This is a genomic window from Allobosea lathyri (assembly GCF_900108245.1).
Classification (GTDB): Bacteria; Pseudomonadota; Alphaproteobacteria; order Rhizobiales; family Beijerinckiaceae; genus Allobosea; species Allobosea lathyri.
On sequence record NZ_FNUY01000001.1, the window covers coordinates 679674 to 790918 of the forward strand.

The 111245-nt window shown below is 65.4% G+C and carries 103 protein-coding genes and 1 tRNA gene (1 of these 104 only partly in view); 59 read left to right on the forward strand and 45 right to left on the reverse strand.

The window, feature by feature from the left end; genetic code table 11:
- Positions 1–149 precede the first annotated feature (149 nt).
- The 6 genes from C4S73_RS03095 to upp all read left to right on the forward strand — a co-directional run bounded on the left by C4S73_RS03095 (position 150) and on the right by upp (position 7448).
- The gene (locus C4S73_RS03095; protein ID WP_103871267.1) at positions 150–1067 is read left to right on the forward strand and encodes a glycine--tRNA ligase subunit alpha; all 918 of its coding nucleotides are present in this window, start codon (positions 150–152) and stop codon (positions 1065–1067) included.
- The gene (gene glyS, locus C4S73_RS03100; RefSeq protein ID WP_103870968.1) at positions 1067–3592 is read left to right on the forward strand and encodes a glycine--tRNA ligase subunit beta; all 2526 of its coding nucleotides are present in this window, start codon (positions 1067–1069) and stop codon (positions 3590–3592) included. Before C4S73_RS03095 ends, glyS begins: the two co-directional genes overlap by 1 nt.
- A gap of 319 nt (positions 3593–3911) precedes the next feature.
- Complete coding sequence (locus C4S73_RS28430) at positions 3912–4073, forward strand: Thivi_2564 family membrane protein (protein WP_200827905.1); 162 nt, start codon at positions 3912–3914, stop codon at positions 4071–4073.
- 148 nt (positions 4074–4221) lie between these two features.
- Complete coding sequence (locus C4S73_RS03105; RefSeq protein WP_103871268.1) at positions 4222–5484, forward strand: GTP cyclohydrolase II; 1263 nt, start codon at positions 4222–4224, stop codon at positions 5482–5484.
- Positions 5485–5498: 14 nt separating this feature from the next.
- The gene (locus C4S73_RS03110) at positions 5499–6716 is read left to right on the forward strand and encodes a URC4/urg3 family protein (RefSeq protein WP_103870969.1); all 1218 of its coding nucleotides are present in this window, start codon (positions 5499–5501) and stop codon (positions 6714–6716) included.
- Between the two features lie 90 nt (positions 6717–6806).
- Positions 6807–7448 carry a uracil phosphoribosyltransferase gene (gene upp / locus C4S73_RS03115; protein ID WP_103870970.1) on the forward strand — a complete coding sequence of 214 codons (642 nt, stop codon included), beginning with the start codon at positions 6807–6809 and terminating at the stop codon, positions 7446–7448.
- Positions 7449–7513: 65 nt separating this feature from the next.
- On the opposite strand, the gene C4S73_RS03120 is transcribed toward upp, so the two are convergent.
- The 9 genes from C4S73_RS03120 to C4S73_RS03160 all read right to left on the reverse strand — a co-directional run bounded on the left by C4S73_RS03120 (position 7514) and on the right by C4S73_RS03160 (position 16056).
- Positions 7514–7915, reverse strand: coding sequence for a DUF1236 domain-containing protein (locus C4S73_RS03120; protein ID WP_103870971.1), 402 nt, complete (start codon positions 7913–7915; stop codon positions 7514–7516).
- A 161-nt stretch (positions 7916–8076) separates the two neighbouring features.
- On the reverse strand, positions 8077–8502 hold the full coding sequence (locus tag C4S73_RS03125) for a DUF1236 domain-containing protein (RefSeq protein WP_103870972.1): 426 nt from the start codon (positions 8500–8502) through the stop codon (positions 8077–8079).
- Positions 8503–8813: 311 nt separating this feature from the next.
- On the reverse strand, positions 8814–9785 hold the full coding sequence (locus tag C4S73_RS03130) for a tripartite tricarboxylate transporter substrate-binding protein (protein WP_103870973.1): 972 nt from the start codon (positions 9783–9785) through the stop codon (positions 8814–8816).
- A 66-nt stretch (positions 9786–9851) separates the two neighbouring features.
- Positions 9852–11351 carry a tripartite tricarboxylate transporter permease gene (locus C4S73_RS03135; protein ID WP_103870974.1) on the reverse strand — a complete coding sequence of 500 codons (1500 nt, stop codon included), beginning with the start codon at positions 11349–11351 and terminating at the stop codon, positions 9852–9854.
- Between the two features lie 5 nt (positions 11352–11356).
- Positions 11357–11875: a tripartite tricarboxylate transporter TctB family protein gene (locus C4S73_RS03140; RefSeq protein ID WP_103870975.1), complete on the reverse strand. Its 519-nt coding sequence runs from the start codon at positions 11873–11875 to the stop codon at positions 11357–11359.
- Between the two features lie 17 nt (positions 11876–11892).
- Complete coding sequence (locus C4S73_RS03145; protein ID WP_103870976.1) at positions 11893–12864, reverse strand: LysR family transcriptional regulator; 972 nt, start codon at positions 12862–12864, stop codon at positions 11893–11895.
- 152 nt (positions 12865–13016) lie between these two features.
- Positions 13017–13946, reverse strand: a complete 930-nt coding sequence (locus C4S73_RS03150) for a DMT family transporter (protein ID WP_244595410.1) — start codon at positions 13944–13946, stop codon at positions 13017–13019.
- Positions 13947–14037: 91 nt separating this feature from the next.
- Entirely contained in the window at positions 14038–14700 is a 663-nt protein-coding gene (locus C4S73_RS03155; protein WP_103870978.1) for a glutathione S-transferase family protein, read from the reverse strand.
- A 177-nt stretch (positions 14701–14877) separates the two neighbouring features.
- Positions 14878–16056, reverse strand: a complete 1179-nt coding sequence (locus tag C4S73_RS03160) for a GGDEF domain-containing protein (protein WP_160115656.1) — start codon at positions 16054–16056, stop codon at positions 14878–14880.
- On the opposite strand from C4S73_RS03160, the gene C4S73_RS28120 reads away from it, so the two are divergent.
- Together C4S73_RS28120 and mgtE are read left to right on the forward strand one after the other, a co-directional pair.
- Positions 16033–16635, forward strand: a complete 603-nt coding sequence (locus C4S73_RS28120; RefSeq protein WP_160115657.1) for a hypothetical protein — start codon at positions 16033–16035, stop codon at positions 16633–16635. The two genes, C4S73_RS03160 and C4S73_RS28120, sit on opposite strands and share 24 nt — an antisense overlap.
- A 488-nt stretch (positions 16636–17123) precedes the next feature.
- The gene (mgtE, locus tag C4S73_RS03165; protein WP_103870980.1) at positions 17124–18497 is read left to right on the forward strand and encodes a magnesium transporter; all 1374 of its coding nucleotides are present in this window, start codon (positions 17124–17126) and stop codon (positions 18495–18497) included.
- A gap of 191 nt (positions 18498–18688) precedes the next feature.
- Here mgtE and C4S73_RS03170 read toward each other — a convergent pair whose 3' ends face one another.
- Both C4S73_RS03170 and C4S73_RS03175 read right to left on the reverse strand, forming a co-directional pair.
- Positions 18689–20629, reverse strand: coding sequence for a M23 family metallopeptidase (locus C4S73_RS03170; protein ID WP_103870981.1), 1941 nt, complete (start codon positions 20627–20629; stop codon positions 18689–18691).
- A 242-nt stretch (positions 20630–20871) separates the two neighbouring features.
- On the reverse strand, positions 20872–23814 hold the full coding sequence (locus C4S73_RS03175; protein WP_146071261.1) for a PAS domain-containing sensor histidine kinase: 2943 nt from the start codon (positions 23812–23814) through the stop codon (positions 20872–20874).
- A gap of 330 nt (positions 23815–24144) precedes the next feature.
- Here C4S73_RS03175 and C4S73_RS03180 point away from each other — a divergent pair, with 330 nt between their 5' ends.
- From C4S73_RS03180 to C4S73_RS03200, 5 genes are all read left to right on the forward strand, one after another.
- On the forward strand, positions 24145–24552 hold the full coding sequence (locus C4S73_RS03180) for a phasin (protein WP_244595411.1): 408 nt from the start codon (positions 24145–24147) through the stop codon (positions 24550–24552).
- A 786-nt stretch (positions 24553–25338) separates the two neighbouring features.
- Complete coding sequence (locus tag C4S73_RS27835; RefSeq protein ID WP_146071262.1) at positions 25339–25785, forward strand: phasin family protein; 447 nt, start codon at positions 25339–25341, stop codon at positions 25783–25785.
- 137 nt (positions 25786–25922) lie between these two features.
- Positions 25923–25999, forward strand: a tRNA-His gene (locus C4S73_RS03190).
- Between the two features lie 225 nt (positions 26000–26224).
- Positions 26225–26653: an Hsp20 family protein gene (locus C4S73_RS03195; protein ID WP_103870983.1), complete on the forward strand. Its 429-nt coding sequence runs from the start codon at positions 26225–26227 to the stop codon at positions 26651–26653.
- 123 nt (positions 26654–26776) lie between these two features.
- Positions 26777–27043, forward strand: a complete 267-nt coding sequence (locus C4S73_RS03200) for a BQ00720 family protein (protein WP_103870984.1) — start codon at positions 26777–26779, stop codon at positions 27041–27043.
- A 7-nt stretch (positions 27044–27050) separates the two neighbouring features.
- On the opposite strand, the gene C4S73_RS03205 is transcribed toward C4S73_RS03200, so the two are convergent.
- Complete coding sequence (locus C4S73_RS03205; protein ID WP_146071263.1) at positions 27051–27827, reverse strand: alpha/beta hydrolase; 777 nt, start codon at positions 27825–27827, stop codon at positions 27051–27053.
- A gap of 158 nt (positions 27828–27985) precedes the next feature.
- On the opposite strand from C4S73_RS03205, the gene C4S73_RS03210 reads away from it, so the two are divergent.
- The gene (locus tag C4S73_RS03210) at positions 27986–29203 is read left to right on the forward strand and encodes a glycosyltransferase family 4 protein (protein ID WP_103870985.1); all 1218 of its coding nucleotides are present in this window, start codon (positions 27986–27988) and stop codon (positions 29201–29203) included.
- Positions 29204–29337: 134 nt separating this feature from the next.
- Positions 29338–29880 carry a translation initiation factor IF-3 gene (infC, locus tag C4S73_RS03215; RefSeq protein ID WP_103871272.1) on the forward strand — a complete coding sequence of 181 codons (543 nt, stop codon included), beginning with the start codon at positions 29338–29340 and terminating at the stop codon, positions 29878–29880.
- A gap of 83 nt (positions 29881–29963) precedes the next feature.
- On the opposite strand, the gene C4S73_RS03220 is transcribed toward infC, so the two are convergent.
- Positions 29964–30788 (reverse strand): 3-oxoadipate:acetyl-CoA acetyltransferase, encoded by an 825-nt coding sequence (locus tag C4S73_RS03220; protein ID WP_103870986.1) that lies wholly within the window; start codon positions 30786–30788, stop codon positions 29964–29966.
- Between the two features lie 67 nt (positions 30789–30855).
- Positions 30856–31461 carry a TetR/AcrR family transcriptional regulator gene (locus C4S73_RS03225; RefSeq protein WP_103870987.1) on the reverse strand — a complete coding sequence of 202 codons (606 nt, stop codon included), beginning with the start codon at positions 31459–31461 and terminating at the stop codon, positions 30856–30858.
- Positions 31462–31567: 106 nt separating this feature from the next.
- Here C4S73_RS03225 and C4S73_RS03230 point away from each other — a divergent pair, with 106 nt between their 5' ends.
- Positions 31568–32794, forward strand: coding sequence for an MFS transporter (locus C4S73_RS03230; protein WP_342210557.1), 1227 nt, complete (start codon positions 31568–31570; stop codon positions 32792–32794).
- Between the two features lie 142 nt (positions 32795–32936).
- Here C4S73_RS03230 and C4S73_RS03235 read toward each other — a convergent pair whose 3' ends face one another.
- Positions 32937–33932: an aldo/keto reductase gene (locus C4S73_RS03235; RefSeq protein ID WP_103870988.1), complete on the reverse strand. Its 996-nt coding sequence runs from the start codon at positions 33930–33932 to the stop codon at positions 32937–32939.
- Positions 33933–34028: 96 nt separating this feature from the next.
- Here C4S73_RS03235 and C4S73_RS03240 point away from each other — a divergent pair, with 96 nt between their 5' ends.
- The 3 genes from C4S73_RS03240 (at position 34029) to rplT (ending at position 35945) form a co-directional block, all read left to right on the forward strand.
- Positions 34029–34922 carry a LysR family transcriptional regulator gene (locus C4S73_RS03240; RefSeq protein ID WP_103870989.1) on the forward strand — a complete coding sequence of 298 codons (894 nt, stop codon included), beginning with the start codon at positions 34029–34031 and terminating at the stop codon, positions 34920–34922.
- A 419-nt stretch (positions 34923–35341) separates the two neighbouring features.
- A complete protein-coding gene (gene rpmI / locus C4S73_RS03245) occupies positions 35342–35542 on the forward strand; it encodes a 50S ribosomal protein L35 (protein ID WP_066609790.1) in 201 nt (66 codons plus the stop codon).
- Positions 35543–35570: 28 nt separating this feature from the next.
- On the forward strand, positions 35571–35945 hold the full coding sequence (rplT, locus tag C4S73_RS03250) for a 50S ribosomal protein L20 (RefSeq protein WP_103870990.1): 375 nt from the start codon (positions 35571–35573) through the stop codon (positions 35943–35945).
- A 233-nt stretch (positions 35946–36178) separates the two neighbouring features.
- Here the strand turns inward: rplT and C4S73_RS03255 are convergent, their stop codons facing one another.
- From C4S73_RS03255 to C4S73_RS03270, 4 genes are all read right to left on the reverse strand, one after another.
- Positions 36179–36940: an LOG family protein gene (locus C4S73_RS03255; protein ID WP_200827906.1), complete on the reverse strand. Its 762-nt coding sequence runs from the start codon at positions 36938–36940 to the stop codon at positions 36179–36181.
- 75 nt (positions 36941–37015) lie between these two features.
- A complete protein-coding gene (locus C4S73_RS03260; protein WP_160115658.1) occupies positions 37016–37627 on the reverse strand; it encodes an SCO family protein in 612 nt (203 codons plus the stop codon).
- A 2-nt stretch (positions 37628–37629) separates the two neighbouring features.
- Positions 37630–38163, reverse strand: coding sequence for a hypothetical protein (locus tag C4S73_RS03265; protein WP_103870993.1), 534 nt, complete (start codon positions 38161–38163; stop codon positions 37630–37632).
- 138 nt (positions 38164–38301) lie between these two features.
- On the reverse strand, positions 38302–38742 hold the full coding sequence (locus C4S73_RS03270; protein WP_146071264.1) for a hypothetical protein: 441 nt from the start codon (positions 38740–38742) through the stop codon (positions 38302–38304).
- A 128-nt stretch (positions 38743–38870) separates the two neighbouring features.
- Between C4S73_RS03270 and pheS the strand changes: the two genes are divergently transcribed.
- The 7 genes from pheS to C4S73_RS03305 all read left to right on the forward strand — a co-directional run bounded on the left by pheS (position 38871) and on the right by C4S73_RS03305 (position 47330).
- Entirely contained in the window at positions 38871–39953 is a 1083-nt protein-coding gene (gene pheS / locus C4S73_RS03275) for a phenylalanine--tRNA ligase subunit alpha (protein WP_103870995.1), read from the forward strand.
- 28 nt (positions 39954–39981) lie between these two features.
- On the forward strand, positions 39982–41169 hold the full coding sequence (locus C4S73_RS03280) for a ceramide glucosyltransferase (RefSeq protein WP_103870996.1): 1188 nt from the start codon (positions 39982–39984) through the stop codon (positions 41167–41169).
- A complete protein-coding gene (gene pheT / locus C4S73_RS03285) occupies positions 41166–43589 on the forward strand; it encodes a phenylalanine--tRNA ligase subunit beta (RefSeq protein WP_103870997.1) in 2424 nt (807 codons plus the stop codon). Before C4S73_RS03280 ends, pheT begins: the two co-directional genes overlap by 4 nt.
- Positions 43590–43779: 190 nt before the next feature.
- The gene (locus tag C4S73_RS03290; protein ID WP_103870998.1) at positions 43780–44691 is read left to right on the forward strand and encodes an alpha/beta fold hydrolase; all 912 of its coding nucleotides are present in this window, start codon (positions 43780–43782) and stop codon (positions 44689–44691) included.
- Positions 44688–45782: a tartrate dehydrogenase gene (locus C4S73_RS03295; RefSeq protein WP_103870999.1), complete on the forward strand. Its 1095-nt coding sequence runs from the start codon at positions 44688–44690 to the stop codon at positions 45780–45782. Before C4S73_RS03290 ends, C4S73_RS03295 begins: the two co-directional genes overlap by 4 nt.
- Before the next feature lie 89 nt (positions 45783–45871).
- Entirely contained in the window at positions 45872–46570 is a 699-nt protein-coding gene (locus C4S73_RS03300) for a TerC family protein (RefSeq protein ID WP_103871274.1), read from the forward strand.
- 19 nt (positions 46571–46589) lie between these two features.
- Positions 46590–47330, forward strand: a complete 741-nt coding sequence (locus C4S73_RS03305) for a TerC family protein (protein ID WP_103871000.1) — start codon at positions 46590–46592, stop codon at positions 47328–47330.
- A 10-nt stretch (positions 47331–47340) separates the two neighbouring features.
- Here C4S73_RS03305 and C4S73_RS03310 read toward each other — a convergent pair whose 3' ends face one another.
- Positions 47341–48069 (reverse strand): 4'-phosphopantetheinyl transferase family protein, encoded by a 729-nt coding sequence (locus C4S73_RS03310; RefSeq protein ID WP_103871001.1) that lies wholly within the window; start codon positions 48067–48069, stop codon positions 47341–47343.
- On the opposite strand from C4S73_RS03310, the gene C4S73_RS03315 reads away from it, so the two are divergent.
- The 3 genes from C4S73_RS03315 (at position 48063) to C4S73_RS03325 (ending at position 50080) form a co-directional block, all read left to right on the forward strand.
- Entirely contained in the window at positions 48063–48788 is a 726-nt protein-coding gene (locus C4S73_RS03315; protein ID WP_244595412.1) for an AzlC family ABC transporter permease, read from the forward strand. The two genes, C4S73_RS03310 and C4S73_RS03315, sit on opposite strands and share 7 nt — an antisense overlap.
- Complete coding sequence (locus tag C4S73_RS03320) at positions 48775–49092, forward strand: AzlD family protein (protein ID WP_103871003.1); 318 nt, start codon at positions 48775–48777, stop codon at positions 49090–49092. The genes C4S73_RS03315 and C4S73_RS03320 overlap by 14 nt, the downstream gene beginning before the upstream one ends.
- Positions 49093–49216: 124 nt before the next feature.
- Positions 49217–50080, forward strand: a complete 864-nt coding sequence (locus C4S73_RS03325; RefSeq protein ID WP_103871004.1) for a branched-chain amino acid aminotransferase — start codon at positions 49217–49219, stop codon at positions 50078–50080.
- Positions 50081–50215: 135 nt separating this feature from the next.
- Here C4S73_RS03325 and murJ read toward each other — a convergent pair whose 3' ends face one another.
- Both murJ and C4S73_RS03335 read right to left on the reverse strand, forming a co-directional pair.
- On the reverse strand, positions 50216–51742 hold the full coding sequence (murJ, locus tag C4S73_RS03330) for a murein biosynthesis integral membrane protein MurJ (RefSeq protein ID WP_103871005.1): 1527 nt from the start codon (positions 51740–51742) through the stop codon (positions 50216–50218).
- Positions 51743–52054: 312 nt separating this feature from the next.
- The gene (locus C4S73_RS03335) at positions 52055–53089 is read right to left on the reverse strand and encodes a glycosyltransferase family 2 protein (protein ID WP_244595413.1); all 1035 of its coding nucleotides are present in this window, start codon (positions 53087–53089) and stop codon (positions 52055–52057) included.
- A gap of 268 nt (positions 53090–53357) precedes the next feature.
- Here C4S73_RS03335 and C4S73_RS03340 point away from each other — a divergent pair, with 268 nt between their 5' ends.
- A complete protein-coding gene (locus tag C4S73_RS03340; RefSeq protein ID WP_160115659.1) occupies positions 53358–54188 on the forward strand; it encodes a ChbG/HpnK family deacetylase in 831 nt (276 codons plus the stop codon).
- A 137-nt stretch (positions 54189–54325) separates the two neighbouring features.
- On the forward strand, positions 54326–56017 hold the full coding sequence (locus C4S73_RS03345) for a methyl-accepting chemotaxis protein (protein WP_103871008.1): 1692 nt from the start codon (positions 54326–54328) through the stop codon (positions 56015–56017).
- Positions 56018–56278: 261 nt separating this feature from the next.
- On the opposite strand, the gene C4S73_RS03350 is transcribed toward C4S73_RS03345, so the two are convergent.
- Positions 56279–56878, reverse strand: coding sequence for a superoxide dismutase (locus C4S73_RS03350; protein WP_103871009.1), 600 nt, complete (start codon positions 56876–56878; stop codon positions 56279–56281).
- A gap of 316 nt (positions 56879–57194) precedes the next feature.
- On the opposite strand from C4S73_RS03350, the gene C4S73_RS03355 reads away from it, so the two are divergent.
- Positions 57195–58754 (forward strand): hypothetical protein, encoded by a 1560-nt coding sequence (locus C4S73_RS03355; protein ID WP_103871010.1) that lies wholly within the window; start codon positions 57195–57197, stop codon positions 58752–58754.
- A gap of 15 nt (positions 58755–58769) precedes the next feature.
- Here the strand turns inward: C4S73_RS03355 and C4S73_RS03360 are convergent, their stop codons facing one another.
- Positions 58770–60962: a S9 family peptidase gene (locus C4S73_RS03360; protein WP_103871011.1), complete on the reverse strand. Its 2193-nt coding sequence runs from the start codon at positions 60960–60962 to the stop codon at positions 58770–58772.
- Positions 60963–61312: 350 nt separating this feature from the next.
- Between C4S73_RS03360 and C4S73_RS03365 the strand changes: the two genes are divergently transcribed.
- The 3 genes from C4S73_RS03365 to C4S73_RS03375 all read left to right on the forward strand — a co-directional run bounded on the left by C4S73_RS03365 (position 61313) and on the right by C4S73_RS03375 (position 63139).
- Positions 61313–61729 (forward strand): Ros/MucR family transcriptional regulator, encoded by a 417-nt coding sequence (locus tag C4S73_RS03365; protein ID WP_103871012.1) that lies wholly within the window; start codon positions 61313–61315, stop codon positions 61727–61729.
- A gap of 226 nt (positions 61730–61955) precedes the next feature.
- Entirely contained in the window at positions 61956–62327 is a 372-nt protein-coding gene (locus C4S73_RS03370) for a helix-turn-helix domain-containing protein (RefSeq protein WP_103871013.1), read from the forward strand.
- The gene (locus tag C4S73_RS03375; protein ID WP_103871014.1) at positions 62324–63139 is read left to right on the forward strand and encodes a DUF6456 domain-containing protein; all 816 of its coding nucleotides are present in this window, start codon (positions 62324–62326) and stop codon (positions 63137–63139) included. Before C4S73_RS03370 ends, C4S73_RS03375 begins: the two co-directional genes overlap by 4 nt.
- A 4-nt stretch (positions 63140–63143) precedes the next feature.
- Here C4S73_RS03375 and C4S73_RS03380 read toward each other — a convergent pair whose 3' ends face one another.
- Together C4S73_RS03380 and C4S73_RS03385 are read right to left on the reverse strand one after the other, a co-directional pair.
- Entirely contained in the window at positions 63144–63581 is a 438-nt protein-coding gene (locus C4S73_RS03380) for a SufE family protein (RefSeq protein WP_103871275.1), read from the reverse strand.
- Between the two features lie 238 nt (positions 63582–63819).
- The gene (locus C4S73_RS03385; protein WP_103871015.1) at positions 63820–64107 is read right to left on the reverse strand and encodes a hypothetical protein; all 288 of its coding nucleotides are present in this window, start codon (positions 64105–64107) and stop codon (positions 63820–63822) included.
- Positions 64108–64435: 328 nt separating this feature from the next.
- On the opposite strand from C4S73_RS03385, the gene C4S73_RS03390 reads away from it, so the two are divergent.
- The 3 genes from C4S73_RS03390 to C4S73_RS03400 are packed head-to-tail and all read left to right on the forward strand — an operon-like array spanning position 64436 to position 67227.
- The gene (locus C4S73_RS03390; RefSeq protein WP_103871016.1) at positions 64436–66259 is read left to right on the forward strand and encodes a sensor histidine kinase; all 1824 of its coding nucleotides are present in this window, start codon (positions 64436–64438) and stop codon (positions 66257–66259) included.
- Positions 66260–66272: 13 nt separating this feature from the next.
- On the forward strand, positions 66273–66872 hold the full coding sequence (locus tag C4S73_RS03395) for a hypothetical protein (protein ID WP_146071265.1): 600 nt from the start codon (positions 66273–66275) through the stop codon (positions 66870–66872).
- 19 nt (positions 66873–66891) lie between these two features.
- The gene (locus tag C4S73_RS03400) at positions 66892–67227 is read left to right on the forward strand and encodes a DUF1491 family protein (RefSeq protein WP_103871018.1); all 336 of its coding nucleotides are present in this window, start codon (positions 66892–66894) and stop codon (positions 67225–67227) included.
- Between the two features lie 11 nt (positions 67228–67238).
- On the opposite strand, the gene C4S73_RS03405 is transcribed toward C4S73_RS03400, so the two are convergent.
- Positions 67239–68372, reverse strand: coding sequence for a hypothetical protein (locus C4S73_RS03405; protein ID WP_103871019.1), 1134 nt, complete (start codon positions 68370–68372; stop codon positions 67239–67241).
- 177 nt (positions 68373–68549) lie between these two features.
- On the opposite strand from C4S73_RS03405, the gene C4S73_RS03410 reads away from it, so the two are divergent.
- Positions 68550–68774: a hypothetical protein gene (locus C4S73_RS03410; protein WP_103871020.1), complete on the forward strand. Its 225-nt coding sequence runs from the start codon at positions 68550–68552 to the stop codon at positions 68772–68774.
- 59 nt (positions 68775–68833) lie between these two features.
- Entirely contained in the window at positions 68834–69559 is a 726-nt protein-coding gene (locus C4S73_RS03415; RefSeq protein ID WP_103871021.1) for a hypothetical protein, read from the forward strand.
- Between the two features lie 21 nt (positions 69560–69580).
- On the opposite strand, the gene C4S73_RS03420 is transcribed toward C4S73_RS03415, so the two are convergent.
- From C4S73_RS03420 to C4S73_RS03430, 3 genes are read right to left on the reverse strand one after another with little or no spacing between them, the layout of a single operon-like run.
- Entirely contained in the window at positions 69581–70216 is a 636-nt protein-coding gene (locus tag C4S73_RS03420) for a DUF1254 domain-containing protein (protein WP_103871022.1), read from the reverse strand.
- Entirely contained in the window at positions 70213–70815 is a 603-nt protein-coding gene (locus C4S73_RS03425) for a DUF1214 domain-containing protein (RefSeq protein ID WP_103871023.1), read from the reverse strand. Before C4S73_RS03425 ends, C4S73_RS03420 begins: the two co-directional genes overlap by 4 nt.
- A 60-nt stretch (positions 70816–70875) precedes the next feature.
- Positions 70876–73104 carry a transglycosylase domain-containing protein gene (locus C4S73_RS03430; protein WP_103871024.1) on the reverse strand — a complete coding sequence of 743 codons (2229 nt, stop codon included), beginning with the start codon at positions 73102–73104 and terminating at the stop codon, positions 70876–70878.
- Positions 73105–73376: 272 nt separating this feature from the next.
- Between C4S73_RS03430 and C4S73_RS03435 the strand changes: the two genes are divergently transcribed.
- Entirely contained in the window at positions 73377–73865 is a 489-nt protein-coding gene (locus C4S73_RS03435) for a YcgN family cysteine cluster protein (RefSeq protein ID WP_103871025.1), read from the forward strand.
- Between the two features lie 16 nt (positions 73866–73881).
- Here the strand turns inward: C4S73_RS03435 and C4S73_RS03440 are convergent, their stop codons facing one another.
- The gene (locus tag C4S73_RS03440; RefSeq protein WP_103871026.1) at positions 73882–74184 is read right to left on the reverse strand and encodes a HigA family addiction module antitoxin; all 303 of its coding nucleotides are present in this window, start codon (positions 74182–74184) and stop codon (positions 73882–73884) included.
- 34 nt (positions 74185–74218) lie between these two features.
- Positions 74219–74500: a type II toxin-antitoxin system RelE/ParE family toxin gene (locus tag C4S73_RS03445; RefSeq protein ID WP_103871027.1), complete on the reverse strand. Its 282-nt coding sequence runs from the start codon at positions 74498–74500 to the stop codon at positions 74219–74221.
- Positions 74501–74720: 220 nt separating this feature from the next.
- Here C4S73_RS03445 and ppdK point away from each other — a divergent pair, with 220 nt between their 5' ends.
- Complete coding sequence (gene ppdK / locus C4S73_RS03450; RefSeq protein ID WP_103871028.1) at positions 74721–77450, forward strand: pyruvate, phosphate dikinase; 2730 nt, start codon at positions 74721–74723, stop codon at positions 77448–77450.
- 119 nt (positions 77451–77569) lie between these two features.
- Positions 77570–78271 (forward strand): HAD family hydrolase, encoded by a 702-nt coding sequence (locus tag C4S73_RS03455; protein WP_103871029.1) that lies wholly within the window; start codon positions 77570–77572, stop codon positions 78269–78271.
- 235 nt (positions 78272–78506) lie between these two features.
- Here the strand turns inward: C4S73_RS03455 and C4S73_RS03460 are convergent, their stop codons facing one another.
- A complete protein-coding gene (locus C4S73_RS03460; RefSeq protein WP_103871030.1) occupies positions 78507–79001 on the reverse strand; it encodes a GFA family protein in 495 nt (164 codons plus the stop codon).
- Between the two features lie 347 nt (positions 79002–79348).
- Here C4S73_RS03460 and C4S73_RS03465 point away from each other — a divergent pair, with 347 nt between their 5' ends.
- The 4 genes from C4S73_RS03465 to C4S73_RS03480 all read left to right on the forward strand — a co-directional run bounded on the left by C4S73_RS03465 (position 79349) and on the right by C4S73_RS03480 (position 81843).
- Complete coding sequence (locus C4S73_RS03465; RefSeq protein WP_103871031.1) at positions 79349–79558, forward strand: cold-shock protein; 210 nt, start codon at positions 79349–79351, stop codon at positions 79556–79558.
- 181 nt (positions 79559–79739) lie between these two features.
- On the forward strand, positions 79740–81206 hold the full coding sequence (locus tag C4S73_RS03470; RefSeq protein WP_103871032.1) for a DEAD/DEAH box helicase: 1467 nt from the start codon (positions 79740–79742) through the stop codon (positions 81204–81206).
- Between the two features lie 83 nt (positions 81207–81289).
- On the forward strand, positions 81290–81562 hold the full coding sequence (gene infA / locus C4S73_RS03475; protein ID WP_103871033.1) for a translation initiation factor IF-1: 273 nt from the start codon (positions 81290–81292) through the stop codon (positions 81560–81562).
- An 11-nt stretch (positions 81563–81573) separates the two neighbouring features.
- On the forward strand, positions 81574–81843 hold the full coding sequence (locus tag C4S73_RS03480; protein ID WP_103871034.1) for a hypothetical protein: 270 nt from the start codon (positions 81574–81576) through the stop codon (positions 81841–81843).
- A gap of 278 nt (positions 81844–82121) precedes the next feature.
- Here the strand turns inward: C4S73_RS03480 and C4S73_RS03485 are convergent, their stop codons facing one another.
- On the reverse strand, positions 82122–82700 hold the full coding sequence (locus C4S73_RS03485; protein WP_146071266.1) for a hypothetical protein: 579 nt from the start codon (positions 82698–82700) through the stop codon (positions 82122–82124).
- A gap of 1215 nt (positions 82701–83915) precedes the next feature.
- On the reverse strand, positions 83916–85226 hold the full coding sequence (locus C4S73_RS03490) for a cell wall hydrolase (RefSeq protein ID WP_244595414.1): 1311 nt from the start codon (positions 85224–85226) through the stop codon (positions 83916–83918).
- Positions 85227–85480: 254 nt separating this feature from the next.
- Between C4S73_RS03490 and C4S73_RS03495 the strand changes: the two genes are divergently transcribed.
- A complete protein-coding gene (locus tag C4S73_RS03495) occupies positions 85481–86710 on the forward strand; it encodes an MFS transporter (RefSeq protein ID WP_103871036.1) in 1230 nt (409 codons plus the stop codon).
- Between the two features lie 277 nt (positions 86711–86987).
- Positions 86988–87974 (forward strand): acrylyl-CoA reductase (NADPH), encoded by a 987-nt coding sequence (gene acuI, locus C4S73_RS03500; RefSeq protein WP_103871037.1) that lies wholly within the window; start codon positions 86988–86990, stop codon positions 87972–87974.
- A 166-nt stretch (positions 87975–88140) separates the two neighbouring features.
- Here acuI and C4S73_RS03505 read toward each other — a convergent pair whose 3' ends face one another.
- From C4S73_RS03505 to C4S73_RS03515, 3 genes are all read right to left on the reverse strand, one after another.
- Positions 88141–88818, reverse strand: a complete 678-nt coding sequence (locus C4S73_RS03505; RefSeq protein ID WP_103871038.1) for a DJ-1/PfpI family protein — start codon at positions 88816–88818, stop codon at positions 88141–88143.
- Complete coding sequence (locus C4S73_RS03510) at positions 88815–89720, reverse strand: LysR family transcriptional regulator (RefSeq protein ID WP_103871039.1); 906 nt, start codon at positions 89718–89720, stop codon at positions 88815–88817. The genes C4S73_RS03505 and C4S73_RS03510 overlap by 4 nt, the downstream gene beginning before the upstream one ends.
- Before the next feature lie 75 nt (positions 89721–89795).
- Positions 89796–90758: an L-threonylcarbamoyladenylate synthase gene (locus C4S73_RS03515; RefSeq protein WP_103871040.1), complete on the reverse strand. Its 963-nt coding sequence runs from the start codon at positions 90756–90758 to the stop codon at positions 89796–89798.
- 214 nt (positions 90759–90972) lie between these two features.
- Here C4S73_RS03515 and C4S73_RS03520 point away from each other — a divergent pair, with 214 nt between their 5' ends.
- The 5 genes from C4S73_RS03520 to C4S73_RS03540 all read left to right on the forward strand — a co-directional run bounded on the left by C4S73_RS03520 (position 90973) and on the right by C4S73_RS03540 (position 97370).
- Entirely contained in the window at positions 90973–92748 is a 1776-nt protein-coding gene (locus tag C4S73_RS03520; protein ID WP_103871277.1) for an acyl-CoA dehydrogenase family protein, read from the forward strand.
- Positions 92745–93596 (forward strand): SDR family NAD(P)-dependent oxidoreductase, encoded by an 852-nt coding sequence (locus C4S73_RS03525; RefSeq protein WP_103871041.1) that lies wholly within the window; start codon positions 92745–92747, stop codon positions 93594–93596. The genes C4S73_RS03520 and C4S73_RS03525 overlap by 4 nt, the downstream gene beginning before the upstream one ends.
- 13 nt (positions 93597–93609) lie before the next feature.
- Positions 93610–94470 (forward strand): SDR family oxidoreductase, encoded by an 861-nt coding sequence (locus C4S73_RS03530; RefSeq protein ID WP_103871042.1) that lies wholly within the window; start codon positions 93610–93612, stop codon positions 94468–94470.
- 100 nt (positions 94471–94570) lie between these two features.
- On the forward strand, positions 94571–95560 hold the full coding sequence (locus C4S73_RS03535; RefSeq protein WP_103871043.1) for a magnesium transporter CorA family protein: 990 nt from the start codon (positions 94571–94573) through the stop codon (positions 95558–95560).
- Positions 95561–95591: 31 nt separating this feature from the next.
- Complete coding sequence (locus C4S73_RS03540; protein WP_103871044.1) at positions 95592–97370, forward strand: SLC13 family permease; 1779 nt, start codon at positions 95592–95594, stop codon at positions 97368–97370.
- Between the two features lie 30 nt (positions 97371–97400).
- On the opposite strand, the gene corA is transcribed toward C4S73_RS03540, so the two are convergent.
- Positions 97401–98459, reverse strand: a complete 1059-nt coding sequence (gene corA / locus C4S73_RS03545; protein WP_103871045.1) for a magnesium/cobalt transporter CorA — start codon at positions 98457–98459, stop codon at positions 97401–97403.
- Positions 98460–98572: 113 nt separating this feature from the next.
- A complete protein-coding gene (locus tag C4S73_RS03550; RefSeq protein ID WP_103871046.1) occupies positions 98573–99619 on the reverse strand; it encodes a cysteine synthase A in 1047 nt (348 codons plus the stop codon).
- A 143-nt stretch (positions 99620–99762) separates the two neighbouring features.
- Here C4S73_RS03550 and C4S73_RS03555 point away from each other — a divergent pair, with 143 nt between their 5' ends.
- From C4S73_RS03555 to C4S73_RS03565, 3 genes are all read left to right on the forward strand, one after another.
- A complete protein-coding gene (locus C4S73_RS03555; RefSeq protein WP_103871278.1) occupies positions 99763–101001 on the forward strand; it encodes a class I SAM-dependent RNA methyltransferase in 1239 nt (412 codons plus the stop codon).
- Between the two features lie 63 nt (positions 101002–101064).
- The gene (locus tag C4S73_RS03560; protein ID WP_103871047.1) at positions 101065–102471 is read left to right on the forward strand and encodes an FAD-binding oxidoreductase; all 1407 of its coding nucleotides are present in this window, start codon (positions 101065–101067) and stop codon (positions 102469–102471) included.
- 272 nt (positions 102472–102743) lie between these two features.
- Positions 102744–103124, forward strand: a complete 381-nt coding sequence (locus tag C4S73_RS03565; protein WP_103871279.1) for a GNAT family N-acetyltransferase — start codon at positions 102744–102746, stop codon at positions 103122–103124.
- Here C4S73_RS03565 and C4S73_RS03570 read toward each other — a convergent pair.
- Positions 103106–104704 carry a gamma-glutamyltransferase family protein gene (locus C4S73_RS03570; protein ID WP_103871048.1) on the reverse strand — a complete coding sequence of 533 codons (1599 nt, stop codon included), beginning with the start codon at positions 104702–104704 and terminating at the stop codon, positions 103106–103108. The genes C4S73_RS03565 and C4S73_RS03570 overlap by 19 nt on opposite strands.
- 33 nt (positions 104705–104737) lie before the next feature.
- Positions 104738–105517 (reverse strand): SOS response-associated peptidase, encoded by a 780-nt coding sequence (locus C4S73_RS03575; protein WP_103871049.1) that lies wholly within the window; start codon positions 105515–105517, stop codon positions 104738–104740.
- Positions 105518–105603: 86 nt separating this feature from the next.
- Here C4S73_RS03575 and C4S73_RS03580 point away from each other — a divergent pair, with 86 nt between their 5' ends.
- Entirely contained in the window at positions 105604–106113 is a 510-nt protein-coding gene (locus C4S73_RS03580) for a hypothetical protein (RefSeq protein WP_146071267.1), read from the forward strand.
- A 153-nt stretch (positions 106114–106266) separates the two neighbouring features.
- Here the strand turns inward: C4S73_RS03580 and C4S73_RS03585 are convergent, their stop codons facing one another.
- Both C4S73_RS03585 and dxs read right to left on the reverse strand, forming a co-directional pair.
- The gene (locus C4S73_RS03585; RefSeq protein ID WP_103871051.1) at positions 106267–107004 is read right to left on the reverse strand and encodes a TlyA family RNA methyltransferase; all 738 of its coding nucleotides are present in this window, start codon (positions 107002–107004) and stop codon (positions 106267–106269) included.
- Between the two features lie 24 nt (positions 107005–107028).
- The gene (gene dxs / locus C4S73_RS03590) at positions 107029–108939 is read right to left on the reverse strand and encodes a 1-deoxy-D-xylulose-5-phosphate synthase (protein ID WP_103871052.1); all 1911 of its coding nucleotides are present in this window, start codon (positions 108937–108939) and stop codon (positions 107029–107031) included.
- Between the two features lie 219 nt (positions 108940–109158).
- On the opposite strand from dxs, the gene C4S73_RS03595 reads away from it, so the two are divergent.
- On the forward strand, positions 109159–110382 hold the full coding sequence (locus tag C4S73_RS03595) for an MFS transporter (protein WP_160115660.1): 1224 nt from the start codon (positions 109159–109161) through the stop codon (positions 110380–110382).
- On the opposite strand, the gene C4S73_RS03600 is transcribed toward C4S73_RS03595, so the two are convergent.
- Positions 110360–111245 carry the 3' portion of a pirin family protein gene (locus C4S73_RS03600; RefSeq protein WP_103871054.1) on the reverse strand. Its footprint extends 35 nt past the window's final position, so the window shows 886 of its 921 coding nt (coding positions 36–921); its start codon lies beyond the right edge, outside the window; the stop codon is at positions 110360–110362. The genes C4S73_RS03595 and C4S73_RS03600 overlap by 23 nt on opposite strands.

Genomic DNA, 111245 nt, shown 5'->3' on the forward strand with positions numbered 1-111245 from the left:
ATTACCCGGCTCAGAATGAACGTAACCTGTCCGGAGCAGCGACAGCGCCATGCTTGACCTTGGCAGGCGCCACCCCCTAAGCACACGGCGATCCCCGGATAATCTGGAAGGCTCAAGCCTTGTCCGCTCCCGCCGAACTGCCCGATTCGCTGAACCCGACCCGCTCGTTCCAGGGCCTGCTGCTGACCTTGCAGCGGTTCTGGGCAGAACGCGGCTGCGTCATTCTCCAGCCCTATGACATGGAGGTCGGTGCCGGCACCTTCCATCCGGCGACGACGCTCCGGGCGCTTGGGCCAAAGCCCTGGAAAGCGGCCTATATCCAGCCCTCGCGCCGTCCCAAGGATGGCCGCTATGGCGAGAACCCCAACCGGCTCCAGCACTACTACCAGTTCCAGGTCATCCTGAAGCCGTCGCCGCCGGACCTGCAGCAGCTCTATCTCGACTCGCTGAAAGCCATCGGCGTTGACCTTGCCCTGCACGATGTCCGCTTCGTCGAGGACGATTGGGAAAGCCCGACGCTGGGTGCCTGGGGTCTTGGCTGGGAATGCTGGTGCGACGGCATGGAAGTCAGCCAGTTCACCTATTTCCAGCAGGTTGCGGGTGTCGAATGCGCGCCTGTCGCGGGTGAGCTGACCTACGGGTTGGAGCGTCTGGCGATGTATGTCCAGGGCGTCGAGAACGTCTACGACCTGAATTTCAACGGCCTCGATGGCGAGGACCGCATCTCATATGGCGACGTCTTCCTGCAGGCCGAGCAGGAGTTCTCGCGCCATAATTTCGAGCATGCCGACACGGCCATGCTGTTTCGCCATTTCGCGGATGCCGAGGGCGAGTGCAAGGCGCTGCTCGCGGCCGGCGAGGCCAGCGAAGGAGCCATTGATGCGCGCCACAGCCTGGCGCTGCCGGCCTATGACCAGTGCATCAAGGCGAGCCACATGTTCAACCTGCTCGATGCGCGCGGCGTGATTTCGGTCACCGAGCGCCAAAGCTACATCCTGCGCGTGCGCGAACTGTCCAAGGCCTGCGGCGCGGCCTGGCTGAAGACGGCCGGCGGGGGAGCCAACTGATGCCCGATCTCCTGCTCGAACTCTTCTCGGAAGAGATCCCCGCCCGCATGCAGCGCAAGGCGGCGGAAGACCTGAAGAAGCTCGTCACCGATGCGCTGGTCGAGCGTGGTCTGGTCTATGAGGGCGCGAAAGCCTTCGCCACGCCGCGCCGGCTGACATTGCACATTGCCGGCCTGCCCATTCGCGGCCGCGATGTCCGCGAGGAGCGCAAAGGCCCGCGCGTCGGTGCTCCCGACGCCGCCGTGCAGGGCTTCCTCAAGGCAGCCGGTCTGGCTTCGCTCGATCAGGCGACCATCGTCAGCGATCCGAAGAAGGGCGACAGCTACATCGCCGTCATCGAAAAACCCGGTCAGGAGACGGTTGCGGCTATAGCCGAGATCGTGCCCGCCGTGATCCGCAGCTTCCCCTGGCCGAAGTCGATGCGCTGGGGCAAGGCCTCGACTGCCGGCGCCAGCCTGCGCTGGGTGCGCCCGCTGCACTCGATCCTGTGCACCTTCGGCGCCGAGACCGAGGAACCGGAGGTCGTGCCTTTCGATGTCGACGGCATCATCTCCGGCAACACCACCTATGGCCACCGCTTCCATGCGCCGGGCGCGATCACGGTGCGGCGCTTCGATGACTACGTGTCGAGCCTGGAAAAGGCGAGGGTGGTGCTCGATGCCGACCGCCGCAAGGAGATCATCCTCACTGACGCCCGCAATCTCGCCTTCGCGCAGGGCCTCGACCTCGTCGAGGATGAGGGCCTGCTGGAGGAGGTCGCAGGGCTGGTCGAATGGCCGGTCGTGCTGATGGGATCCTTCGAGGAGCGCTTCCTGGAGATTCCCGCCGAAGCGATCCGCGCCACCATCCGCGCCAACCAGAAATGCTTCGTGCTGCGCGATCCCATGAGCGGCGCGCTCTCCAACCGCTTCATCCTGGTCTCGAACCTCGTCGCCAGCGACGGCGGCGTGGCGATCACCGCCGGGAATGGCCGCGTCGTGCGCGCGCGCCTCTCCGACGCAGCCTATTTCTTCGCGACCGACAAGGGCTCGCTGCCCGATCTCGACACCTTCAGGGAGAGCGCCGAAAAGCTCGAGCTCGATCTGTCGAAGCCGCTCGACCAGCGCATGGCCAAGCTCGACAAGCTCGGCGTCGTCTTCCATGCCAAGCTCGGCACGCAAGGCGAGCGCGTGCAGCGCATCGCCGCGCTGGCGCGCGAGCTCGCTGGTATAATTGGCAAGGACTTGCCAGACGCCGAGCGGGCCGAGCTGGTAAAGAACGCCGAACGCGCGGCAAAACTTGCCAAGGCCGACCTTCCTACCGAGATGGTCGGCGAATTCCCTGAATTGCAGGGGCTGATGGGGCGCAAATACGCCGAGCTTCAGGGCGAACATCCGTCTGTCGCCGCAGCGATCGAGGAGCATTACAAGCCAATGGGGCCGTCGGACCGCGTGCCGACTGATCCAGTTTCGGTGGCCGTGGCGCTCGCCGACAAGCTCGATACGCTCGTCGGTTTCTGGGCGATCGATGAGAAACCGACCGGGAGCAAAGATCCTTATGCGCTGAGGCGGGCGGCGCTGGGGGTGATCCGGTTGGTAGTTGAGAATGGGGTGCGGTTGCCGTTGTTTGACACTGGTATTGCTGCGCTTAAGCCAGTGCTCGGCACGATGTACTACACCAATAAAATGGCTTCGTTGGGAGCGGTCGAGGCTTTGAGCGGCCTTGGAGTACAGGACGATATCATTGAAGACGCAGCCACGCGCTTTGGTGGAAGCGTAAAAGCGGTAGATATCTTTGAGGATATAGTTCCCGGGTACGAAGCTTGGGCTGACGAGAAAATTGGAGACCTCCTCTCCTTCTTCCACGACCGCCTAAAAGTCATGCTCCGCGATCAGGGGGCGCGACACGACCTCGTCGATGCAGTTCTCGCAGGCTCCCCTTCTCCCCTCGCGGGAGAAGGTGGCGCGGCGCGCAGCGTCGTGACGGATGAGGGGGCGCGCGACGCTGCCAGTGCTGGCGCTCTTCATACGCAAGCCGGGGAGGGCACGGCGCCCCCTCATCCGTCTGCTGCGCAGACACCTTCTCCCGCGAGGGGAGAAGGGCAGCCCTCCGACGACCTTCTCCTCATCACCCGCCGCGTCGCGGCACTCTCGCGCTTCCTCGACACCGAGGACGGAAAAAGCCTGCTCGCCGGCTACAAGCGCGCGGCCAATATCCTCAGGGCTGAGGAGAAGAAGGACGGCGAGGGCGCTTTTGCCGGGGCCGCCGATCTCCAGCTCATCGCCGATGCCGGGCTGATCGAGGAGAAGGCGCTCGCGGTGGCTCTGGCCAGCGCCACACCGGCCGCGGAAGCCGCGGTTGTCAGGGAAGATTATGAGGGCGCCATGACTGCGCTCGCCGAATTGCGCCCGGCGGTCGATGCCTTCTTCGATCAGGTCACGGTCAACGATCCCGATCCGGCGCTCCGGGCCAACCGCCTGCGCCTCCTCAACCAGCTCCGCGAGGCGACGCGCGCAGTGGCCGATTTCGGGCGAATCGCCGGCTGAACCCTATGCCGCGAAAAGCGCGGGGAACCCTCTCCCGGAGGGAGAGGGCAGGGTGAGGGGTAAGGCCGTTTGTCGTGAGAGCCGCGACCCGACCGCGCGCAATTCCATCACGCGACTGGTCGAGGGGCCGACACCTCACCCCCGCCCCTCTCCTTACAGGAGAGGGGTTCCCCGCGCCTTTGCCGGCAAGGCATCGTGCCACCGCAACGGAACCAATTCCCACCCTGCGACGTTCTGTCAGCGGAGCTTGGCGCTGCGAATGCGTTGCGGGTGCAGGTTCCGGGGGGCCGGCTCTCGGCCGAGATAAAGGATTTAAATCATGGGTCTTCTGATTTCCCTTCTCATTACCGTTCTCGTCATTGGTCTCGTGCTTTATCTCGTCCGCATGCTGCCGCTCGACGCGCAGATCAAGAACATCGTGCAGATCATCGTCATCGTCATCGGCATCATCTCGCTGCTGCGTTATCTCGCCGTGTTCTGAGCGCGCTCGATCGTCTAGCGCCTGCCGTAACGGAATATCTGCTGGCCGATTGACGCCGCTCTCGCATTAAGTCACATTTTGACAGGTCCAGAGGGCCCCGGACGACCATCGTCCCGGGGCCCTTTCCTATTTGCAGGGCGAACCCGCGATGACCCAGCAGAACCGCACGACGCATATCCGCCTGACCTCCCATCCCGAACCGGGCAACGCGGCCACGCGCTTCCCGATCCGATGGGGCGCGGACAGCATCGCCGAGCGCGGACCGGTCATCGCCTCGACCACCAGCCCCGGGGACCGCAACGTCATCGGGGCCCATGGCGGCTCCTATTCGGTCTACCGGGCGCTCGCGGTCTCCGCCCGCGCGATGAACCCGTCGCAGCGCCCCGACCTGACCAACACCTATCCGACAGCCGAGATCGCGCCGCAGCCGCAATGGTCCGCGCCCGGCAGGATCGTCTCGCTCGACCCCTTCGGACACCGTGTCGCGCAGGATTTCGGGCAGCTGATCGGCGAGGGCGTCGATATCCGCCCGACCATCGCCATCACCAAGGCCCGGCTCAACCTGCCGGAGATCCTGGCGGCGATGGGTGCGCACAGGCTCGCGGCGGATGATCACATCCTGCATAAATCGGGCGATATCAGCGTCACCAAGATCGCGATCGACCCGGTCTGGCACCTGCCGGGCATCGCCGAGCGCTTCGGCACGAGCGAGCACGAACTGCGCCGCACGCTGTTCGAGCAGACCGGCGGCATGTATCCGGAACTGGTGACGCGGCCTGATCTGCGCGTCTTCCTGCCGCCGATCGGCTCGATCACGGCCTATATCGTCGGCGATGTCCAGGCGATCACGGACCCCAAGCGCCGGGTCGCCTGCCGCGTCCATGACGAGTGCAACGGCTCGGACGTCTTCGGTTCGGACATCTGCACCTGCCGGCCTTATCTCGTGCACGGCATCGAGGAGGCCGTGAAGGAGGCGCAAGGCGGCGGGGTCGGCGTCATCGTCTACAACCGCAAGGAGGGCCGGGCGCTCGGCGAGGTCACGAAGTTCCTCGTCTACAACGCCCGCAAGCGCCAGGAGGGCGGCGATTCGGCCGCGACCTATTTCGAGCGCACCGAATGCGTGGCCGGCGTCCAGGATGCGCGCTTCCAGCAGCTGATGCCGGACGTGCTGCACTGGCTCGGTATCACCCGGATCGACCGGCTGATGTCGATGTCGAACATGAAATACGACGCCATGGTCGAAAGCGGCATCGAGATCGGCGAACGCGTCGCGATCCCGCCCGAACTGGTGCCGCCCGATGCCTCGGTCGAGATCGAGGCCAAGAAGGCGGCCGGCTACTATTCCCCCGAGGGTGCGCCCGGCGACAACGCGCTGAAGGCGACTGTCGGCCGCGACCTCGATAAATTCTGAACCCGCGAGCCGATATGCCAGATCGTGATCCAGAGGCGTTTCGCCTGTTGCTCAAGCCTGCCGCCGTCCGCGAGCGGGCGCAGGAAATGCTCAGGCTCGGCATTGCAGGCGAGCTCCTGCATTTCGCAGTGCATCCGGAGCAGATGGAAGGCTGCGCCGCCTATGTGCTGGATACCATCAAGGTGAACTACCCGACGCTCGACATCCCCTTCCACGCGCGCTGGCGCCATTTCGTAGCGGCGGGAATCGATCGCTGGAGCGTGCTGGATCTCGGCGCCAATTTCCATGATGCCGGCGCGCGTGGCCGGGCCGCTTATGATCTCGCGATCGTCAGCGTGCTCCTTGACGCCGGCGCCGGCCCCGATTGGCGCTACCACGATACCGCCTCGAGCACCTCGATCGGCCGTTCCGAGGGGTTGGCTCTGGCCTCGCTCGACATGTTCGGTGCGGGCCTGTTCTCGAGCGACCCGAAGCAGCCGCTGCGTGCCGACGCCACGGCGCTGAAGCGCCTCGATGCAGCTGCGCTGGCGGAAGGCTTCCAGACCGGTCCATCGAACCCGCTGCTGGCGCTGGAAGGCCGCGCTGCCTTGCTCAACCGGCTTGGCGAGGAGCTTGAGCGCCATGGTTTGGAGCGTCCCGGTGACCTGTTCGACCGGTTCGTCGGCGTAGCCGAGACCGGCACGATCCGGGCCGGCCACATGCTGGCGGAGGTTCTGGCGCGCTTTGGTGGCATTTGGCCGTCGCGGTTGACGCTTGCCGGCGTGGCCCTGGGCGATACCTGGCGTCACCCGCTGATAGCGCCGGGCAGCGCGACCGAGGGGCTCGTGCCCTTTCACAAGCTCTCGCAATGGCTGACCTATTCGCTGATCGAGCCGCTGCAATGGGCGGGCATCACCGTGCTCGATATCGACGACCTCACCGGCCTGCCCGAATACCGCAATGGCGGCCTCTTTCTCGACTGCGGCGTGTTGGCGCTGAAGGACGAAGCCGATCGTCAGCGCGCTCACGAGGTCGGCTCACCGCTGGTCGTCGAGTGGCGAGCCTTGACCGTGGCGCTGCTCGACGAAATCGGTGCGTCGATCCGGGGGAGTCTTGGATACAGCCGGGATGAATTGCCCCTCGCCAAAGTGCTGGAGGGCGGCACCTGGGCGGCCGGGCGCCGGATCGCACGCGAAAAACGCGTGGATGGCGGCCCGCCCTTGACCATCATCAGCGATGGCACGGTATTCTGAATTGGAAACACCCTCAGCCCTCATCCTTCGAGACGCGCCTGCCGCGCTCCTCAGGATGAAGGCTGAAGTGGCAAAGAGGGGCTTGCAGGAATGACCACCATCCAGGACGGCGTCACCGTCGTCGATCACCCGCTGGTGCGGCACAAGCTGACATTGATGCGCGAGAAGGACCGCTCGACCAAGAGCTTCCGCCAGCTGCTCAACGAAATCGGCATGCTGCTCTGCTACGAGGTCACGCGCGACCTGCCGATCGAGATGATCGAGATCGAGACGCCGCTGACCAAATCGATGCAGCCGATCATCGCCGGCAAGAAGATGGTCTTTGCGCCGATCCTGCGGGCCGGCGTCGGCTTTCTCGACGGCATGCTGGAACTGGTTCCCGCCGCCCGTGTCGCCCATATCGGGCTCTATCGCGATCCCGACACGCTGCAGGCGGTGGAATACTACTTCAAGGCGCCCTCGGACGTCGCCGACCGCATGATCGTCGTGATGGACCCGATGCTGGCAACGGCCAATTCAGCGGTGGCCGCGATCGACCGGCTGAAGGAGCGCGGCGCGAAGGACCTGCGCTTCGTCTGTCTGCTGGCGGCACCGGAAGGCATCGCACGCCTGCGCGCCGCCCACCCTGATGTCCTGATCTGGACGGCGGCGATCGACGAATGCCTCAACGACCACGGCTATATCGTGCCGGGCCTGGGCGACGCGGGCGACCGCATGTTCGGCACGCGCTGAACCATAGACGGCCCGCGCCGTTTGCCGACGCGGGCCTTCCAAGGTTCCTCATTCAATGGATGCCGTCAGTCGATGATTTCGACCACGCGACGGGTGCGCGGCTCGATGATCACGGGCTCGTCGTTCACGACCGTGTACCGGTAGCCTTGTGCACCGTATTGCGCCGGTACCGCGCGATAGACGACGCCGCGCGCCGGCAGCACGGTGCCGACCTGGACGGGCTGACCATACTGATACGAGTGGACGCGCTGGCCCATCACATAGGTCCGAAAGCCCTGCTCGTCGCTGATCATCGTCCCGCCCGCCGGATCTCGCGTGAGAGTCGGATAGAACATTTCCGTCCCGACCAGAGCGGGATCGCGCGTGACGCCGCCCGTAGGATCGCGAATCAGGGGACCCGCGGTCTGCGCGAAGGCGGTGACGGGAAGGGCAGTCAGAACTGCAGCGAGTAAGATCCGCTTCATCATGGTTGATCTCCGATATGCCCAGCCTCACCCGAAAAAACGCCGGTGCTACGCCGAGGTTCCGGACGGCGTGATCACCAAAAGGTGAGGCCCGCCCCGTCGCCGGGCCGGGCCGGGCCTCGCTTTATTCACGGGCCTCGCTTTATTCAAAAGTCCCGCGTCGGTTATTCGATGACCTGAATCACACGGCGGCTCTGCGGCTCGACGATGACAGGGCGATCATTCACCACCGTGTAGCTGTAACTCGAAGCGGACGGGCCGTATTCGGCCGGCAGGCGATGGTAGACGACGCCTTCCGACGGCAGCACCGTGCCGACCGTTACGGGCTCGGCATAGGTGTAGGACGGCACGCGCTGCTCGACGACATACTGGCGGAAACGCGGGGTCTGGTCGCCGATGATGGCGCCGACGACGGCACCGCCTACGCCGCCGACGACAGCGCCGACAGGACCGCCGACGATCGCGCCGCCGACAGCGCCGCTGGCGGCGCCGCTAGCTGCGCCACCAGCCGCACCCTGCGGGTTCTGCTGTGCGAAAGCCGTGGCCGGCAGGATGGCGATGGCGGCAACGAGGGCAAGTTTCTTGATCATGGTCGTTCTCCTTCCAAGAGACGTTGGGAGGAAAACGAGCAAGCGCCGATCTGGTTCCTGCGGGGGGCGTCACGAGATGTGACTAATCGTTACCCAAGCGGGAAAAATTCCTGCAACATCAACGCCTCAGCCCGTTCACTCTGATCCGCCGCCCTGCTCTTGTCGCTTCTGGAGCGTGCCGGCTTCACTCGGAAATACGCAGCATGCTCTAACGCCGGTGGACGAAGTCCGGTTTTGAGCTGGTATCTTGAGGAACGTCACAAAAAAAGGCGGGCTGAGCGGCCCGCCGTTTGAAGGTCGTGTCGGGCCGGTTACTTCGGCGCGGCCGACAGGGCCGGGCTGAGCTTGTCGGCGTCGCGCTTGATCAGCGCGGCGAAACCGGCCGGCGTCCGCTCTTCGGCGGTGGGCAGAACGGTGCCGAGATCGAGCAGACGCTTCTTGGTGCCCTCGTCATTCAACGCCTTGTTGAGTGCGTCGACCAGCCTGTCGACGGCTTCCTTCGGCATGCCCTTGGGGCCGGCAATGCCGTTCCAGGCCTCGATCTGATATTCGGGCAGTCCGGCTTCGGTGGTCGTCGGCACGTCCGGCAGGGCCGGCGAGCGCTGCGCCGAGGCGACGGCATAGGCCTTGATGGTGCCGGCCTTCACCTGCTCGGCGACGCTGACGATCTGGTCGCACATGAAGTCGATCTGGCCGGAGACAAGATCGTTCAGCGCCGGGCCCGTGCCGCGATAGGCGACGGCATTGAGCTTGGGAACGCCAAGCTGGCCCTTCAGAAGCGTGCATGTCGTCCACGACACCGAGCCGAGGCCGGCATGGGCTTCGTTGACCTTGTCGGCATTGGCCTTCACATAGGCCACGAACTCCTTGAGATCCTTCGGCTCCAGGTTCTTGCGCGCGACGATCAGGATCGGCGTGCCGCCGGCCAGGCCGATGGTCTGCATACCGTTGATCGGGTCGTATTTCAGACCCGGATAGGTCGCAGGCGCGGCCGAGAAGGTGCCGAGATGGCCCATCGCGATGGTGTAGCCGTCAGGCGCTGCGGTCACCGCGCGGGTGATGCCCGTGGTGCCGCCGGCGCCGGCGACGTTTTCGATCACGAGCTGCTGGCCCAGCGTCTTCGACATATGGTCGCCGACGATGCGCGCGATGATGTCGGTCGGTCCGCCGGCCGCGAACGGCACGATCATGGTGATCGGCCGCGTCGGATAGGCCTGGGCCTGGGCGCCGCCGGCAAGCGCCAGCGTCATGGCGGCCGCAAGGCCGATGGCAAGCTTCTTCATTGGTAGTTCTCCCTAGGATTTGCTTTGGAATGAGACTGGGGCAGTGCGATTGACGCTACAACCCCGTCATTCGGTGAAGACCTCGTCGCGCTTCTTGTTGATCGACGGCAACAGCGCGATCACGAGGATGGCGACGGCGACGACGAGCAGCCCGGCCGAGATCGGCCTCTCCAGGAAGGTCATGAACGACCCACGCGAGATGATCAGCGCCTGACGCAGCTTCTCTTCCATCAGCTTGCCGAGCACGAAGCCGAGCAGCATCGGCGCGGGTTCGAAGCCGAGCTTGATCAGGAGATAGCCGAACAGGCCGAACATCGCTGTAAAGGCAACATCGACCGGCTGGTTGTTCACCGAGTAGATGCCGATGCAGCAGAAGATCAGGATCGACGGGAACATCAGGCGGTAGGGAACCTGCAGCAGCTTCACCCAGACGCCGACCAGCGGCAGGTTGATGACCAGCAGCATCAGGTTGCCGATCCACATCGAGGCGATCATGCCCCAGAACAGTTCCGGGTTCTTGGTCATGACCTGCGGGCCGGGAATGATGCCGTGAATGGTCATGGCGCCGACCATCAGCGCCATCACGGCGTTGGGGGGAATGCCCAGCGTCAGCAGCGGGATGAAGGCGGTCTGCGCGCCGGCATTATTGGCCGATTCCGGCCCGGCAACGCCTTCGATCGCGCCCTTGCCGAAGCGGGACGGATCCTTGGCGAGCTTCTTCTCGAGCGTGTAGCTCGCGAAGGGGCCGAGCACCGCGCCATTGCCCGGCAGAATGCCGAGGATGCCGCCGAGCAAGGTGCCACGCAGCACGGGCTTGATCGACTGCTTGATGTCATCCCAGCCGGGCAGGAGCCGGCCGATCTTGGCGCGGACGACATCGCGCGTCTCGGTGTTCTCGAGATTGCGCAGCACTTCCGCAAAGCCGAACACGCCCATCGCCAGCACGGCGAAGTCGATGCCGTCGGCCAGAGGCGGAAAGCCCATGGTCATGCGTTCCTGGCCGGTCTCCAGATCGGTCCCGACCGTCGAGAGCAGCAGGCCCAGCATGATCATGCAGAAGGCCTTGAGGATCGAGCCGCGCGCCAGCACGACGGCAAAACAGAGACCCATCACCATCAGCGAGAAATATTCAGCCGGCCCGAACAGCAGGGCGAGCTTGGTCAGCGGCGCGCCGAGCGCGGCGATGAAGAGGGTGGCGACGCAGCCGGCGAAGAACGAGCCGAGCGCGGCGGTGCCCAGCGCAACGCCGGCCCGACCCTGCTTGGCCATCTGGTGGCCGTCCAGCGTGGTGACGACCGAGGTCGCCTCGCCGGGGATGTTGACGAGGATGGCCGTGGTGGAGCCACCATACTGAGCGCCGTAATAGATGCCGGCGAGCATGATGAGCGCGCCCACCGGATCGAGCCCGAAGGTGATCGGCAGCAGGATGGCGATGGTTGCGATGGGGCCGACGCCGGGCAGCACGCCGATCAGCGTGCCCACCAGACAGCCCGCAAAGCAGAGCGCAAGGTTCTGCAGCGACAGCGCGACGCCGAAGCCGAGGGAGAGATTGGAGAACATATCCATGGTGCTCAGATTCCCAACAGCCAGGGGGCGAGCGGAATTGGCAGCGACAGCGCGTATTTGAACAGCAGCGCGCAGGCCGTGCTCATGACGACCGCGAAGATCACGAGTTCCTTCGGCTTCAGATCGTCGGCTGCGAGCCCCGAAATCAGAATCACGAGCGGCCCGGCAACGGCGAGGCCAAGCTGCGGGACGTGGATCGGTCCAAGATCGAAGCCGCGAATGCACAAAGCGAAGACGCAGGCCGCGCCGAGCACGAAGAACACGCCGCGCCAGGACCAGCCCGACAGCTTCTCGCCGTGAAAGCGCAAGGAGGAGATGACGAGGAGCGCGCCGAGCGCCGCGCAGATCGCCGCGAAGGATTTGGGCAGCATGCCCGGCCCAAGCTGGCGCAGCGTGCCCATCGGCAGTTCATAGGACATCACGAAGGCAATGCCCGCGAGCAGGATCATGAACAGTCCTGCGGCCAGGTCCTGGGACGAGCGCACGCGTAGACCCTGCGCTCGTTCGATTTGGTTCAAACTCATCAGGCTCCTCCGACTGACTACCCGACGGCGCGGGCGGTCCGTTTCAGTTTCGTTGAGGGGACGGCGAACGGCAGGACATGGCGTTCGTCGATCAGGGTGACGCTTTCACGCAGGATCGCAAGAAAATCGTCGCGTGAAGCGAGCTTCTGGTGTGGACGCCAGGCGATGCCGACCAGGGCTCCCGGCGGTGGAGGGTCGAGCATCGCCCCGCGCAGGCGGCGCATCGTGACGCCGGGAAAGCTCAGCCGCGACACCCAGTCGGGTGCGAGCGCCATGCCAAGCCCCGCCGCTACGGCAGACATCATAGCTGGCTTCTCGGTGGCTTCGATGATGACGTTGGGCACGGCGCCGACGCTTTCGAAATACGACATGACAAGATCGTAGGCGAAGGGCCGGATGCGCTTGGAAGGCACGACGAAGGGCTCGCCGACGAGGTCGAGCATGGTCAAGTATTCGCGCGCGGCGAGCGGGTGCTGCTCGTTCAGCACCACGATCGGCCGTTCGACGCGCAAAACCTCGAAGGCGCAGTCGGTGGGCTTGCGGGGCGGGCGTGTCAGCGCGAGATCGAGCTTGCCGGCTTCCAGCATCTGGATCAGCGCGGCGGTCATCGCCTCGACGAATTTGATTTCGACGCCGGGATGGCGCTGGCGGAAACAGACGAGCGCTTCGGGGACGAAGCTCGACGAGGCCGCATCGATCGCGCCGACCCGCAGCACCTTGCCCGAAGCAAGCGATGCCTCACGCACGGCACGCGAGGCATGCTCCATCTTGACCAGGATGCCCTTGGCCTCTTCGAGCATGATGAGGCCGGCGCGGGTCATCGCGACCTGCCGCGTCGTGCGCGTGAACAGGCCTACGCCGAGTTCGTCCTCGAGCGCGCTGATCTGTCTGGACAAGGCTGGTGGTGCTACGCCGAGCCGCTCGGCCGCCCGGCCGAAGTGCAACTCTTCCGCCACCGCGATGAAGCACCGCAGTTGCCGAACATCCATGGTGGTCCCCTGTTCCCCTCTGGCGTATCGTTTTTTACGATATCTTCCAGTCGTTCCCGTTATGGCCAATAGCGTCTGCTGCGGATTAAGCGACCCTAGAGCAATTCATAATTTTTTGGCAATAAAGGGAAGGGCAATAAACGGCCCGGCGCTCAAGCTGTGCGCATGAACGTCTCCTTGCGACGGAACATCCGCCCGTCGATCAGGGCTAGGCCGGCGAAGATCGCGGCCATTCCGATGAAGTGCCGTGGCAGCAGCGCTTCGCCGAGGAGCCCCCAGCCGAGCAGGATCGCGCTGATCGGGATCAGGAAGGTGACGAGCATGACATTGGTGCCGCCGGCCCGCCGCATGATCCGGAAGAAGATCACATAGGCCAGTGCCGTCGAGAGCAGAGCGAGCCCGACAAGGGCCAGGCCGGTTTTCATCGAAGGCATCGGCAGCAGCCAGGGCGGATGAAAGATCAGGACGAGCGGGATCGTCATCATCGTGGTGGCGCTGACCTGCCCCGTCGCAGTCACGAGCGGAGGCAGCTCCCGGAAGCGGCGACCAAAGAGACCGGCAAATCCGTAGGAGAGCGCGGCGGCGAGGCAGGCCAGCTGTGGCAACAGGGCGCCGCCAAGTCCGCCGACCGCGTCCGGCCCCATCAATATCGCGACCCCGACGATGCCGGCACCGACCCCGGCGAACTTGAGGCCTGTCGCCTTCTCCCCGCCGAAGAGATGAGCCACGACGACGCCAAACAGCGGTGTCGTGGCATTCAGGATCGAGGCCAGGCCGCTTTCGATCTGCGTCTGGCCCCAGAAGATCAGGCCGAAGGGGATGAGATTGTTGATCAGCCCCATGCCGAAGAAGGCGAGCCACATCCGGCCACCGACCGCCATCGAAAGACCGGAGACCCGTACGGCGAGGTAGAGCGCTGTGGCAGCGAGCCCGACCCGCGCCAGAACCACCGCCAGCGGCGGCAGTTCAGCGACCGCGATCTTCCCGAAGAAGAATGCGCCGCCCCACAAGACCGACAGGGCGATCAGCAAAAGCCAGTCGCTCATCGTCATGGCTGGCGGCGGCACGGAGGGGTTTGACATGGCGCAGAGACCTGACGTGAGCGGGCGGGGCGCCTGCCACTAGCTGGTGGCGATACGCTCCCGCGGCAGGAGCTGCCACCCGGTTCCTGTCTCAGGCGGGCTCGGCCTCACGGGCCTGCCACATCGCCTGGAAGGCCGGGCGTTCATGGCAGGCGGCGAGCCAGGCCTTCACATGGGGCGCGGCTTCGAAGAGCTGCGTGCCCGGCTTGGCGTAGCGGATGACCTCGGCGACGTTGATATCGGCCACGGTGAAGCGGCCGCCCATGACGAAGCCGCCGCCCTGCGCCAAGGTCTTGTCGAGCACGGCGAATGGGGCCGCCAGCGCGGCAAGTGCCGCCGTCACGAGTTCCGGCTTGCGCTTCTCGGGCGGATAGGCCGCCAGATGGTACTGCAGGTTCAGTGCGTGGGTCTCGCATTCCGTCGCCGCCCACAGCGACCACATCACGGCGAGGCCTTCTTCCTGTGCATTGGCCGGGGCGAGCGGGCCGCCATGCTTGCGTGCCAGATAGAAATTGATCGCCAGAGACTCGTGCAGATGGAAGCCGTCATCCGAAATGGCAGGGATGCGGCCATTGGGGTTCACCTCGAGGAAATCGGGAGATCCCGTATGCAGCGGCGCGTCGGGAGCGTTGGGATCGGGCAGGCGGTAGATCTGGACGACGGGGACATGTTTGAACGGCAGTCCGAGCTCGTTGGCGAGCCAGATGGTGCGCGTGGCGCGCGAGCGGTAGCAGCCATAGATGGTGAGCGACACGGGGCAGGTCTTTCGGCTTTGAGCCAGGTCTTTCGGCTGTGAACGACGTCGCGACACAGAATCCTCTGCCGCGCCGACGCACCCTAGGGGCCAGTCCGCCGGTCGCCAACCGGGGCAGCCTGCACGCCCGGAAAAAAAGTCGCGCGTCGCCCGGATGAGCCGGCAGGCCGGGCTGCCTCACGCGGTATCGCCATCCACGACGACGCGGTTCCTGCCGGCATCCTTGGCCAGATAGAGCGCGCGATCCGCCGCTGCGACCAGCCTCGGCCAGGCATCGGCCTCGTTCTCGATCAGGGCCGCGCCGAAGCTGGCGGTGACCTCCAGCGTCTGCCCGGTGTCGAGTTCGAACCGCGGCGATTGCAGGGTCCGCCGCAGCCGCTCGGCGATCTCCAGCGGCGGTTCGATGTCCTGTCCGAGCAGGAGGATGGCGAATTCTTCGCCGCCGAAGCGGGCGATCACATCGTCCTGCCGCAATGCGGCGCGCAATCGCGTCGCGGCCTGCTTCAGCACATCGTCTCCGGCGGCGTGGCCGAAGCTGTCGTTGATCGCCTTGAACCGGTCGATGTCGAGCAGGATGAGCCCGATTCGCGCAGGGCCGCTTCCCCGCTCGGTGAGGCGCGCAGCCAGCCTTTCCAGCGCTCCGCGATTCAGCACGCCCGTCAGCCCGTCAGTATCCGCCTGCCGCTTGAGCTGGGCTGCGAAGGTGGCGCGTTCCCGGTCCAGCGCGTTCCGGTCGATCAGCCTGCGGCGCAGGGTATCGAGCGCCTGGAACAGGCCGAGCATCTCGCCCTTCATCCCAAGGCTCGTGATCGGCTCGTCGACCTTGCCGTCGGCGAGCGCGACGATGCGGTCGCGCGCGGCGAGCAAGGGACGGAACAACAGCCTCTGGCTGGCGACGAGAAGGAGGAATTCGAGGACAAGCACGAGCGCGGTCGCGACCGTGACGGCGGTCAGCCATCCCCGTGCGGCTGCATCCTGAGCCCGCAACCGTGTGATCGTCACATCCAGGAAAACGTCGCGAAGCTGCTCCAGTGGTCCGAAATGCGGCACGATCGCATTGGTGAACTCGGCCGTGCTGAGCCCGAACCGGCCTGTATTGCCGGCGGCCAGCGTCCGTTCGAGAAGGGACATTCCATCGCCGAAGAAGCGCGCGACGACGGCTTTGTGGGCCGCAGCCAGACGTTCGTCGCTGCTCGTGCCGGTCTGCTGCCGGGCAAGCTGCCAGAGTGCAATGACTCTTCCCCGCGTTTGCTCGAACGCCGCACGACGCTCGGTGCTGATCGGCTCGCCATGCGCGATCGGGATGACGAGATGGGAGCCCAGCCGCCCGGCATGTTCGCGCAGTTCACTCAGCATGCGTGCGACCAGGGCTCGACCGATCAATTCGGGGGCATCGGCGATCAGTTCGGTCATCGCTTTGTCGATGAGCGGCTGGGTGGCGTCGAAGACGCCGAACATGGTCTCGACCACACGCTCGATATCGGCATTGCTGCGGGCAGCGAACGGCAGTCTGGCCAGCGCATCCACTTTCTGCCGCGCCAGCGCCAGCGAACGCTGCAAATCGTGCACGGCTTCCGCGAGCGGCTCGATCGACGCTGTTCGCGCCAATGCCAAATCGGTGGTGGCCCGAAACTGGCTCAACCGTTGGCGAGAGGGGCTTTCGGCGAGTGGCTCTTCGCCCAGGACGCTATTGGTCGGTCCGCGTTCGGCGGTAATACTATTTGCCGCGTTAATGACGTGACGGAAGGCCATCAGTTTCGCAAGGCTGTTGCGGTTGTCGTCCAGTTCTCGGTAGTAACCCGCGATGAGGGTGAGGCCGAGCGAGAGGGAACAAGCCAATATGATAACAATGGCCACCAGAAATCGGCGGTTCAAAGTAATATGACTCGGAATAATATATCGGTTTTTATAGATTTATTGTCAAAAATCATCTGAAGGTGAAATCCATCCAGACGGAGCGTTCAGAAAACTCTGTGGTCGGAGGTTTCCGGCGCGGCGTGGCAAATCTAGATCTGTCGATCTGTATTGCTATTGGCAGATTGGGTTCCCGCCTGCAACCAATACGTGTTGAAAAAACCGGATCGGTCGTTGCGTCATTGCCGAACCGAGCCGAGCCGAGCTGAACCGCATTGCGGCAACCGATTGGTCGGCATGGAGCACGGGCATTTTCGGCGCTAAGGAAAGCTCGCCGCGCTCGCGTTTGTGCAATGCAAATTTTATTTGACGGCAACCGCGACTGGGCGCATTGCGCTGTCGCACCGCCAGCGGTCACGCAAGCGGTCTCACAGGAAACCCGAACCCAAATGCCAACCGACAGTCCAAGCCGACAGTCGAAGCCGTCCGCCGCCGCTCCGCGCGCCTGACCGGGTTTTCCGGCTCGCCTGCGATCGGCCCGTGACGGCCGATCGAAAAGGATAAGAGCCATGAATGATGTGACCGCACCACCGGCGCGGGATCTCCTCGCCACGACCCTGGCCTGCACCTTGGCGCAGGACCATGTCGCCGACATCGTCGAGACGCTGAACGACCAGGATACGGGGACAGTCGCCAATGTCCTCCTCGACCTGCCGTTCGAGCGCGCCGTCGAGGTCCTCGATCAACCGGAGCTGGTGGAGGCGGCCGAAGCGCTGTCGCTGCTTCCCGATCAACGCGCGGCGGCGTTCCTGTCGGCCATGTCGGCCGACCGCGTCGCCGACGTGTTCCAGGATATGCGGGAGCCCGTCCGCGAACGCCTGATCGCCCAGGTCGACCACGAGACGAGGTCCGCCCTGACCCGGCTGCTGGCCTATCCCGAGCACAGCGCGGGCTCGATCATGACCACCGAATTCGTCAGCGTCCCCAACAGCTGGACGGTCGCGCAGACGCTCGACCATATCCGCCATGTCGAGCGCTCGCGCGAGACGGTCTATGCGATCTATGTGCTCTCGCCGGTCACGAAGGCGCTGGAAACCGCCGTGCCGCTGCGCCGGCTGATCAGCGGCGATCCCGAGGCGCCGGTCGCCTCGGTCGTGGCCGCGCGCAAGCCCATCCGCGTGACGCCCGACGTCGATCGCGAGGACGTCGCCCGCCTCATCTCGAAATACAACCTGCTTGCCGTGCCGGTCGTCGACGCCAGCGAACGCGTCATCGGCATCGTCACCGTCGACGATGTCATCGACGCGATGATCGCCGAGACGACGGAAGACGTGCAGAAGCTCGGCGGCATGGAAGCGCTGGACGAGCCCTATAACGAGATCAGCTTCATCCGGATGATCCGCAAGCGGGCGGGCTGGCTGAGCATCCTGCTCGTCGGCGAGATGCTGACCGCGTCGGCGATGCAGTACTTCCAGGACGAGCTCGAGAAGGCGATCGTGCTGACCCTGTTCATCCCGCTGATCATGAGCTCTGGCGGCAATTCCGGCTCGCAGGCGACGTCGCTGATCATCCGGGCGCTGGCGCTGCGCGAGATCAGCCTGAAGGATTGGTGGCGGGTCGCCTTGCGGGAGCTGCCGACAGGGCTGACGCTGGGCGCAATTCTCGGCGCGATCGGCATCATGCGCATCGTGACATGGCAGAAGCTCGGCATCTTCGATTATGGCGAGCACTGGGTCCTGATCGCCGCGACGGTCGGGGCCGCGCTCCTGGGCATCGTCACCTTCGGATCGCTGGTCGGCTCGATGCTGCCCTTCATCCTGAAGCGCCTCGGTTTCGATCCCGCGAGCGCATCGGCGCCCTTTGTCGCGACGCTGGTCGATGTCACCGGCCTCGTGATCTATTTCGGCGTCGCGGCTTTCATCCTCAGAGGCACGCTGCTTTAGAGACGTCCCGTAACGCTCGGAGCCACCGTCATCCCGGACGCAGCGAAGCGGAGATCCGGAATCCATCGCAGAGCGCAGTTCCCTACGATGGATCCCGGATCTGCGCGGCTTTGCCGCTTGTCCGGGATGACGGGCTGGTTCGGGGCATGAACCTTCCCTTTGGATAGTGATGCCGGCTCGAAAAGCTGATCTCAGGTCGGATGCACGCCCTGGCCCGCCACCGTCACGGTATCGCCGTGGTGGCGAAGCTCGTCGATCTGCTTCTTGTGATCCCGGAACTCCAACAGCGCCGCGCCCGTGAGGGTGCGGCCGCTGGGCAGCTTCACCTTCATCGGATCGACGAAATGGCCGTTGGTGGTGACCTCGTAGTGCACATGCGGGCCGGTCGAGAGTCCGGTCGTGCCGACAAAGCCGAGGATGTCGCCCATATGCACGTGAGCGCCGGGTTTGATCTGGCGGTTGATGCTGGCCATGTGATTATAGGCGCTGGCATAGCCATTGGCGTGTTCGAGCTCGACCCTGTTGCCATAACCCGAGTGAAGGCCTGCGGCCACGACCGTGCCGTCTCCTGCAGCCATGATCGGCGTGCCGCGAGGCGAGGCCCAGTCAACCCCGTTGTGCAGCCGGGAATAATGCAGGATCGGGTGGCGGCGCATGCCGAAAGGCGAGCTGATCCGCCCGTCCTGCACAGGCTTGCGCATCAGAAGCTTTCTGAGCGAGACGCCGTCATCGTCGAGATAGTCGCACTCCCCCGTTTCGGGCGCGACATAGCGATAGACCTGCTGTGTCTCGCCGCCGGTCGATAGCGCTGCATAGAGCAGCTCGCGATGGCCGGTCGGCGCGGCCTCGTCGTCGGTGAAGACCATCTCCAGCCGGTCGCCGGTGTTCACATGCTGCTTCAGATCCAGGCCGGCTGCGAAGATGTGGATGAAATCGTCGATGACATCGGTCGGGACGGCGCTCTTCAGCGCGCTGGCATAGGCGCTTTGATAGAGCGTGGCGCGGTTGCCGTCGTCGCTGCCATCGTCCTCGTCGTCACCATCGGTATTCGCGCCGTCATGGCCGCGCCCGGCCTGGGTGACCGTGACGAAGCGCCCGTGATCGTCGGCGGCGACGGTCTGCTGCGGGCCAGTCTCGTCGAACAGGGTGACGCGCTGGATCGCGCGTCCCCCTGTGTCGGGGCCGATTAGCAGCCGCACATGCTGTCCCTCGGGCACCTCCTTCGCTCGCCGGCCGAAAGGAGCGAGGATGGCTGCGATGCGCGCGTCGGTCGCCCCATTCGCCTTGAGGGCGGTCGCGAGCGTCTCGCCATGGCCGACCACGATGTCGAGATCCTCGAAGCGCTCGCGCTCGTCGCTCGCCGGCGGGATGTCCGTGACGTTTTCCGGGACAATCCGGACCTCGATCGCGCTGAATGGGGCCGCTTCACCCGACTCTGCGCCAGTATTGCCGGGATCGCCGACCATGCGCAGCGTACGCGAGAGGATGCGCTGATTCGAATAGTCGGGCGGCAGTTGCGGTGCGTCGGCCGAAAGCCGGGCCACCTCCGCCACCTGCTCCTCGATCGCGGCATCGGACAGTCCTGCTGCGTCGGCTGCGATCGTCAGCCCGGCGAGCTCCCGCCGCGTGACGGAAACATCCGCATCGGCAGGGTCGATCGGCTCCTGCGCTGCAGCCTCGCGCCCCGGCCCGGCCATGAGCCGCGCGGCATCGAAGCTCGGAATATCGGGATTGGAGACGGGCAGGGGGGATAGATCGGCCGAGACATGAACAAGCGCATGCACTTTGGTGATTTCGCGCTCGCCGGCTGTTTCGGTGAGGGGCGCGCGGAAATGCCGGGTCGTGCCGATGGAGAAGCCATGCTGGACGAGGAGGTCCGCCTTGCGGGCGGGCTGGCCGGCTGCTGGCTCGCTGCGCTGCGCCTGCACCACCTTGTCGGGGCGTTGCGCTGCCGCCTGGTCGCCCTCGGATACGTAAAGCGACGATCCCAGAAGGCCGGCGCCGACCACGCCGATCAAGGCGCTGGCGGCGAGCCAACGCCAGTTGACCAGGTGACGATCGAGAAAACGAGCCTTCGAATAAGGATCGAACGGATCGGCTAAGGGGTCGGCGCTGTCGTAGGGGAGGTTCAACTTCGCTCCGTCGATCCCGGAAAGATCGCCGCGCCATTGACGGCAGATACCGGCGTCGCCCTGTCTATGCGACGCCCGAGGCGGCGAAACTATGACCGCCTGATCATCGGACTGGATAGCGTATCCGACCTGATGATCTATCTCTTTGTTTTTGCCTCGGCTTTTCCCGAAAATAGCACCCCACTTTTCGGGTCGATGCTCTAAGCCTTTGTCCCCTGTACAAGGCCCGCCGTGCGGACGTGTCAGCCGGCGAGCACGCGCTGCGGCGGGAAGGTGATTTCGACCAGCGTGCCCTCTTTCTTGACGCTGGTGATCGACATCGCGGCACGGTTGGCCTCGACCAGCGCCTTTGTCAGCGGCAGGCCCAGCCCGGTGCCGCCGGCCCGGCGAGTCGTCGGCACCTGCCGGAAGGGCTCGAGCGCTAGCGCGATCTCGCTATCGTCCATGCCGATGCCGGTATCGCGCACCCGCAGAATCGCCTCGCCCTGGTCGCCGAGCGCGGTGGAGACGATGACCTGGCCACCCGCATCGGTGAACTTCACGGCATTGGAGAGCAGGTTGATCACGATCTGGCGGATCGAACGCTGGTCGGCGACGACGGGCGGCAGCTTCGGCGCAAGCCCTGAGCGCAGCACGACACGTCCGCGCTGGGCTTCCGGCTGCAGCAGCGCGACCGTCGACAGCGCGATCTCGTTCAGGTTGACGCTGACGAAATCGAGATCGAGCTTGCCGGCCTCGATCTTGGCGAGGTCGAGCAGGTCGTTGACGAGGCTGATGACGTAGCCGCCCGACTGGTGGATGTCGCGCAGATATTCCTTGTAGCGCTCGTTCGCGATCGGCCCGAAGCGCTCCTCCGCCATCACCTCGGCAAAGCCGATGATGGCGTTGAGCGGGGTGCGAATCTCGTGGCTGATCTTGGCGAGCACGTCGGATTTCTGAGCGCTCGCCTTCTCGGCCGCCTTGCGCGCATCGACCAGTTCGCCTTCGGTCTTCTTCCAGGCGGTGATGTCGCGCAGCACGGCGCAGAAACGCCGCTCCGGACCCTCGGCGATCTGGCCCATGGTCATGAACAGGGGGATCTTGCCGCCCTGGCGCACGCGGCCGACGACCTCGCGCCCGTCATTCATCACCGAGGCGACGCCGCCGCCTTTCAACCCTTCGAGATAGTCCAGCCCGGGCGCATGGCTCTCGGCTGCGAAAAGCAGCGTGAACAATTCGCCGGTGACCTCGCGCTGGTCGTAGCCGAACAGTGCCTCGGCGGTCTTGTTGAGCGAGAGGATGCGGCCGCGCTCGTCGACAGTGACGACGCCGTCGGTCGCGGTGTCGAGCATCGCGATCAGCTCGCCGATGCGGGCCTCCTTCGCGTCGGCATCGAGCCGCAGCGCCTCGACGCGGGCTGCGCTCTCATAGTCCTCGGCCTCGAATTCGGCCGCGAGTTCGGCTTCCTCCGCCTCCTCGGGCGTCAGGACCTTGACCTCGCCGCCGCCATCGGGATGGCGGAAGGCCATCAGCGTCGCAGGCTCGCCTTGCCACCCCACGCTGGAGAGAACCGCATCGACGCTGATGAGATGGCCGCGACGATCGATCAGGATCATGGCGCCGCCATCCGAGCGTGCGGCTTCCTTGATCAGGCGGCTGACGCCGCCGCCTGCCGTCAGATCATCGAGGTCGGCATAATCCAGCAGATCGAGCAGGGTACGATTGGCATAGAGGGCCTCGTCGCCGCGATTGACCAGCACGGCGATCGGCAATTTGTCGAGCAGATCGGCATGGGAGTTGGGCAGGCGCGGGCGCCCAAACGCGGCAGGCGCATCGGCCTTGCTCTCGGTCTCCGCGATATCGGCCTGTACCGTGGTTTCGGCAGCGGTCGAGGCCGGCTTCTCCTGAGCGGGCGCAGTCACGCCTTCCTTCAGCTGCAGCGGAGCAGCTGGCGGCAGGCGCGGGCTGACGACTTCGTCATCGCCGGCGATGCGCGCGCCGAGCGCCTTGGCGATCTCTCGGAAGGCGTTGCGCTCGGCTGAGCTCAGATTCGGCTTCGAGGGTTCCAGCACCGGCCGGATCGATGTGATCTGGCCGTTGCGGATGGGCACGATATTCGCTGCCGGCGCGGGCGCGGGCGCTTCGTCCAGCTCCTGATCAGGCTGCGCGGGCTCGACGGAAAGCGCTTGCACCTCGAACGGTGCGGCCTCGCTGGTCGTGGCGTGCTCGTCCACCGGCTCGGCCAGCGCAACGACGGCCGGAGGCATCATGGGCAAAGAGGTCTGAGACAAGACAGTCTCGTCGCTCGCCTCGGTTGCTGCGTCGTCGGCGGATTCCGCTGTGGTCTCGGCGATGTCCGGTTGGGCAGCGACATCGGCTGGCGCCACCGAAAACGGCTCGCGCTCGGTCAGTCGTGCCAGTCCGAAGCCACGGAAGCCGAGCAGTTGCCGCGCGGTGTCGAGGACCGGAGTTCCCGAGAGCTCGACGCGCGCGCCTTCAGCCGGCGTATCCGTGCGCCAGAGCACTTCATGGCCGCTCCAGGTCGCAGGCGTGGTCAGGCGGTCGGCCAGGCCGCCCGCACGGTCGATCAGCTCACGGCCGATGAGATCGGCCCAGCTGCGGCCGGGCAGGGCGGCCGCGTCATGCGCGCCGATCAGTTCGGCGATGTTGGGGGAGATGCTGGTGAAGCACCCCGAGGCGTCGCTCTGCCAGAGGAAGCGCACCGTGGCGCGGCGCGGAGCGGCGGGCGCGGTCTCTTGCGACGGCGCGGCGGCCGCGAGGTGAGGCAGGCTGGAGGCCGGTGCGGCGTCGGGTTCGGGGATGGTGATCCCCAGACGGCGCAGTTCCGAAGCCTGGATCGCGATCGCCAGCACGGGCTCACCGCCATCCTGCACCAGGAGCTTGCAGCCGCAGGTGACGGGAATCGCCGCAAATCCCGAGGTCAGCCTGAGACGCTCGAGCCTGACGCCGTCGCGCGAGGCAAGCCCGCTGGAGAGCAGGCCGAACCTCTGGCGTGTCTGTGTGGGCAGATTCGCGCCCGAGGCGTCGCCACCCAGCATTGCGCGCCCGGCTGCGTTGGCGTAGCCCGGCCGTCCGGACGCGCTGTCCCAAAGCAGCAGCGCACCGCCCGCGGCAAAGGACGCCAGCGCGGCATCCTGCGCCGCAGCCGCGCCCAATCGCGCCCAGTCCTGTCCGGCTTCGCTCATGCTTGCCCGCTCATTCGGTCCACGCCATTCCAGCCCACGCCAATATGGCTAACAGATCTTTAATAGCGCCCAAATCTTTGCAAATCCATGGAACCCGACAAGGCTCTCCCGCTTCTCTTCCAAACAGCGTTAACATGGGGGCCGGCTTGCCTCTCGGTCCAAGGCTTGCCTCTCGGTCCAAGGCTTGCCTCTAGGTCCAAGGCTTGGCCGGGTCCAAGGCTTGTCTCTGGTTCAAGGCTTGCCCCTCGGTCATTGTCATTGCAATGCAGCAATGATATTGCATTGCACAATGACCGGAACGGTTTCATTGCTCAAAAGGAGGACGACCCCATGAATGGCAAGACGCCTTACGAAGTGCCGGCCGAAATGCGTGAGTTCGCCGAGCGTAGCGTCGAACAGGCCCGCAAGGCCTTCGATGGCTTCATCGGTGCCGCGCAGAAGGCGGTCGAGACCGCCCATGGTTCGGCCGAGACCGCTCGCGTCAACACGCATGATGTCAGCCGCAAGGCCATCACCTATGCCGAGAACAATGTCGCCGCGGCGTTCGATCTTGCCCAGAAGCTGGTCAAGTCGAAGGACCTGACCGAAGTCATGCAGCATCAGGCCGATTTCCTGAAGGCGCAGATGGCCGCGCTCCAGACCCAGTTCAAGGAAATGGGCGCAGCGGCGCAGGACGTCGCGACGAAGGCTGCCGAGACGGTCAGCGAGACCGTCAGCAAGGCCACGAAGGCGAAGTGATCCGCCGCTGATGCATCGCTCTCCCCCGGGGAGGGCGATGACGAGCAAGCGGCCGGGCATATTGCCCGGCTTCCGCTGTTTTAATGTTGAAGGAGAGCTGTGATGGTCAAGCCTGCTCCGACCCGGACCATGTCCAAGGCCCCGGTCAGCCTGTCCCCGGTCAAGGCGTCGCCTGAGACTTCGTCCGCCGATGTGAAAGCGGCGCCCGCCAAATCTGATGCGCCTGCCGGATCTGCAGTGCCTGCAAAGCCGGATGTGCCCTCTGTCGCCCCCGTTGTCGCCAAGCCTCTCGGAGCAGGGGCTTCTACTGGCGAAGCGCCGAAGGCGCCGATAGTCCAGGCCCCAACCTCTCCTGCGCCTGCCGTCACGGCTGCGGCGCCTTCGGTCCAATCTGCGCCTCTGACGAAGGTCACCGCTCCGGCGCCGGTCACGCCTGCGGCCGTTGCGCCCGCGCCGGCCGCTTCCGTCCAGGCCAAGCCTGTCGAGACCAAATCTGCCATCGCCAAGCCGACCCTCGCACCTGTCGTCGCGAAACTTGCTGAAGCCAAGCCTGCTGAAGCCAAGCCTGCTGAAGCCAAGCCTGCTGAAGCAAAGCCCGCAGCGGCCAAATCAGGTACGCCTGCCAGCCCCGCCAAGGCCGGGACTTCTGCAAAAGCGAAGTCTCCAGCGACATCCAAGCCTCCGGCAAAAGCCAAGTCGCCCGCAAAAACCGCCGCGCGCGTCGCTTCGACGAAAGTTCGCCTCGAAAAGCCCGCAGTCAAATCCACGGCGGTCAAGCCAATTGCCGTGGCCGCAAAGGCTCAGACACCAGCCAAGGCGAGCGAATCGGTGGTGAAGGCTGCCGTCGCGGCGAAGGCTCCCGTCGAGGCTGCCGCCAAGGCGGTGGTCAAGTCGGTCGAGGCCGTCAAGACGGCGGCGAAGGCGGCTCCCTCGCTCACCTCGATGCCTCTGCCGCGCCCGCCCGAATTCGTCTCCGTTACCAGCGCGACCGTGATGACGCAGGCGGTTGCGATGGCCAAGGCGTTCGGCGCATTGCAGGCCAAGATGCTCGACCACGCCTGCGCCGAGCTGAAGGCGACCCTCACCGATGCCGAGAGCCTGGCTCGCACCGACAGCCCCGCCGATGCCGTGGCCTTGCAGGCCAAGGCCGTCAGGCGCAGCTATGAATCCTATGCCGATCACCTGAAAGAGCTGGCGCGGATCGCCAGCGGAGCACTCCGCAAGGAGCGGTGACAGGCCTCGCGGAGCGCGCTATTTTTTCTTTGGTGCGCTTCGCCATTTCCCCGGTTGCAATCGTGCGGCGTCGGCTCTAGGTTCCGCGCCGCAGCGGATCACGCAAGTGAGACCGATTGCAAGCGCCCGGGGTGCGGGCAGCCATAGCTCAGTTGGTTAGAGCGCTAGATTGTGGATCTAGAGGTCCCCCGTTCAAGCCGGGGTGGCTGTACCACCCGGACACCCCGCTCTTGGCATGTGCCCGCTTTTGACAGGCGTGTTGAGGCGGTTTGGGGCCAAGTGCCCGGCGGTCATGAAGTGGCCCTTGAAGCATCGTCACCCATTCGCCATATCCTAGGGCAAGCGGAAGGGTTCGCCTTTCGCCCGCGGGATGCTGCCACAAGCGGGTCCCGATTGATCGAGGAGGCGCCTTTCGGGGGCTTTCGGCAGGGTCTTGGGAATGACGCGTACGCCTAGCCTGTCTCATCCGTTTCTGCTTGGGTTCGACGATATCGAACGTGCGCTGGACCGGGTCGCCAAAGGCGCGAGCGAGGGTTATCCGCCCTATAACATCGAGCGGATGCCACGCACGGAGGACGAGCCTGATCGACTCCGGATCACGCTCGCGGTTGCGGGGTTCTCGCGCGAACAGCTCGAGATCACGCTGGAGGAGAATCAACTTACGATTCGCGGACGTCAGAGCGATGACAAGAATCGGCAGTTTCTTCATCGCGGCATTGCCGCGCGCCAGTTCCAGCGCAGCTTCCTTCTGGCCGAGGGCATGCAGGTGATGGGGGCCGATCTCTCGAACGGCCTGCTCGCAATAGACCTGGTCAGGCCGGAACCGGAACGGCTCATCAGGCGTATCGATATAGTGAGCCGGGACTGAAGCCTGCAGGACTGAACACTTGCAGAACCGAAGACTTGAAGGATGCAGCGCGGTTTTTGCATCCGTTCATGATTGTAGTCGTATCCTTATAACCGCACTCGCACTGCTCTGAAGGAGGGCGCGATGAACGAAGACAGGACGATGATCCAGACGAACCCCCTCACCCCCGCCGAATTTGCGGCTCTGGGCACAGGTCAGGTCGCCTATCTCAAGCCGATGAGCTCGGACGAGCTGCTGCGGATTTTCCCGCAGGCGCCGCAGATCGAGCCCGGCCTCCAGCTGTTTGCGCTGCTGTCGGCTGACGGCGCGCCGATTCTGGTGACCGATTCGCGCGAAGCGGCCACCGCCAATGCCTGGGAACACGATCTCAGGATGGTCAGCGTCCATTGACGCCCGTTCAGGGCGCGGTCGCCATTCCAGCGACCGCTGCCTGCAGGCGGGCGATGTCGGCCGTTGTCGAGAGGCGGTGATCGCCATCCTTGACCAGCGTGAGCACGGCCGGGTCGCTGCTTAGATGTTCCATCAGCTTGATGGCGTGCCGCCACGGCACATCCGGGTCACGCATGCCCTGGAGGATGTGAACCGGGCAGCCGGTCGCGATTTCACCCCCGAAAAGCAGGTGCCTGCGCCCGTCCTCGATCAGCGCCCGCGTGATCGGCGTGGGCTCGGGCGAGTATTCGGAGGGGCGCTGCCAGACGCCGTCGCGCAGGATCGTCTCGCGGATCGCATCGGGCATCTGCGCCCACATCAGCTCCTCGGAAAAGTCGACGGCCGGTGCGATCAGCACCAGCCCGGCGGGGGCGAGGCGGGTGCCGAGCAGATTTCGCGCCGCCAGCAGCGCGATCCAGCCGCCCATCGAGGAGCCGACGAGGATAGGCCTTGCCCGGCAGTGAGCTCCAATGACGGCCAGCGCATCTTCGAGCCAGTGCGACAGCGTCCAGCGTGCAAAATCGCCGCCGCTCTCGCCATGGCCGGCATAATCGAAGCGCAGAAAGGTGCGGCCGGCGTCCGCAGCCCAGTCCGACAGAGCCTCGGCCTTGGTCGCGCGCATGTCGGAGCGGAAGCCGCCGAGCCAGACCACCGGCGCGCCTTCGCCGTCCTGCGCGAGCAAGGCGATGCGACGCTGATCGGTGCCTTCGCCAACCTCCAGCCATTGCGGGGCTTGTGGCTCCACCTGAAATCTCCTGTGACGAATCTGCGTTGCGGGGCGAATATAGGCTGCGAGGCCGGAGTGCACGTGGTCTTACTGAAGCGCAGCTGAAAAGATCCAGACCGGCTTTTCGCCTGAATCGGGCTTTAGGCCAGACCGAACGAGTTTTTTGAAACGTGAGCATGTCTTTCCAGCCAGGGGCGCATCTTTCGCTGCCATCGACCGAAACCCATCCGCTCAGCGGGCGGACGATCCTGCAGATCATTCCCGAGCTTGAGGCCGGTGGGGCCGAGCGCACGGCTGTCGACATCGCCAAGGGGCTGACCGATGTCGGCGCTCGTGCGCTGGTCGCGACCGAAGGTGGGCGTCTCGTTGCCGAGCTGCAGGCCAAGGGCGGGGTCTGGCTGCCCTTTCCGGCGGCCTCGAAGAATCCCTTCGCCATGGCGCTCAATGTCCGCAGGCTGGTGCTGCTTTGCCGGCACGAGGGGGTCGAGCTGATTCATGCGCGCTCGCGAGCGCCGGCCTGGGTCGGCCTTGCGGCAGCGAAGGTTCTGAAGCTGCCCTTCGTCACCACCTATCACGGCTCCTATGCGAGCCGCTCCGGCGTCAAGACGCTCTATAATTCGGTGATGGCACGTGGCGATGTCGTGATCGCCAATTCCGCCTACACCGCCGAGTTGATCCTGGCGAAGCATGGTTTCGCCCATGAGCGCATTCGCGTCGTCAATCGCGGCACCAATTTTTCCGCCTTCGCGCCGGCCGTGGTCGGCGCCGACCGGGTGCAGGCATTGCGCAAGGCCTGGGGCATCGAACCCCATCAGCGCATCGTGCTGCTGCCGGGCCGGCTGACCGGGTGGAAAGGCCAGCGCGTCCTGATCGAGGCCGCCCGCATCATGCGCGATGGCGGCGATACCGATACCGCCTTCATCCTGGCCGGAGATGCGCAGGGCCGGGACGGCTATGTCCGTGATCTCGACCAGCTGATCGCCAAGGCGGGGCTGGAAGCCCGCGTCAAGCGCGTCGGTCATTGCACCGACATGCCCGCCGCCATGCTCGCCGCTTCGGTCGTCACCGTCCCTTCGACCGAGCCGGAAGCTTTCGGCCGGGTCGCGGTCGAGGCTCAGGCCATGGGTGCGCCCGTGGTGGTGTCCGATTTGGGAGCGGTGCCCGAGACCGTGCTGGCTCCGCCGCAGACGAGCGCCAACGAGCGCACCGGCTGGCGCATTCCGCCCGACGATGCAGCCGCGCTCGCAGCCGGCCTTGCCGAGGCCTTGGCCCTGAGACCGTCGGCGCGCGACGCTCTCGCCCGCCGCGCCCGCCAGCATGTCGAGCGGCATTTCTCGCTGGAATCGATGGTGAGCGAGACGCTGGACGTTTATTGCGCCCTACTGGGTCGTTAACTCCGCCTGAATCTGATAGAGGCTGACCGCTCCTGCCCACCGGTCGTTTCAGCCTCGTCCATTGACAACGCCCAACTTTGTGCAATGTGTCTGCCTACGGGCGCCTACAACGCCAATCACAGGAGAATACCCCCATTCGTCGTCCTTTCCGCGCTGCCCCAACCCCGACCAAAGACGGCCCGCGTTCCAACCGCGATATTCGCGGCGTCCGCGATGTTCAGCTCATCGACGATACCGGCGCCAACCGTGGCGTGGTCTCGTTCTTCGAGGCTTTGAAGATTGCTGAGGATGCTGGTCTCGACCTCGTCGAGATCTCCCCCAATTCTGAACCGCCGGTCTGCAAGATCCTCGACTACGGTCGCTTCCGCTTTCTGGAGCAGAAGAAGGCTGCCGAGGCGCGCAAGAAGCAGCGCACCATCGAGATCAAGGAAATCAAGCTCCGACCGGGCATCGACAAGCACGACTACGAGGTCAAGATGAAGGCCATGCATGGCTTCTTCGAGGAAGGCGACAAGGTGAAGGTCACCCTGCGCTTCCGCGGCCGTGAAATGGCTCACCAGGATCTCGGCGTGAAGGTGCTCGAGCGCGTCAAGGCCGATCTCGTCGACGTCGCCAAGGTCGAGAGCGACTGGCAGCTCGAGGGCCGCCAGATGGTGATGGTCCTCGCGCCCAAATAAAGGTCGCGTCGGGCGGTTGCCCGGCGCACTCATCCGATTCGTAAAAAGGCCCGGCACAGCGCCGGGCCTTTTTGTTTTTGCGCTCAGGCAGCGAGGCCGAGCAGTGCCCGCGCTTCCGCTGCCGTTGCCGGCCGCCGGCCGTATTCGGGGCAGAGCTCGACGATGCGTTTCACCAGCGCCGCGTTCGAGGGTGCGAGCGTGTCGCGGTCGAGCCGGACATTGTCTTCGAGCCCGGTGCGGCAATGGCCGCCGAGTTCGAGCGACCAGCGGTTGAGGGTGATCTGGTCGCGCCCGATGCCGGCTCCGGTCCAGGTCGCGTCCGGCGCAAGCCGCTTCAGCGTCGCGATGTAGAACTCGAACACCGCGCGATCGACCGGCATGGCGTTCTTCACGCCCATCACGAACTGCACATGCAGCGGCCCTCTGATCGCGCCCGCCACCTGCATCTCGACGGCCTTGAAGATCATCGAAAGGTCGAAGGACTCGATCTCGGGCTTGACGCCATGGGTCAGCATCTCGGCGGCCAGCCAATCGACGAGATCTGGGCTGTTCTCGTAAATGCGCGTCGGGAAATTGCAGGAGCCGGTGGAGAGCGAAGCCATTTCGGGCTTGAGCTGGATCATGCCGCCGCGCTCGCGGCCCGCGCCGGAACGACCGCCGGTCGAGAACTGCACGATCAGGCCGGGGCAGTGCTTGCGCAGGCCGTCCAGCAGCAGCGCGAAACGGCCGGGGTCGGAGGTCGGCATGCCCTCGTCGTTGCGCACATGGCAATGGGCCAGCGTCGCGCCGGCCTCGAACGCCTCCTGCGTGGATTCGACCTGTTCCGAAATCGAGATCGGCACGGCCGGATTATCGCGTTTGGTCGGGAGCGAACCGGTGATGGCGACGGTGATGATGCAGGGTGTCATGGGCTTCTCGCTCAGCGCTGGTCGTGCCGGGATTAAGGCCCGTCGAGGTGCCGTTACGCAAGCCTCCTCAGTGGGCCTGTGTCGGTTGGAGCAGAAGACCGTCGAGCATGACGTTGAAGGCAGCGATCGCCTTGCGCGAGACGGCCTGCGGGTCTGACGCATGGGCGATCCATTGCGCCGCATGCTGTGTCGCGCCCATCACGAGCCTTGCTGCTGCCTCCGGATCGACGGGCACGATGATGCCCGCCTTGGCGAGCCTGCCGATATCGTCGGTCATCGAGCGGATGCAGGCGTTCTGGATCGGCCAGTTCCAGGGATCGCCGAGCACGGCAGGCCCATCACGCAGCACGATGCGCTGGATCTCCGGTTCGAGCGCCATCTCGATATAGGCCGCGCACTCGTCGCGGAAGCCGGTCCAGGCGTCTGCAGCGCCGTGGGAGACGGCACGAAGCCGCACGGTCATTTCCGCATCGACCTGATCGATGACGGCGACGAGCAGCCCCTTCTTGTCGCCGAAATGGTGATAAAGCGCGCCGCGGGTCAACCCTGCTGCATGCGTCAGCTCATCCATTGAAGCTTCGGCGTAGCCGACCGTTCCGAAGGCATGGCGGGCGGCAGAGATCAGCCGGGCGCGGGTTTCCGCGATCATATCGGCGCGTGGCTTGCGGGCCATTCATGCCTCTTTCACATTGACATACGCAGCGTATGTTAATTGACATGCGCTGCGTATGCAATTAGTCATTAGCATACGCTGCGTATGTAAGCGGCGTTTTGCCTCAATGAAGATCGCTGCAATGGCCAATCCCTATCTCGAGCTCTTCAAGGCGCCTGGCGCCATCGCGTTCTCATCCGCCGGCTTCGTGGCCCGCCTGCCGGTCTCCATGGTGACGCTGGGCATCGTCACCATGATCTCGCAGGCGCGCGGGGAGTACTGGTTGGCCGGCGCGGTTGCTGCATCCTTCGCGCTCGCCAATGCGATGATCGCGCCGCAGGTTTCGCGCCTGGTCGATCGTCACGGCCAGCGCCGCGTGCTGATTCCCGCCGCTATCGCCGCTGTGCTCGCTTTGTCGGGCCTGATGCTTGCGACGCGGCTCGACGCGCCGGTCTGGCTGCTTTTCGCCTGCGCTTTCCTGTCCGGCGCGATGCCCAGCATCGGTGCAATGGTCAGGGCGCGCTGGACCGAACTCTACCGCGATACGCCGAAGCTGCGGACTGCCTTCGCCTTCGAATCGGTCGTGGACGAGCTGATCTTCATGGTCGGCCCGATCGTCGCCATCGGGCTGAGCGTCACCTTCTTCCCGGAAGCCGGTCCCCTGGCCGCGACCCTGTTCTTTGCCACGGGAGCCGTCCTGTTCTGTGCGCAGCGTCGGACTGAACCGGCAGTGCGCGTACGGGATGTGCGCGACGACGGGTCTGTGATCCGGCTCCGCCCGATGCAGGTCATCGCCCTCGTCATGGTGGCGATCGGCGCGATCTTCGGCACGTCCGAAGTGACGGCCGTTGCCTTCGCCGAGGCGCAGGGACAGAAGGTGGCGGCAAGCCTCGTTCTGGCAAGCTATGCGGCGGGTTCGCTGGTCGTCGGGCTGATATTCGGCACGCTGAAGCTGCGGGCGTCCCTGGCGACGCAATTTCTTGCTGCGATCATGCTCGCGGCGGCGACGACACTGCCGCTCTTGGCGATCGACGGGCTGGTTTCGCTGGCAGCCGTCCTTTTCCTCGCTGGAGCGTCGGTTTCGCCGACCATCATCATCGCGATGGGGCTGGTCGAGCGGATCGTGCCGCCATCCAAGCTTACGGAAGGCATTACCTGGGCGATGACCGGCATTGGCGTCGGCATGGCCTTGGGATCGTCTGCTTCGGGGTGGCTGATCGATACCTTCGGTGCCCCTAGCGGCTTCTGGGTGTCCGTAGCGGGCGGCGGCGTGGCGCTGGCGATCGCGCTGCTGGGCTATCGCAGTTTAAGTGGAGAAACCCGCAGCGTCGCGACCTGCGACGCCGCGGCATAGAGCATCGGCCCGAAAAGTGTAAAGCGGTTTTCGGAGAAAAGCCGATGCAAAATCAAAGACCTACACGATCGGCCCGAATATAGTATTCGGGCCGATCGTGTAGTCAAAGGGATGGTGAGAGCAGGGCTTGGCTCACCGAGCCTCAGCCATTGACCAAAGCCAGCGCTTCATCGCTGTAGCGCTTGCCTGCGACGCGGGCAGGGGACATCGCCTCGCCGATTCCGGCCAGCTCCGCCGGGCTGAGCGTGATCGCGGCCGCAGCCGTGTTCTGCTCGAGATGGCCGATCTTGCGCGCACCGGGGATCGGCACGATGAAATCGCCCTGATGCAGCACCCAGGCGAGTGCGAGCTGGGCGGTGGTGACCCCCTTCTGTCGCGCCAGCCGGGTCAGTTCCTCGACGAGCGCGGCATTCGCGGCCATTACGTCGGCCTGGAAGCGCGGCTGGCTGCGTCGCCAGTCATTGTCGCCGAGTGCGTCGGTATTCGGCAGCGTGCCCGTCAGAAGGCCGCGACCGAGCGGGCTATAGGGCACGAAACCGATGCCGAGCTCGCGGCAGGCGCCGAGCACCTCGGCCTCCGGATCACGGCTCCACAGCGAATACTCGCTCTGGACGGCGGCGATGGGGTGGACGGCATGCGCCCGGCGGATCGTCGAGGCACTCGCTTCCGACAGGCCGAGCGCCCGGACCTTGCCCTCGCGAACCAGCTCGGCCATGGCGCCGACAGTGTCCTCGATCGGCACGGCGGGGTCGACGCGATGCTGATAGAACAGGTCGATCACATCGATGCCGAGGCGCTTGAGCGAAGCTTCGGCCACGGCCTTGAGATGCTCGGGCCGGCTGTCGATGCCGGTCATGCGCGCCATGCCTTCGCCTTCCGGGCTGATCTTGAAGCCGAATTTCGTGGCGATCACCACCTTGTCGCGCACAGGCTTCAGGGCCTTGCCGAGCAGGATCTCGTTGTCGAAGGGGCCATAAACTTCGGCGGTGTCGAACAGGGTCACGCCGATATCGACGGCGCGACGCAATGTGGCGATGGCCTCGCTTTCCTCCTGGCCGCCATAGGCGAACGTCATCCCCATGCAGCCGAGGCCGACAGGGTAGACGCTCAGTTCCGTTCCAAGCTTGCGGTTTTGCATCACGGGCTCCTCTGCTGTGATGGCCGGGAAATGGGGCCGATCTCGCCGTTCGATAATTGGCTTGAACTCGCACGCTCTGATCTATGAAATAGATCAATGAATCGAAGCTATCTCTCCCAGCTGGTCGTTCTCGCGGCGGTCGCCCGCAATGGCGGCTTTCGTGGTGCGGCGAAGGAACTGGGCATAGCGCCCTCGGCTATCAGCCACGCGGTGTCCGCGCTGGAGAGCAGCCTCGGCGTGCGGCTGCTGGCGCGTACCACGCGTAGCGTCGCGCCGACCGAGGCCGGCGCTCAGCTTCTGGAACGGCTGGGCCCAGCGCTGTCCGAGATCGATCTGGCATTGGAGGCGGCCATCGGCTCGCGCGATGAGCCCGCCGGCAATCTCCGGCTGACCGTGCCACGCACGGCCGCCCATACTGTGCTGGAGCCGAAACTTGGCGCCTTCGCCGCCGCCTTTCCCGAGATCGTGCTGGACGTCGTCATCGAGGACAGGTTCACCGATGTCGTCGAGGGGGGCTTCGACGCCGGCGTCAGGCTTGGCGAGAGCCTGCAGCGCGACATGATCGCGGTGCGCATCGGGCCGCCGATTCGTTTCGCGGCTGTCGCCGCGCCATCCTACTTCGCTTCAAGGCCCCGGCCAGCGACGCCGCAGGATCTGGCGGGCCATCGCTGCATTCGCTTTCGCTTCGCCAGCGGGGTGATCTATCGCTGGGAGTTCGAGAAGGACGGCGTCGTCGTTGAGCCGCAGGTCGAGGGACCGCTGATCCTGAGCGTGGACCACGGCATCGTGCAGGCAGCGATCGACGGCGCCGGAATCGCCTTCCTGTTCGAGGACTATGCCCGCGACGCGATCGCGGATGGCAGGCTGGTCCGCGTGCTCGAAGACTGGTGCCAACCCTTCGACGGCTTCCACGTCTATTATCCCAGCCGTCGCCAGATGCGCCCGGCGCTGCGCGCCTTCATCGACTTCTTTCGATACGGCGCTGGGTAGGCTGTACTGCCGGGGATGCGGATGATTTCGCTGGCGAAGTGTGTGTCCTCGGCTCGATAGTGCCTGAGCGACATGGTGGAGTGGGACATGGACATGAACATGTCAGCACCGTCACGGCTCCGCGCTTGAAAGGCCGATAGGCAGCGCTCCTTCGAGACAAGGCAGCGTCGTGGCAGGTTGGATTGCCTGCGATCGGCGATCTGCCGCGTGCCGCACAGGGGCGCTGCAGGCTGGATTGAGCGATCCGGACATGGGCTCGCTTGCCACCACCTGCCTTTTCTGTCATATGCCCGGCCTTCGATCGCCCGGCTGATAAGGGCTGCCGTGGCGGTCGTGCTTTGCTTCCCCAAGAACCATTCTTGAACAAGCAAAAATGAAGCGGCGCATTGTTCGCGTCCGCGACCCATTGAGGAGTTGAAATGCCCAAGATCAAGACGAAGTCGAGCGCCAAGAAGCGCTTCAAGATCACCGGAACCGGCAAGGTGCTCTACGCACAGGCTGGCAAGCGTCACGGGATGATCAAGCGGACCAACAAGCAGCTCCGCAATCACCGCGGCACCAACGTTCTCTTCGAGGGCGATGCGGCCAACGTGAAGAAATATTTCCTCCCCAACGGCTGACGCCCCCTAACCTTTCCGGAGATCACACATGGCTCGCGTGAAACGGGGCGTAACGTCCCACGCCAAGCATAAAAAGACACTCAAGGCTGCGAAGGGTTTTTACGGCCGTCGCAAGAATACGATCCGCGCCGCCAAGGCGGCTGTCGATCGCTCGATGCAATACGCCTATCGCGACCGCAAGAACCGGAAGCGCTCGTTCCGCGCGCTCTGGATCCAGCGTCTGAACGCGGCAGTGCGTGAGCATGGCCTTGTCTACTCGATGTTCATCAACGGCCTTGCCAAGGCTGGTATCGAACTCGACCGCAAGACCCTGTCGGCAATGGCGATCGACGACGCAACGGCGTTCACCGCCGTGGTCGATACGGTCAAGGCCGCGCTTGCGGCCGAAGCCAAGGCCGCCTGAGGCGACCCACGCTCTTTATGGATAAGAAATAGGCCGGCAGCGATGCCGGCCTTTTTTCATGTCTGGAGCATGCTGTATCTGCTCGGAACCACCACGTCATCCCGGATCGCCGCCGCTTCGCGGCTTGTCCGGGCTGACGATGTGTTTTCCGTGAAAGTCGGAACGCGCCACGTCGATGTATGAACCTGTGGCGCGTCCCGGAATGACGGCAGTACCCCGTCATTCCGGCTTGATCACGTCTGCACGCTGTCCTTCGCCGCCGGTGTCCAGTCGTCGCCGGCGCCCTCGATGATACGCGCATAGGCCTCCTCGGGCGTATCGGCGTAGCAGAACAGTTGGAGGTCCTCCGGACGGATGAACCCGGCCTGCGCCATCGTCTCGAGATTGAGCAGGCCTTTCCAGAAGGCGCTGTCGTAGAGCACGATCGGCACCGGCGACATCTTGCCGGTCTGGGTCAGGGTGATGATCTCGAAGAGCTCGTCGAGCGTGCCGAAGCCGCCCGGAAACACGACCAGAGCCGCCGCCCGCATCGCCAGATGCATCTTGCGCATCGCGAAATAATGGAAGCGGAAGGTCAGGTCCGGCGTCGACCAGGCATTGGGGTCCTGTTCGTGCGGCAGGGTGATGTTGAAGCCGATCGAGAGCGCTCCGGCTTCCGTGGCGCCGCGATTGGCGGCTTCCATGATGCCCGGCCCACCCCCTGTCGCGATGACATGGTTGCGGCCGCTTTCGCCATCCGTCAGCGCGCCGCCGCGTTCAGAGGCGATGCGAGCGAAGGCTCGCGCCGCCTCATACCAGGGATTGCCTTCGCGCACGCGCGCCGAGCCGAAGACGACGATGGTCGAGACGATGCCGCGCGCCCGGAGATGCTCCTCGGCCTTCTGATATTCGAGCATGAAGCGCACGCCGCGCGTCGAATCGCTCAGGATAAAGTCGGGGTCGAGTGCTGCGAGCCGATAGGAGGGGGAGGTCTTCTGGGCGATGTTTTCAGGCATGGCGTCCATTCCGATGGGGCGTCCTGCATATCCGCCCGCAACTATCCTGTCGCCGCCGGCCGCAGCGACGAGGCGTCACGCCAGATATTTGCGCAGGATCCCAGCCAGGCGTTCGGCCCCCGAATTATGTGGCAGGAGCGTCAGGAAACGCCCATCGCGCCCCATCAGATCGGTCAGCGAGCCGTGGTCGACCGCATAGTCGCCGGAGGCATGATGGGCTTGCGTCAGCTTGCGGCGATGCACCTTGTAGGCCTTGGCGACTGCGGCGATCTCCTCTTCGCTGCCGGTAAGCCCGATCAGGCGCGGATGGAAGGCCGCGACATAGGCGGCGATGACGCCCGGCGTGTCATGGGCCGGATCGACGGTGATGAAGAGCGGCGCGACCTTCTCTGCCAACGGCCCGATCGCATCGAAAGCCTGCGCGATGATCGGCAGGTCGACCGGACAGGTATCGGTGCATCGGGTGAAGCCGAAATAGACCAGCATGAAACGGCCCAGAAAATCGGTGTCGCCGACGCGCTTGCCCGAATGGTCTGTGAGCGTGAAAGCACCGCCGAACTGCGTGGCAAGGCGATCTGGAGACGGGTTGGCCGCTATCGGAGCGGGCTGGTGGCCCGAATGCCCCTGCGCCGTCGCGCGCCCGGCGACGAAGGCGGCGAGGGCCGCCAGAACCTCCCTGCGCAGCATGATCACGGCTTCGGCTTGGGCAGCAGGCCCTTGATGCCGAACGGGCCGTCCTCGGCGATGATCCGGTTGGCCTGGGGATCGGCGCGCCACCATTCGGCAGCCTGGCCGTTGCGGGTCTCCCACTCGGCCTTGAAGCGCTCGGTCGGCGTAAACGGCAAAGCGGGGTCGGTTCGCACGCCCTGCACGAAGAACACTGTTATCGCGGGGTTTTCGATCAGGAGCCCGTCCGCTTCGATGTCACGGCCGCAATAACCGATCAGGTCGGGAACGGCTCCGGCGAAGTCGACATTGCCCTTCGCGATCAGCCGGAATGTGCCGTCTGCCAGCACGAGCCCGAGCTGCCGCTTGCCGCCGCCGCAATCGGGCGCACATCGGCCCTTGAGCTGGCAGAGCGCATCGACGACGCGCCCCTTCAGCACCGCCGCCTTTTCATGCGGAATGTTCCAGGCTTCGGCGGCGATGGCGTGAGCAGAGGTGAGAGCTCCTACCAGGACGAGACCTCGGAACCAGGTTGCGGCCTCGCCTTGAGTCCTCATCCTGAGGAGCCGCGAAGCGGCGTCTCGAAGGATGATCCAGAGACCGCTGGGAGCATCCTTCGAGACGCCATTCCCAACGGAATGGCTCCTCAGGATGAGGGCTCGGATGGGGCTGGCGTGACGTGGCGCCGTCACCGCTCAGTTCCCGAACGGCTGAATGCCGTATTCCTCATGGGTCATCGTGATCACGCCCTTGTCGTCGGCGATGCGGTCGACCAGCAAGTATTTCACGCCGTCGCGTTCCAGCAATTCTCCATCGACGCTGACCTCATGGGTCGCCATCCGCGCCACCCTGGGGTTGGCGACGCTGTCCTCGTCGTCGCCGATCTTCAGGACCAGATAGAGGTTGCCGCCGGCATCGCGGATGCTGACGGGAATGCCACCCAGGGCGCACCAGACCGCGCATTGATGATGGGCCGTGCCCTTGGCGAACATCAGCCCGCTGATCGAGCACCAGGTGTCGCTGATTTCGCCGGTGATGGTGACGCGCTGGCCGTCCTGCGCGAGCGCCGGCGTGAAGCCTGTTGATAGCAGCCCCGCAACCAAGATTGCCGCCCGCCATTGAGACATGATTGTCATGCGACTGCGCTCATCGGTGGGTAACGGCCCGGATTCAGCCCGGTGGCGATGCTTTGCCAGCGTGATTGCCTCTAGCCTCGCCGCTGGCGACACCCTAGAAGATGCCTCGCAAACGGACCAGAGCAGGTATGAACGAGATCGATAACTTAGGCGTGAGCCTCCTTGCCGACATCGCCGGTGCGCAGGACGAAGCCGCGCTGGAGCAGGTCAGGATCGCGGCGCTGGGCAAGGCGGGTTCGATCTCGGCCCTGCTCAAGACGCTCGGCGCGATGACGCCCGACGAGCGCAAGGAGAAGGGCCCGCTGATCAACGGGCTGCGCGACCGCGTTCAGGGTGCGCTCTCGGCTCGCAAGGACGCGCTTGGCGAGGCCGCGCTGGAGACAAGGCTCGCATCGGAGCGCATCGACATCTCGCTGCCCGTGCAGGACGGGCCGGAGGCGCGCGGCCGCATCCACCCGATCAGCCAGGTCATCGACGAGATCACCGCGATCTTCGGCGATATGGGCTTTGCCATCGCCGAAGGCCCGGATGTCGAGACCGACGACCTCAACTTCACCAAGTTGAATTTCCCCGTCGGCCATCCGGCCCGCGAGATGCACGACACCTTCTTCTTCCACCCGGACGCGAATGGCGAGCGTAAGGTTCTGCGCACGCACACCTCGCCGGTGCAGGTCCGCACCATGATCGCGCAGGAGCCGCCGATCCGCGTGGTCTGCCCGGGCCGGACCTATCGGATGGATTCCGACCAGACGCACACCCCGATGTTCCATCAGGTCGAGGGGCTGGTGATCGATAAAAAGGCCCATATGGGCCATATGAAATGGGTGCTCGAGGAGTTCTGCAAGGCGTTCTTCGAGATCGACAACGTCAAGATGCGCTTCCGGCCGTCCTTCTTCCCCTTCACCGAGCCATCGGTCGAAGTCGACATCCAGTGTTCGCGCAAGGGCGGCGAGATCCGCTTCGGCGAGGGCGACGACTGGTTGGAAATCCTCGGCTGCGGCATGGTTCACCCGAACGTGCTCAGGAATTGCGGGCTCGATCCCGAGATTTATCAGGGCTTCGCCTGGGGCATGGGCATCGACCGCATCGCCATGCTGAAATACGGCATGCCGGATCTGCGCCCCTTCTTCGAGGCCGATGTCCGCTGGCTCGCGCATTACGGCTTCCGGCCGCTCGACCTGCCGACGCTGACAGGCGGGCTGTCGTCATGACCATGCCGGCGGGCCGAGGGAGGCAGCGATGAGTCTGGCGGGATGGGCAGGGCTGTTCGCGGCGCTGGCCGTCGCGACCAACCTCCTGTGTCAGGCCATCGCCTTTGTGCGTCTGCGTCGCAAGGATGCCGGCTCGGCTTTGCTCGACGAGTTGCCGCCGGTCACGATCGTACGGCCGGTGCGCGGCATCGAGGCCTTCAGCCGGGAGACGCTGACATCGGGCCTGACGCTCGACTACCCCGACTACCAGACGAGTTTCTGCGTCGCCGATGCCGACGATCCGATCGTACCGCTGATCGAGGAGCTGATCGGGCGCTACGGCTCCGACCGCGTGCACCTGATCACCGGCGACGTCGCGGTCAGCGCCAATCCCAAGCTGAACAATTGCGTCAAGGGCTGGGAGGCGGCGACGAGCGAATGGGTCATCCTGGCCGATTCCAACGTGCTGATGCCCAGGGACTATATCCAGCGTCTCATGGCTTCGTGGCGTCCCGATACCGGGCTCGTCTGCTCGACGCCGGTGGGCTCGCGCCCGCAAGGATTCTGGGCCGAGCTGGAATGCGCCTTCCTCAATACCTTCCAGGCGCGCTGGCAATATGCCGGCGAGGCCTGCGGCTTCGGGTTCGCCCAGGGCAAGTCGATGCTCTGGAACAAGCCTTTCCTCGACGCCAATGGCGGCATCGCGGTACTCGGCGAGGAGATCGCCGAGGACGCAGCCGCAACCAAGCTCGTGCGCCGCGCCGGCAAGCACGTTCACCTTGTCGGCCAGCCCTTCGAGCAGCCGCTCGGCGAGCGTTCGCTCTATGATGTGGTCCAGCGGCAGTTCCGCTGGGCGCGTTTGCGGCGGGTGACGTTCCTGCCCTTCTTCGCTCCGGAGATCCTGTCGGGACCACTGTTGCCGGCCCTGGCCGCCGCCTTTGCCGGACCGGCTTTCGGCCTGTCCGCCTGGCTCGGCCCCGTATTGGTCCTGTTGCCCTGGTATGTCGCCGAAATCGGGCTGGCCTACGGTGTCGGCTGGTATCTGTCCTGGCGCATGCCCTTCGCCCTGCTGTTGCGCGACCTGATCTTTCCCTGCGTCTGGGGTTATGCCTTCATCGCCGGCGAGGTCAGCTGGCGCGGTAATTCCATGAAGATCCGGACGGATGGGGAGGATGAGCTCAACGCTTCCGCCCCGACCCTGTCCCCTGCCAATTTGAGAAGCGACGGACGCCCATGAAGTTCACTCTGTCCTGGTTGAAAGACCATCTCGACACCGATGCGTCCATCGACACCATCGCGGACACGCTGACCCGCGTCGGCCTCGAGGTCGAGGGCGTCGAGGACAAGGCCAAGGCGCTGCAGGCCTTCACCATCGCCTATGTCATCGATGCCAAGCAGCACCCCAATGCCGATCGCCTGCGCGTCTGCATGGTCGATACCGGCAGCGGCGAACCCGTCCAGGTCGTCTGCGGCGCACCCAATGCCCGCACCGGCATGAAGAGCGTATTTTCGCCGCCGGGCACCTACATTCCCGGCAAGGACATCACGCTCGGCAAGGGTGTCATCCGCGGCGTCGAGTCGAACGGCATGCTCTGCTCGGCGGCCGAACTGCAGCTCTCCGAGGATCATGACGGCATTATCGACCTGCCCGAGGATGCTCCCGTCGGCCAGCCCTACGCCACCTATGCAGGCCTCAGCGATGCGGTGATCGAGATCGCGGTGACGCCGAACCGCGCCGATGCGCTCGGCGTCGCCGGCATTGCGCGCGATCTCGCCGCGGCCGATATCGGCACGCTGAAGACACCCTCGGTGGGCCCCCAGCGCGGCGGCTTTCCCTGCCCGGTCAAGGTCAGGCTCGACTTCGCGCAGGACGACAGGAAGCTCTGCCCGGCCTTCGCGCTGCGGCTGGTCCGTGGCGTCAAGAACGGTCCCTCGCCGGATTGGCTGCAGGCGCGCCTGCGCGCGATCGGGCTGCGGCCGATCAATGCGCTGGTCGACATCACCAATTTCATGACCTTCGACCGCAGCCGGCCGCTGCATGTCTTCGATGCCGCCAAGGTCAATGGCGATCTCACGGTCCGTCGCGCCAGGGCCGGCGAGACGATCCTGGCGCTCGACGGCAAGACCTACGCCTTGACCGACGAGCAGGTCGTGATCGCCGACGCTCATGGCGTGGAATCGCTCGCCGGCATCATGGGCGGCGAGGCGTCCGGCTGCGATGAATCCACCACCGATGTGCTGGTCGAAAGCGCGCTCTGGGATCCGCTGAACATCGCCCGCTCGGGCCGCGCGCTCGGCATCAACTCCGATGCGCGCTATCGTTTCGAGCGTGGAGTCGATCCCGATTTCTGCCGCCCGGGCCTCGATCTCGCGACCGCGTTGATCCTCGAACTCTGCGGCGGCGAGGCCTCCGAGATGGTGTTCGAGGGCGATCTGCCCGAAAGCGCCGGCTCGATCGATTTCCCCTGGTCGGAGGTCAAGCGCCTGACCGGGCTCGATCTGCCGCAGGCCGAGATGAAGCTGGCGCTGACCTCGCTCGGCTTCCATGTGTCAGGCGCGGGCGAGCGCGTCCGCGTCGCGGCGCCGTCCTGGCGCGGCGATGTCGGCGGCAAGGCCGATCTGGTCGAGGAAATCCTGCGTATCGCCGGGCTCGACCGCGTCACCTCGACGCCACTGCCGCGCATCAAGGGCGAGGTCATCAAGCCGGTCCTGACCGTGCTGCAGAAGCGCACGCGCGCTGCCAAGCGCCTGCTTGCCAGCCGCGGCCTGGTCGAGGCGGTGACCTGGTCCTTCATCTCGCATGATGCCGCAAAGCTCTTCGGCGGCGGCTCTCGCCAGCTGACGCTGGCCAATCCGATCGCGGCCGATCTCTCGGACATGCGGCCTTCGCTGCTGCCGGGACTGATCCGCGCGGGGCAGGTCAATGCCGATCGCGGTTTCGGCGATGTCGCCTTGTTCGAGGTCGGGCAGGTCTTCAAGGACGATACGCCCGATGGGCAGCTGATCGCGGCTGCCGGACTGCGGCGCGGCTCCGCGCGGCTTGAAGGCACCGGCCGGCATTGGGACGGGGCGGCCAAGACAGTCGATGCCTTCGACGCCAAGGCCGATGTGATGGGCCTGCTGGCCGGGCTCGGCGTCGCCGTCGGTGGCCTGCAGATCGTGGCCGGTGGACCCGCCTGGGCCCATCCCGGCCGCTCGGCGACGCTCCAGTTCGGCCCCAAGGGCATCATCGGCGCCTTCGGCGAAGTGCATCCCAAGGTTCTGAAGGCGCTCGACGTGAAGGGACCGCTGGTCGCCTTCGAAATCCATCTCGATGCGCTGCCGCTGCCGAAATACAAGCCGACCAAGGTCAAGCCGAAGCTCACCCTCTCCGGCTTCCAGCCTGTCATGCGAGATTTCGCCTTCATCGTCGAGAAGAGCGTTGCGGCCGGCGATATGATGAAGACCGCGCAGAACGCCGACCGCGCTCTGATCACGGAGGTCGGCGTGTTCGATCTCTATGAAGGGCCGGGCGTCGATGCGGGCAAGAAGTCGGTCGCGCTGGCGGTCACGCTGCAGCCCCTCGAAAAGACGCTGACGGAAGCGGAGATCGAGGCGGTGGGCGCCAAGATCGTCGCCGAGATGGCCAAGCGCTATGGCGCCGCGCTGCGGGGGTAGGGGGGCGTCATGGTCGGGCTTGACCCGGCCATCTCGGAAACCAGCTCTCCCGGCATGGAGATTCTCGGGTCTTCGCTTGGCCCGAGAATGACGGGCCGCCGCTATTGATCAGGATTGTGTAATAATCAACGCGGGCAATCCCTGAGAAATCGGGCTATCGCCTTTGGATTGTTGCAACCTTGCGGCCCTGATGCGCGTCACTGAAATTCCTGTCGAAGACAGCCTCTTTCCCGGTTTCCGCCTGCTCGATGTCGCGACATCGGGTGCGCGTATCCGTGTGCGCACGGGCGGCGAGGGGCCTCCCTTGCTCCTGCTTCACGGTTATCCGCAGACGCATGTGCTCTGGCATAAGGTCGCAAACCTGCTGAAGCACCGCTTCACGCTCGTCTGTGCCGATCTGCGCGGCTATGGCGACAGTGACAAGCCGCTGACCGATGGCGAGCATTTCCCCTATTCCAAGCGCGCCATGGCGCTCGATATGGCGCAGGTTATGAGCACGCTCGGCCATGAGCGCTTTGCCGTCGGCGCCCATGATCGCGGCGCTCGTGTCGCTCATCGCCTGGCCCTCGACCATGCCGATCGCGTCACGCGGCTGGCGACGCTCGACATCGCGCCGACGCGCGAGATGTATGCCAACACCACCGACGCCTTCGCCCGCGCCTATTGGCACTGGTTCTTCCTGATCCAGCCCGCGCCGTTTCCCGAGCGCATGATCGAGGCCGATCCGGAAGCGTATTGGCGCAAGAAATGCGGCTCTGGTTCTGCTGGACTCACGCCCTTCGCGCCGGAAGCGCTGGCGCATTATCTGCGCTGCTTCTCCGATCCCAGGACGATCCATGGCAGTTGCGAGGATTATCGCGCCGCCGCGACCGTCGATATCCACCATGACGATGAGGATGGCGGCCGCAAGCTGACCCAGCCTTTGCTGGCATTATGGGGCGAGAACGGCGTGATATGCCGCTGTTTCGAGCCGCTGGCGCTCTGGCGCGAGCGCGCGCACAACGTCCAAGGCCACGCACTCCCGGGCGGGCATTATCTGGCGGAGGAGATTCCTGATCTCGTCGCCGCCGAATTCACGGCCTTTTTTGGAGAAGCCCCATGAGCGTCACTGGCAAGTCCGGGACCAATCGCGTTTACCGCATCGCCGCCATCGCCGGCGACGGCATCGGCAAGGAAGTCATGCCCGAGGGCCTGCGCGTCCTCGAAGCCGCCTCGAAGAAATACGGCTTCGAAGTGCAGCTCGACGAGTTCGATTTCTCGTCCTGCGACTATTACGCCAAGCACGGCAAGATGCTGCCCGACGATTGGAAGGACCAGATCGGCGGTCATGACGCGATCTTCTTCGGCGCTGTCGGCATGCCCGCACAGGTGCCCGACCACATCTCGCTCTGGGGCTCGCTGCTGCTGTTCCGGCGCGAATTCGACCAATACGTGAACCTGCGCCCGGTCAGGCTGATGCCCGGCGTGCCCGGCCCGCTGGTCGGCCGCAAGCCCGGCGATATCGACTTCTTCGTCGTCCGCGAGAACACCGAAGGCGAATACTCGTCGGTCGGCGGCAGGATGTATGCCGGCACCGAGCGCGAAATCGTCATGCAGGAGACGGTGATGAGCCGCGTCGGCGTCGATCGCGTGCTGAAATACGCCTTCGAACTCGCCATGCGCCGCCCGCGCAAGAAGCTGACCTCGGCCACCAAGTCGAACGGCATCGCGATCACCATGCCCTACTGGGATGAGCGGGTGAAGGAGATGGCCAAGAACTATCCCGACGTCACCGTCGACCAGTACCATATCGACATCCTGACCGCGCATTTCGTGCTGAATCCTGATCGTTTCGACGTGGTCGTGGCCTCCAACCTGTTCGGCGATATCCTCTCCGATCTCGGCCCGGCCTGCACGGGCACGATCGGGATCGCGCCGTCCGGCAACATCAACCCGACCGGCGATTATCCCTCGCTGTTCGAGCCGGTCCATGGCTCGGCGCCCGATATCGCGGGCAAAGGCATCGCCAATCCGATCGGCCAGATCTGGTCGGCCGCGATGATGCTCGATCATCTGGGCGAGACGGAAGCCGCCAAGGGCATCGAGGCCGCGATCGAACGGGCGCTGGGCGATGCCCGCACCCGCACCCGCGATCTCGGCGGCACGCTTGGGACGGCCGATGCCGGCAAGGCGGTGGAACAGGCGCTGGGCTGAGAGCTGACGCTTCCAGCTGGAACGGGACAGAACCCGTCGAGTTGGCTAGAAGTTTGGGCGCGATGCCGGAAGGGGCTGACTTGATGGATATGTCTTCGATTTCTTTCGTCGATCCCCTGATTTGGGGGAAGCTGGTCGAGATCATCGCGCTCAATATCGTCCTGTCCGGTGACAATGCGGTCGTGATCGCGCTGGCGTGCCGGGCGCTGGCGCCCAACCAACGTGCCAAGGGGATCGCGCTGGGCGCCGGCGTCGCCGTCGTCCTGCGCGTCCTCTTCACGGTGCTGATCGCGTCGCTTCTGAACGCGCCCTTCCTGCGCATCATCGGCGCGGCGCTGCTGATCTGGATCGCGGTCAAGCTGATCCTCGAAGACGGCGAGGGCGATGAGAACGCCGTCGCCGCCAGCAGCAAGCTCTGGAAGGCGGTGCAGACGGTTGCGATCGCCGACATCGTCATGAGCCTCGACAACGTGCTGGCCATCGCCGCCGTCGCCAAGGACTCGATTCCGCTGTTGATTGCGGGGCTGGTGATCTCGATCCCGTTGATCGTGCTGGGCGCCTCGCTCATCACGAACCTGCTGACGCGTTTTCCGATTCTGGTATGGGCCGGGGCGGCTCTGCTGGGTTGGGTGGCTGGCGACATGTTCGACAGCGACCCTTGGCTCATCACGCGCTTTGGCGCGGATGCGCTGCACAGCCTCGAATATCCGGTTGCTGCTCTGGGCGCGCTTCTCGTGCTCAGCCTTGGCTACTGGTTCAAATCACGCCGGCCTGATCCGGCCCTCTGACACAGGGACAGACCGAACTATGGATTTCTCATCATCCCAATTCTGGGTGTCGTTGCTCCAGATTATCTGGATCGACCTCCTTCTATCGGGAGACAACGCGGTCGTGATCGCGCTCGCCTGCCGGTCGCTGCCTGAAAAGCAGCGCAAGGTCGGCATCTGGCTGGGCGCCTCCGCGGCAATCGGCCTGCGCATCATCTTCGCGCTGGTCGTCAGCTATCTGCTGGGCGTGCCCTTCCTCAAGGTGATCGGCGGCGTGCTGCTGTTCTGGATCGCCATCAAGCTCGCCATGGGCGAGGAGGAGGTTCATGGCGAGATCGCAGCCAGCGAAAGCCTCTGGAAAGCGGTTCGCACGATCGCGATCGCCGATGCGGTGATGAGCCTCGACAACGTCATCGCGATTGCCGCTGCCTCGCGCGGACACCCTGAGCTGTTCATCTTCGGCCTGCTGCTCTCGATCCCGCTGATCATCATGGGCGCGCAGTTCCTGACCGCGATCATCACGAAATACCCGATCCTGATCTGGCTCGGTGCTGCCCTGCTGGGCTGGATCGCGGCTGAGATGCTGCTTAGCGATATCGCCGTTCTGCAGTGGCTCCAGGTCAATATGCCGAGCTGGGTCGCGCCTGTGCCCACCGATGTCAGCGCGATCGGTATCGGCCCTGCCAAGGTGCCGCACTATGTCAGCTCCGTGCTGGGTGCCCTGTTCGTCTGCGCGGTCGCCTATGTGCTGAAGAAGCGTCGTCCGGCTCAGACTGTCTGAGCCTTCGACTTCAATCGAGAACGATTATCGCGGCGGCCAGGCTTTCCTGGCCGCCGTTTTTTATGAGGCGGGTGTCTCCCTCGATTCGTAGCTTGCGCACAGGGTCGGTCAGGAAGAACCGCTGCCCCGCCGAAAGCGTCACGGCAAAACTCTCCGGCGAGCGGGCAAAGCCGGTGCCCAGCGCCTTCACATAGGCTTCCTTGGCGCTCCAGATCTGCGCGAAGGCGGCGGCGCGCTTCGCTGCCGGCAATTCGAGCAGCGCCGCGCGCTCGTCGGGGTGCAGGCTGGCGAGCGGTGGCTCGGTCGTGCCTTCGATCTGCTCGACGTCGATTCCCGTCGGCCGCTGTGCCAAGGCGATGGCCACTACGCCAGCCCGTGTCGCCAGCGAGAGATGCAGGCCGAGCGGCACGGGCCCCAGCAGCAAGGGCTGGCCGCGTTCGTCATGCCCGATCTCGATGGCATCGTCGGGAAGCGCGAGCTGCCGGGCGATGATGCCCCGCGCCGTCTCGCGCCGGAGGCTGGAGCGCCCCGGCAGATGCTCCGGCCGTTGATCGGTCGCGATCAGCCAGGCGGCCGGCAGCGCAGTCGCGATCGCATCGGGAGAGGTCAGCCAGATCATCGGCGGCAGGTTAGCTGCCAGCCCGCGCCCTGTCGCCGCCTTGCGCGCCGAACATGCGGTGCCGTTGTGGAAGCCCGTTGACCTGCGAGCCGCTTCGGCCTTTGGAAAGAGCCATGACAATGCCCGAACCGAAGCCGCAGGCAAAGACCCTGATCACATCCGCGGGCATGCTGCTCGGTGTCCGCCGGGTGTCCGTGCTGATGCCGGGGATCGTCGTCTTCGCCGTCGCCTTCGGCGCGGCGGCGTCGGCCAAGGGCTTGAGCCTGTTCGAGACCGTGCTGATGAGCGCCATCGTCTATGCCGGCGTCGCGCAGCTGGTGGCGATGGAGCTCTGGCGTCCCGAATGGACCTGGGGAGCGATCGCCGGTCTGGCCGTCGTCACGGCGACCGTGAATGCCCGCATGGTCTTGCAGGGCGCCTCGCTGCAGCCCTGGTTCGCGCCTTACCCGAAATGGCTCAACGCGCTGCATCTCTTCTTCTTCACCGACGCCAACTGGCTGATCGGCACGCGCTACCATTCCGAAGGCGGGCGCGATCTCGGCGTTCTCGTCGGCGCCGGGCTCGCTCTGTGGCTGGTCTGGATCGCCGCAACCATTCCCGGCCATGTGCTGGGAGCGCTGATATCCGATCCCAGGGCCTATGGCATCGATCTGGTCATGCCGATCTTCTTTGCCGCCATGATCGTGCCCCTGTGGCGCGGACGGCGGGCCCTGCTGCCCTGGGCGGTGGCGGGCGCGGTCGCCCTGGTCACGGCGAAGCTCGTCGACGGCTACGCCTTCATCATCGTCGGCTCGCTGTCGGGCGCGCTCGTGGGAGCGTTTTCCGATGACGCTGCCTGATCCCGGCGCCTGGGGCGCGATCATAGCAATCGGCGCCATGGCGCTGGCGACCTATCTGTGCCGGATCTCGGGCGTGGCGATGATGGGCTTCATCCCGCTGACCCCACGCGTCAGGCGCGGTCTTGCGGCTCTGCCGGGCTCGATCGTGGTCGCGACGGTGGTTCCCCTCATCGAGCGCCTGGGAATGGCGGCGGGGCTGGCCTTGCTGGCGGCTGTCGGCAGCATGGTGTTGCGGCGCAGCGAATTGCTGGCGCTGATCGTGGGCATGACCGTCGTGTCGGTCGCCCGCGCATTCGGCCTCTGATCCATCACCTGTTCCGATTGCTTCCATCACATCCCGTCATCACGGCTTGAGGGTCTGTCTGTTGACGCGGACGGGCGCGCGGCAGACGGTGGCCCGGCAGATTTGAGACAGCAGGAGTGCCTTGATGGCCTGGTATTCGCAGACATGGACCTGGTTCGAAGGAGCTTGGCACGAAGGTAATCCCGGCCTTGTCGGCCCGCGCAGCCACGTGATCTGGCAGGCCTCCTCCGTCTTCGACGGCGCGCGTTACTTCGACGGCGTTGCGCCTGACCTGGCCCTGCATGCCGCTCGTGTCAACCGCTCGGCCGCTGCGCTCGGCCTCAAGGCGACGGCGACCGTCGAAGAGATCGTCGGCAAGACGCTCGAGGGCGCCAAGAAATTCACCAGCGGCGTGCCGCTCTATGTGAAGCCGATGTACTGGGCCGAGGCCGATGGCGTTTCGACCATCATCCCCGACGCGGAATCGACCAAGTTCTGCCTCTGCCTGTTCGAGGCGCCGATGGGTGATCCGGGCGTCGGCATGTCCGTGACGCAGGGCGCGTTCCGTCGCCCGACGCTGGAGACGATGCCGACCGACGCCAAGGCGGGCTGCCTTTACCCGAACAATGCCCGCGTCCTGCGTGCCGCCAAGGCCGCCGGCTTCGACAATGCGCTTGTGCTCGACATGCTCGGCAATGTCGCGGAGACCGGAACGTCCAACATCTTCCTCGCCCGCGACGGCGTGGTGAAGACCCCCATCCCGAACGGCACATTCCTGAACGGCATCACCCGCCAGCGCGTGATTTCGCTGCTGCGTCAGGATGGCGTGACGGTCGAGGAAACCAGCCTGCGCTATGAGGATTTCGTGCAGGCCGACGAGATCTTCTCCTCGGGCAACTACTCCAAGGTCGTGCCGGTCGGCCGGATCGACGACAGGGTTCTCCAGCCCGGCCCGTTCTATCGCAAGGCGCGCCAGCTCTACATGGACTTCGCCCACTCCAAGGCCTGAGGCGGGCCGGCGGGCTTGGGCCTGCTGATTTCGCTTGGAGCATCGGCCCGAAAGTGGAATGCGGTTTTTGAGAAAAGCCGATGCAAAAACAAAGAGCTGGATCATCGGGCCGGATACGATATCCGGTCCAATGATCTAGCGCAGCAGCCGGAGCAATCCGGCTGCCTTCAGCCCGCCCAGCACGATCGGCACGTAAAGCCCGGCGGCAACCAGGCCGGCAATCGCAAGCGCGACAAGGCGCGGCTGCACGGGGAAACTCGCCAGAGCCGTGAGCAGGACGGGGGCGAGCACGCGGGCGGCGAGCCCCGCAATGACACTGCCGGCCAGCGTGATGACGACAAGGCCCCAGAGATGCCTGTCGGGCCGCGCCCAGCGTCGTCTGACGCCGAGCACAAACAGCAGCACGACATTGATCCAGGCCCCGGCCGCCGTCGCCAGCGCCAGCCCCGGTGCACCCCAGTCGCGCCAGAGCAGCAGCTTCAGCCCGACATTGGCGGCGATGGCGCAGAGCGAGACGATCATCGGCGTCGTCGTGTCGCCGCGCGCCTGGAACGTCGAGACCTGCGTGCGGATCAGCACGATCGCGGGCAGGCCGATGGCATAGGCGAAGAGCACGGCGCCCGCTGCCTGGCTGGCGGCGGCGTCGAAGCGTCCACGCTCGAACAGGGCGGAGACGATGAGTTCGGGGATGGCCAGGAAGGCGGCGGCAAAGGGCGCCGCGGCGACGATCGTCAGCGCCACCGCCCGGTTCTGCGCCTTGTCGGAGCCGGAAAGATCTCCGGCGGCGATCAGGCGGCTCATCGTCGGCAAAAGCACCGTGCCGACGCCGATGGCGATCACGCCGATCGGCAGCTGGTAAAGACCGCCAGCGTAGTACAGCGCCGAATAGGCGCCCGCCGGCAAGAGCGAAGCGATGATCGTATCGGCGAAGAGCGCGATCTGCACGCCCGCCGATCCGATGACGGCGGGTCCGAAGGCCTTCAGGAACGCCTTGACGTTGATGTCGAGGCGAGGGCGCGTCACCGCGGCAGCCACGCCCGCCCGGCTTGCCGCGAACGCCACCAGCAGCCACTGCAGCAGGCCGGAGATCGCGACGCCCCACGCCGCTGCATAGGCCGCGCTTGGAAACAGGAACGCGACGGTCAGCGCCGCGATCAGGCTGAGATTCAGCAGGATGGGCGCTGCTGCGGCGGCCGCGAATTTGTCGACCGCGTTGAGATTGGCCGAGAGCAGCGTCACCAGCGTGATGAAGAGCAGATAGGGAAAGGTGATCCGGGTCAGCGAAACCGCAAGCTCGAAGCGCTGCGGGTCGTTGACGAAGCCGGGCGCGAGCATGCGCACGATCTCGGGCATGAAGGGCAGGGCCAGCGCCAGCAGCGCGATCTGGACGATCAGGTTGAGGCTGAAGACGCGGTTGGCGAAGAGCGTCGCCGTGGCCTGATCCGCCTGCTGCCTGATCCGCGAATAGGCCGGGATATAGGCCTGATTGAAGGCGCCCTCGCCGAAGATGGTCCGGAAATGGTTAGGCAGGCGCAGCGCGACCGAAAACGCATCCATCATCGGCCCGGCGCCAAGCACGGCTGCAAGCACGATGTCGCGCACGAAGCCCGACATGCGCGAGAGCAGCGTGAAACCACCGACGGAGAGGATTTTTCGGAGCATTGCTTACCTTGGGCGGTCCGGGGCTTGAGCCCTCATCCTGCGAATCTGGCCTGAGAATAGGATTGAGCTTTCAACGGCCTCGCGATCATCGAATGAAATGCCGTCATCCCGGGCGTAGCGCAGCGAAGACCCGGGATCCATTCCGGAACACAGGTCGGCCATGCCTGGGAATGGATCCCGGGTCTCCCTGCGGTCGCCCGGGACGACGGCGTTCTGGTGAAGACTATCCAAGCCGTTGATTCCGCCGCCTGCTTTCAGACCGGACTGTGGACAGCCGCATAACGGCGTCTCGAAGGATGGTCCAGTTCCCCTTCAGCGGATCAGCGGCGGCAGGGCGTCGCCGCGCGGGTGGTCGACGGTGCGCGCGTCGAAGCCGACGCGCTCGCCGATCAGATAAAGCGGCCTGCGCTTCACCTCGGCGAAGATCCGCCCGACATACTCGCCGATCAGACCCAGCGAGATCAGCTGGATGCCCGAGAAGAACATGATCGAGACGATCAGCGAGGGGAAGCCGGGCAGGTCCGTCCCATAGAACAGGGTCCGGATCATGAAGTAGAAGGCCGTGCAGGTTGCGATGATGGCGATGACGACCCCGGCCCAGGTCGCGACCTTCAGCGGCACGGTCGAGAACGAGGACAGGCCGTCGAAGGCGAAGCGGAACAGCTTGCGGAAGCTGAACTTGGATTGGCCATGCTCGCGCTCGGCGACCTCGAAGGTCACGCCGACCGAGCGGAAGCCGACCCAGGCGTAAAGCCCCTTGGAGAAGCGTGCGCGCTCGGGCAGCGCCCGCAACGCATCGACCACCTTGCGGTCGAGCAGGCGGAAATCGCCGGCGCCCTCGGGCAGTTCGGTTTCGCCGAAGCTGGCGAAGAGGCGGTAGAACAGCTTGGCGAAATTGCGCTTCAGCCGGCCTTCGCCCGCGCGGTCGGCGCGCTGGCCGTAGACGTTGAGAAAGCCCTCGCGCCATTTCTCGAGGAACAGCAGAATGGTCTCCGGCGGATGCTGCAGGTCGGCGTCCATGATCACGACCGCGTCGCCCGAGGCATGGTCGAGCCCGGCCGCGATCGCGATCTCCTTGCCGAAATTGCGGCTGAACGAGACAGCGTTGATGCGCGGATCGGCAGCGCTCAGCAGCTTGAGCACAGACAGGGTCCCGTCGCGGCTGCCATCATCGACGCAGACCAGTTCCCAGGACGAAACCGCTCCGTCCAGCAGGGGCCGCAGCCGCTCGACCAGCAATGGCAGATTATCCGCCTCATTGTGGACGGGCACGACGATCGAGAGCTCAGGCCGGGCGGATTTGGCCGGAGGCACCGCCGAGGATGGTATGGACGACGTTTCAGACACGAATGACCTTTCGGCACCTACCGCTTCGACACGGGTGACGCGCCCCGCACAGAACCGTAAAGCATGCGGGCTCACAAGCCCGTGCCGGGCTTTAGAGCATGATGCCGAAAAGTGGGAACCGGTTTTCGGATACCATCATGCGCCCTCCAGAGTTCATGATGCCGAAAAGTGGGAACCGGTTTTCGGATACCATCATGCGCGCTCCATTTCGGACTACGTCATCGTCGAACTTTACAGTGTCGTGACTGAACCAGGGACAACAAACGAAATGGCAAGCGGTTTTGTTCTCTGCGCCGACGATTTCGCGCTGACCGAGGGCGTCAGCCGCTCGATCCTGGACTTGCTGGAACAGGGCAAGCTCTCGGCCACGGGCGCGATGACCAACCGGCCGCATTGGCGCAGGCTGGCGGGCGAACTCGGACGGTTCAGCGGAAAGGCCGATCTCGGCCTCCATCTGAACCTGACCTGCGCCGCGCCGCTCGGCAAGATGCCGCGCCTCGCAGCGGGAGGCGAGCTGCCGAAGCTGGGCGAGCTGGCGCGGGCTGCCGCGACGTCGCCCAGCGCGCGCAAGGAGATCGCCGCCGAAATCACGCGCCAGCTCGATGCGTTCGAGGATGCGCTGGGGCGGGCTCCTGATTTCGTCGACGGGCACCAGCATGTCCACGTGCTGCCCGGTGTGCGCCGCGCTGTGCTTGATGCGGTGGCGCGCCGCTATTCTGCCGGCGCGATCTATCTGCGCGATCCGGCGGACGCTGTCGGCGCAATCCGCGCGCGTGGCGTGGCGGTTGGCAAGGCGTTGACCATCTCGACGCTGGCGCTGGGCTTTCGCGGAGCGGCGCTGCGGCGCGGTATGCGCGTCAATCGCGGCTTTTCAGGCGTGGCGCCTTTCGATCCCACGCGCGATTTCGGCGCCGACCTCGCCCGTTTCCTCGTCCAGCCCGGCCCGGCCCATCTGGTGATGTGCCATCCCGGCTTCGTCGATGACGAGCTGGCCCGGCTCGATCCGGTGATCGCGACGCGGCCGATCGAGCACGCCGCGCTGGCGGCTTTCAGTCCGCCGGCAGCGCTGCCGATGGTTCGCTTCGAGGTCTTGCGATAGCCCCGGAAGTACAATTGACCCAGCGTAAATCGGGGCTTTCCGCAATCGATTGTTTACCAAGCTCGGGCAGGGTGAATGCGGGGGCTTGCCGGGGGCGGCTTCCGCAGTTGTGGCCGGGTCCTAGGAATATCAGCTCAATGATGTGGTTCAGGCGAGCGGGTCATGCGACTGGCACAGCGCCGGCGCTTGCGACCGGCAACGGCTCGCGTTCGCTCAGCCGCCAGATCGCCGCAGCTGCCGTGGCGATCGTTGCTGTGGCGATCGTCTTCGTGGTGCTCGCAGCTGCCCGCTACAACGATACCCGGACGCGCGACGATCTCGAGCAGAAGATGACCGCCCTGACGCTGATGGTGGTCAACGCCTCGCCATCGCTGATCCTGGCGCGCGATACCAACACGCTCGGCTATATCCTGGAATCCCTGCGCCGCGACCCCGATTTCGATGCCGGAATGGTCGCCGACGATGTCTCGACCCTGGCGAGCTCAGGTCGCACCGAGGAATCGCGCCTGTCCTTGACGCCCCGTACGCTGAAAGCCGCGCTGGGCAAGGATCCCTGGGAGGCGCTGGCGAACTCGACTTCAACCGAGATCGAGGACAAGACCTTCGTCACGAAGATCCATGTCGTGCGGGTCGGCGGTCATCAAAAGCAGATCGGCTACGTCGCCATTCGTTTCGACAAGACCCGCCTCGTCGCGCGCGTTGCCCTGGAGCAGTTCGTCACGATCGGCTTCGGCATCCTGATCCTGATCGTGCTGGGGCCGCTGCTCTGGTACTCGCTGTCGCGGACCATGAAGCCGCTGAAGAGCATGACCCGGGCGATCGTCAGCATTTCCGATGGCCAGCTCGACACCCCGATCGACGCGATCGGCCGCCGCGACGAGATCGGCGCTATCGCCCATGCGCTCGGCATCCTGAAGATTCGTCTGGCGGAGCGGGCGACCCTGCAGGAGAAGCAGCATCTGTCCGAAGCAGAACGCCAGCAGCACCAGCAGGGCATCGATGAGGCGATCGACCTGTTTCGTGGCGAGGTCGGCGTGGCGCTGGAAGCGTTCAAGAGCAATGCCGACCGGATGAGCGAAGCCTCGGACGGTCTCGCCCGCGTCGCGGCGGAATCGTCGGGCCGCGCCGCCCGCGCCGCGCAGAACGCCCATGGCGCGTCGGGCAATGTCGAGAACGCGGCCCAGGCCGCGGAAGAAATGGGCGCCGCGATCCGCGAGGTCGAGTTCCAGGTTCGCCGCGTCCGCACCGAGATCGTCGAGGCTGCATCGATTTCGCGCGACACTGCCAGCTCCGTGCGCGCCCTCGACGAGACCGCCCGCGCCATCGGCGAGGTCGTCAATCTGATTCGCGATATCGCTGCGCAGACCAATCTGCTCGCGCTCAACGCCACGATCGAGGCGGCGCGTGCGGGCGAAGCCGGGCGCGGCTTTGCCGTCGTCGCCTCCGAGGTCAAGAGCCTGGCCTCGCAGACCGCCGATGCGACTGATCGCATCGTCACCCAGGTCGGCGCCATCCAGGGCGCGACCGGCGAGGTCGTTGGCGCGATCCAGAACATCGCCGAGCGGATGAGCGCAATCGAGAAGTTCGCCAATTCCGTTGCGACCTCGATCGAGCAGCAGGCTATCGCGACCGGCGAGATCGCCAGCGGCGTCGCAATGGCAAGCTCCTCGGCGCTTTCCGTTTCCAGCGATCTCAGCGTGCTCGCCGACAGCGTGGAGGAAACCGGCCGCTCAGCCGAGCAGGTGCGCGGCGCGGCCGGCGAGGTCGCCGCCCAGGCGCTTCGCCTGCGCTCGACGGTCGATCAGTTCCTGCACAGCGTCGCAGCCTGAGAGACCGTCTGAAAATTCCTACAGCCCTCATCCTGAGGAGCCATTTCATCAGAAATGGCGTCTCGAAGGATGCTCCAGCTGGTTCGAGAGCCTCCTGAAACATCCTTCGAGACGCCGCTTCGCGGCTCCTCAGGATGAGGGCTGAATTATCAAACAGTCTCTGAGAGGCGAGGCATTGCAGACAAGAAAACGGGGCCGTGAGGCCCCGTTTCCGTTCGATAGCTTACGTGAGCGGTGCTCGGCTGCTCAGGCTTCGGCCGTTCAGGCCTTGGCGCCGTCATACATCTCGGCGACGTATTCCCAGTTCACCAGGCTCTCGAGGAAGGCCTTGAGATAGTCGGGACGACGGTTGCGGTAGTCGATGTAGTACGAATGCTCCCAGACGTCGCAGCCCAGGATCGGGGACGCGCCGTTGACCAGCGGGCTCTCGCCATTGGGGGTCTTGCTGACCGCGAGCTTGCCGCCCTTGACTTCGAGCCAGGCCCAGCCCGAGCCGAACTGGCCGACGCCGGCCGCGACGAAATCTTCCTTGAACTTGTCGACCGAGCCGAAGGAGTCGACGATCGCCTTTTCCAGGGCGCCCGGAATCTTGCCGCCGCCATTCGGCTTCATCCACTTCCAGAAGTGGAGATGGTTGTAGTGCTGGCCGGCATTGTTGAACACGGCCGGGTTCTTGCCATGCGAGGCCTTGACGATCTCCTCGAGCGATTTGCCCTCGAATTCCGTGCCCTTGATCGCGTTATTGCCGTTGGTGACGTAAGCCTGATGGTGCTTGTCGTGGTGGAATTCGAGCGTCTCCTTCGACATGAAGGGCTGGAGCGCATCATGGGCGTAGGGCAGATCGGGAAGGGTGAAGGACATGGTTGCCTCTCCTTGGGCTGTCAAATCGCTTGAACTAAGAATGGCTTGCCGATGAACGGTCAGGGTCGGGGCTATCCCGAAATGTGCCCCGCCATTCGGGCTGATAGTTAAGCCTCCGGCGCTCCGCCGACAACCGTCGCGCTTGGGAAAAGGCCATGTCAGGATGCATGTCAGGTCGGCCCGACCGCCTCACTGCGGACAAATTCCTCGCCTTATGCCAAACTGAAATTGAAACTCTCTCTTATTCAATACGTTAGTAGATAACCGGTGGGGTCAGCCAAAGCGGGCCGCCCGAGATCTTGCCAAGGATACTGAATTGATCGCGATCTTCGTTTTGCTGGGCTTGGGGTTTCTCGGCGGTGGCGCGGCAGCCATCGTCGATGGCTTGCCTTATCTGGTGCTGGAGCGTGGCTTCACACAGGTCATCATCGGCACCGTCGTAGCGACGGCTGGCGTGATCCTGCTCGCTTTGGCCTGGGTGCTGGTGGAAGTCCGCCGCGTCAAGGCGACGCTTGCCAATGCGGCGATGGCGATGTCTGTCGCCTCAATGGCTTCAGCCCCGCAGCAGCAGGATCTTGCTGTTGCCGCGCATGATCTCATGCCCTCGCGCGACCTGCCGCCTGCAAGTGGCGCGGGTATGGCCGGCGCAGCCATCGGAGCCGCAGCGGGGGCAGGGGGGGTGCTAGCGGCGACGCATGCGTTCCAGACCTCGTCTCCTGCTGATGCCGCTAATGACGAAGCCACCTCGGCGGAGCACGCCTCCGTCGAACGGGATCTCTTCGGTGATCAGGCGGCCGAGAAGAATCAGGTCGAGCGAAGCGAGCAGGAACCCGCGAACCCGCCCGAGCCGGCCCCGGTCCTGCCCGTTGCCGAGGCGTATGCTTTTCCGGCTTTCGATCCGTTCGCGTCGATCGATGCGCCCAGCACCTCGAACGCGCAAGAGAGCTCGAACACGCAAGAGAGCTCGAACGCCACTGAGCCTTTGGAGGATACGCCGGCTGTCGCTGCGGGCGCGACCGAACTTGTGTCCGATGAGCCGGCCGAGGCGATTCCCGACACGCAGGATACCGAGGACGCTGTCGAGGAGACGGCCGAAGACCATGTCCCGGCTGACGCGAATCGCGCCGAGGCGGAATCAAGCGAGCATGCCGGCCCCATCGACTGGCCGGATCGTGACGCGCCACATGTGCCCGAACCCGAACCGGTCGATGTCGGGCGCGGTACGGATGAATTCAGCTTCCTCCGTGAAAGCCTGACCGGCCGGCAGCCGGAGCGTGATCAGGCTGGGGGGCGTATCGAGCCATCGCTTGAGCATGGCGACGAAACGGCTGCCGCGACGGGCGATGCCGATGCCTGGATGCATCCGGCATCGCGGCGCAAAGACCCGTGGTTTGGCGACACGCCCATTGCAAATGATCCCGATCAGGCCGAGCCCGGGCTCGACGAACCCGATTTGGATGCGCCCAATACAGAAGCGCACAAGACAGAGGCGCCCAAGATGGATGCGCCCAAGATGGATGCGCCGCCCTGGCCTCCTCAGACACGCGGGGCTGCGATGTCTGATCGCGATGCCGAGGAGGAGAACCACTCCGCGGTCGACGATACCGGATCGGCTCTTTCGGAAAACGCACATGCACCGTTCCCGGAGCATGATGAAGCCACCAGCGCCGCCGCGCCCGAGCCGGAGGCCTCTACCGATGCACCGGCCGCCTCGAATGAGGGGATCGTCGGCGCCTATCAGGTCGGTGACGCGCATTTCACCATCTATGCGGACGGGTCGATTCAGGCCCGCACGCCCGATGGCAATTACAGCTTCGCCTCCATGGACGAGTTGAAGGTCTACCTCGCCAGCGAGAAGAGCCGGCTCGGCGCCTGACCGACGCCGGCCCGATCAGCTTGTGCTGATCGTCGCCTGCGGCCAGGCCTCTCCGACTGCCTGGATCGCGAAGGCGTAGGACAGCGCCGTCTCCTTCAGCGAATCGAAGCGTCCGGCCGAGCCGCCATGGCCCGCTTCCATATTCGTGTGCAGCATGACCGGGCCGCCCCCGGTCATGGTTGCGCGCAGCCGCGCGACCCATTTCGCGGGTTCCCAGTAAGTCACGCGCGGATCCGTCAGGCCGCCCATCGCCAGGATCGGCGGGTAGGCCTGCGCCTGGACGTTGTCATAGGGCGAGTAGCTGCGGATCAGCTTGAAGGCGGCAACGTCTCTGATCGGGTCGCCCCATTCCGGCCATTCCGGCGGCGTCAGTGGCAGGGTGTCGTCCAAGATGGTGTTGAGGACGTCGACGAAGGGAACCTCGGCGATGATGCCGGCGAATAGCGATGGCGTCATGTTGGCGACCGCGCCCATCAGCATGCCGCCGGCGCTGCCACCCTCTGCCACGATGCGGCCGCGCGCGGTGAAGCCAGCTGCGATGAGCGCTTCGCCTGCCGCAATGAAATCGGTGAAGGTGTTGACCTTCCTGTCGCGCTTGCCGTCGAGATACCAGCGCCAGCCCTTGTCCGTGCCGCCGCGAACATGGGCGATGGCGTAGACGAAGCCCCGATCCACCAGGCTGAGCGGCCGGGTCCGGAACGAGGCCGACATCGCCGAGCCATAGGAGCCGTAGCCGTAGAGCAGGCAGGGGGCGGAGCCGTCGAGCACTGTATCGGCACGATGCAGCAACGAGATCGGGACCTGCGCACCATCTTTCGCGGTCGCGAATATCCGGCGCACGCGATAGGCGGCGGGGTCATGACCCGACGGCACCTCCTGCCGCTTCAGCAAGGTTCGTTCGCCGGTCGCCAGGTCGTAATCATAGGTTTCAGCCGGGCGTGCCATCGAGGCGTAGATGAACCGCAGCGTGTCCGTGTCGAATTCATAGCCGGCATCCATGCCCAGCGCATACGCCTCCTCGTCGAAGGCGATGCTGTTTTCGGCTCCGCTCGCGAGATCGCGGATGACGATGCGCGGCAGCCCGTCCTCACGCTCAAGCCGGATCAGGCGGCCCTTGAGGCAGACATGGCGCAGGATCAGCCGACCGGGCTTGTGCGGCACCAGATCGCGCCAGTTCGCGGGATCGGGATCGGCGACCGGTGCGGTCACGATCTTGAAATCCTCGGCCCCGTCGGCATTGGTCAGGATCAGGAAAACCTCGTCGTGATGCTCGACGGCATATTGCCGGCCGACCTGGCGCGGCGCGATCGTCACAGGTGCCGCATCCGGTTCGAGCAGGTCGACCGCGCGGATTTCCGACGTCTCGTGATCGCTGATCGAAATCAGCAGGAACCGGCCCGACTGGGTCTCGTCGATATCGACGAACATGCCGGCATCGGCCTCATCGTGCAGAAGCACATCTTGCTCTGCCGGCTCGCCGAGGCGGTGTCGCAAAACGCGGGACGGGCGGTGATCCTCGTCGAGCCTGACATAGGCGAAGGCGCGCGAAGCCCCGTCCCAGACGATATCGCCCGTGGTATCGCCGATGACGTCCGAAAGGTCTTCGCCGTTTTCAAGATTGCGGACGCGGATGGTGTGGAGCTCGGAGCCGGCTTCGTCGGCGCTCCAGCCGAGAAGGCGATGGTCGCGACTATGCGCTGTGTCGCCGAGATCGAAGAAGTCCTTGCCATGGGCAAGCTTGTCGGCGTCGAGCATAATCTGCTCGCGTGCTTCGTTGTTGACTGTCTTTCCGTTACGTAATACCCCACTGCGGGGCTTGCGACAGATCAGGGGGTGTTCGCCGCCTTTGCGGTAACGCGAATAGTAGAGGAACGCGCCGTCCGGCTGCGGCACACTCGTATCATCTTCCTTGATCCTGCCGCGCATCTCCTTGACCAGGTCGCGTTGCATGGCGCGCGTCGGCGTCATCAACGCCTTGCAATAGGCATTCTCGGCGTCGAGATAGGCACGGATGTCGGCAGGGAGGGCGTCGGGCTCGCGCAACACGTCTTTCCAGTTCGATGCGCGCAGCCAGTCATAGTCGTCACGAAGCTTAGTGCCATGAACGACGGTCGTTTTGGGACGAATATCGGCGCGCGGAGGCAATGGAAGTCGCTTTTTTTCTTTTGTCGAAATCGAAGCGCCGCGAGAGGGTGAATCCGAGTGCATCAATGGTATCTCCACCAGCGGTTGATGCAGACAGGTAGAGACGATGCCTCGGGCTGGCAAGACAGCCCGTCGCGTTTGCAGCGGCAGCCTGCTGCAACATCCGGTTGCCATAAATATTGCGTGTTGCGACAATATTGATCTCGGATAATCGAATTCGTGATGGTAAAGTTCACTTGCCGCGGTGTTAACTATCGACTACACGCATATGTGATGAATCCGCTCGGGATGGTTCTGAATCCGACCAGTGCTTGACCCACTGCCGGGCAAATTCAGAGCAGGCATCGACGCACAGGAGGTGCGGGCGATCATCTTAGGCCTCAATCGAAAAACGCATAAGGAGTGATGTCACCATGGCTGACAATGACGGGGCGGACTTTATCGAGCTGACTGCGGATATTGTTTCCGCATATGTCTCGAACAATTCTGTTCCTGCGTCCGAGTTGCCCGCCCTGATCAGCGATGTGCATTCTGCACTGAGCCGCGTTGTTGGAGGCGTCGCTCCGGTTGTACCGGCTGAGGCGCCCAAGCCTGCGATCCCGGTCAAGAAGTCGATCACGGCCGATTATCTGATCTGCCTTGAGGACGGGAAGAAGTTCAAATCGCTCAAGCGGCACCTGCGGACACAGTACAACATGTCCCCTGAGCAGTATCGCGAGAAGTGGGGCTTGCCGCCCGACTATCCGATGGTTGCGCCCAACTACGCCGAAGCGCGCTCGCAGCTGGCGAAGAAGATGGGTCTGGGCCAGCAGCGCCGCAAGCGTCGCTGATCTCGCCATCCTGGCATTCGCGGGTCAGAGCCCCGAAATCGCAACGATCTCGAAATCGCAGCGATCCGAAATCAAAAGGCCGCCGGCTTACCGGCGGCCTTTTCCATGCGCGGCGGCCCGATGCGGGGATAAGTGGGATCGGCCGCTTGCCAATTCTTAAATAGGAATATATTCATGTTCACCTGAGCTCGCGGGCGCCTGCCGCGATCACCCAAGGGAACATATCATGAACGCTAATGATGGCAATCCTGACCATTCCATTCGGCAAGCCGCTCTCGCGCGGCTTGCCGAAGTTGCGGTGGCAGCGATGACGCGCGCTCCCCTGATGAACCTGCGCGGCTCGAACCGCGGCCGACTGCCGATCGCGCGGGCACGCCAGACGGCGATGTATCTTGCCCATGTCGCATTCGGGCTGAGTTTCATCCGCATCGGCATCTGTTTCGGGCGGGACCGAACCACGGTGCGCCATGCCTGCGCGCTGATCGAAGATCGCCGTGACGATCCCGCGCTGGAACTCGGGCTCAACGCGATTGAAGCTGGGCTGCTCGCCTTGACGCAGGCGCTGAGCGCGCCAGTAAAGATGGAAGCGCGGTCATGACGGGGCAGGGCGATTGGGAGCAGAGCAGCGGCGACGCTCGTGCCAGGCTGCTGCGTCATCTTGCCGAGCCCGAGGCCTTCGGGGTCGTATCGCCCTTGGGCTGCGGACGCATCGCGCTCTACCGCAGCAAGGCCGGCACGAGCCTGGGCGCAGGCTACGCGCCTGCCGAGGTAGCCGAGGCGCTGGTCTCCGACGGGCTGGCCTGTTGGAGCGGCTCGGGAAAATTGCGGCGCCTGACGCTCGCGATCGCATCCCCCGCACGCGAGTTGGCAAGTGCCGTGGTCAGCATCGACGGAAGGCGGCAAGAGGTGCTGCTCGACGAGCGCGAAAGTCCGCTGCTCTGGCTGCATCGCCGAATGGGCAAGGATGGCAAGCCGCAGATCTCGGCGCAGGAATTTGCGGCGGGCGAACGCTTCCGCGCCGATCTGACGCTGGCGCAGATGATGTCGCGCACGACGATGAACTGGGACGCCGCGCTGGCGCCGGGCCAGCGCGGCCCCGGCGGGCGCGATCCCGCCAGCGCTTCCGATGCGGCTCTCGCGGCTCGTCAGCGCGTCCGGCAAGCCTGCGACCGCCTCGGGCCGGACCTGTCGGGCCTAGCCATCGACGTTTGCGGCTTCCTGAAGGGGCTCGACCAGGTCGAACGGGAGCGAAAATGGCCGGCGCGCTCGGCCAAGGTCGTGCTGCGAATGGCGCTGTCGGCACTCTCCGCGCATTACGGCATTGCGACGCCGGCTGTGAAAGCGCGCCGCAGCGAGGTCTGGCGCAGCGAGGATGCCCGCCCGAACCTCATGCCGGGTCAGGCCATGTGAGGGCTCAGGCCGCAGAAGCCGCAGACGCGCTGCGTGCGTCGGATTTGATCCGCTCGATCATGGCGCGCACGCCGTTGGAACGCTGCGGCGTCAGATGCGCGGCCAGGCCGAGCCGCTCATAGATCGCAAAGGCGTCCGTCGCCAGAATGTCGGACGCCGAATGGCCGGAATAGATCGCCAGCGCGAGCGCGACCAGCCCCCGAACGATATGGGCGTCGCTATCACCCAGGAAATGCAGGCGCGTCTGCGGTCCGGGGCCGCCCTCCCGCCGCATCTGCAACCAGACCTGGCTGGCGCAGCCGCGCACCTTGTTGGCGTCGTCATGCGCTTCCTCGGGCAGAGGCTCCAGGCCCTTGCCGAGTTCGATCAGATAGCGATAGCGGTCATCCCAATCATCGAGCAGTTCGAAATTGGCGATGATCTCGTCGAGGCTTGTGCTCATGTCCCGTCCGCTGCCGGCGGCCGCGCCCGAAAATTTGCGGCTCCGAGGCTCGATTATGACGCCGAGCCGATAGTCCGCGTTAGTGAAAACTGCAAATCGACTGTCGGTCGACATCATATCTCGGTGATGGCCGTCTTCGGCGCGCGACGCGTGCCCGTCAAGCCTTTGCGTGGACCGGGCTCTTTGTTCTTGCATCGGCTTTTCCCGAAAACCGCATCCCACTTTTCGGGCCGATGCTCTAGCGTTCGTGCGCCTGAGCCTTGCCGGCAGCTGCCGCGGCAGCCAGCGCCAGCACGCGCTCGCGGGTCTGGGGCTCGAGCCCGGCCAGGATCTGGGCCGCTTCGCGCGCGGCGGTGAGCCCGTTGATCGCGCTGCGGCCATCGATCTGCGAAGCCGCCTTGACGATATTGCGCGCGGTCTGCGTAGCGTTCTGAGTGGCGTGGTCCTCGCCCGATTTGCTGCCATGGACCGGCGAATTCAGCGCGATCACGCCGACAACCGCCAAGCTTCGCAGGATATAGGCCATGCTGGTCCCCGTTGCTGAAAGGCCGCTCGCCTCCAGACCTCGCCTCGCACTCACCATAGGCAGGGAAGCAGAAAGATCGTGTCATTTGGAAACCTCAATTCCCGACGCCGATCTTCAGCTTCCGTTCACCCTGCTTGGAACATCGAGAGGGCCGTTTCATTGCAGCGGATTTTAATCAACTATCTGAATTAATTCGGTGAATTTCGATTTCTGCCGCTAAGTCAGGCGATTTGGTCGGTAGCGCCTTAAGCCCCGCTTAAATCGCCGGAGGCGAGATTGCACGGACACGGGCGACAAGGCCCGCACAGGTTAGGCGTTGCGATTCTTCATGACGATGACGGCGATCAGGACACAGGTGGCGGCGTTGGTGCACGCATCCGTGCTGCCGAATTCGCTCGAGCGGATGCTCCATGAGCGTTTCATCCTGACGCGTCTGTTGGTTGGTGCCGTCGCGCTCGGCCTCGTGCCGGCTTATCTCGCCTGGCGCGGCACGCTCGGCACGCTCGAAGCCGTGGCCGTGATCGCTGCCGCATTGCCGGTTCTGGCCGTTGTGGTCCTCTCGCGCACCGGCCGGCTCGACATCGCCCACGGCATGTCGGCGACTGCGCTTGCCATGCTGATCGGCGCGATGTCGGGAATGACGGGAGGGGCCACATCACCCCTGCTGCTCTGGCTGGCGGCCATTCCCGCCGAAGCCATGTTCTTCGGTGGCCGCGCTTATGTGGTGCGCGCCAGCGCGATCGCCGCGATGACGCTGCTGGTCGTCATCGCGCTTCAGTATTTCGGGATGTTCGCCGAGCCGGCCTCATGGCCCGGTGGCGCGATGCCGGTCTTCGTGATGGTCGCCATCCTGCAGTCCATGGCGCTTGCGGCCGGCTTTCTGCGCCGCCGCGAGAGTGAATTGCGCGAGCATCGTGCTTCCGATGCGCGCGCTCAGCTCCTGCTCGACCATGTCGGCGATCTCGTCACCTGGCATGATGCCAATGGCGCGGTGATCTTCGCCAATGCGGCCGCCAAGGCGCTTGCTGGCGCGGAGCCGCACGAACTCTTCGGTCGCGGTTTGCTGGAGCGTGTCCACGTTGCCGATCGCCCGCTGTTCCTCAAGGCCTTGAGCGACGTAGCCCACGGCCGGGGCGAGGCGACGGCCTGCTTCCGCACCTTGTTCATCCCGCGCGGCGCCGAGCATCAGGGGCACTTGCCGGTCTCGCTCTGGCTGGAAATGCATGCGCACCGGGTCGCCAATATCGGCGCGGAAGCGGCCGGTCCGAGGGATGGCGTTGCCGTCGTCTGCGTGATGCGCGATGTCACGGCCCGTCGCGCGCTGGATGAGGAACGCGCCCGCGGCCATGCCGAGGCTCTCAAGGCCAACGACATCAAGGGCCAGTTCCTCGCGACCGTCAGCCATGAGCTGCGCACGCCGCTCAACGCGATCATCGGCTTCTCGGAGATGCTGAGCACCGATGTGCAGGGCTGGCTCGACGAGGAGAAGCGTCTCGAATACGCGAAGATCATCCACGCCTCCGGTCATCACCTGCTCGATGTCGTCAATACGCTGCTCGACATCTCCAAGATTGAGAGCGGGACGATGACGATCGAGCAGGAGCCGCTCGACCTCGCCGATGTCGCGCAGGATTGCTGCGTGCTGATGGCGCTGCGCGCCGAGACGGGCGGGCTCAGCCTCGAGCGCATCATCGGCCCTGATCTGCCGCAAGTGCTGGGCGATCGTCGCGCGCTGAAGCAGGTGGTGATCAACCTGCTCTCCAACGCCGTCAAGTTCACACCGGCCGGTGGACGCGTCGTGCTGGCGGTCGTGCGGGACGGGGACATGATCGACCTGTCGGTGTCCGATACCGGCATCGGCATCTCCGCCTTGGACCTGCCGCGATTGGGTGATCCGTTCTTCCAGGCCAAGGGCTCCTATGACCGGGCCTATGAAGGCACGGGGCTCGGCCTGTCGGTCGTGCGCGGGCTCGTGGGCCTTCATGGCGGCCGCCTCACCATCGAGAGCGCGCCGGGCATCGGCACGCGCGTGGTGGTCAGGCTGCCGATCGATGGTGTCGCTTCGGCGTCGCTGCCGGTGAAGATCGCGACCTTCGCACGGGCTCCCCGCCGGGGCCTGGAGACCAAAGTACCTTTCCGTATGACCGCCTGAACGAGCCAGCAGCATGTCCGCCACGATCGCCGCCCGAGCCCATACCGGTTCTTCACTCTCCGCCCCGGCCCGGCGGGCAGCCCCCGCGCGCCGCAAAGCACCCTGGCTTGCCCGGGTCGGCCGCATGGTCCTGCGCCGGCCCGGCCGGGCCTTCGTCCTGCTGGTCTTTGCCGCGGTGGCTGTCGCCATTCTCGCCAATGCGCTGATGTTCCAGAAGGCGCGCCACCCCGCGCCGATGGTCTCGGCGCCGACACAGACACCGGCTGCCCGCTCGGCCGAGCGCCGCGCCGAGCCCCAGGCCGTCCCTGCCGCTCCCTCCTCAGCAGCGGCGACGCCGACCGCGGCACAGCCGTCCACCTTCCCGCCGTCGCGTCCGAGCGATCTTTCGCAGAATGCGCGCGAGACGGCTCCGCGCCCCCCGGCAGCGGTGACCTCCATTCCGCGCACCGCTGCTGCACCCGTCGCGCCGGCGCCCGCACCTGTCGCGCGTGCCGCGCCAGCTCGGGATCCGATCGCGGACCTGATCAATGGCGCCGATATCCGGCCCCCCGGCGAAATTCGTGGCGTGGCAGCGGCGAGAGCCTCGGCGCCCCGTCGCTCTGCCGAGAATTGATGCGTCGGCGGCGCCGGCCATGGCGCGTCTGATCAGCGATTTCTGGGTGGCGGCCTATTTGCGGCAGGCGGCGCATGACGGGCTCGTGGCCGTGCTGCGGCGGCGTGGCTCGCGCGAGGCCGGCGCGATCTTCGTCAAGCTCGACCGTCTCGACGGCACGGCGGCCCTCTACGGTCCCGCGCCGCAGGCCCTCGCCGACGAGGATGGCTCCCGGCGCTTCCAGCTGGTGCTCGACTCCGATCCCGGCAGCATAGAAGAGCGCGTCGCGCGCGAACTGCGCTTCGACTCGGACCTCTGGCTGATCGAGATCGAGAACCGCAACGGCGATGCCCGCCTCGATCTCGTCGAGAGCTGACGCCGGCCCGCTCAGCCCTGTTCGCGGCGCATCCCGATCTTGTCGAGGATATCGCTGAGCGCCGGATGGCTTTCGGTCCGCGCAGGCCCAACGCGGGCTGCCGTGCCGCTCGGGTCCATGGCCGGCTGGTGTTGTCCCTTGCGCTGCGCGGTATGGGAAGGGCCGCCGGCGATCTGCATGACGGCGCGATAGGCGATGGACGGTTTCACCGAGCGCATCAGGGCGACGAGCCCGAAGATGCGATCCACCGAATGAGCGGCATCGTCGCCGAGCCGTATCAGGAAGCGCGTTGCGTCCTCGACTGTGGCTCCGGCGGCGATCAGCGCGAGCGCCGCCAGATCGCGTGAGCGGTCGCTGGCCATGGCCGCACTGAGGGCGGAACCAGCGCCAAGATGGGCCGCGATCGCCCCAAACGCGCTGTCTTGATCATCCCCGGCCATGGCGAGCCAGCCGGTGAACAGATCCCGCGATACGGGCTGGCGACGCTCGGAAGGTCCAAGCGAATCGAGCGCGGCCAGCGAATCGAGCATGGCAAGGCGCCGCTCGGAGCCCGCTTCCAGGAAAAGCGGCGTCAGATCAGCATTGGAAAGCTCCGTGCGCGCGAGCAGACCTTGCGCATAGCTCGCATCGTCGCGGGACCGCGCGATCAGAAGGTCGAGGGCGCCACGGGGCATCGGCGTCGCCATATTGGCGATCAGGCTCAGATCGGTCGTGCGATCGCCCAACTCGACCAGCATCAGCGTCGTCGTTGCAGTGAGGTCGGCGCGTCCGGCCAAAGCGGCCGCGATCTGCAGGTCGCCGGTTTCGGCCAGCGTCTCGACTTCATCGGGCGATAGTGGCAGCCCATGCCGCAGCAAAGTGGTGAGCACGTCGCCACCGCGCGCCCGCAGGGCGTCGAGCACGGGGCGGGGCGCATGGCGCCAGCCGGCAAGCTTGCGGGCGAGGATGATGGCTGTCGCGTCGTCGATACCGGGAATCAGCGCCACCGCCATTTCGCTGAAGGCGGCAAGGTCCTGTGCGGGCGGATTGGGGGTCGACATCAGCAGGTCGGCCTTGACCCGGAGCGACACCTGGCTGAGGTCGAGCCCGCCATCGCGCGCAAGGCGGGCAAGATGGGCAAGCTCGGCGGAGATTCGCGACGGCATTGGGGCAACTCGGCTGGGATTTCGGCAATATCGGGAGAGTAATCCCACAGGCTTTAACACGCCGTTAACCATGTCCGGGCCTGATGCAAATCGGAGGGCCTGAGACACGGGTGCGGATGCCGCACCGCCAATTGCTCTCCTGCGACCGCAACCCTGGCGCAGATAAGGAGGCGCATCATGGCCATCGTTATCCCTCTTGCGCCGCATCGTCGGCCGCAGTCGTCCCCGTCCTCCGAGCCATCCTCGAAGGTCGCCGAAATCCTGTTCTTCACCGGGGTCCGCTTTGAGCGTCCGGCCGAGCCCGTCCCGATGGAACAGCCGGCGCGCCGCAAGCGCTCCCCTGCCGCGGCGCCAAAGCGCGTCCACGTCAAAGGTCCCAAGAACGCCAGGCAGCCTGCGTGATCGCCCGGCCACCAGTTAAGCGGCGTGGCGACAGGCGTCGCGGCAGGCGCGGATTGGCCATGCTGCTCGGCCTGCTGGCGTCGGCCTGCACGACCGGCGATCTCGGCCGGCCTCGGCCGACGGTATGGAGCCAGGTGATCGCGCCCGAAGCCGGTTTCCGGGCGGCCACGGCGCGCGGCGAGGCGGCTTCCTATTTCCGGATCACCGATGACGAGGAGCAACTGCGCGACCGCGCCTGGCGCTTCATCATGCCCGCGCATGAGCGCAGCTACTTCCAGCGCGAAGTTTCGAATCTTGCCTCCTACCGAATCTTGCCGGTCGCGGCGCAGTCGAGCGCCATCTCGGATTATTTCGGCGGATTGACGGCGGGCGCCTATGCCTCGCAGGCCTCGCGCTATTCGCGGCTCGCCGAGGATACCAATGCCGATCGCCTGCTGATCGGGCCGTTCCGCGCCAATGCGATGCGCGTGGTCGCCGCCGACCGCGTCCGCATGCGTGCGCTTGAGGGCTCGGCGCTGGTCCCGGCGGAGAAGCAGGATCCGGCCCTGGCCCGCGTCATCGAGAATGAGGGGCTGATTCTCTGGGTCTGCGAACGGGTCGGTTTCCGCATCGAGAGTTATCGCTATGCGCTGGCCAATCTCGTGGTCGAGATGCCCTCGCGGGAGGCGATCCGGGCCGAGCGCAGCATCATGGCGCTGGAGGCCGAGGCGGCGCCGCTCTGCAAGCTGCCCTTGATCGGTACTTTCGGCGGCGAGGCAAAAAAGCCGGTCGTCTATAAGGGCTGATCTGCCTCAAGCGGCGATTGGTCAGTTGGCCATGCCGCAGGCCACGCCGGTCGCCAGGGCTTCCGCATCGGCGCGGTCCGAAGGCCGCTTGGCCAGGACGCGCGCGACGATCAGGCCCTGGGCGGTGTCGGATACGATGCGCAGTTCGCGGTTCACCTCGCCGTCATCGTCCTGCGCAATGCGCTCGTCGCGCTGCTCCTCGGTCATCACCAGGAATTCAACGACGCCGCGGATCGCGGCACGGTCGGTGATGGCATAGAGCACGCCGCCGCCGCGACGATGCAGGGTCAGCCCGAGCGGCAGCGAGCCGGCGCGGGCGACGACACGCATCGGGCCGGCCGAAAGATCATAGCTGCAGACCGCGGTGACCGCCGCCGGATCGGCCTCTCGCAGAGGCGGCAGATCGCGGGTACCACCGGGAGAGGGGAGCAGCTCGGCCCGCCCTCCGCTGCCCAGCATACGATAGGCGGTGTTCGCATCCCGCTCCGACAGGATCGGAATCAGCAGGATCGTGACGATATGGACGATGCCGGCCAGCACGAGACCGGCGATCGTCGCCAGGACGAAGCGCCCGAACACCGTGCCTATGCGGCTGCGCCAGCGTTCCGGGCGCGGCGTGGCGGCCATGTCCGTGGGATCATGCCCGATCGCGCTCATCGGCAGTCGACCCGCTCGATGCGCGGCAGGCTGGCGGAGCGCGTTTCGCCCGCCTGGCTCGAAATCGGCGTATCGTAAAGCCTCAGCCGGAACTGGAAGCGCCCGCTCGAAGGCAATGGCAGCCAGTTTCCGGCCTGTGGGTCGGCTGCGGCGGCGATGCGCAGATCGCCGCTTTCCTCTCGAACGATTTCCGCATCGGTGAAGCCGTTCCGGTCGAGTGGCAGGCGGAAGGGCCGCCCGTCCTTGTCGGTGACGTCCAAGGTCCAGCCGCGCGTCGTCGGCGTCGCTCCGGCGAGCCGGTAGCGGCAACGGCCGTCCAGCGCCTGGCCGGTATCGTCACGCTCGGCGATCAGTTCCAGTCCTTCGCCTGTGCCAAGCGGCAGGTGAACGCCGCGCGCGAGGAACGCGCGCATATAGGGGTCGATGTCGCGCCCGCCGCTGCGGGGCCATGCGGTCCAGGCGCCGATCTCGACCATTCCGACGAGGGGTCGTCCCGAGACGGCCAGATGGGCTGAACCCAGCCCCAGACCCGCGCCGAGCACGATGACGTAAGCGAGATCGAGAACGCGCACGGCCTTGCCTTCTGCTCCGGCGCTCATGAGGCCGGTGGCGCGAGTTGAACCAGCCGGGCTGCCTGCGTCAACAGCCTCCGCTCGCGACTATCGGATGCGTGTCTCGCTTCCCGTCGGAGACATCTCGCGGATGCCCACCTGGATCGGGCGGCCAGCGGTGCGCGACGGCTCGATCGTCTTGAACATCGCACCGACCGCCGAGAGCACCTCGAAGGACTGGCGCGGCATATGACCGGCGCCGGGGCCGGGCGCCGCCGCGCCGGCGGTGGCCGGGGTGCTGGCCTTGGCGACGGTCACGCCCTTGGCATCGGCGGGCGCAACACCGGGGATCGGCTTCAGTTCGAGCCCCTGATGGGCGAACTGCATGATTTCCTTCCAGGTCATCGCTGGCAGCGAGCCGCCGGTCATGTTGGCGGTCTCCGACGAATCGTCATTGCCGAACCAGACCGCGCCGACGAGGTTGCCGGAAAAGCCGACATACCAGGCGTCCTTGTAGCCATTGGTCGTGCCGGTCTTGCCGGCGGTGATGACGCCATCGAGCGCGGCCTTCCGGCCCGTGCCTTCGGTCGGCACCTTGGACAGCATGAAATTCATGTCCTGCGCGACCTGCGTGCTCAGGACCTGCTTCGGCTCCGGCTCGTCTTTGTCGTGCCGGTAGATCAGCTCGCCCTGGGAGTTGTGGATATCGAACGCCGCATAGGGCTTCGCGCGCTTGCCGCCATTGGCGAAGACGGCATAGCCCGCTGCCATATCGATCACGGTCACCTCGGCTGCGCCGATTGGCAGCGAGACGGTATCGGTGAGCGGCGTCGTCAGGCCCATGGCCCGGCTGGTTTCGATGATCTTCAGCCGGCCGATGCGGGCGGCACGCGCCTCATGCGTCTCGCCCGTCGCCTTGCCGATCGCGATCGACATCTGCACCGGGATCGTATTGATCGACTTGGCGAGGGCCACCGTCAGCGGCATCGAGCCGGCATAGGAGCGGCCGTAATTGTTGGGGCACCAATTGCCGATGCAGACCGGCCGGTCGGTCACGACCGTATTGGGGCGATAGAGCCCGGCCGACAATGCGGTCGCATAGACGAAGGGCTTGAACGAGGAGCCCGGCTGGCGAAGGCTGGACGTCGCGCGGTTAAACTGGCTGGCGCCGTAATCGCGTCCGCCGACGATGGCGCGAACCGCGCCGTCAGGGTCCATCACCACCGTTGCAGCCTGCTTGGCGCGATAGGCGGTACCGTGCTGGCGCAGGATGGACTCGATCGCCTCGTCGGCACGCTCCTGGATGGCCGGATCGAACGGTGTCTTGACCGTCAGCACGCGGTCGGGCCCGACCTTGCCGTCATCGGCGAGGCGTCGAACCTCGTCGAAAGCCCAGTCGAGATAATAATCCGGGCGGGCGTCGCGGCGCCGGTCGATCGGCGTCGCGGGGTTGCGCTTGGCGCTGTCGACCTGGCCCGCGGTCATGAAGCCGGCATCGACCATAGCATTCAGCACATCGTTGGCGCGCGCACGCGCTGCCGGCAGGTTCACATGCGGAGCGAACTTCGTCGGCGCCTTGAAGAGCCCGGCCAGCATGGCTGCCTCGGCGAGCGAGACGTCCTTCACCGATTTGCCGAAATAATATTCGGCCGCGGCAGCCACGCCGAACGTGCCGCCGCCCATATAGGCGCGGTCGAGATAGAGCTTGAGGATCTCGTTCTTGGTCAGCCGGTGTTCGAGCCACAGCGCCAGGAAGGCTTCCTTGATCTTGCGGTCGAGCGAGCGCTCGTTGTTCAGGAAGAGGTTCTTGGCGAGCTGCTGCGTCAGCGACGAGCCGCCCTGCACGACGCCGGACGCCCGCGCATTCACCGTCACGGCGCGTAGCGTGCCGAAGATGTCGATGCCGAAATGGTCGTAGAAGCGCCGGTCTTCCGTCGCCAGAACCGCCTTCAGCAGATGGTCCGGCATTTCCTCGAGCTTGAGAGAATCGTCATGGCGCGCGCCGCGATGGCCGATTTCGGAGCCGTAGCGGTCGAGGAAGGTGACGGCGAAGACCTGGTTGTGCAGCGCATCCTCGCGTCCCTCCTGGAAGGCGGGGATGGCGAGCATGAGTAGGACGAGGGAGCCGGCAATGCCGACATTCAGGCCTTCGCTGGCGAATTCCGCCGCGATCCTCTGGCCGCCCGTGACGGTGAAGCGGTCGGCGAAGCTGCGGATGCGTTCATAGGTGTCGCCGGCGCGTTGCCCGGCGCCCCAGAGACCGGCACCAAGCCATGCGTCGGCGGCGAGCGCGAAGCGCTTCAGCCGCGTCGTCCAGCCTGCTTTCCTGAACTCCATCGCCGTCCTGGCTTCCCAACAAGAGCCGCCGCCATAGTCCTGCCGCTCCGCGATCGTCTTGGCAACACCTTCCGGCCCGACTGCGGATACATATTCGCTCTCCGTGCCAAGGTAAGAGGCAAGGTAACAGTCGAGAGCGATAATCTGTCGTGGACAGCAGATTTCGGGCCGTCGAATCCGTCCCGTTTTGGAGCGTCGCCTTGTCTATACCGATCGTCGCACCCGCCGGATGCGCCTTCCCTCCCGAGGCGCAGGAGCGCATAAGCGGTGGAATGAAGTTCGACCGGCCATCAGACGAGCCTTTCTGGCGCACGACCTCGCTGGAAGCGATGACCACGCAGCAATGGGAATCGCTTTGCGACGGCTGCGGCCGCTGTTGCCTGGTCAAGCTCGAGGACGAGGATACCGGCGCCATCCACGCGACCGATATCGGTTGCCGCCTGTTCGATGCCGGCACCTGCCGCTGCAAGGACTATGTCAATCGGTCGAAGCAGGTGCCCGATTGCGTCACGCTGACGCCAGAGGCCGTGCGCACCTTGCCATGGCTGCCGCCGACCTGTGCCTATCGGCTTCTGGCCGAGGGACGCGACCTGCCCTGGTGGCACCCGCTGGTGTCGGGAGATCCGGAAACGGTTGTCGCGGCAGGCGTCGCTGTGCGTGGCCGCGTCTTCGCCAGCGAGGATGATGTGCCGGATGAGGACATCCCGGACCGGATCGTCAACTGGCCGCTGCGCTGGCCGCGCGGGGCGAAGAGGCGTTGATTTCCAGCACAGCCCGCTAAGCGGCAACCGGCCTGATCCGCGCGATGGCGTCGGACAGCGACGCACGTGCTGTTTCCAGATCATAGTCATCTTGCAGACCCAGCCAGAATTCTGCGGAGGTGCCGAAGAGCTTTCCGAGCCGAAGCGCGGTATCGGCCGTGATCCCGGTCTCCTCGCGGGCGATCCGCTCGATCCGTGTCCGTGGCGTTCCGCATGCCTTGGCGACGGCATAGGCGCTCAGTTCGAGTGGCCGCATGAACTCCTCCCGCAGGACTTCTCCCGGGTGAAGCGGTGGCAGGCGATCGTTGGTCGCGTCCATAATGTGAAGTTCTTCCGATTTCGGGCGGGCGTTTTCAGTGGTAATCGGTGATCTCGACCTCATAGGCATCGCCATCCCTCCAGACGAAACAGATGCGGAACTGGTCGTTGATCGAAATGGCATGCTGGCCTGCGCGGTCGCGCTGCAAGGCGTGCAATCTGTTTCCAGGCGGCGCCCTCAGATCGTCGAGCCGAGTCGCGCGATGCAGTATCCGCAACTTGCGCCGTGCTACGACGAGCAGATCGGCGGGAAACCGCTTGGGCTGCTGGCCATCGAAGAGAAGTTCCGTCGTTTTGTCCTTGAAATTGCGGATCATCAAAAGCCTTCATAGTCGAACGTTGGTATCAAAGAATGATACGAAACTCAAGCCTGCAAGAGTACCTTCGCCATGAGCGCTCATTGATTGTTCAGCCGCTTTTCGGCATGACCACGCCGTCCCTGTCGTCCGGCTGCCAAAGGCTGTCGGCGATACTTCGCAGGAAACTTTTGGATCGCCGCGGCGTTGCTGCGCTCGGCTGGATGAAGAGGCATTTGTGATGGCTGGTGGCGAGACGACGAGCGGCAAGACGGTGAGCGGCAAGGCTGAGAGCGGGAATTGGGTCTACACCTTCGGCGACGGCAAGGCCGAAGGCGAGGCGGGCATGAAGAACCTGCTCGGCGGCAAGGGCGCGAACCTCGCCGAGATGAGCAATCTGGGCCTGCCGGTGCCTCCCGGCTTCACCATCACCACCGAGGTCTGCACCTGGTATTACGATCACGACAAGAGCTTCCCGCCCGAACTTGACGGGCAGGCGAGGGCGGCGCTGGCCGAGATGGCGCGCCTCACCGGCAAGGTCTTCGGAGACCCGGAAAACCCGCTGCTCGTCTCGGTGCGCTCCGGCGCGCGCGCCTCGATGCCGGGCATGATGGACACCGTCCTCAATCTCGGTCTCAACGACGTCACGGTCGAGGCGGTTTCCAAGGCCTCGGGCGATGCCCGCTTCGCCTGGGACAGCTACCGCCGCTTCATCACCATGTATTCCAACGTCGTGCTCGACGTGGATCACGGCCATTTCGAGGAGGCGCTTGAGGACTACAAGGAGCGCAAGGGCCACCATCTCGACACCGATCTCTCGGCCGATGACTGGAAGGTCCTGGTCGGCAAGTACAAGGAGATCGTCAGGAAGGCGCTCGGCACCGAGTTCCCGCAGGACCCCGAGCAGCAGCTCTGGGGCGCGGTCGGCGCGGTCTTCTCCTCCTGGATGAATGCCCGTGCGATCAAATATCGCGAGCTCAACAATATCCCGGCCGCCTGGGGCACCGCCGTCAACGTCCAGTCGATGGTCTTCGGCAATATGGGCGAGACCTCCGCGACCGGCGTCGCCTTCACCCGCAATCCCTCGACCGGCGAGAACGCGCTTTATGGCGAGTTCCTGATCAACGCCCAGGGCGAGGATGTCGTCGCCGGCATCCGCACCCCCCAGGACATCACCGAAGCCGCGCGCAAGGAAGCCGGCTCCGACAAGCCTTCCATGGAGAAGGAGATGCCGGAGGCGTATGCCGAACTCGTCCGCATCTACGGTGTCCTCGAAAAGCACTACCGCGACATGCAGGACATGGAATTCACCATCCAGGAGGGCAAGCTCTGGATGCTGCAGACCCGTTCCGGCAAGCGCACGGCCAAGGCCGCGCTGCGGATCGCCGTCGAGCTGGCCCAGGAAGGCTTGATCTCGGAAGAGGAGGCGGTCGGCCGCATCGAACCCGGCGCGCTCGACCAGCTCCTGCACCCGATGATCGATCCCAAGGCCGAACGCCGCATCCTGACGACCGGCCTGCCGGCCTCGCCCGGCGCGGCCGCCGGTGAGATCGTCTTCAACTCCGACGATGCCGAAGCCGCGAAGAAGGCTGGCCGCAAGGTCATCCTGGTCCGCGTCGAGACCTCGCCGGAGGATATCCACGGCATGCACGCGGCCGAGGGCATCCTGACCACGCGCGGCGGCATGACCTCGCATGCGGCGGTGGTTGCGCGCGGCATGGGCAAGCCCTGCGTCTCCGGCGCCGGCCAGATCCGCGTCGACTACGCCAAGGGCACGCTGACGGTCGGCGTGACCACGCTCAAGGCCGGCGATTTCATCACCATCGACGGCGCCGCCGGTCAGGTGCTGCTCGGCGAGATCAAGATGCAGCAGCCGGAACTGTCGGGCGAATTCGGCACGCTGATGGGCTGGGCCGACAAGGTCCGTCGCCTCAAGGTCCGGGCCAATGCCGAGACGCCGGAGGACGCCCGCACCGCGCGCGATTTCGGCGCAGAGGGCATTGGGCTCTGCCGCACCGAGCATATGTTCTTCGACGAGGACCGCATCCAGCCGATGCGCGAGATGATCCTCGCGCATGACGATGCCGGCCGCCGTGCGGCGCTGGCAAAGCTGCTGCCGATGCAGCGGCAGGATTTCGTTTCGCTCTTCACGATCATGCAGGGCCTGCCGGTAACGATCCGCCTGCTCGATCCGCCGCTGCATGAATTCCTGCCGCATGGCGAGGCCGAGATCGCGGCTGTCGCGAAGGCGCTCGGCGTCACGCCCGAGGCGCTGAAACATCGCGCCACCGAGCTGCACGAATTCAACCCGATGCTCGGCTTCCGCGGCGTGCGCCTCGCCATCGCCTATCCCGAGATCGCCGAGATGCAGGCCCGCGCCATTTTCGAGGCGGCGGTGATCGCGGCCAGGGAAACCGGCAAGGCCGTGATTCCCGAAGTCATGGTGCCCCTCGTGATGGGCGTGCCGGAATTCGACCTCGTCAAGGCGCGCATCGATGCGATGGCCAAGGCTGTCATGGCCGAGAGCAAGGTGGAGCTCAGCTATCAGGTCGGCACCATGATCGAACTGCCGCGCGCCTGCCTGCGGGCCGAGGAAATCGCGAAAACCGCCGAATTCTTCTCCTTCGGCACCAACGACCTGACGCAGACGACTCTCGGCATCAGCCGCGACGACGCGAGTTCGTTCCTCGGCTCCTACACCGCCAAGGGCATCCTCGCGAACGATCCCTTCGTCACGATCGATCAGGAAGGCGTCGGTGAACTCGTCAAGCTCGCCGCCGAGCGTGGCCGCAAGGCACGTCCCGACATCAAGCTCGGCATCTGCGGCGAGCATGGTGGTGATCCCGCCTCGATTGGCTTCTGCGAAAGCGTCGGCCTCGACTACGTCTCCTGCTCGCCCTTCCGCGTGCCGATCGCGCGGCTGGCGGCGGCGCAGGCTGCGCTGGGCGCGGTGCGGGCCAAGGAAGGCTGAGGAAAACCTCCGCCCGTCATTGCGAGGAGTGAAGCGACGAAGCAATCCACGGGCGTAGAGTGCGACGTCTGGATTGCTTCGCTACGCTCGCAATGACGAAAAGCCGCTGGAACGGGTCCATGGCAAAGCTCACCACAATCGGCTTCGATGCCGACGACACGCTCTGGCAGAACGAGCAGTTCTTCCGCCTGACCGAGGATCGTTTCGTCGCGCTGCTGGGCGAACATGGCGAGGCGGCCGAGATTTCCGGCCGGCTGCTGGAGGCGGAGAAGCGCAATCTCGGCTTCTACGGTTTCGGCATCAAGGGCTTCGTGCTCTCGATGATCGAGACCGCGATCGAGATCACGCGCGGACAGGTCTCGGTGGCCGTCATCGGCGAAATTCTCGCCGCCGGCCGCGAGATGGCGGCGCATCCGGTCGAGACGCTGCCGCACGCGCGCGGGACGCTGGAAGCACTGGCGGGCAGTTACAAGATTGTCCTGATCACAAAAGGCGACCTTTTCGACCAGGAGCGGAAGCTCGCGCAATCGGGCCTGGGCGATCTGTTCGACGCCGTCGAGATCGTCAGCGACAAGACCGCCTCGACCTACAAGCGCCTCTTTGCCCGCCATGGCGATGGGGCCGAGCACGCCATGATGGTCGGCAACTCGCTGAAGTCGGACATCCTGCCGGCATTGGAGGCGGGCGCCTGGGCGGTGCACATTCCCCATGAGCTGACCTGGGTGCTGGAGCACGCCGAGGAGCCCACGGACATCAGGCGCTATCGCAAGCTCAACGATCTCGGTGGCCTCCTCGACTTGCTCGCCGAGATCGATCGCTGACGTCAAGATTTCCTGGAGCATGTTGCGTTTTCGTGGAAACGCGGGTCATCCCGGCCGGAGCCCTCGGGTCCGACCTTCGGTCGGCCCAAGGATAAACTCCGCGCAGAGCCGGGATCCATCCCGGAACATTTGCCGGCAAGCGCTCCGGCATGGATCCCGGGTCAAGCCCGGGACGACGGCGTGTTTCTGAGTGAAATCAGCATGCTCTGTTCACGAGATTAGACGCGAATCCCGCTCAATCGACCCAGAATCCGCGTTTGCGGTGCCAGTCCTCGATCGATTCCTCGGGGTATCCGTCGAAGCGCTGGTCGTTCCCGCTGATCGCCGGCTTGACCCAGCTGGCCTTGAACTTCAGCAGGATATGCGTCTTTTCGGGCGCCTGAGGCAGATGGCTGTCGATCGCCGAGGCGAAGGGATGAATCAGCTCCGGCCAGCGCGGGTCGAACAGCCAAAGTGCCGTGCCGCAAGCGGTGCAGAAATTGCGCTGGCCCTCGGATCGCTCGCACCGGCCTTCGTCATCTGCGATCTGGGCCTGAAACACGCCGATCGGGGGCTTTCCTTCCACCTTGAGGGAGGCCGCGTCCGCCGAGAGGTTGATCGCATAGCCGCCACCGCCGGCCGTCTTGCGGCAGATCGAACAATAGCAGAGCTGGTAGGGTACAGGCGCGTGGCTCGCCATCGAGAACCGCACCTGGCCGCAGCGGCAGGATCCCTTCAGTGTCACTGGCATGAGCTGGCTCCCGATATGCGTTGCGATGTCACCCGGCCTCAGCGCCGCCCTTCGAGAGGGGTGCATCCAGATTCGCTCAACGCGCAAGACGCGTGATCGGTTTCTCTGGATCAGGCGTGATCAAGTGAAAAGAGCCGCTGCTGGACCGCGGTTGCAAATTGTGGTAGCTCACCCCACGTAAGACGAGATGCGGCCGGGTTCTGGCCAATCCTCCGCGCGGGTCTCCCCGGTCGGCGGGCACGATTCAGATCCACCACACATCGACTACAAGACCGGAGCGAGGCGTCCGCGCGTCGAGCTTTGGGCCTCATCGAATACGCGGATCTGAAACGTAAGGACTACCTTCCATGGATAAGGGCACCGTCAAGTGGTTCAACACCACCAAGGGCTACGGTTTCATCACGCCTGAGAACGGCGGACAGGACATCTTCGTCCACATCAGCGCTGTCGAGCGCGCCGGCCTGCGCGAGCTGGTCGAAGGTCAGGTCGTGTCCTACGAGCTGATCGCCGACCGCAAGACCGGCAAGTCCTCGGCGGGCAACCTCGCCATCGCCTGAGACTACCCTATACGACCGGGCGGGCGCTCGCGCCCGCCCGGTTTGCAAACGACACCTTCCGGCGCTGTGGCTTAGCGGTTCGCCGGCAGGAAAGAGCAAATATTTATGGCCGGGCGCAATCCGGCGGCACAGCCGATACCCACATGTGCCCCTTGCGCAGCGGCGTCCAGAAAGACCTGTTTTGACACAATTTACCGACCTCGGCCTCGCCGAGCAGCTGCTCAAGGCGCTCGCAGCCGAAGGTTACACCACGCCCACGCCGATCCAGGCGCAGGCGATTCCGCCCATTCTCGCCGGCAGGGATCTGCTCGGCGCCGCCCAGACCGGCACCGGCAAGACTGCAGCCTTCGCACTGCCCTTGCTGCACCGTCTGCTCAGCCAGCCGCGGCGCATGCAGCCGCGCTCGGTGCGCGCCCTGATCCTGTCGCCGACCCGCGAGCTCGCGGCCCAGATCGAAACCTCGATCCGCGCCTACGCGAACTTCACCACGGTCAAGTCGACCGTTGTGTTCGGCGGCGTGCCCGTCGGCAAGCAGATCCGCGCACTCGGCCAGACCGTCGATATCCTCGTCGCCACGCCCGGCCGCCTGCTGGATCTGGTCGACCAGCGTGCCGTCTCGCTGCGCGAGATCGAATATCTCGTCCTCGACGAGGCCGATCAGATGCTCGACCTCGGCTTCATCCATGCGCTGCGCCGCATCGCTACGCTGATTCCGGCCAAGCGCCAGACGCTGCTGTTCTCGGCAACGATGCCCAAGCCGATCCGCGACATCGCGGGTGCTTATCTGACCGATCCGGTCGAGGTTTCGGTCGCTCCCGTTGCGACCACGGCCGAGAAGATCGACCAGCGCGTGATCTTCACGGATGCTGCTCACAAGCCCGCTCTGCTGGCCAAGACGCTGAGCGTGCCCGAGATGCAGCGCGCCATCGTCTTCACCCGCACCAAGCACGGTGCCGACAAGGTCGTGCGTCAGCTCGAGCTGTCGGGCATCAAATCGGCTGCGATCCATGGCAACAAGAGCCAGGGCCAGCGCGAGCGGGCGCTCGGTGCTTTCCGTGACGGCGAATTGCGCATCCTGGTGGCCACCGACATCGCCGCTCGCGGCATCGATGTCGACGGCATCAGCCATGTCGTCAATTTCGACCTGCCCAACGTTTCCGAGACCTATGTCCATCGCATCGGCCGCACTGCGCGCGCCGGCGCATCGGGCGTGGCGATCGCCTTCTGCACGCCGGAAGAGCGCGGCGACCTTGCCGCGATCGAAAAGCTGACCCGCGTCGCGATCACGCCGATCGGCGAGGTTCCGTATTGGGACGGCCGCACACCGAAGAAGCCGCCCCAGAATCAGGGTCGCGGCGGGCGCGGCCAGCAGGGCGGCGGTGGACGTGACAATGGCCGGCCGCAGGGTCAGCGTCAGGGCGCGAAGCCTGCAAATGGTGCCAAACCGGCTCATGCCGGCGGTCAGCGCCAGGAAGCTCGCTCCGAACCGCGCAATGATGCGCCGCGTAACGACCGGCCGCAGCGCAGCGAACAGCCTGCACAGCGAAAAGACGCTGGTTCTGCCAAGGAAGGGCTTGGCGGCGTCGCGTTCTTGCAGCAAAGAACAGATCAACGACGCACCAACGGCGCCCGGCGTCGCGCGAACTGACGCGCAGCACGCCAGAGCCGGATCGGATCGACCCATCAGGTTGATCCGGTCCTTGCGCCAAAGGGCACACGAAGGACGACAGTATGGCTAAAGAAGAACTGCTCGAATTCGACGGTACGGTGGTCGAAGTGCTGCCCGACGGAAATTATCGGGTGAAGCTCGACAACGACCACATCATCCTGGCCTACGCGGCCGGCAAGATGAAGAAGAACCGCATCCGCACGATCGCCGGCGACCGCGTCGTCGTCGAGATGTCGCCCTACGATCTCGATCGCGGCCGCATCAACTTCCGCCAGAAGACGGCCGGTCCCGGCCCCGGCGGCCCACCGCGCAACCAGAACTTCCGTCGACGCTGAGGTTGACCGCAATGCGCTTCACGCGGATCGAATTCGTTTTCGTCGCGCTTGGCGCAGCACTCGGCATCATCGTCGCATTTGCCTACAAGGCGGGCTGGGTCGCGGAATCCGCGGCCTTCCCGCCTTTGATCTTTGTGCTGCTCGGGCTCGGTTTGATCGAGATCGTGGTGGGATACGCCACGGCGCGTCCGCTCGGCAGCCTGGTCGGAACGCCCGCCCGCATCCTCGCCTTCGCCGTCGGCGTTGGCGTCATGCTCATGCTCGGCGGCAAGTTCGCCTGACGAACGCTGAGCTGCCAGAGTCCATTGGATATCGCAGCCCTCATCCTGAGGAGCCGCGAAGCGGCGTCTTGAAGGGTGGTTCAGAGGGCGCTGGAGCATCCTTCGAGACGCCATTTCAAACGAAATGGCTCCTCAGGATGAGGGCTCATCTCACCATCCGCCACCCTTCATGTATTCCCCCCAATCGCGATCCATAAAAAAACCCCGGCGCCAAGCCGGGGTGTGAAGTGGTCTATCCGTGATAAAGGGTCTACATGTAAAAACTCAGTCGAAAAACCTTAGTAGCCGGCACGCGCCCAGTATTGCGAGCCCTGCTTGACCAGGACCTGCCGTTGGCGCGTCTCGTAAACGGCGGGGATGGTGTGATGTTCCACATAGGTGGGACGCACCATCACTTTGCGCTGGCGTTGAGTATAGACCGCGGGAAGCGTCTCGTATTCGACGAAAGCCGCTGAAATCTCGACCCGGCGGCTCTGGTAGCCATATTGCGCGGGCACATCGACCCAGCAGCCGGAGGTGTTGCCGTAGGCGTCGCGGGTGACCTCCCAGCGCCGTGTCGGGCCGGAGATCAGCACCTTTTCGGTGACGCTGCCATATTGCGCCGCCCGATGATGCGGGATCTGCCTGGCCGGCTGGATCATCACGTTCTCGGTGACGTAATCATATTCGGCGGGAACGACGCGGGCCTGGGTCTGCTCCGGGCGAGCGACAAAGGTCTCGCTGATCGAGCCGTACACCGGAGGGGCATCCACGAGGTTGTAGCAGGCCGATCCCCGGCAGCCGCCGGCCTGAGCGCCCTGGGCGCCCAGAAGAAGAGCGGCCGTGAATGTCGAAGCTGAAATAACCTTACGCAACATGTCTGGCCCACCCGCCCTGCGGCATCACCGTGCCGTTCGTGAGTTCAGAAAGCCTTTTGAAAGTGATGAACGCAAGGTAAACGCTAAAACAAGGTAAAATTAACCATGTCGGCCCGGGCAGGCGCGTTCATGGGTCTTGCGATCGCATGAAGGAAAACGCTCGAATTCGAGCAGTTCCGGCAGCTTTGCACCGCAATTTCGGGAGCGTTCGCCCATGTGCGGGGCCGGAGGCCGACGTGGCTTCCCATCGGCGGCAATCGTGAGCCGCGCAAGCCTGACCGTCAGAATCTGACGGCCAATACGCCCTTGAAAGCGTGGTCTTGGGCATCTTGCGCGAACTGACCTGAATAGGTCACGCCGAGCGCTGCGTTCCTGCCGATGGTGACGTCGAGCCCGGCCGCTGCCCCGGCTTTCCGCTCATTGGTGGGGGTAGCAGACAGCTCGCCAATGTCTGTCTCGTTTCACGCTGTGAGACGAACAATCATATGGCAATGGCAGGGCTTAGGCGGGATTGACCGGGATCAGGCGGGATCTGCCGGAAAGTGCCGCAATCCCAAAGGGCTAGAAGGTCGATGGATGGCCCGGTGGTCAAATCCATTGCCATTTGATTGTTCGCTCGAATTGCTGATCCGAAACGTCGCAGTCGCGAAAGTCAGAATTCTGGCCAATGCTAAGTGCTTGAAATCCGGTCGCGGGCGTGTCTGGAACTGCGAATAAATGCGGGTCTGCACGCAGTTTCGTTCGCAGTTCGGAAAAGCGCTTTCGTTTCAAACATGTAGCGCAAGTTAGTCGGGGCGAACTCCAATTTCAAACTGCCAAGCGCCTTCGACTGCTTTCGACCCAAAGCAGGCGTTTGCCAACGGCAGCGTCCGGCAGTTGCGATCATTTAAGTGGAAGTGTTCGCGATTAAGAATAGACCTGCCACCAGAGCAACTAAACCAATCCCAGTATATCCGTCTAACGCATACGCGAAGACTGCAAATGGAACGGCCAGTGCAATGATCAGCGCTAATACGTAGCGCTTCTGGCCCTTGGGTCCCAAGAATAATGCTGGCGCCCAAATGAGAAACGCTACGCCGACAATCCCCAAAGCAACTGCGACTAAAAATCCCATGGTTGCTCCCTAGCGGATCGGAAACGCTATGTCTCACTATGTGTGATACAATCCGTTTAGGAATTGCGGCTTTCCACCCGTTGCGCGCTTTCACACACGCTTTACGTCTGACCCGGCCTGAGCTGGTAGAAGACGTGCTGGCCGATCGTGTCCATCTTCTTGAGCTTCTTTGCCCAGTAAGGCCGCACATAATTCGCGTGGTAGTGCGTGGAGGCGCCGACATCGGCGAGATAGGTCGTGCCCTCATAGACTTCGCGGGCGATGCGGACCGCGTCGCGCCAGGGTGCCGGCTCGGTGATGCGCAGCGACTTGCCTTCGCAGGTGAAGGTGAACTGGCAGGCGAGGTAGCGGTTGCTGTTCTGGTAGACGACGCCGCAGACGCTGTCGGGATAGAGCCCGCTCTTGACGCGGTTGAGCACGACCTGCGCCACGGCGGCGCGGCCCTCATCCGATTCCGAACGGGCTTCGAAGTAGACGGCTTCCGCAAGGCAGCGTTGCTCGCGCGCCATGTTCGCGGTTGAGATCAGGCCGGAATAGATCTGCCGGGGACCGGGCTCGCCCTTGCGCACGCTGCTGGTGCCGGAGGCCGGCCCCTTTGCCAGCAGTCCGGGCCGCGCGGGCGCGGGGGGCGGAGCCAGCGAGGGTGCGAGCGTCGCGACGTTGTAGTCGACGGCCGGCGTCGACGAGCCACGCGCCGTGGCTGTGGGGACCGAAGGTGTCGAGCCGTCGATGCTGTCGAGATAAAGCTCGGCCTGGCGTGGCGAAGTGATCACCCGCTTGGGCGAGCTGGGGGAGGAATCGGACAGCGCAGGGTCGGTCAGCCCCTCGTCATTGGCATAGGGTTCGAAGCCGATCTGCGGCCCGTCGGGCACTTCGGCCGGGCGCAGGGCGTCGAGCGAGAAGCCAGCCGAGATCAGCCCCGGCTGGTTGTCGCCGAAGACCACGCGTTCGAGCTCGCGGGGCGGCGTTGCCGCGAGTTTTGCCGCGAGTTTTGCCGAAAGGCTCGGCCGCAGGCCCGGCAGCAGATCGCCCTTCGCCGTGCGGTCGACTTCCGGAAAGCCCTCGGTCATCCGCTTCATGTCCTCGCGCGGCTGGCGCGGATCGACCACGACGCGGCGCTCGGGATCCTCGAAGGACAGCCGCGCCTGCTGGATCGCCGAGGTCAGGGACAGGCCCGGCAGTCGAAAGGCGCTGGTGGCGATCAGCAGGGAAGGGCCCTCCTCGAGCTCGGAAGCGGGACCCGGTGCGACCCGGCGGATCGACGAGGCCGGCAGGCCGCCATCGCTGCCGAAGTTTTGGCCGGCCGAGGCGGTGAACGAGACCAGAAGCCCGAAGGAGAGCGCCCAGGGAGCAACCGTCGCCACGGCCCATTTGAGCCCGAGCGAGCCGATACGTCTCGTACGCCTGCGCACCCGTAAATGACTCAACCCACTCACCCGTTTCAACACACGAGGGACGACAGGCGCGGCGATGACGCGCTTTCGTTCGATCCCGTTATCACCCCGGTAGGGTTGAGCGGCGGTTAACGGCGGCGCCGCGATCGCAAAAGTGCAAAGCGATATCTGCGCCTGTGATGTCCGATGTAACGAATTCGCGTTGTTCCGGGCGGCGAAACGACGATAACGTGCAGCCACACGTTCCCATTTCTACGGTCCGGAGATTCGTCATGAGTGCCGCTCCCGCGCGCAGCTACGCTCCGGAGGTCATCGTTGCCGCCGGCTGCATGATCGCGCTGATCACTTTCGGCCCACGCGCCAGCGCCGGGCTGTTCCAGATCCCGATGACCACGGAATTCGGCTGGGGGCGCGATACCTTCAGCATCGCGATCGCCCTGCAGAACCTGCTCTGGGGGCTTGGCGCGCCTTTCGCCGGTGCTGTGGCCGACCGTTTCGGCACGGTGCGCGTGCTGTGCTTCGGCGCGGTGCTTTATGCCGCCGGCCTCATCGTGATGGCCTATGCCTCGACGCCCCTGACGATGCATCTGGGCGCCGGCGTGCTGATCGGTTTTGGCCTTTCCGCCTGCTCCTTCAATCTGGTGCTGGCCGCTTTCGGCAAGCTCCTGCCGGAATCCTGGCGGCCGATGGCGTTCGGCGCCGGCACCGCGGCGGGTTCGTTCGGCCAGTTCCTGTTCCCGCCGATCGGCAACATCCTGATCGAGCAGATCGGCTGGCATCAGGCGCTCGTCGTCTTCGCCGGCTCGGTGCTGCTGGTGATGCCGTTTGCCGTCATGCTGGCCACGCGCAAGAGCGGGGCGACGACAGCCTCGGCCGTCAACCTGCCAGGCCAGAGCATCGCGCAGGCGCTGACCGAGGCCTTCAAGCACCGCTCCTACGTGCTGCTCGTGCTCGGCTTCTTCACCTGCGGCTTCCAGCTTGCCTTCATCACCGCGCATATGCCGGCCTATCTCAAGGATGTCGGCATGGCCGCCTGGGTCGGCGGCTGGACGCTGGCGATCATCGGCCTCGCCAATGCGGCGGGTTCGCTCTGCTCGGGCTGGCTGACGACGCGGATGCCCAAGCGCCATCTGCTGGCCTGGATCTATCTCGGCCGCTCGGTCGCGATCCTCGCCTTCATCCTGCTGCCGCCCAGCCCGGCGACCGCGCTGGCTTTCGGCGCCGTAATCGGCCTGTTCTGGCTCTCGACCATTCCGCCGACCTCCTCGCTGGTCATGCTGATGTTCGGCACGAAATACATGGCGATGCTCTACGGCTTCGCCTTCTTCTCGCATCAGGTCGGCGGCTTCCTCGGCGTGCTGCTCGGCGGCGTTCTCTACGAGGCGACGGGCTCCTACCAGATCGTCTGGTGGCTCTCGATCGGGCTCGGCATCGCCTCTGCGCTGATCAACCTGCCGATCATCGAAAAGCCGGTCGAGCGGCCGGTGGCGCAGCCTGCCTGATTCGGTCGTTCACACGCAGCCATGCCGTCATTCCGGGGCGCCGCGGAGCGGCGAGCCCGGAACCCAGAAACGATGCGGCCGGCAGTGACGGGCTGCGTTCTGCCTCGTGCCGTCGACCTGTGGTTCTGGGTTCCGGGCTCAGGCCTGCGGCCTGCCCCGGAATGACGCGGCGGTGACGTTGCCCAATGTGGCGCAGACCAAAGACGCACTGCCCTCGGGCTTGCCTCGCGCGCCTTCGCGCGTATCTCCTGCACCAAAGGTTCAGGAGGAAACAGCAATGTCGACGTTCAAGGCCCTTGTCGCGACCAAGGGCGAGATCGGCCCCAACCTCGCCTTCACCGATTTTGACGAAGCCGACCTGATGGAAGGCGATGTCACCGTGCGGGTCACGCATTCGACGGTGAACTACAAGGACGGTCTCGCTTTGACCGGCAAGGCGCCGGTCGTGCGGCGCTGGCCGATGATCCCCGGCATCGACTTCTCCGGACGCGTCGAGGCCTCCGACCATCCCGATTTCAAGCCGGGCGACCTCGTCATCCTCAATGGCTGGGGCACGGGCGAAACCCATCTCGGCGCCTATGCCCAAAAGAGCCGGGTGAAAGGCGACTGGCTGGTGCCGTTGCCGGCGGGCATGAACCCCGGCGAGGCCATGGCGATCGGCACCGCCGGCTACACCGCGATGCTTTGCATACTGGCACTGGAGAAACATGGCCTCAAGCCAGCCGACGGTCCCGTCGTCGTCACTGGCGCGGCCGGCGGCGTCGGTTCGGTTGCGATCGCGCTTCTGGCCAAGGCTGGCTGGCATGTCATCGCCTCGACTGGCCGGGCAGAGGAAGCCGACTACCTCAAGGGGCTTGGCGCCGCCGAGATCATCGACCGCAACGAATTGGCGGCCGCGGGTCGCCCGCTGGGCAAGGAGCGCTGGATCGCCGGCGTTGACGCCGTCGGCTCGCATACGCTCGCCAACCTGCTCGCCATGACGAAATACGGGGGCGCAATTGCTGCCTGCGGCCTGGCGCAAGGCATGGACCTGCCGGCCTCGGTCGCGCCCTTCATCCTGCGCGGTGTCGCCTTGCTCGGGGTCGATTCGGTAATGTGCCCGAAACCGCGCCGGCTCGAAGCATGGGCGCGGCTCGCGACCGATCTCGACCGCGAGAAGCTCGCGACGATCACCACCTCGATCCCGCTGGAAAGCGTCATCGAAACCGGCAAGGCGATCGTGGAGGGCAAGGTCCGGGGGCGGGTCGTCGTCGAGGTCGGCTGACGCCGGCTATTGAAGTGCGCCGCGTTTTTGTGGAAACGCGGGTCATCCCGGCCGAAGCGAAGCGCAGAGCCGGGATCCATGCCTGAACGATGATCGCGGCGCTCCGGAATGGATCCCGGGTCAAGGCCCGGGATGACCACGTGTTTCCGAGTGCAATCAGCACGCTCTAATGCTTCAGGGCGGCGGCGACGCGTGTCGAAACCGCCTCCCTGTTGGCCTGAAACCCATCCGTCAGAGCTTTCACGGCCGAAATGGTTTCCGGCGACGCGCTGCTCGGCGAACCGCCGGCGAAGGGCGGTGCCGGATCGTATTCGATCATGAGCTGGGCCGCCTTGGCGCGTTCTTCGCCGAAGAGTTGCGCCATCAGGGCCAGCGCGAAATCGATGCCCGAGGTCACGCCGGCGCCTGATATCCGGTTTCGGTCGATGACGACACGCTCCGGAACCGGTTCGACGCCGAACAGAGCCAGCTGCGGCAGGGACAGCCAATGGCAGGTGGCGCGATAGCCGGTCAGCAGTCCGGCGGCCGCGAGCACCAGCGATCCCGTGCAGACCGAGGTCACATAGCGCGCGCCTGCGGCCTGCCGGCGCAGGAAATCCAGAACCTCCGCATCCTCCATGAGGGCGACCTGGCCCGGACCGCCGGGCACGAACAGAATATCAGCCTGCGGACAATCGTCGAAGCTGGTCGTCGGGACGATCCGCAAGCCCGAGACGTCGCGCACCGGTTCGCAGTCTTTCCAGACCAGATGCAGGGTGAGTTCCTTGTAGCGCGCCAGGACTTCGTAGGGCCCTGTCAGATCGAGCTGCGTCAGGTTCGGATAGAGCAGCATGACGACGTTCATAGCGTTCCCTCGATCAGCGCGCGCTTCTTGGCCAGTTCGGCCCCGCAGAAATCCATGAACGCGCGCACCCTCGGCGCGTTGCGGATGTCGGGATGGGTCAGGATCCACAGCCCCGTCGAGAATTCGGGATCGGGCGGCATGAGCCGGGTCAGGCCCGGCCGCTGATCGGCGATGAAACAGGGCAGGGGGCCGATGCCAAGCCCCTGCTCGACGGCCTCCGCAAGGCCGAGCACGGCCGAACTCTTCAGCGCAATCCGCTCCGGAGCGACCTTCTCGCGCACGAAGCGCGCCGCCTTGACGTGGCTGAGCTGGTCGCCGAGCGCGACCCAGTCACGCTGGAAGAAGGCGGCCGGGTCGGCCTGCTCGTCAGGCGTCGGGCCATGCGTCACGCGGCCATAGATCGCCCAGTTCAGTGTCGCCAGCCGCCGCCCGACCAGGGTCTCGCCGGGCGCGTCATTGGCGCGGATCGCGACATCTGCATCGCGTTTCGACAGGTTGAGCGTCTGGTTTCCGATGACGACATCGAGCCGGATCGCTGGATGCGCTCCACGAAACGCCGCGAAGATCGGCAGGAGAACGTTGAGATAGAGGGTGTCGGTCGTGGTCACCCGCAATTCGCCGGAAGGCGCGACATCGCGCCCGGCAAGGCGCCGCGAGAAGGCGGTGACATCCTCGTCCATGCGGCCGGCGAGCGCCGCCATCTCCGCACCTGCGACAGTCGCGACATAGCCGGTCTTTCGGCGTTCGAAGAGCGGCTGGCCGAGCAATTCCTCGATCTGGCCGAGCCGGCGGAACACGGTTGAATGATTGACGGAGAGCGCCGCTGCCGCGCCGGTCAGCCCGTCATGATCGGCAATCGCCTTGATCAGGCGGAAATCGTCCCAGGCAAGGCTGGAGTGCATCGGTTTGCCCGCTCCTCGAGGCGAGACAGGCAAGCCGATATCTTGCGTAGATGCAAGGTTGGCTTTGTCTGGGCGTCAGCGCGGCGCGGCGGCCCGGCGCAACCGGTCGTTGATGGCTTCGCCGAGGCCTTGCATCGGGATGGAGGCGACAGCGATTGCCGCCACGCCTTGCGCATCGAGCCGCCGCAGATGGCCGAAGAGATTGGCTGCGGCCTCCGAAAGATCGCCGGTGAGGCTCAGATTGAGGGATGCTGCGCTCTTTGAAGAGCCTTCCGGCTCCGGCCCGAAGCCGAGCCAGGCCTCACCGAAGCGGGGCGCTTCCGCCTCCAGCCTGACGCGCGCTGCCGGTGCGTAATGCGAGGCGAGCAGTCCCGGCGAGATCGGAGCGGCTCCCGCCTCGCCAGCCAGCACCAGCGCCCGGCCGATGACGCCCTCGATCGCCGCGCGCGGCACGCCGCCCGGCCGCAGCAGACGCGGCGCTCCGTCGAGGCAAGCCACGATCGTCGATTCGACACCGACCTGGGTCGGGCCGGCATCCAGCACCGCATCGATGCGGCCGTCGAGATCGACGAGCACATGCGCTGCGCTGGTCGCGCTGACCCTGCCCGACCGATTGGCGGAAGGCGCCGCAATGGGCCGCCCCGCCGCTTGCAGAACAGCCCGCGCCACGGGATGCGACGGAACGCGCAGGGCGACGGAGTTCAGTCCCGCGCGGGCCAGTTCGCTGACCTCGCAGCCGGGCGAAGTTGCCACCACGAGTGTCAGCGGGCCCGGCCAGAAGGCTTTCGCAAGGGCGAGCGCATTGGCGTCGAACAGACCCTGCCGGCGCGCAGCCGCGAGATCGGGCAGATGGGCGATCAGGGGATTGAAGCTCGGCCGCTCCTTGGCCGCATAGATCGAGGCGACGGCCGTGCCCGAGGTCGCATCCGCGGCAAGGCCGTAGACCGTCTCGGTCGGCAGCGCGACGAGGCCGCCCTGTCGTAGCAGGGTGGCAGCCTCGGCAATGCCAGCCTCGCTCGCCTCCAGGTGTCGCGTCATGCGTTCGGGTGGCACGGTTGACCCATTACTGTTTATATATAAACTAAATCGGACGAGCGCAGCTGACGGGCAAACTGCCAACGCAGCGACCGCCAGCGAAGACTGCGCTCGCCTGCGCTTGGCGTCGGGGATAGTTCCTCGCTAACATCGCGGCAACGCCAAAAGCATGACTTCGCCCGTCGATGCGGGATGCGAAGCGCCAGGGAGACATATGATGAGCTATCGCGCCCCGGTCGCGGACATGATCGCCACGATGCGCCACGTCGCCGGCCTCGACCAGCTTGTGACGGATGGCCTTGCGCCCGAATTGGACGATGGCGTCGTCGAAGCTGTGCTCGATGAGGCCGCGAAATTCGCCACCGACGTGATCGCCCCGCTCAACCGCGTAGGCGACAAATTCGGCTCGACCCTGAAGGACGGCGTCGTCACCACGCCGCCGGGCTGGAAGGATGCCTATACCGCCTGGGCGCAGGCCGGCTGGAACGCGCTGCCCGGGCCGGAAGCCTATGGCGGCCAGGGCCTGCCGACCCTGCTGCAATCGGCCTGCACGGAGATGTGGAACTCGGCGGCGCTGGCTTTCGCGCTCGGGCCTCTCCTGACGGTCGGCGCGATCGAGGCGGTGCATGCCCATGGCTCGGAATATCTCAAGGAGACCTATCTCGCCAAGCTGGTCTCCGGCGAGTGGATGGGCACGATGAACCTGACCGAGCCGCAGGCGGGCTCCGATCTCAACGCGCTGCGCACCAAGGCCGAGCGGCAGCAGGACGGCACCTACCGCATCACCGGCCAGAAGATCTTCATCACCTATGGCGAGCAGGACCTGACCGCGAACATCGTCCATCTCGTCCTCGCCCGCCTGCCCGACGCGCCGGCCGGCACGCGCGGTATCTCGCTGTTCCTGGTGCCGAAATATCTGGTCAATGCGGACGGTTCGCTGGGCGAGCACAACGATCTGCGCTGCTCGGGGCTGGAGCACAAGCTCGGCATCCACGCCTCGCCGACCTGCTCGATGGCCTATGGCGACAAGGGCGGCGCGATCGGCTGGCTGATCGGCGAGGAGAATCGCGGTCTCGCCTGCATGTTCACGATGATGAACAATGCCCGACTGAACGTTGCGCTGCAGGGCGTCGCGATTGCCGAGCGCGCCTATCAGCAGGCGCTCGCCTTCGCGCAGGAGCGCAGGCAGGGCGCGGCGCTCGATGCGCCCAAGGGCGCTGCGATGAGCCCGATCGTCGTCCATCCGGATGTCCGCCGCATGCTGATGGACATGCGCGCCAAGACGCAGGCCTCGCGCGCCATTTCCTATCAGGTCGCAGAGGCACTGGACCGCTCCCATCGCGAGACCGATGCAGGCAAGCGCAAGGCGGCGACTGAGCGGGCCGCGGTCCTCACCCCCGTCGCCAAGGCCTATGCCACTGATATCGGCATCGACGTCGCCTCGACCGGCGTGCAGATCCATGGCGGCATGGGGTTCATCGAGGAAACCGGCGCGGCCCAGCATCTGCGCGATGCCCGCATCTGCACGATCTACGAGGGCACCAACGGCATCCAGGCGATCGACCTTGTCCTGCGCAAGCTGCCGTTGTCGGGCGGCGAGGCGGTCAAGGCGCTGATTGCCGAGATGCGTGGCATCGTCGCGCAGGTCGAGGGCGCCAACGCGCCGGGCTTCGGCCATACCGCAGTCCGGCTGAAGGCGGCCGTCGATGCGCTGGAGCGCGCGACGGAATGGATGCTGGCCACGATGGGCACGAAACAGGGCGATGCGCTCGCCGGCGCGACGCCCTATCTCAAGCTCTTCGCCTTGGCGCAGGGCGGCACAGGGCTGGCGAAGAAGGCACTCGCGACCGGCTCCGAGCCTGATGGGGCAAATGATCTCGCCACCGCCCGCTTCTTCGCCGAGCTTGTCGTCACCGAAGCCCCTGCGCTCGAACTGGCCGTGACCGAGGGCGCGGGTGCGGTCGAGGATGCCGCGGCGGTCTTTGCCGCGTGAGCGGCGAACTCCTCCCGCTCGCAGGCCAGGTCTGTCTCGTCGCGGGCGCCTCGCGCGGGCTCGGGCGCGGCATAGCGCGAGCGCTCGGCGAGGCCGGCGCGACAGTCATCGTCACCGGCCGTTCCAGCGAGGTCGGTCCCCGGACCGACCAACGCCAGGAAACGTTCGAGGATGCGGCGCGCGAGGTCGAGGCGGCCGGCGGCAAGGGCCATCCCTACCGTTGCGACCACACCAATGAGCGGGAGGTCGATGGTCTCGTCTCCTGGGCTTTGCGCCGCTTCGGCCGGCTCGACTGCGTGGTCGATGCGGTCTGGGGCGGCAATGAGGGCTATGACGGCGAGCGTTATCCCGATGGCTCGGCATTCGGCGCGCCGTTCTGGCGCAGGCCCGTCGCCAGGCTCGGCCAGAATTTCGAGACCGGCGTCTACGCGCAGTTGCTGCTGGCGCGGGCGGTCGCGCCGACGATGGTGCAGATGCGCAAGGGGCTGATGGTGACGGTGAGCTTCGACACGCAAGGAGGCTATCTCGGCGATGTCTTCTACGATCTCGCCAAGGCGACGATGAACCGGCTGACTCTGGCGATGGGCGCAGAACTCGAACCCTTCGGCGTAACGGCGCTCGGCCTGTCGCCGGGCCATGTCCTGACCGAACGCGTCCGCGACGCCGGCATGGCCGGGCAAACGACCGAGACGCCGCTCTATGCCGGTCGCGCGGTTGCCGCGCTGGCCGCCGATCCCGACGTCGCCCGGCACAACGGACAGGTGCTGCGTGTCGCAGATCTCGCGCGGGTCTACGGCTTCACCGACCGCGACGGCAGCCAGCCCGCGCCATTCACGATTCCAGCCTGAGGAGGGGACATCCATGTCGCTCAAAAACAAGACGCTCTTCATCACCGGCGGCTCGCGCGGCATCGGGCTCGCCATCGCGCTGCGCGCCGCGCGCGATGGTGCCAATGTTACGATCGCCGCCAAGACGGCCGAGCCGCATCCCAAGCTGCCGGGCACGATCTATACCTCGGCGGCCGAGATCGAGGCCGCCGGCGGCAAATGCCTGCCGCTGATGGTCGATGTCCGCGACGAGGCGAGCGTCGCCGCGGCGATGGAGAAGACGGCGGAAACCTTCGGCGGCATCGACATCGTCGTGAACAATGCCAGCGCGATTTCGCTGACGAACACCGAAATGACCGACATGAAGCGCTTCGATCTGATGCATCAGATCAACACGCGCGGCACCTTCATGGTTTCCAAATACGCCATCCCCTATCTGGCGAAGGCGGAAAACCCGCACATCCTGATGCTCTCGCCGCCGCTCGACATGTCCACGCACTGGTTTGCGCCGCATCTGGCCTATTCCATCGCCAAATACGGCATGAGCCTGTGCGTGCTCGGCCTTGCCGGCGAACTCGCCTCCAAGGGCATCGCGGTCAACGCGCTCTGGCCGCGCACAACGATCGCCACTGCCGCCGTCCAGAATCTGCTCGGCGGCGACAAGATGGTGCAGGCCAGCCGCACCCCCGAGATCCTCGCCGACGCCGCCCATATGATCTTCTCGAAGCCCTCGCGCAGCTTCTCGGGCAACTTCCTGATCGACGACAGTTTCATGGCCGGCGAGGGTGTCACCGACTTCACGCCCTATCGCGTCGACCCGTCCGTGCCGCTGATGCCGGACTTCTTTGTGCCCCGCGACAGCAAGCCGCCCGAAGGCGTCAAGGGCGGCGTCTGAGTTCGCCGCGGAGGTCTGTCATAGGTTTGACATCCTGGCGGGATTGGAGTTCCTGCGGCGCAGCAAAACGGCTGCTCGCCGACGCTGAAAGTTGTCTGCCATGCTCCTGATCCACGGCATCTGCCCCGAACATGGCGACCGCCTGACCCACCAGACCTTGGGCAGGGACGAGCCGATCCCGGCGGGGTCGGTCTGGATCGATCTGCTCAATCCGACCTCGCCGGAGGACAAGAAGGTCGAGACGCATCTGGGCATTTCGATCCCGACGCGCGAGGAAATGCACGATCTCGAACCATCCGAGATCATCTATACCGAGAACGGCGCGCATTACATGACCGCGCGCATCATCTGCCAGTCTGAAACCAATGTTCCGATCCTGGCGGACGTCACCTTCATCCTGACGGAGACGGCGCTGGTGACGGTTCGCTATGACGAGCCCGGCGCCTTCGGCATCTTCCTCAACCGGGTCGCCAAGCCCGGCGGTTGCGGCGTCCAGCCGGAAGCTGTGATGGAGGGGCTGTTCGAGGCGGTCGTGGACAGGGCGGCCGAGGTGCTGCGCGGGGTCGGCGACAAGATCGATAGCGCCTCGCGCCGCATCTTCGATGGCAAGTCCTCCGATGTGGAGCAGGGCGGCGCCTATCAGGGCGTGATCCGCAAGATCGGCCAATACGAGCACATCATCTCGAACGTCCGCGAGAGCATGGTCTCGGTCGAGCGTGTCCTGCTGTTCCTTTCGGCCAACTACAAGCGGCCCAAGAAGGCGATGAGCGGCTTCTCGCCGGAATGGCGCACCTCGATCCGCGACGTGCAGGCCATCGAGGAGCACGCCACCTTCCTCTCCAACAAGCTGCAGTTCATGCTGAACGCCACGCTCGGCCTCGTCAGCCTCGAGCAGAACAAGATCATCAAGCTGTTCTCGGTCGTCGCCGTTGTGTTGATGCCGCCGACGCTGATCGCCTCGATCTACGGCATGAACTTCAAGGCGATGCCTGAACTCGAATGGCCGTATGGCTATCCGATGGCGCTGGGCATGATGGTGATCTTCGCGATCCTGCCCTACCTGTTCTTCCGCTGGAAAAAATGGCTCTGACGATGTCTGCTCTGACTGCCTCGAAGGCCGGATGAACCAGCCGCAACTGCTTTCGATTCTTCTCGTCGCCGGCATGATGGGCGCGTTCCTGTGGGGGCGCATTCGCTATGACATCGTCGCGATGCTGGCGCTGCTGCTGGCCGTGGCGCTGGGCCTCGTTCCCGCCGCCGATGCGTTCAAGGGCTTCTCGGACGACATTGTCATCATCGTCGGCAGTGCGCTGGTCCTGAGTGCGGCGGTCGCGCGCTCGCGGGTGATCGAGCGGCTGTTCTCGAAGCTTGGCTCCGGCCTCGCCTCGACGCAGCTGCAGGTCACGCTCCTTGTCGTTGTCGTCGCGGTCATGTCCGCCATCATCAAGAACATCGGCGCGCTCGCGATGATGCTGCCGATTGCCTATCAGCTCGCTCGCAAGGGCGGAAAGTCGCCTTCCGTCTTCCTGATGCCGATGGCCTTCGCCTCTCTGCTCGGCGGCATCGTCACATTGGTCGGCACATCGCCCAACGTCATCGTCGCCCGCGTCAGGCAGGAGCTGGGCGGCGAGCCTTTCGGCATGTTCGACTTCACGCCGGTCGGCATCGTTGTGGCGCTGGCCGGCTGCGCCTTCCTGAGCGTGGCTTACCGCCTGCTGCCGAGCGACAGGCGCGGGGCGGTCTCCCTCGATCAGGCGATCGACATCAAGGACTATCTCACCGAAGCCAGCGTTCACGAGAAATCGGCGCTCGCCGGCAAGACCGTGGCCGATCTCAAGACCATCAGTGGCGGCGGGGTCGAGATTGCCTCGATCCTGCGCGACAAGCGCCGTGTCCAGGCTCCTCTGCCCGACGCCGTATTGCGCGTCGGCGACACGTTGCTGCTGAGGGGCGACGCCGCTGTGCTCGAGCGCGTCGTCGCCGAGGGCGGGCTGCACCTGACCGGGAAGGACCGTCCCACCCAGAAGGATGACGCGCTCGATCCCGACCAGATCGCCGAAGCCATCATCGGTCCCGATTCGGTGCTGATTGGCCAATCGGCGGGCGATATGGGCCTCCACGCGCGCTTCGGCGTGAACATGATCGCGATCAGCCGCTCGGGCGAGCGCTTCGGCCAGCGGCTGCGCGACATCAGGCTTAGGGCCGGCGATATCGTCGTCATCCAGGGTGACGAGAAGCTGCTGCCGGAAAAGCTGGGCGAGCTCGGCCTGCTTCCTCTGGCCGACCGGTTGGTGCCGCTCGGCTCGACACGCCGGGTGGTCCTGACCCTGACGATCACTCTGGCGGCAATCATCGCCCTTGCGGCCGGCCTCGCCCCGGTGCCGCTCGTCTTCTTTGCCGCGGCCGTGCTGTTGATCGCATGCCGCTGCCTTCCGTTGCGCGAGGCCTATCAGAGCATCGACGCGCCGATCCTGCTGATGCTGGCCGCGCTCATTCCGGTCAGCGATTCCCTGCGCACGACCGGCACGACCGAACTGTTCGCCGCCTGGCTCGCCACGATCGGCGGTGGCTTGCCGGGATGGGCGGCCGTCTCCCTGATTCTGGTCGCGGCCATGGCGGTGACGCCCTTTCTCAACAATGCCGCGACGGTGCTGGTGATGGCGCCCATCGGCGCCGGCTTCGCCACGAAGCTCGGCTACAATCCCGATGCTTTCCTGATGGCGGTCGCGATCGGCGCAGCCTGCGATTTCCTGACGCCCATCGGGCACCAGTGCAACACGCTGGTGATGGGACCCGGCGGTTATCGTTTCAGCGATTATGCAAGGCTCGGAGCGCCGCTCTCACTGCTGGTGCTGCTGCTTGCCGTGCCGATGATCCTGCTGGTCTGGCCGCTGCGCTGACGGGTTTGCGCTCGCAAAAGCCGGTACCAGTTACAGCCAGCCGTTCTTCTTGAACCGCCAGTATAGCACGGTGCAGGACGTCACGATTACGGCCAACACGGTATAATAGCCGAAGTGGAGTTCGAGCTCCGGCATGTTCTTGAAATTCATGCCGTAAATGCCGGCGACAGCGGTCGGGACCGCCAGGATGGCGGCCCATGACGCCAGCCGCTTGGTGATCGCATTCTCCTGGCCCTGGCCGACCAAGAGGCTCGCTTCGAAGGCGAAGGCCAGCACTTCGCGCAGGCTGTCGATCTTCTCCTGCACGGTGCGGACATGGTCGGTGACGTCGCGGAACATCGGCGCCAGCGTCGGCCGCACCTGCGGTACGGTGCCGTTGGTCAGCCGCTGGCAGACATCGACAAGCGGCGCGATGGCGTTGCGCAGGCGCAGCAGATCACGCCTGAGCATATAGAGCCGTTCGATGTCGGCGCGCGCCATCGGTCTGGCGAGAACCATGTCCTCGATCTCTTCGACCTCTTCGTGGATGGCCTCGAGCACCGGCATGTAGTTGTCGACGATGAAATCGAGGATCGCGTAGAGGATGAAGTCCTCGCCCTTCGCCAGCGACGTCGGACAGGTCTCCCAGTGCTGCCGCACCGATGTGTACGAGGTCGAGGCACCGTGGCGCACACTGACGATGTAGCCGCGGCCGACGAAGATATGCGTCTCGCCGAAGGCAATCCGGCTCTCGATCAATTGGGCTGTGCGCGCCACCACGAACAGGGCATCGCCATATTGCTCGAGCTTGGGGCGCTGATGAGCATTGGTCGCGTCTTCGACGGCGAGCGGGTGCAGGTTGAACTGCTGCTGCACGCATTTGAGCAAAGCAGGGTCCGGCTCCAGGAGCCCGATCCAGACGACATGGCCGTCCTTCCGCGCCCAGTCGCCGGCTTCCTCCACCGGGATATCGGCGATGCGGACGCCATGGGCATAGACGCTGGAGGCGACGACGCCGGCTGCATGCAGATGGCCCTGCTCGGCGACAGCATCGCGCGGCCGCTGTTCCGGAGCCGCCGAAGCGGCGAACCTGACATTCGAGACTGCCATGCGACCACCTCGTCGATCGCGGGATCACCAAAGGGCAGGCTAGAACTGTTGCGGCTCCGTGGAAATCACTTTTCCGGCAAAATGATCTCGTCGATGGCGAGCGCTTCCGCCCTCTACGCCAGCACCCCTGCCATCACGGCCTTCAGCCCGTTATCGCCGCGCTCCAGCCAGCCCGGCACGGGCAGGTCCTTCGAGCGCAGGAATTCCGGGTTGAACAGCTTCGACTGGTATCGCGTGCCGTAGTCGCAGAGCACGGTCACGATGGTGTGGCCGGGACCCATCTCCTGCGCCAGCCTGATCGCGCCGGCGACATTGATGCCTGAGGAGCCGCCCAGGCATAAGCCTTCATGCTCCAGCAGGTCGAAGACGATCTGCACGGCTTCCGCGTCGGGAATCTGGAAGGACACGTCGATCGGCGCGTCTTCGAGGTTTTTGGTGATGCGGCCCTGGCCGATGCCCTCGGTGATCGAGGAGCCCTCCGACTTGAGCACGCCGGTGGTGTAGAAGGAATGCAGCGCGGCGCCCAACGGGTCGGCCAGGCCGATCCGGACGGCCGGGTTCCTGGACTTGAGCGCGATCCCGACGCCGGCCAGCGTTCCGCCTGAGCCGACCGCGCAGATGAAGCCGTCGACCTTGCCGTCCGTCTGCGCCCAGATCTCGGGGCCGGTCGTGTCGATATGGCCCTGGCGGTTGGCGACATTGTCGAACTGGTTGGCCCAGATCGCGCCATTGGGCTCGGTCTTCGCCAGTTCCTCGGCAAGGCGCCCGGAAACCTTCACATAATTGTTGGGATTGGCGTAGCCGACGGCGGGGACCTCGACCAGGGTCGCTCCAGCCAGCCGCAGCATATCTTTCTTTTCCTGGCTCTGCGTCTCCGGAATGACGATCACTGAACGGTATCCCAGCGCATTGCCGACGAGCGCGATGCCGATGCCGGTATTGCCGGCCGTGCCCTCGACGATGACGCCGCCGGGTTTCAGCGATCCACGCGTCTCGGCGTCGCGGATGATGGCAAGCGCGGCGCGGTCCTTGACCGACTGGCCGGGGTTCATGAACTCGGCCTTGCCGAGAATGGTGCAGCCGGTCGCCTGCGAGGCGCGCTTCAGCTTGATCAGGGGCGTGTTGCCGATGGCCTCGATGACACCGTCGCGGATCGTCATGTTGAAATTTCCCTGTTTGGCCTCAACCTGATAGGCGAAAGGCCCGAACAGGTCACCAGCAAGTCGACATGCAACCCCACGCCAAGATGACATCCGCCGACGAAAACCCTGCCGGAGGCGATGTGCCGGGGACAATGCTCGCCATGAACGAGACACTCACCATCGCGCGTCTCGGCGCGCGCGGCGATGGCATCGCCGAGACGCCCACCGGCCAGGTCTTCGTGCCCTACACGTTGCCCGGCGAAACCGTGCGCGTGGTGCGCGACGGGGAACGCGGCCAGCTGGTCGAGATCATCGCGCCCGCACAGTCGCGGATCGCCGCGATCTGTCCGCTCTTCACCCGTTGCGGCGGCTGCGCAGCCCAGCATATGGCGCCGGGCCTCTACAGCGAGTGGAAACGCCAGCAGGTCGTAACCGCGCTCGGGCGTGCAGGGATCGAGGCGCCGGTCGCCGAGATCGTCGATGCGCATGGCGCCGGCCGCAGGCGCGTCACTTTCCATGCCCGCCGCGAGGGCATCGGCATGCTCGTCGGCTTCATGCAGGCGCGCAGCCATGATCTGATAGCCGTCGAGGCCTGCCCGGTCCTGGCGCCCGGTCTGGTGCGGGCTCCTGCGGTGGCGCAATTGCTGGCCAACCGTCTCGGCGGCTCCAACAAGCCGCTCGATCTCCAGATCACTGCCTCCGATGGTGGCCTTGATGTGGACATTCGCGGCCACGGCCCGGCCGGCGACAAGCTGAGGCTCTCGCTGACGGAAGCGGCCGAGCGGCTCGACCTTGCGCGGCTGGCAATGCATGGCGAGATCATCGTCGAGCGCCGCCCGCCGCTCCAGCGCATGGGCAAGGCGTCGGTCGCGCCTGCCTCCGGCGGTTTCCTGCAGGCGACCGTGACCGGCGAGGAGACGATCGCCGCGCTGGTGCTGGCAGCCCTGCCGAAGGCGAAGCATGTCGCGGACCTGTTCGCCGGCTGCGGTCCCTTCAGCTTCCGCCTGGCCGAGCGGATGAAGGTCCTGGCGGTCGAGAGCGACAAGGCCGCCATTCTGGCGCTGACCCGCGCGGCCGGCGCGACGCAAGGGCTGAAACCGATCGCCGCGGAGGTCCGCGACCTTTTCCGGCGCCCCTTGCTGGAGCATGAGCTGAATGGCTTCGACGCCGTCGTGCTCGATCCGCCGCGCGCCGGCGCCGAGGCGCAGGCGAAGCGTCTGGCCGCCTCGAAGCTGGGCACGGTCGTCTATGTCTCCTGCGATGCCGGCACCTTCGCGCGCGACGCTGCGATCCTGATCGCGGGCGGTTATGCGCTGGAAGGCGTCACGCCTGTCGATCAGTTCCGCTATTCCGCTCATATCGAACTGGTCGGCGTGTTCAGGCGGCCCAAGAAGTACTGAAGCGCCAGTACTGAAGCGCCAGTACTGAAGCGGCGAAGTCCAAATATTCAAGTCGGAGACATTATGAGCTCATCCATTCTGGACGGAATGGCCGGCATCGTCGGCGCGAAGAACGTGATCGTCGACCCCGACGCCATGGTGCCCTACCTCAGGGAATGGCGGGATCTGTTTCGCGGCAAGGCGCAGGCCATTGTTCGGCCTGGCTCGACGGCGGAGGTCGCGGCGCTGGTCAAACTCGCCGCAGAGACCGGCACGACCCTGGTGCCGCAGGGCGGCAATACCGGCCTGGTCGGCGGGCAGATTCCCGTCGCCGATGGCCGGGAGATCATTCTTTCGCTGCAGCGGCTCGACAAGGTCCGCGCCGTCGATGTCGAGGGCGACACCATGATCGTCGAGGCCGGCGTGACGCTCCAGCGGGCTCAGGACGCGGCCGAAGCCGCCGGCCGCCTCTTCCCGCTTTCGCTCGCATCTGAAGGCAGCTGCACCATCGGCGGCAATCTCTCGACCAATGCGGGCGGCACCGCGGTGCTCGCCTATGGCAATGCGCGCGAGCTCTGCATGGGGCTCGAGGTCGTGTTGGCCGATGGCCGGATCTGGAACGGCCTGAAGCAGCTGCGCAAGGACAATACCGGCTACGATCTGAAGAACCTCTTCATCGGCGCCGAGGGCACGCTGGGCATCATCACGGCCGCCGTGCTGAAGCTGTTCCCGCTGCCCGCCGCGCGTGCCACCGCATTCCTGGCCGTGCCCGGCCCGGAAGAAGCGCTGGCCCTGCTCAACGCAGCCAAGGCTGGCGCAGGCGGCACGCTGACGACCTTCGAGCTGATGCCGCGCATCGGCCTCGACTTCGTGCTGCGCCATGCCTCGGGCACGCGCGATCCGCTGTCCGAGCCCTCGCCCTGGTATGTGCTGATGGAAGTCTCGGCGCAGTCGGCGGCCGGTCTCGACGAGGCCGTCGAGACCTTCCTGGGCGAGGCGCTGGAGAACGGCCTCGTCACCGATGCGGCGCTCGCGAGCTCGCTCAATCAGCGCGCCGATTTCTGGAAACTGCGCGAGATGCTGTCGGAAGTGCAGACCTATGAGGGTGGTTCGATCAAGCACGACGTCTCCGTGCCGCTGCATGCGACGCCGGAATTCCTGGCGCGCGCGATCGCCACGGTCGAGCAGATGGTACCGGGTTGCCGTCCGATACCCTTCGGGCATCTTGGCGACGGCAACATCCACTTCAACGTCAGTCAGCCGGTCGGCAGCGACAAGGCGGCCTTCCTCGCGCGCTGGGAAGAGATGAACCACGCGGTGCACGCCATCGTCAGCGAGATGCATGGTTCGATCTCGGCCGAGCACGGCATCGGCCGGCTCAAGCGCTATCTGCTGCCGGGCGTGAAGGACCCCGTCGAGCTCGACCTGATGCGCACACTGAAGGCAACGCTCGATCCCAAGGGCATCCTGAACCCCGGCGCCGTGCTCTAAACCGCGGGAGACGGCTGTTTATGCTCTTAAACATGCCGTCATCCTGGACCAGCGGCAAAGCCGCGCAGCTCCGGGATCCATCGTAGAGCGCCGATTCTGGCAATGACTTGGCCCTGTGATGGATCCTGGGTCTCCGCTTCGCTGCGCCCAGGATGACGGTGTGGTTGAGAGCCAAGGCCGCGTGATCAGATTGTGAGGGCCACAACGTGTTCGTCTTGGAACAAGCGTCGGAAGCTGACTTCGACAGACTATTCGATCTCAGGATTCTCGCGATGCGCGAGAGCCTCGAGCGGATCGGGCGCTTCGACAGGCAGCGCGCTTATGATCGCTTCCGCAGCACGTTCCGGCCGGAACACACAAGGCTCATCACCGTCGGCGGAGCCTTGGCGGGCTGCGTGGCTCTGGGGATGTCAGAAGACGGCCTGCTGCTCGAGCATTTCTACATTCTTCCTGAGCAGCAGGGCAGGGGCCTTGGGCAAGCCGTCCTGCGGCAGGTGCTGCAGGAGGCTGACGCAGCAGCCCTGCCGGTTCGCCTCAGCGTTCTCCAGAAGAGCGAAGCGGGCCGCTTCTATGCCCGCCAGGGTTTCACCATGACCGGGCAGGATGAGTGGGACGTCTATTATGAGCGCCGGCCTCAGGGCATCGCGACGTAGCCATCCCGCCGCGGATCGGCTGCGCCCGTGAACGCCCCTGTCGCCGGGTTGACGGAGACCGCCTGCATGCCGCCCGTCTTCATCGTCCAGCCGGTGTCGAAGACTTCGATCTCGTGCCCGCGCCGGCGCAGCTCGTCGATCGTCGCCGCCGGGATGCGGTTCTCGATATGCACCGACCGCCCGTCCCAGAGCCTGGCTCGGGGGGCCTCGATCGCCTGCTGCAGGGGCTGGCCGAAATCGAGATACTGGACCATGGCCTGCACCTGCGTCTGCAGGATGCCGTAGCTCCCGGGCGTGCCCAGCGCGAGGACAGGCACCCCATCACGCGTCGAAATGCTCGGCGCCATGCAGATCGGCAGCGCCGAGCCCGGCTGCGAGCGGTTGGGGCTGCCGGGCTGGACATCCGCCCAGTACAGGAAGTTGTTGAGGCAGACCCCGGTGCCGGGAACCACCACGCCGCTGCCGAAAGGGCTGCCCAGGCTCTGGGTCACACAGATCAGGTTGCCCTCGCGATCCGCGATCGAGAAGGATGTCGTATGGCCGGGGTCCTCGCCGGCCCGCGGCATCCATTGCTCAGTCGGCCCGGTAATCGGCTGGCCGTCATGGAGACGGGTACGCAAGGCCTCGACCCTGGCGTCCGACAAGATCTCCGCGAGCAGGTCGGGAGCCGGATCGTTATGGGCGATGCGCACGCCGGCCGACAGGCGGATGGCGCGGTAGAGCAGGTCGAGATGCTCGGCGCCGTTACGCGCCAATCCGGACAGGTCGACACCGTCGAGAATGCGCAGCGCCAGCAGGAACTGGAAGCCTTCGCAGGGTGGCGACGGCACGTGAACCTTGAGCCCCCGATAGCTCACTGCCAGCGGCTCGCGCCAGACCGGCGCGGCCTTGGCGAGGTCCGCCATGGTCAGGCTGCCGCCGAGGCTTGCCAGATGCGCTACGATCTGCTCCCCCAACTTGCCGCGATAGAGGTGGTCGGGGCCTTCGCTCGCAATGGCCTGAAACGTCCGGGCGAGATCGGGCTGGCGCAGGATCGAGCCCACCTCGACGCGCGCGCCATCGGGCAAATAGTTGCGCGCCCAGTTCTCATGCAAAGCAGGATAGGTCGTCCTTAAAGGAAGGTGCTCGTTGAATTCGAGCGCGCCGAACTCGGCGATCGGGAAACCGTCCTGCGCCAGCGCGATAGCAGGAGCGAAAATGTTCGCGAGCGACGTCCGGCCATAGGTGCCGGCCAGTTCGCACCAGCCGGCGAGGTTGCCGGGCGTCGCGACCGGCAGCGCGCCGCGCTCAAGTTCGGCACGCTCCTTGAAACGCTCCGCCGGAAAGCTGGCGGGAATAGCTGGCACGAAGTCGAGAACGCGGATTCGGGCCTCCTTGGCGACCCACATCGTCGCCAGCCCCAGACCGGCAAGGCCCGACATGAACGGCTCGACCACATTCAATGCCGCCGCTGTCGCCGCTGCCGCGTCGAAGGCATTGCCACCATTGGCCAGAATCCGTGCGCCGGCCTGCGCCGCCAGCGGATGGGCCGCGGCGACCATGCCGTGGCGGGAACTCGTCGTCGGGCGGCCACCAAGCATGCGTTCTCTCCCCGTTGTTTGCGCCAGCATGCCCTAGAAGAGGCTGCCCTGGTCATCCGTTTTCGGCATGCGGGCCGGGCGTTTGCGGGGAGGGGTCTCGGCACGCGGCTCGTTCGCCGACACCGGAGGAACGGCGGCAGGATCGAACGGGGCTTGCACCTCTGGCCCGTCATTGGCCACCTTGTTCACCGCAGGGCCGATCCTGACCATCTCCAGCAGATCGTCCGGCGGCGGCCTGAGCATGGCGCCGGCATCGCGCGGCTCGGTCATGGGGTCGAGCCAGGCGTCGAAATCCCTGGGATCGATGATCACCGGACAGCGATCATGGATCGCGGCCATAAGCCCGTTCGCCGGGCCGTTGACCAGCGCGACGGTGTCGATTTCCGAACCGTCGGGCGAATGCCAGGTCTCCCACAGGGCGGCAAAAGCAAAGACGCCGCGGTCGGGGCGTCGGAACAGATAGGCGTTGTTCTGGCCTTGCCGGCCCTGGCTCACGCGGTGCCACTCGTAGAAGGCGTCCGCCGGCATCAGGCCGCGCCGACGCACGAGCGCGGCCCGGAACGATGGCTTCTCGCTTGCGCTCTCGCCACGGATGTTGAGGACGAGCGGAAAGGATTTCACGTCCTTGACCCAGCCGGGAATGAAGCCCCAGCGCATCAGGATGAACTGTCGCGCGCCTTCATGCAGGCGCACCACGGGTACGGGCTGCGTCGGCGCGATGTTGTAGCGCGGCGGGAAATTAGGCTGCTCGCGATAGGCGAAAACCTCGCGCATCGCCTCGGGCGGCAGGGTGATGGCGTAGCGTCCGCACATAGGTGCAGATGTGGCGAGACGAGCGGTCCGGATCAACACTTTATTTGGGTTTGGGCCAGCATAGTCGCGCCGGTTTGGGGCTCATGATGACCGTCTCCGCGACGAAATCGCTGGCTGACATGGCGGATATGGCGGACGGCTGGGCAGGCGCGTCGCAGGCTCCCCGACTCTCGACCGATTTCCTCAATCGCTACAGCGAAGCGCTGATGCTGCTGGAACTGGCGCTCGTCGACGAATCGATTCTCGACGATCTCAGGGCCTGGCGAAGCGTCGGCTATCGCGCGCATTTTGAAACCTCGCAATTGCGCTGCGCCCCCTCGGCGCTGGCGGCTTACGAGCGCATCGACCCTGCGCGCCGCGCCGCATTCGAGGAACTGTGCTGTGCGATGACCCGGCTGGTCACGACGGTGACCGCGCTGCTCCTCGACGCGCCGGCCAATCTGGACCTGACCTCCATTGTCGATGTCGCCAGCGAAGCCCTGCGCAAGCTGATCGGCCGTGCCACGCGTTTCATCAACGCCAATGGCAGCGTCGATGTCGGCACATTCGAGGATCATCACATCCAGGACGAGATCGACGCGCTGCTTGCCGGCTAGAGCGTGCTGATTTCACTCGGAAACATGCCGTCGTCCCGGGCTTGACCCGGGATCCATTCCGGAGCGCTTGCGATCGATGTTCAGGCATGGATCCCGGGTCTCCGCTACGCTGCGCCCGGGATGACCCGCGTTTCCACGAAAATGCAGCACGCTCTAGGCAGGGCTCAGGCCGCGCGCCGCCCCCACGAGAAACTCGCGATTGCCGTCTCCGCCCTCGATCGGGGAGGGGGTCGGCCCTTCCACGGAAAAGCCGAGTTCGCCCAGCAGCGCCACGATATCGGCGCAGACGCTGGCATGGATGGCTTCGTCCCTGACGATACCCTTCTTCAAGGCGGCGCGGCCGGCCTCGAATTGCGGCTTGATCAGAGCCGCCAGCAGGGCGGTCGGCGCGAGCAGCGCCGCAACAGTCGGCAGGACGAGCTTCAGCGAGATGAAGCTGACATCGATCGCCGCCAGCGTCGGCGGCTCCGGCAGGTCGTCCGGCGTCAGAGTCCTGATGTCCTGCGCCTCCAGGCTCAGCACGCGCGGGTCGCCGCGCAGCGAGGCGTGCAGCTGGTCGCGCCCGACATCGACCGCCACCACCTGCCTTGCGCCGCGCTTGAGCAGCAGGTCGGTGAAGCCGCCGGTCGAGGCGCCGACATCGAGACAGACGCGCCCCATGGCATCGAAGCCGAAGACATCGAGCGCCGAGGCGAGTTTGAGGCCGCCGCGCGAGACGTAAGGATGCGGAGCCTCAGCCGTCAATTCGGCATCTTGCGCCACCATCTCCGAAGCCTTGCGGACCGGCGCGCCATTGGCGGTGACGAGCCCCGCTGCGATCGCGGCCTGCGCGCGGGACCGGCTCTCGAAGAAGCCGCGCTCGACGAGCAACTGGTCGGCCCGGCTTTTCATGTCGTACCCCGGCGGCCTCGCGCGTCAGGCAAGCTTGATGGCGGCCGGCGCCCCGAGCGCGCCTTCGACCGTGCGCACGATGCCGGCGGCATCGAGACCGGCCTGCGCATACATGGCGTCGGGCTTGTCATGCTCCTGGAAGACGTCCGGCAGTGTCAGCGTCCTGATCTTCAGGCCGCCATCGAGCAGTCCGGTGCGAGCGAGCAGATGCAGCACATGGGCGCCGAAGCCACCGGTCGAGCCTTCCTCGACCGTGATAAGAATCTCGTGTTCCCGCGCCAGCCGCAGGATCAGCGCCTCGTCGAGCGGTTTGGCGAAACGCGCATCGGCCACAGTGGTCGAGAGACCGCGCTGGCCCAGAAGCTCTGCCGCTGCCATGCATTCGGCAAGGCGCGTGCCCAGCGAGAGCAGCGCGACGCGCGTACCCTCGCGCACGATGCGGCCCCGGCCGATTTCCAGGGGAATGCCGACATCGGGGAGCTCGATGCCCACGCCTTCGCTGCGCGGATAGCGGAACGCGATCGGCCCGTCGTCATAAGCCGCGGCCGTCGCGACCATATGGGTCAGTTCGGCTTCATCGGCCGCGGCCATCACCACCATGTCGGGCAGGCAAGTGAGATAGGCGATGTCGAAGGCGCCCGCATGCGTCGCTCCATCGGCTCCGACAAGGCCTGCGCGGTCGAGCGCGAAACGAACCGGCAGCTTCTGAATGGCGACGTCGTGCACGACCTGATCATAGGCGCGCTGCAGGAAGGTCGAGTAGATCGCGCAGAACGGCTTGTAGCCCTCGGTGGCCAGCCCCGCCGCGAAGGTCACGGCATGCTGCTCGGCAATGCCGACATCGAAGGTGCGGCCCGGAAACTCCTGGCCGAAGGCATCGAGCCCGGTGCCTGACGGCATCGCCGCCGTCACCGCGACGATCTTATCGTCCTCGCGTGCGGCCTTGATCAGCGCGTTCGCGAAGACCTTGGTGTAGCTCGGCGCGTTCGCCGGTGCCTTGGCCTGCTGGCCGGTCACGGGATCGAACTTGACCACGGCATGGTGCTTGTCGGCGCTGGCTTCGGCGGGCGCATAGCCTTTGCCCTTCTGCGTCACGACATGGACCAGGATCGGCCCATTGCCGGCATCGCGGACATTGCGCAGCACGGGCAGCAGATGGTCGAGATTATGGCCGTCGATCGGCCCGACATAGTAGAAGCCGAGCTCCTCGAACAGCGTGCCGCCGGTCCAGAACCCGCGCGCATATTCTTCGGTGCGCCTGGCCTTGTCGTGGAAGAAGCGCGGCAGCCGCTCGGCCAGGCTCTTGGCGACCTCGCGGATCGAGCGGTAGGTCCGGCCCGAGACGAGCCTTGCCAGATAGGCCGACATCGCCCCCACAGGCGGCGCGATCGACATGTCGTTGTCGTTGAGGATGACGACGAGGCGCGAGCCAAGCGCGCCGGCATTGTTCATCGCCTCATAGGCCATGCCGGCCGACATCGAGCCGTCGCCGATGACCGCCACGACATTGCCCGCCCTGCCGGCGAGATCTCGCCCGACAGCCATGCCGAGCCCCGCCGAGATCGAGGTCGAGGAATGCGCCGCGCCGAACGGGTCGTATTCGCTCTCCGAACGCCGGGTGAAGCCGGAAAGCCCGCCCGGCTGGCGCAAGGTGCGGATGCGCTCGCGCCGCCCGGTCAGGATCTTGTGCGGATAGGCCTGGTGGCCGACATCCCAGATCAGCCGGTCGCGTGGCGTATCGAAGACATGGTGCAAGGCGACGGTGAGCTCGACCACGCCGAGCCCGGCGCCGAGATGCCCGCCCGTGACCGAGACCGCGTCGATCGTCTCGAGACGCAATTCGTCGGCGAGCTGGCGCAGCTGCGCGTCGCCCAGCGCCCGCAGGTCGGAGGGGTGGTGAATCGTATCGAGGAGGGGTGTGTGGGGACGTGGCACGAAACGGGCCTGATCTCGTTTTGAAAAGCTGTCGCTGGAATAGTGCCTAAGGGCCAAGCTGGCAAACCCGCCAAGCGATGCAAGCCTATTACGGGATGCAAGCCTATTACGGGATGCAAGCCCATTACGGGATGCAAGCCCATTACGACAGGATTCGGGTGGGAGCAGGAGCGACGGCGTGGAAAAGCTCGCTCTCAGCTTCGACCAGGGATGCACGCAATGTCATCGCCCCTTCTGCCGGCTCTGCTCATGGCCGGAATCATGGCCCAGTTCGCCGACAAGCTGGCGCTCGACACGATTACCCTTGCAGCTACGCAAGGCGGGGCGAGCCCGCGCCTTGTCGGGCTCCTCGTTGCCGCGCAATCGGCCGCCTGGCTCATCGTCTCGCTGCCGGCCGGCGTCGTCGCCGATCGAATCGCGCCGCGCAGCCTGATCCTGCTGGGCGGAGCCTTGATGGTCGTTGGCGCACTCGCCGGAGCAGGCCTGCTCGCGGCAGGCGAGACCGGCGGATGGCTTGCCATCTCCACCTTCGTCGCGGCTGCCGGGCCGGTCGTCATCGCGCTGTCCGTCTTCGTCATGCTGCCGCGCATGGTCGATATCGCCGCGCTGCCGCGTGCCAATGGCCGGCTCGAACTCGGCCGCGCCTGCTTCAGCCTTGCAGCGCCGCTGATCGCCGGCTGGGCCGTGGCGCGGGGCATCGGCGCGCTCGGCCTGCTGCTATGCGCGCTGGCGGGTCTGATGGTGCTGGCTGCGGCAGCGCGACTTCCGCGCGAGCGTCCCGCAATGCCGCCGCGCCAGCCCCTCCACCGCGCCATTGCGGAGGGCGGCGCCTTCGTCGCCCGCCATCCCTATCTCAGGCCGATCGCGCTGTGCGCCATCGGCTGGAACATCGCCTTCTTCGCCTTTCTGGCGATCGTCACGCCTTATGCGGCGCGCATTCTCCTGCTGAGCCCCGAAACCATCGGGCTTGCATCGTCGGTCTATGGTGCGGGTCTGATCGCCGGGGCACTCAGCGGCGCGGCGCTGATCGCGAGGCTGCCGACCGGGTTCCTGCTGGTCTTCGGCCCCGCCTCTTCGCTCCTGGGCGCGGGCCTGCTGGCATTCGCCCCGGCGCAATGGGGCTGGCCGGCTCTGGCGCTCGCCTTCTTCCTGTTCGGTTTCGGGCCGATCCTCTGGTCCATCGTCCAGACCAGCCTGCGTCAGGCGGTGACGCCGCAGATCCTGCTCGGTCGGGTCAGCGCGACGCTGACCACGGCGACCTTCGGCATGCGCCCGCTCGGCGCCCTGGCCGGCGGTCTGGCCGGCGAATGGCTCGGGCTCCAGATGGCAATGTGGCTGCCGGTCACGTTGTTCGCGCTCTCGACGCTGGCGATCCTGGCCTCGGGAATGCCGGCACTGAAGACGATGCCGGCTGGCGAACTCAGGCTTCAGGCAGCGGAATGAACTCCGTCTCGTCGCCGGGCACGGTGTCGAAGCGGCCGGACTTCCATTCCGCCTTGGCCTGATCTATCCGCTCTTTCGAGGACGACACGAAGTTCCACCAGATATGGCGGGGGCCATCCATCGGCTCGCCGCCGACCAGCATCAGCCGGCTCTGGTCGATGGCGAGGATCGAGATGCGGTCGCCGGGCTTGAAGACCAGCAGCTGACCGGCGCCGAACTCATCGCCGGCGATGTCGATCTTGCCGGAGACGACATAGACGGCGCGCTCGTCATAGTCGGGGTCGAGCGGCAGGATTGCGCCTGGAGCCAGCACGGCCTCCGCATAGAGCGCGTCCCACGGGAATTTCACCGGCGAGGTCTGGCCATAGGCCGAGCCCATGATCAGGCTGATGCGCTTGCCGCCTTCGACGATGCGCGGCAATTCGGGCGCGCCATGGTGGATGAACTCCGGCTTGATCTCCTCATGCGTCTTCGGCAAGGCGAGCCAGGCCTGGATGCCGTAGAGCTTCGGCGGTTTCCGGCGCTCCTCCAGCCCCGTCCGCTCGGAATGCACGATGCCGCTTCCGGCCGTCATCAGGTTCACCGCACCCGGCCGGATCGCCATCTCGGTACCCAGCGAGTCGCGATGCGTGATCTCGCCGTCGAACAAATAGGTCACGGTCGAGAGTCCGATATGCGGATGCGGACGGACATCGAGGCCCTCGCCGAGCAGGAACTCGGCTGGTCCCATCTGGTCGAAGAAGATGAAAGGCCCGACCATCTTGCGCCCGATCGAGGGCAGGGCGCGCCGGACCGAGAAACCGCCGAGGTCGCGGGCGCGCGACACGATCACCTCCTCGATCGCCTGGCAGGAGCGGGCATCG

Bases quoted from the DNA above. Each gene is read 5' to 3' on its own strand.
- C4S73_RS03530 (WP_103871042.1), top strand. From the start codon at position 93,610: ATGTCGCTCAAAAACAAGACGCTCTTCATCACCGGCGGCTCGCGCGGC.
- pheS (WP_103870995.1), top strand. From the start codon at position 38,871: ATGAACGAGATCGATAACTTAGGCGTGAGCCTCCTTGCCGACATCGCC.
- C4S73_RS03240 (WP_103870989.1), top strand. From the start codon at position 34,029: ATGAATCGAAGCTATCTCTCCCAGCTGGTCGTTCTCGCGGCGGTCGCC.
- upp (WP_103870970.1), top strand. From the start codon at position 6,807: ATGACCACCATCCAGGACGGCGTCACCGTCGTCGATCACCCGCTGGTG.
- C4S73_RS03480 (WP_103871034.1), top strand. From the start codon at position 81,574: ATGCGCTTCACGCGGATCGAATTCGTTTTCGTCGCGCTTGGCGCAGCA.
- C4S73_RS03175 (WP_146071261.1), bottom strand. From the start codon at position 23,814: ATGAGCGAAGCCGGACAGGACTGGGCGCGATTGGGCGCGGCTGCGGCG.
- mgtE (WP_103870980.1), top strand. From the start codon at position 17,124: ATGAATGATGTGACCGCACCACCGGCGCGGGATCTCCTCGCCACGACC.
- C4S73_RS03575 (WP_103871049.1), bottom strand. From the start codon at position 105,517: ATGTGCGGACGCTACGCCATCACCCTGCCGCCCGAGGCGATGCGCGAG.
- C4S73_RS03265 (WP_103870993.1), bottom strand. From the start codon at position 38,163: ATGAGGACTCAAGGCGAGGCCGCAACCTGGTTCCGAGGTCTCGTCCTG.
- C4S73_RS03385 (WP_103871015.1), bottom strand. From the start codon at position 64,107: ATGGCCTATATCCTGCGAAGCTTGGCGGTTGTCGGCGTGATCGCGCTG.
- C4S73_RS03445 (WP_103871027.1), bottom strand. From the start codon at position 74,500: ATGATCCGCAATTTCAAGGACAAAACGACGGAACTTCTCTTCGATGGC.
- C4S73_RS03210 (WP_103870985.1), top strand. From the start codon at position 27,986: ATGTCTTTCCAGCCAGGGGCGCATCTTTCGCTGCCATCGACCGAAACC.
- C4S73_RS03415 (WP_103871021.1), top strand. From the start codon at position 68,834: ATGCTGCTCGGCCTGCTGGCGTCGGCCTGCACGACCGGCGATCTCGGC.
- C4S73_RS03350 (WP_103871009.1), bottom strand. From the start codon at position 56,878: ATGTCCTTCACCCTTCCCGATCTGCCCTACGCCCATGATGCGCTCCAG.
- C4S73_RS03455 (WP_103871029.1), top strand. From the start codon at position 77,570: ATGGCAAAGCTCACCACAATCGGCTTCGATGCCGACGACACGCTCTGG.
- C4S73_RS03460 (WP_103871030.1), bottom strand. From the start codon at position 79,001: ATGCCAGTGACACTGAAGGGATCCTGCCGCTGCGGCCAGGTGCGGTTC.
- C4S73_RS03425 (WP_103871023.1), bottom strand. From the start codon at position 70,815: ATGAGCGCCGGAGCAGAAGGCAAGGCCGTGCGCGTTCTCGATCTCGCT.
- C4S73_RS03130 (WP_103870973.1), bottom strand. From the start codon at position 9,785: ATGAAGAAGCTTGCCATCGGCCTTGCGGCCGCCATGACGCTGGCGCTT.
- C4S73_RS03220 (WP_103870986.1), bottom strand. From the start codon at position 30,788: ATGACACCCTGCATCATCACCGTCGCCATCACCGGTTCGCTCCCGACC.
- glyS (WP_103870968.1), top strand. From the start codon at position 1,067: ATGCCCGATCTCCTGCTCGAACTCTTCTCGGAAGAGATCCCCGCCCGC.
- C4S73_RS03510 (WP_103871039.1), bottom strand. From the start codon at position 89,720: ATGCACTCCAGCCTTGCCTGGGACGATTTCCGCCTGATCAAGGCGATT.
- C4S73_RS03405 (WP_103871019.1), bottom strand. From the start codon at position 68,372: ATGCCGTCGCGAATCTCCGCCGAGCTTGCCCATCTTGCCCGCCTTGCG.
- C4S73_RS03430 (WP_103871024.1), bottom strand. From the start codon at position 73,104: ATGGAGTTCAGGAAAGCAGGCTGGACGACGCGGCTGAAGCGCTTCGCG.
- corA (WP_103871045.1), bottom strand. From the start codon at position 98,459: ATGGCAGTCTCGAATGTCAGGTTCGCCGCTTCGGCGGCTCCGGAACAG.
- C4S73_RS03495 (WP_103871036.1), top strand. From the start codon at position 85,481: ATGAGTGCCGCTCCCGCGCGCAGCTACGCTCCGGAGGTCATCGTTGCC.
- C4S73_RS03125 (WP_103870972.1), bottom strand. From the start codon at position 8,502: ATGATCAAGAAACTTGCCCTCGTTGCCGCCATCGCCATCCTGCCGGCC.
- C4S73_RS03110 (WP_103870969.1), top strand. From the start codon at position 5,499: ATGCCAGATCGTGATCCAGAGGCGTTTCGCCTGTTGCTCAAGCCTGCC.
- C4S73_RS03400 (WP_103871018.1), top strand. From the start codon at position 66,892: ATGGCGCGTCTGATCAGCGATTTCTGGGTGGCGGCCTATTTGCGGCAG.
- rpmI (WP_066609790.1), top strand. From the start codon at position 35,342: ATGCCCAAGATCAAGACGAAGTCGAGCGCCAAGAAGCGCTTCAAGATC.
- C4S73_RS03380 (WP_103871275.1), bottom strand. From the start codon at position 63,581: ATGAGCACAAGCCTCGACGAGATCATCGCCAATTTCGAACTGCTCGAT.
- C4S73_RS03535 (WP_103871043.1), top strand. From the start codon at position 94,571: ATGCTCCTGATCCACGGCATCTGCCCCGAACATGGCGACCGCCTGACC.
- C4S73_RS03260 (WP_160115658.1), bottom strand. From the start codon at position 37,627: ATGCTGCGCAGGGAGGTTCTGGCGGCCCTCGCCGCCTTCGTCGCCGGG.
- C4S73_RS03340 (WP_160115659.1), top strand. From the start codon at position 53,358: ATGGCAAGCGGTTTTGTTCTCTGCGCCGACGATTTCGCGCTGACCGAG.
- C4S73_RS03395 (WP_146071265.1), top strand. From the start codon at position 66,273: ATGTCCGCCACGATCGCCGCCCGAGCCCATACCGGTTCTTCACTCTCC.
- acuI (WP_103871037.1), top strand. From the start codon at position 86,988: ATGTCGACGTTCAAGGCCCTTGTCGCGACCAAGGGCGAGATCGGCCCC.
- C4S73_RS03290 (WP_103870998.1), top strand. From the start codon at position 43,780: ATGCGCGTCACTGAAATTCCTGTCGAAGACAGCCTCTTTCCCGGTTTC.
- C4S73_RS03295 (WP_103870999.1), top strand. From the start codon at position 44,688: ATGAGCGTCACTGGCAAGTCCGGGACCAATCGCGTTTACCGCATCGCC.
- C4S73_RS28430 (WP_200827905.1), top strand. From the start codon at position 3,912: ATGGGTCTTCTGATTTCCCTTCTCATTACCGTTCTCGTCATTGGTCTC.
- C4S73_RS03440 (WP_103871026.1), bottom strand. From the start codon at position 74,184: ATGGACGCGACCAACGATCGCCTGCCACCGCTTCACCCGGGAGAAGTC.
- pheT (WP_103870997.1), top strand. From the start codon at position 41,166: ATGAAGTTCACTCTGTCCTGGTTGAAAGACCATCTCGACACCGATGCG.
- C4S73_RS03370 (WP_103871013.1), top strand. From the start codon at position 61,956: ATGAACGCTAATGATGGCAATCCTGACCATTCCATTCGGCAAGCCGCT.
- C4S73_RS03550 (WP_103871046.1), bottom strand. From the start codon at position 99,619: ATGACGATCCGCGACGGTGTCATCGAGGCCATCGGCAACACGCCCCTG.
- C4S73_RS03320 (WP_103871003.1), top strand. From the start codon at position 48,775: ATGACGCTGCCTGATCCCGGCGCCTGGGGCGCGATCATAGCAATCGGC.
- C4S73_RS03540 (WP_103871044.1), top strand. From the start codon at position 95,592: ATGAACCAGCCGCAACTGCTTTCGATTCTTCTCGTCGCCGGCATGATG.
- C4S73_RS03505 (WP_103871038.1), bottom strand. From the start codon at position 88,818: ATGAACGTCGTCATGCTGCTCTATCCGAACCTGACGCAGCTCGATCTG.
- C4S73_RS03315 (WP_244595412.1), top strand. From the start codon at position 48,063: ATGACAATGCCCGAACCGAAGCCGCAGGCAAAGACCCTGATCACATCC.
- C4S73_RS03375 (WP_103871014.1), top strand. From the start codon at position 62,324: ATGACGGGGCAGGGCGATTGGGAGCAGAGCAGCGGCGACGCTCGTGCC.
- rplT (WP_103870990.1), top strand. From the start codon at position 35,571: ATGGCTCGCGTGAAACGGGGCGTAACGTCCCACGCCAAGCATAAAAAG.
- C4S73_RS03180 (WP_244595411.1), top strand. From the start codon at position 24,145: ATGAATGGCAAGACGCCTTACGAAGTGCCGGCCGAAATGCGTGAGTTC.
- C4S73_RS03160 (WP_160115656.1), bottom strand. From the start codon at position 16,056: ATGCTGAGTGAACTGCGCGAACATGCCGGGCGGCTGGGCTCCCATCTC.
- C4S73_RS03570 (WP_103871048.1), bottom strand. From the start codon at position 104,704: ATGCTTGGTGGCCGCCCGACGACGAGTTCCCGCCACGGCATGGTCGCC.
- C4S73_RS03280 (WP_103870996.1), top strand. From the start codon at position 39,982: ATGAGTCTGGCGGGATGGGCAGGGCTGTTCGCGGCGCTGGCCGTCGCG.
- murJ (WP_103871005.1), bottom strand. From the start codon at position 51,742: ATGCTCCGAAAAATCCTCTCCGTCGGTGGTTTCACGCTGCTCTCGCGC.
- C4S73_RS03435 (WP_103871025.1), top strand. From the start codon at position 73,377: ATGAAGTTCGACCGGCCATCAGACGAGCCTTTCTGGCGCACGACCTCG.
- C4S73_RS03360 (WP_103871011.1), bottom strand. From the start codon at position 60,962: ATGCACTCGGATTCACCCTCTCGCGGCGCTTCGATTTCGACAAAAGAA.
- C4S73_RS28120 (WP_160115657.1), top strand. From the start codon at position 16,033: ATGTTCGCGCAGTTCACTCAGCATGCGTGCGACCAGGGCTCGACCGAT.
- C4S73_RS03390 (WP_103871016.1), top strand. From the start codon at position 64,436: ATGACGATGACGGCGATCAGGACACAGGTGGCGGCGTTGGTGCACGCA.
- ppdK (WP_103871028.1), top strand. From the start codon at position 74,721: ATGGCTGGTGGCGAGACGACGAGCGGCAAGACGGTGAGCGGCAAGGCT.
- infA (WP_103871033.1), top strand. From the start codon at position 81,290: ATGGCTAAAGAAGAACTGCTCGAATTCGACGGTACGGTGGTCGAAGTG.
- C4S73_RS03325 (WP_103871004.1), top strand. From the start codon at position 49,217: ATGGCCTGGTATTCGCAGACATGGACCTGGTTCGAAGGAGCTTGGCAC.
- C4S73_RS03520 (WP_103871277.1), top strand. From the start codon at position 90,973: ATGAGCTATCGCGCCCCGGTCGCGGACATGATCGCCACGATGCGCCAC.
- C4S73_RS03200 (WP_103870984.1), top strand. From the start codon at position 26,777: ATGAACGAAGACAGGACGATGATCCAGACGAACCCCCTCACCCCCGCC.
- C4S73_RS03195 (WP_103870983.1), top strand. From the start codon at position 26,225: ATGACGCGTACGCCTAGCCTGTCTCATCCGTTTCTGCTTGGGTTCGAC.
- C4S73_RS03515 (WP_103871040.1), bottom strand. From the start codon at position 90,758: ATGACGCGACACCTGGAGGCGAGCGAGGCTGGCATTGCCGAGGCTGCC.
- C4S73_RS03485 (WP_146071266.1), bottom strand. From the start codon at position 82,700: ATGTTGCGTAAGGTTATTTCAGCTTCGACATTCACGGCCGCTCTTCTT.
- C4S73_RS03225 (WP_103870987.1), bottom strand. From the start codon at position 31,461: ATGGCCCGCAAGCCACGCGCCGATATGATCGCGGAAACCCGCGCCCGG.
- C4S73_RS03300 (WP_103871274.1), top strand. From the start codon at position 45,872: ATGTCTTCGATTTCTTTCGTCGATCCCCTGATTTGGGGGAAGCTGGTC.
- C4S73_RS03560 (WP_103871047.1), top strand. From the start codon at position 101,065: ATGAGCTCATCCATTCTGGACGGAATGGCCGGCATCGTCGGCGCGAAG.
- C4S73_RS03420 (WP_103871022.1), bottom strand. From the start codon at position 70,216: ATGAGCGCGATCGGGCATGATCCCACGGACATGGCCGCCACGCCGCGC.
- C4S73_RS03120 (WP_103870971.1), bottom strand. From the start codon at position 7,915: ATGATGAAGCGGATCTTACTCGCTGCAGTTCTGACTGCCCTTCCCGTC.
- C4S73_RS03255 (WP_200827906.1), bottom strand. From the start codon at position 36,940: ATGCCTGAAAACATCGCCCAGAAGACCTCCCCCTCCTATCGGCTCGCA.
- C4S73_RS03365 (WP_103871012.1), top strand. From the start codon at position 61,313: ATGGCTGACAATGACGGGGCGGACTTTATCGAGCTGACTGCGGATATT.
- C4S73_RS03230 (WP_342210557.1), top strand. From the start codon at position 31,568: ATGAAGATCGCTGCAATGGCCAATCCCTATCTCGAGCTCTTCAAGGCG.
- C4S73_RS03140 (WP_103870975.1), bottom strand. From the start codon at position 11,875: ATGAGTTTGAACCAAATCGAACGAGCGCAGGGTCTACGCGTGCGCTCG.
- C4S73_RS03270 (WP_146071264.1), bottom strand. From the start codon at position 38,742: ATGACAATCATGTCTCAATGGCGGGCGGCAATCTTGGTTGCGGGGCTG.
- C4S73_RS03135 (WP_103870974.1), bottom strand. From the start codon at position 11,351: ATGGATATGTTCTCCAATCTCTCCCTCGGCTTCGGCGTCGCGCTGTCG.
- C4S73_RS03565 (WP_103871279.1), top strand. From the start codon at position 102,744: ATGCGCGAGAGCCTCGAGCGGATCGGGCGCTTCGACAGGCAGCGCGCT.
- C4S73_RS03150 (WP_244595410.1), bottom strand. From the start codon at position 13,946: ATGTCAAACCCCTCCGTGCCGCCGCCAGCCATGACGATGAGCGACTGG.
- C4S73_RS03105 (WP_103871268.1), top strand. From the start codon at position 4,222: ATGACCCAGCAGAACCGCACGACGCATATCCGCCTGACCTCCCATCCC.
- C4S73_RS03595 (WP_160115660.1), top strand. From the start codon at position 109,159: ATGTCATCGCCCCTTCTGCCGGCTCTGCTCATGGCCGGAATCATGGCC.
- C4S73_RS03585 (WP_103871051.1), bottom strand. From the start codon at position 107,004: ATGAAAAGCCGGGCCGACCAGTTGCTCGTCGAGCGCGGCTTCTTCGAG.
- C4S73_RS03580 (WP_146071267.1), top strand. From the start codon at position 105,604: ATGACCGTCTCCGCGACGAAATCGCTGGCTGACATGGCGGATATGGCG.
- C4S73_RS03145 (WP_103870976.1), bottom strand. From the start codon at position 12,864: ATGGATGTTCGGCAACTGCGGTGCTTCATCGCGGTGGCGGAAGAGTTG.
- C4S73_RS03465 (WP_103871031.1), top strand. From the start codon at position 79,349: ATGGATAAGGGCACCGTCAAGTGGTTCAACACCACCAAGGGCTACGGT.
- C4S73_RS03410 (WP_103871020.1), top strand. From the start codon at position 68,550: ATGGCCATCGTTATCCCTCTTGCGCCGCATCGTCGGCCGCAGTCGTCC.
- C4S73_RS03235 (WP_103870988.1), bottom strand. From the start codon at position 33,932: ATGCAAAACCGCAAGCTTGGAACGGAACTGAGCGTCTACCCTGTCGGC.
- C4S73_RS03555 (WP_103871278.1), top strand. From the start codon at position 99,763: ATGAACGAGACACTCACCATCGCGCGTCTCGGCGCGCGCGGCGATGGC.
- C4S73_RS03345 (WP_103871008.1), top strand. From the start codon at position 54,326: ATGATGTGGTTCAGGCGAGCGGGTCATGCGACTGGCACAGCGCCGGCG.
- C4S73_RS03305 (WP_103871000.1), top strand. From the start codon at position 46,590: ATGGATTTCTCATCATCCCAATTCTGGGTGTCGTTGCTCCAGATTATC.